Here is a 115343-nt window from a genome sequence, read left to right as displayed (position 1 = left end):
TTATGGCTAAACTTACTCACCCTAATATAGGTAAGGTCTTTGATGCTGGCCTTAGTGAAACTGGTGAGCGCTATATTATTATGGAGTTTGTCGACGGTAACACGATAGAAGAGGTGTTTGCTCAGTCGACCATGCCTTTAAGCAAAAAATTAGCGCTGTTTAGCGATATATGCTTGGCAATTAATCATGCGCATCAAATGCAGGTTATTCATGCCGACTTAAAACCGTCTAACATTCTTATTGATAAAAACAATGAAATAAAAGTGCTCGATTTTGGTATCGCTCGAATGTTTAACAGCAGAGAAAGCGATCAAAATTCTATTTATGCGATGTACTTAAATGCATTAACCGAGAGTTATGCAAGCCCTGAATTACTTACTGGTAGTCGGCCGACTGCGTTGAGCGATATTTATGCATTAGGCAAAATATTGGAAAAACTAATTGTCGCCTCGTTACCTAACAATTTTCGTTATCTTGGAGAGCTAAACAGCATAGTCGTTAAGGCTACCGCTGAAAGGTTAACAGACCGGTATGCGTCAGTGCTTGAGTTACAGCGAGACATTGAGCTATTTGTTAAGAATAAGGTAGTAAAGGCATACAATGCGAGCCCTTGGTATCGTATTAGTAAGTTTGTTTTTGCTAGAAATCGCGCGGCATCGCTTAGTGCGACTGTTGGCACTGTGTTTATCGTTGGGCTGATGCTTGGGCTATTTTTTCAAAATGAAAGTTTGCATAAAGCCAATGAACAATCAGATTTGATGACGCAAAAACTGACGCAAATACTGGCACTAATGGATCGAAAAAAAAATAATGATGCAGACGTTAGCCCTGAAATATTGCTTGAAAATACATTAGAGATTTTAAAAGACGAACGATTAAATCATGACTCAGTCGCCCAGCTAACTTTAACCGTCGCCAATAATTACAACAGTAATGGGTATACGGTTGAAGCTCGTCGACTTTATAAAAAGGTAATCAACGGTGTTGAACGGTTAAATGATCCTAACATTGCCTATGAAGCTGCGTCTAACCTTATTCAAATGGTCACCCACTTATTTGATTTGGATCTCATTGATGAAGATACCAATCAACTGGTTAAACGGCTTAATTTTATTGATGATGAGCAGGTTGTGCCTGACTCCATTACCAAAGCAATTTTTTATCATCGTTACATGGACGGCATTAAATATACCCAAACCACTTCTAAGGCTAGGGTGGAAAGCAGTTACAAACATACGCTTTTGCTGCGTGGTACGATTGACCATTATTGGGATAACTTATCTTTAAAGCAACAAGCTGAAGTAACAGGCTTCTTAGCTCGGGGATTGCTAACCGAACTCGAATTTACTAACAACACCATTTATCCCTATGAACAGCGAGATGACAGTGTTTTCAAGAAAGATATCGAACCTCTATTGCATGAAGGGGTAAAACTACTCAATCAGTCATTGGCTTTACATCGAGAAAATAATGGGTTGGATGATATTGCCCGCGGCGAGTTGATTCTAGTCAGATTCTATAACCATTTGAACCAGCCAAAAATTGCAGATCAACATGCTCGGGTTGTTATAGAGTTCAGTGAAAAAGTACTGGGGGCTAATCATCCTGTTTTAATAATGAGATATGGAGAGTTAGCTAAAGGTTATTTATATACGAACCCTCAACAAAGCGTAGCTTTCGCTGAAAAAGCGGTGAACCAAGCCGAGCAATATACCGATATTACCGGTGCACAATATTTGCAGGCGATGAACGTTTTGCTCAACACATTAGAAGCGGCTGGTGAGTTCGGTGAATATCAAAAAGTGGCACAGCGCTATTTTGATTATTATTTAACATCGGCTGAAAATGAAAGAACTTCATTTGTCGTCGGGTTAGTTGCCAATACTATTAAGGACTACTATCTCACGCTAACGTCACCGCCAAAAGATACAGAGTTACTGCTGGCTAACATAAAACGTGATTTACAGCGACTGAACACAACATCTTCTAGAAAAAATGTCGATTATGGTGCAATCATAAATCAAGGGCTAATGGCCGATTTAGACACTATCGCGAACGTTTCTTCTATTGATTCTCCTAACCCTATTTATTTTAAAGGCTATCAAGAAGTATTGCATGATAAATCGGCGTTATCAGTAGTACGTAAACGTATCGAACTCTTGTGGTATCAATCATTATTTTCTCAATCTGTCGATATAGCGAGCGTTTCTCAGTACTACAAGTTAATACCATGGAGTGGTTTTGAGAGATCGTATTCAGTTTATAAAATTGATTTAGATTTAAAAGTAGCAATGATAATGATCAATGCTAATGAACTTGGTTATGCAGAGACCTTGATAAATGAAGCTAAGTCGATACTGTCTAACAAAGCGTTATTGCCTGACAACGCTTGGCGAACAAAGGTTAATATCGTCGAAGCTGCCTTTGCAGCAAGAGTGCAGGACAACCTGAACACGCGTGAAGCCTTAGCCACGGTAAAGCAAGCGTTGAATAAACATTTTCCTGACAACTCTTTGTATCATCAATTTGTTGGGCAGCTAGGAAAATAATAAATAAAAAATGTAAATTTTTATTGTGGTTATTTTGAAACAATACGTCAGTACTTTTTAGTTTTGGTCATTTGATACCTTTTTGACGCGTAAAGTCGTACTAGGGAAATCAAATGATTAAAACATACAACAAGGTGATTTTAGCTAGCGCTATTTCATTATCTTTAATGGCATGTGGTGGTGGCGGTTCGTCATCAAGCTCTGATGACAATACTCCAGAGCCAACACCTCAACCAACACCAATCACATATTCTCTTTCATTAGCGTCAGCTGAAAATCAAAATGTTGCTGGTGATGAGCAGTCAACAATTACCCTTGATTTAGATGAAAGTACTAACAGTACAGAAAGTATTAATTATACTTTTGCTACTGAACCTGTGCGTTCTTATATATCTGCAGCTGTAGTTGAACAACAGCTTACTATTACCATTGATGAGCTAGAAAATGACGAACAAACAAGGCTAACCGTAACTGGTGAAGTTGAAGGGCAAGAGGCAACTGTTGAACTTGTTTTAACATTAACAAATAGTTCTGCTGAAGCTGTTATCGATGAAGCTACTATCTGGCAGGAACAAAGCAAGGTTTTTAAATTTGACGACTTAGAAAATGTCGCACCTAAATATATTCAAGCAGCTTATTATGCTGGCGCTATAAGCTTGAACAAAAAACAAACACTCGCTGAAGAGTTTCAGGCAACGCTTCAAACAGCGAGAGACAGTGCTAATGCCATTGGTGAAAACCAGTTGCTATCAACTGCGCTCACTCAATATCAATCTTCAACAATGACAGAAAGTGAGTTAATTCAAGCGTTAGCTCAACAAAAGACAGTCGCGCAAGCGCAATCAGATAATATTCTTTCGGCACTAAATTTAATTGCAGCGCTAAACGCTGATGCACCTTCTTTGCCAATCTCAACATATCAGTATATTCCTGAATACGACGCTTTTTCAGCCATCATTGGCAACGATGATCTAGGTCAATTTAGCGATGGAAAGTGGTCTTTTACCGGCAATTATCAATTTTTAAACCAATTAGTAGGTGTGCTAGGTACGCCATCTACTTGCGACGCAGAGTAAAAGGGAAGCATTATGAAAAAAGCATTATTAACTAGTTTAATTCTTGCGTTAGCGCCCGTTGTTTGTGCTGAACAAGCTGACACTTTATCAGGAGTTAATAAAGAGCAATGGCTAAAGATACCAAAACATTCGTTTACACCATTAATTAACCGTTCAAAGTTAGATAAAGAAAGTGAAGCTGATAGCGTTAAAAGTAATGATAGTGGATTAACGCAATCAGTATCAGAGCCAAATGATGAAGATTACTTACAGATGTATTACTGGCATTCGCAAGATCCAAGCCAATGGCCGAGTAATGTTCCTTACCAAACGAATCTTGGCTCGAGTGAAATAAATGCTGCGGTAAATACGTCAAATCAAAACAAAAAACTGCGCATCGCAGTTATTGACGGCGGCTTTAATGAACATGAGGACATTCAATGGAAAGCAGACGAAGGTCATAACTTTTTCCAAGCATTCGGCCAGGTTATTAACCCTGAGTGGCGTTCGTTAGACGATCCAAATGAGTGTGAAACCGGGCATGGTAATGCTGTTGGTGGCGTTATAGGTGCGACTGCAAACAATGGTATTGGTATTGCTGGCGTGCTAGATGCAGAGTTAATTCCAGTCCGTGCTTTTGAGTGCAATATGGCTCGTAACATCGATGTTGCTGATGCTATTCGCTACGCTGCAGGCGGCGTAGTAAAGGATGCTCCTGTTATTGCCAAAGTCGATATTATTAATATATCCAGTGAAGTTATGAATGGCGAGTGTAGCGAGTATGTGCAAGATGCCATCAATTTCGCCGTTGACGCTGGCGTGCAGATATATGCCTCAGCAGGAAATCATAATATTGAAGTCGCTTCTAAATGTGACGGCGTGGTGTTAGTGGGTGGAACGAACCAACAACGCACTAAATGGGTTGATTCAAATTTCGGTGCAGCTGTTGACTTCATGACCGCTGGTTACGATGTCATGTCATATAGTTTCCAAGGAACCACGGGGTGGTGGGAAGGTACGTCTTTTGCGACACCGCTTGCCGTTTCAATTCATGGCTTAGCTTTACAACATGATTTAACGATAAGTCATGATGAAATTATAGGCTTGATGAAATCAACCGCTCAGCCAATGAACACTAATATTGAGCTAGCTGACGAAGACTGCTCTGGTGATCGCTGTGGTGCAGGTTTAGTTAATGCTAAGCGCATGATGAACTATTTAACTGCAACCTCTGGTGAGTCGCCTTACAAATTAAGACACGCTTTATCTTCTTTAAACGAGTGTGATCAAACTCTTTACCTTTCAGACTTGGGTAACTCTGCACGTATCTGCGAACTATATGAACTGGTTCTCGGTGAGTCGGGCGATTCACTGGAAAACGACATTCAACTAGTACGCGTCGCTAAAGGTGAGCTGCTGTTAGAAGAAAACGCTGAACTTGTGCTTAGCTCAAACCAGTCAATTGTCTTACTCGACAATATCAACACCGAAGAATACGACTATGGTGTGAAGCTTTGTAGTACAGAGTCTTGCAGCGATGACCTTATTTATCCTGTTGATGTTTCAAATGCAGAAAAGCCAAGCATATGTCCGTAAAGCTAATCGGCTCACTAACTAATTTACATTCCATCGAAGAAATCAGAAAAAGGAAAACGAAATGAATTTACTAAGAAAAACCTTGCTTGTTGCCCCGGTATTTCTACTAACCGCATGTGGCACACCAACGGTTGAAGAACTTGTAAAAGATCCTGAATTATTGGCTGAAGTTCTGGAAGAGTGCCAAGAAGAAATGATGCAAGACGAGCTTTCAGAAAAGTGTAAAAACGCACAAAAAGCAATGAGCAAAGCGGGCTCTAACCTGCTGAAAAACATGTTGGGCGGTTAATCAAGGAGTATGTCTATGTTAAAGCTTAAATTACCACTTATGATCTCTGCAGTATTGTTGACTCAAGGCTGTCAATCAACAATGGATTCAGTGAGCGCCAGCGTTTCTGATACGGTTGGCTCCATTAAAGAGTCTTGGCAAGAAGCACAAAAACGCAATGCAGAAAGCCGCGCTAAATGGTGGTACAACGACAAGCCTTTGATGGCTCCAAAGCATAAAGATGGCAGTGAGTTTAATGTTGGCGGTAAAAGGGACACGATTGGCGGTTTTCGTCAGTTCAATTGGAGTCAACCGTTAAGCGAAGATATGACGCTAATTAAGCGAGATGGCTTAATTACTATTTACAAATACAAGGGTGATTTGGACAAGCGAATTGGTGGCGCAAAACTGTCGGACATTCAGTTTGGTTACTTTGATAATCGTTTATATTCAGTCACATTAAAAACCAACAATGGTGCTGACGGACAAGCATTATTGACAGCGCTGGATCTTACATTTGGTCGAGGGATGGCGCCTAACTCACCGAGCGAAAAACCTTGGCAGGCACAATACGGATTAAACACCAGCCCGTTATTTGTTCATTCCAATGTATTTCACTACAACAAACACTATGGCTGGGCTGAATATGACTGCTTTAGTGATGACAAGCCTTGTGAAGCCACACTCTACTCAAAACTAGAAGAGTATAAGCGTCAAGAGGCATTTATTCAGCAAGCAAATGAATCCGCAAGTGACTTTTAAAGTGCTACAGCGAAACCTAAACACAGCGAAAATTTAACATTTATAGAGAAGTATGAATATGTATAAAAAAACAACTTTGTCAGCGCTAGGCCTTCTAACATTAGCTGCTTGTGGTGGCGGTAGCGGTGGCTCTTCGAGCTCAGACGATATTGTTAAAGAGCCAACCCCTGTACCAACGCCTGAAGCGATTTCCGTCAAAGTAATTGATGGTTATTTAAGTAATGCTGAAGTTTGCGTGATCCCAACCGGTGAAAGTGGCTGTCAGGCTGTTGGTGTAACTGATGAACAAGGGCAAATTACTTTACCCGATAGTTTCTCAGCAGGTACCGTACAAGCAACGATTACTGCAGGACAAACTAAAGATCAAGACAGTGTTGGTTTTGTTGGTAATAGCTATCAATTAGTCGCTGAAATTAACAGTGACAGTGAGAAGGTAGTAACGCCGTTTACGACCCTAGATTATTTAGACTCGAGTAAAACGATGGCAGACATCGCTGCTGAGTTAGCTTTAGATGAAGCAACATTAAAAGGCGACTATGTGAGCGATGAAAGTAATGACGCTGCTCATGCTCACGCGATAGCTCGCAGTTTAACTAGAGTGTTATCGGCTTCTTTAGACGACAATGAATCCGACTCTTTATCGTCCTATGCAGTACAAGTTTCTGATTATATTAACGCTGAATTAATTAATTCAGGTACCGATCTAGATACCGTGAATATTGTTATCAATGGCGGTCAAGTGTCACATGTCAAAGCGATTACGTCTTTAGAAGATTATTTAGACGGCGATCTACATATGTTTAGTACTAACTTTGATGCTTATGCTAGAGAAGGAATTCAAACGGTTACTTTTGACCAAGGGCAAGTTTCTATGAACGGTGGTACACCAATTTCATATACCATTGACGGCGACACGGTGAACTTTGGTGGTGAAGGCGATGTATTTTTATATGTGTCTGCTGACTTAGCACTGCAGGTACCAATTGCTGATGAAGACCTAATCGTTACATCACCTCACAGTATTCAACATGCTCTGGATTGGTCTACGTCAGACTTTAGTGGCAATACATTTTACTTTTTGAATGATGATAGTTTCTGTGACGCAGATTACTGTTCGCCAAGCGAGCTTGAGCCAGATCCTATATTAAATGAAATCACTTTTAGTGCAACAGAAGCAACTGTGGTAGAAAATGGCGAATCTATGTCGTTCCCTTGGCGTATAGAAAATGGCAACTTAATTTTAGAATTAACTGCGGTAGGTAACAAAAGAGATATTGTTTTTTCACCGAGTGTTACTGATGGCAACATAACCATCGCTAACGATATTGGCTATGGCCGTGCTCCATCGTTAATCTTTAAAGACAAAGCGCTAGCGGAATCTATCCACTATAGTTGGTTAAAAATCTAGTCAGCCAACATTTTTCGAAAATGAATAAAAAGGGATAGCGTATTAGCTGTCCCTTTGTTGGGTTTAGTTTGAAATGATAAGTTTTCAAACTTTTTCATCAATGCTGTGATTTAAAGAATGCTGATAAAACCGTTTTTATCACTCAGGTTAAATTGCTTAGCCTGTGACGCAAGCGTTCACATTATTTAGTTACATAGAGACAGGATAAATATAATAGCCAGCTCTAGGTGCAAACATTTACTTTTCGATAGTCTCTCTTGAAAAACCAATTCCTGTCCCAATATCTAGTTTAACAACGGAATTTATTTAGCATTATGTGGCGTAGTTTAACGGTAGCTCTGTTTTTAATCGTATTAGCAAATTCAGCTAATGCGCTGCCGATCTCTAAATCTGGTTATGAAATTACCTCGCATGTGGTAAAAGTGTCGAAAGTTGGCACAACGAATGTTTCTGTTGATGAAGAGCAACCGGAAGATGTGTTTAATCTGCCGCGTTCGTTAAGGGCGAGTGCTTCTGTTTTTAACTGTGAAGTGCAAACGTCTCCAAATTATGTTCTCGAAATTGAGTTTTTCGAGATCAAGCTGTCGGCAGGGCAGTTCAAACATCTTGCCAACCCACCATTGGTTGTTCATTGGTATGAGCAATTAAGTCATAACTCTCATTCATCTCGTATTTCCGGCTGGAAAGACGGGAACTTACAATACAAATCTCGAATTACCTACGCTAGCTAGTTTCATCTTTCTCTTGCGTTTGGTTTTGTCTGCTAGATGTTTTTAGGTCTAACAGGTTAAAACTCGCGCTAAATATTTACGTTTATTTTTTGCTAATGCTCACACTCGTTATGGGTTTGATAACAGTCCCAAACTGGTGGCATTAGTGGCTTGCCGCAGGGTTTTATATAAAACGGCGGTGGGCATTATTTTCGAGATTTTAAGATGAATCCAACTAAAACAATGCCAATTACGCATAATCGTTATGCGAAATGGAAGTATATCGTTATCGCCATCACGTTAGTGTGTTTGGTGCTAAGTGCGTTACCTAATATTTTTCCTGACAAGGTTAATATTCAACTGTCTGCCAACTCACAAGGTGCTCAAGCGAGTACCGATAGCAGTGATCAATTTACCCCTCATTCGATAAAAAGCTTACTCGAAGCGCAAGGCGTTAACGTTGAGCAGATCCACACCCTTAATGGTGAAGGCTCAATAGTACTGTCAGATAAAACACAGGAATACCTCGCTAAAAGTGTATTAAATGAGTCGCTTGGCTCAAATTATTCGGTGGAGAGTGAAATAGTCAGCGGCGCGCCTGCTTGGCTTAATTCTCTAGGCGTAAAGCCAATTAAACTTGGTTTAGATTTAAGCGGCGGTGTGCTGTTTGTACTTGAAGTTGATACAGAACAAGCACTTGAAGACAGATTAAAAAGCATAGGCTTAGAGGTTAAATCTCTTGCGATGGAACAACGTGTGCGCGGCGTTCGTGTGTCGCATCCTAATGCTAATACTTTAGAAGTTAACTTTGCTAAAGCAAACGATAATGCAAATGCAGCGTTAATTAATAAAGTGCTAAAAACCTATCCTGAGCTTGCCAAGCAGCAAACGGGCGAGCAGCAATATGCGTTAACTTATACTCAGCAAGAGCAGCAGGCATTTCGTCAGGAAACGATGGCGCAAACGTTAAAAACCATGCGTGGCCGTATTGAAGAGTTAGGTATTACGGAGGCGGTTACGATAAAACAAGGTAAAAACCGTATTCGTATTGAATTACCGGGCGTACATAATCCTGAAGAAGCAAAGCGCATTATTGGTGCCACAGCATCGTTAGATTTTTACCAGTTAGCGGATTATTCAAAAGCTGCTGGCGTAAAGCGTATGACAGATGAGAACGGTCGTCAGTATCGTCTGAACAGTAAAGTTATCTTTTCTGGTAGTAATATCAAAAATGCTAAAGCGGGTACAGACGAGATGGGTTTGCCTCTTGTCAGCCTAGTATTAGACAGTGTTGGCGGTAAAAAGATGTCTAACTTTTCTAAAAAGAATGTCGGTAACCCTATCGTTACTGTGTTTTCTGAGTACTATCGCGATAGTAAAAACGAGATGGTAAAGAAAAGTAAAATTATCTCTGTTGCCACCATTCAGCAGCATTTAGGTTCGCAATTTAGTATCACCAATATGTCTAGTCCGCAGGCGGCTCAAGATTTGTCTTTGTTACTAAGAGCTGGTTCGTTAAGTGCACCTGTCACTATCGTTAAACAGCGCAGTATAGAAGCAACATTAGGTGCAGATAATATTAAACATGGCGTTAAAGCTTTAACGATAGGCGTATCTTTTACCCTGTTGTTTATGGCGTTTTGGTATCGCTCATTAGGGCTTATTGCAAACTTAGCTTTGGCCTTTAACTTGGTCAGCTTAATTGGCTTAATGTCGCTATTACCCGGTATAGTGTTAACCTTACCTGGTATTGCAGGGTTAGTACTTACTGTCGGTATGGCGGTTGATACTAATGTACTTATATTTGAACGGATCAAGGAGGAGTTAAGGCGCGGACGCAAAACCTTGATGGCCATAGAGCTTGGGTACAAAGGCGCATTTACCACCATTTTTGATTCAAATATTACGACGCTTATCACCGGCATTATTCTTTACTCTATCGGCTACGGCCCAGTAAAAGGTTTCGCTATTATTTTATGTCTTGGCATTGTCACTAGCATGTTTACGGGCGTATTTGTCTCTAAAGCACTCACCAGTCTCGCCATTCGAGAAAATAAACCTCAACTGTTAGGTGTAAAAGAAGGAGTAAAAGCATGAGCACACAATTACCTTTAGAGAATCATTCAGATGCGCCTTCTAACAACCAAACAAGCGCTCAGCCGTTAACTAAGTTTCGTGTAGCAAGCTTTTACTTTGCCGCAGTATTTGTAGTGATCGCTTTATTCGGCTTGTTCACTCGAGGCTTAAATTTGGGGCTAGATTTTACCGGTGGCTACTTAACAGAATTTACCACCAGTGAATCTGTTGCCAAACCTGAGATGGAAAGTGCCTTAATGGCTTACCTTCCTGATACGTTTAAAGTTGATTCTGCAGAAAATGGTAGCCATTGGACGGTTCGTCAGCCTGATACCGAAACAAGTTTCAAAGGTAAAGCGTGGCTAGCAGATTTTGCCGAGCAAAGTGGTTATAACATTAAACCGCTAGACGCTATATACATTGGTAGCCAAGTAGGAGATGAGCTTATCAATCAAGGCGGTTTAGCTATGCTTACTGCGCTGTTAGCTATTATGGTTTATTTGTCGTTTCGTTTTGAATGGCGCTTGGCGATGGGGGCGGTAGTTGCGCTGTTTCATGATGTGATTGTTGTACTAGGTGTATTTTCTTGGTTAGGTTTGTCTTTTGATTTAACCACGCTGGCGAGTTTATTAGCTATTATTGGCTATTCACTGAATGATTCGATAATTGTTGGTGATAAGGTTCGTGAGCTTATGAAAATGACCAGCAACAAGACCATTGAACAGGTAATAAATCTCGCGATTAAATCTACCTTAGTGCGCACGATGATAACCTCCGGTACGACACTCGCGACAATTTTAGCGGTATGGTTTTTCGCTGGTGAATCGCTAGCGGGTTTTTCTGTCGCGCTGTTTACCGGTATTTTGGTGGGTACGTTTTCTTCCATCGCTATATCTGCAACCGTGCCACAGTTAATGGGGTTAACGGCTGATTATTATCAACGACAAGAAGAGGTGGTTTGCGACTTACCTTAAACGGCTTCATGCTAATTTAGAATAAGTTTTTAATAGGCTAGGGCATTAGTTCTAGGGCATTAGCTCTTGGCTAATATCCTAGCCTTTTCTGATATTCTATTTTTGTATACAATTCTTGGCATTATCGACTCATTTAACAAAACTTACTCCTTTATGAACAAGTCATTTTTAATTACCGGTGCAGGAAGTGGCATAGGTGCGGCAATCGCGCGTGAGCTAGCTTCACAAGATGTGACGCTTTTTTTGCATACTCGAAACAATAAAAAAGGGCTTGAGCTGTTAAAAAGTGAATGTGAGCAAAAGGGGGCAAATGTTCATTTGATATTGGCTGATCTAACCAAAGCCCAAGATGTTGAAGCGGTAATCGATACTGTAAAAGCCAAAACAAATGAGTTAACCGGACTTGTCTGCAACGCTGGATTTCCTGATTGGCGTAATTTTGAAGAGCAAACGGCAGAGAATTTTAATCAGTCTTTAATGAGTATAGTTAACGCGAACTTTTTATTACTCGCTGAGTTAACGCCCTTACTTAAACAAGCCCAAAACGCTAGTGTTATCACAGTGAGTTCATTTCTTGCGCATAAGTATTTGCTAGGAGAAATGGTTATGCCTGCTTCTAGTGCTGCTAAAGCTGCCCTTGAGGCTATGACTAAATCCTATGCAGCGCAATACGCAAACCAAGGGATATCCGCTAATAGTATTTGTCCTGGTTATATTAAGAAAAACTCGCCAGATCATACGCCACCAAGCGAAGATACATTAAAGCGCATCATCGACAGAATTCCTATGGCACGTCTAGGTATGCCGCTTGAAGTAGCTAAGTTAGCTTCGTTTTTAATGAGTAATGATGCACGTTACATTACAGGGCAATGTATTCACGTCGATGGTGGATTACTATTGAAGTAAGGCTTGAAGTAAAGCGTTATGGCTAATCCCTTATGCTTTTCAGGCTTATAAAAAGTGGCCAGTTACGCGTATCTATAAGCAAAAACTATATACATGCTTAACAGAAGTCAAAGAGGAAATTATCAATTTATAGCTAATTGGAATAACTAATTCTTTGCAAGCATTAAAAGCTCTACAGTACTTTTCCTATTTTTAAGGTATCCATTTCACCTTGGCTAGTAAATAGACAAGGTAGATTAGACTACATTTTTCGTAGTTATAAGCACGGTGCTTTTTGGCTAAATGATATAATGAAATAGTATCTCAGATACTATATGAAGTATGTTTAAGTTGTGTTAATTATTTGTGAATCACAAGTGTTATTTAGGGGTTTGTACTTGTGAGCTAGGCCGAGGTAATCGGCAAAACAAAAACAAATAATGAGAAAAACATAATGAAAATTACAACCAAAATAGTAAGTAATGCTGTATTGACGGCAAGTGTTGTCGCCAGCAGCTTAGCTATTGCTCAGTCTCCTGAAGGTGTTGATATTAACGCGGAACAACGCTTTATTGTTAAATTTAAAGCATCTACAAAGGGCTTCAAACCTGGTAAAGATGGTATTACTAGCGTTGAATCTTTAGATAATGCCCTACAAGCAGTTACTAAGGGCATGGATGTTGAGGTTTTACAGAAAGTTCCTGAATTTGGTGTTGTCGCTTTGCGCTTAAACAAAAAACAACACCAGTTGATGAAACTGAATGCTAGTATTGAGTCTATAGAAATAGATCCAAAGCGTTATTTATACGCAGAATCAACGCCATATGGCATAACCATGGTTCAGGCAAATCAATTGTCTGATGCTGGCACCATTAATCAAAAAGTATGTGTTGTAGATACGGGTTATATGTTAAATCACCCGGATTTACCGAGTTCAGGTGTTACTGGCGATGATGGCTATGGTTCAGTTGATTCTGGCAATTGGTATAACGACGGTAATGGTCACGGTACACATGTAGCCGGCACTATCGCTGCAATTGGTGGTAACGGACAAGGGGTAGTGGGCGTTAACCCATCTGGTCGCTTAGGCTTGCACATAGTTAAAGTATTTAATGATGCTGGAAATTGGGCCTATGGATCTGACCTTATTCAGGCGATAAGCCAATGTCGAGCAGCTGGCTCTACTGTTATCAGTATGAGTTTAGGTGGAGGTGGCTCTTCGTCTGCAGAGCAAAGTGCGTTTGATCAAGCATATGCTGCTGGCGTATTAAATATTGCTGCTGCTGGTAACGATGGCAATAGCAGTATTTCTTACCCAGCGTCGTATAGTTCAGTTATGTCTGTTGCTGCGGTTGACTCTTCGGGAAATCGAGCAAGTTTCTCTCAATATAACAGCCAAGTAGAAATCGCGGCTCCTGGTGTCGGTGTTAACTCTACTTATAACAATGGTGGCTATAGTGCGTTAAGTGGTACATCAATGGCAACGCCTCATGTATCCGGTGTTGCGGCATTGATTTGGGGAAACAATCCGCAGTGTTCTGCCTCACAAATTCGTGAAGCGATGAATCAGTCAGCTCTGGATAAAGGCACTCCTGGGCGTGATAGCCAATATGGATATGGTATTGTTCAAGCGAAAGCAGCGAGTGACTATTTACAAAACTCTTGTGGCACACCTCCAGAAGATTTGCCACCTAACGCGAGTTTTTCTCACACCGCAAACAAACTAAGTGTGTCATTTAGTGATACCTCTACTGACGATAAAGGCGTGCAATCAAGAGCATGGTCTTTTGGCGATGGCACTAATTCATCGCAAACTAACCCCAATCATATTTATGCCGCTGCCGGTACATATCAAGTGACTCTTACGGTAACCGATACAATCGGTCAAACAGATTCTACATCAAAGTCTGTAACGGTAAGTGACGATATTATTATCGGTGATTGTGAAGTCGCATGGTCGGCGACTACGAGCTACCGTGCAGGTGATAAAGTCAATTATGATGGATATGATTATGAGTCAACATGGTGGTCAACTGGCGCTCGTCCTGATATTTACAGCAATGTTTGGAGACGTTTAGATCAATGTCAGGGATCTGGCAATGGTCAAAACTTACCGCCACAATCAGGTTTTAATTTTCAAGCGAATAAACTTCAAGTCGCTTTTAACAACAGCGCAACAGATGATAAGGGAGTAACTTCTTATCAGTGGAGTTTTGGTGATGGTAACGGCTCGTCTCAAACCAACCCTAACCACACATATGGTGCTGCTGGCACCTATACGGTTAGTTTAACTGTTTATGATGCGGAGGGCCTAAGTGATACCGCTAGTCAACAAGTGACGGTAGAAGATGATGTTCAAACGGGTTGTAATGGGGTAAATGCTTGGTCTGCGACACAGTCTTATAGTGTCGGTGATAAAGTAGCTTATAACGGAAAACTCTACGAAGCGACATGGTGGTCAACGGGCGCTAGTCCTGAGATATTTTCAAATGTTTGGCAATATCAAGGTCAATGTCAATAGAGCTTTGAAGTTGACATTTTGAAAATGAGTTAATCAATGAAAAGCTAGCAACAATGAGATTCTGTGCTAGCTTTTTTTCGATTAAGGGGGTTGATGGCTTATCTTTCCAAGTAAATTAAACAGAAGTCTGAAATGTAGGTTAATTACCCAAGTATTGAAAAATTAAAGAACATTAATTCTAGATAACGACTATGCTAAGAGTAAGATCAAGTAACATATTCTTATAAATGAAAAAAATATTGCTCCTTTTTCTTTTGCTACCTCTGTCAGTAGCGGCAGAAGAAAAGGTTGTTTTACAGCTAAAATGGTTTCACCAGTTTCAATTTGCAGGCTTTTACGCTGCAAAAGAGCAAGGCTTTTATCAAGACGCTGGCTTTGATGTTACGATAAGAGAAAGGGATATCAAATCGAGTGCTATTCAAGATGTGCTTGACGGCAAAGCTGACTTTGGTGTTGCAGATTCTTCTATTGTTGTTCAGCGTTTAAATAATCAGCCATTGGTTATTGCCTCTACAATTTTTCAAACCAGCCCTCTCATATTTATTTCCAAGAAAGATGCCAATATTACTAGCCCTTACGATTTGCAGGGTAAAAAGGTAATGTTTCAACGCAGTGTTGATGACGCATCGTTGCAGGCCTTGATGGAGTTGTTTGGTTTAAGTGTTAACGATTACAGCTTTATTCCTCATAATTTTGATGATTGGGCAATTTTGAATGAAGAAGTGGATGTAATGTCTGCTTATCGCTCAGATCAACCATTCAAATATGAAAAAAGAAACATTGAAATAAACATAATAGATCCAGCAAGTTATGGTATCGATTTTTATGGTGATTTGCTCTTTACCACGGAAAATAGAGCTAAAAATGATCCTGAAAGTGTCGCTCGATTTGTCGAAGCTACACATAAGGGGTGGCAATATGCGCTTAATAATCAAGAAGAAATCGTCAAGCTTATTTTAACTAAGTATGATCAAAGTGCCTCTAATGACGTTTTACTCCAAGAGGCGAGAGTTACCCAATCTTTAGTCAAAGCTGATTTGGCACCAATAGGCACGATAATTCCTGAAAGATTTAATCGTATTGCTCAAACCTATATTGATTTAAATTTGGCACCAGCTACGGGTAGCTTGGATGGTCTTTTTATCGAGGAATATATAGACCAGCCCTATATGATTGATAACAATGTACTTTATGGTTTGGTACTTCTTATCCTAGTTTCTTTAGGTTATATGGGGGTTCAGGCACGCTTTAATAGTCGATTAAAGAAAATAGTGGAGCAGCAAACTAGAGCACTAGAAGCGAAAAATCAAAAACTGATTGAGCACAACGAATTACTTTCTAAGCAAAAGCAAGAAGTTGAATCGGCCAAATTGGCCGCTGAGGAAGCCAATCACTCAAAAACGATGTTTTTAGCGAACATGAGCCATGAAATTAGAACGCCAATGAATGGTGTTTTAGGTACGTTACAGATACTTCAGCAAATGCCACAGAATGGTGAAGCTGGCGATTTACTTAATAAAGCCTTGTTCTCTTCAAAAACCCTATTAACTATTATCAACGATATTCTCGATTTTTCGAAAATTGAAGCCGGCAAACTTGAGATAGAAAGTAGACCCTTTAGTTTGGCTGATATTACTGATTCAATCATGCTATTACTTGAACCAGAGGCAAAGCACAAAGGTATATCTCTTAATCTTAAACGTGGTCATAGTTATCACAACGGCTGGCGAGGAGATGCAGTTCGCGTTAAACAAATTTTGCTTAACATCAGTTCAAATGCAGTCAAATTTACCGAGAGAGGTGAAGTAACAATCGAAGTAAATCAGCATAGTAGTGGTGCGTTGCAATTTATCGTGCGAGATACGGGAATCGGTATGTCTAAAGTGGCGATAGATAAACTGTTTAATCGTTTTGAACAGGCTGACAACTCGACCACCCGAAAATTTGGCGGTACTGGCCTTGGTATGGCGATCACTCAAAGCTTGATTGACATTATGAATGGCAAAATTTCGGTACGTAGTGAATTAGACAAGGGCACTCAAGTAACTGTTGAACTGCCACTGGAAAAAGTAGATGTTATAGAAACTACAAATAAGCCAGAGCAAATCAAAGCGCCTGATCTTACAGGGAAGGTCATTTTACTTGCGGAAGATAATCGCATTAATCAAACTATATTTTGCTCGATGATGAAACCAACCAATGCTGAAATAGTTGTAGCTGTTAATGGTCAAGAAGCGGTAAATAAAACAGGGAAACAACAGTTTGATCTCGTTTTTATGGATATACAAATGCCGATCATGGATGGAGTGCAAGCGTGCAAAATTATCAATGAGCTATATCCTGATATTCCTATTGTTGCTTTAACAGCAAACGTATTCGAAAAAGAGAAGAATTACTACCTTGAAAATGGTTTTCGGGAGCATCTTGGTAAACCTATTGATATTAATGAAATTTATCGCAGCTGTTGCGAGTTTATTCGATAGATTCATTCCACCTAACTTACTTAAGTGTTCGCGAACACATACCTAGGTGTTCGGTCACTCCTCTAATTTAATAAATGCTAATAAAAACAGTATATTAAATGTTGGTTGGTTTTTTGCTCTGTTCTCACATTAACTAAACCGGAGCCTTTGTCATGTATAAATTAAGCTGTCTCATCCTTACGGTATTATTGTTTTCATGTTCAGATAAGAATACGAGCCAACAAATTCAACTAAATGATCAAGAATATGTAGACTCGGCAGAGAGTCGCTTATCTTCCCTTTTCTCTAATATTGAAAATCAAGAGCTGTTTATGGGGAGCTTGAGCGCTGTAAATCAATCTGGAGTCTCTTTACATTACTTCCTTGGTTATGAAAATGTTGAAGAAGGTGAGCTTATTGATGCTGAGTCACTGTTTAGAATTGGTTCTATTTCCAAAAGCTATACGGCCACGTTAATTTTCAAAGCAATAGAGGAAAAAAAATTAACATTAGAGACACCACTTAGCCAGTTTGTCGATGACTATCCCAATGCTCAGCATATTACTATCCAGCACTTATTACAGCATCGAAGTGGTATACCAAGTTACACTAAGGACAAAGATTTTTTTGCCTACCACACGGAATTTACGTCAAAAGACACAATGTTGTTGAAGATTAAAAAGTACAATAGCGACTTTTCGCCAGACACCCAGGCACAGTACAGTAACTCTAACTATTTTCTACTAGGTTTAGTGTTAGAAATGGTTTTTGATATGCCCTATGGTGCTCTTCTTCAGCAATACATTAGCACGCCACTGTCGTTAGAAAATACATTTGACGCCAGTGATTTAAGTAGTAGGCAAGTTGAGGAAAAAGAAGCGTACTCCTATAGATTTAAAGAGAGGTGGCAGCGTCTTCCCGAAACTGATCTTTCAATTGGATTTGGTGCTGGTTCTATTATTTCAACTCCGCGTGAAGTTGCTAAGTTTTTAAACGCTTTATTTAGTGAAGAACTTGTTAACAAGGATAGCCTCAATAAAATGATGAAAATTCGAGATGGGTATGGACTCGGCCTTGCTCAATATACATTAGCAGGCAAAACCGCTTATGGTCATAGAGGGACTATTGACGGCTTTAAATCTGCCGGTGTCTACTTTCCTGAAGAACAAGTCGCGATTGTACTTAGCTCTAATGGGGCAAATGATAATTTCGCCAGCGTATTTGCTGCTATTAGTAAAGCCTACTTCAATCCTGAGGTTAAGTTACTTTCTGATGAAGAACTAGATAAATATCAAGGTACCTATACGGATGAAAAACGCCCTGAACAGTCTTCTCAATTCACAGCTGAAAACGGGAGTTTATACATTGTTTTTCCTGATGGCTTTAAAGATAAATTAGTATCTAAAGGTGCTGGAGTCTTCGTCTTGGAGCAACTTTATGCAGATCCAATGTTTTACCATTTTACCGATGACGGAAAAATGCTTTACTTAGAGCAAAGTGGCAAGAAGAGTGCGGTGCCTATGATAAAAACCGCTTCTAGACAATAGAACTTTAGTCGTTCAGTGACTTTCGTCATAAAAATACTGACTTTGGTCATTTTTTTCATGACAAATAATGTAGCACTCGTCACTATAATAGAATGACGTCATTTTTAGATAAGATAGCTGGTTATTTGTCGACTCGTGAAGAGTGGGTTTATTTGACGCTGATCGGCTGGAACTTGGTTGGTGGTGCTACTCAATATAGTTTCTCTCCATGGGCTGAATTTCTTACAGCTTTTTTGGTTATCTGTATTGAGCTATGCCCCATTTTGCTTTTTGTTGCTTATCAACAAAAGTTAAAAGCGTCGATTCAATATCGCGCATACCTATGTTTTGGTTTGTCTGTGTTTCTGTTGTGGCCAGTAGTCTTATACGCAATTGAATTGTTGTCTAAAAACTCGATAACAATTCAATCGCTAGATCACTTTTTACCTATTCAGTTTGTTGTCATCTCTTTATTACTGTTCATCAATCAAAAATTAAAAAATCGGGTAACCAAGCGTCAATTGGTTGTGTTTTTTAATCTAGAGTTTTGGTTACTTTTGAGTATGGCGATTTTAGCCGTTATTGTCGCTCTTTGGGTGACATCAGATTTATCACTTTGGCGAGAAAAAAACAGTGTCAATGTTGCTATTAACCTGAATGAAGTACTGCAAAATTTTCCTACCTTTTTAATGATTGCTTTGCAGTTCTTTGGACTATTTTTTACCGGGTATCTATTTTATTTTGTTAATCATTACCTACTTGTTAAGCGTGTATTGAAGAGTAATGGCGCATTTGTGTATTTTCTAGCGGTGTCAGCTTGCTTGATCGTGCTATATCCCATAGTTGCTCAACTTGCGTTGTTAATGCCTATCAATTATATGGGGGAACCAATATTACCGGGTCATGGTAGTAATGCATTTGATCTAAACAATGCTCGTGTTGCCTTTGCTGTTATGATTGTAAGCCTACCTATTGTTTTAAATCTGCAGTGGCATAAAAATGTTGGCAAGCTAACGGCACTGCAGGCAGAACAAACGCAAACTGAGTTAAATTTACTAAAGCAACAAGTTGATCCGCACTTTTTCTTTAATACATTGAATAACCTTTATGCTTTAACCTTGACCAAATCTGATAAAGCTTCTGAGGTTGTGTTGCAGCTGGCTGAATTAATGAGATATGTTGTTTACCAGGGAAAAGAAGATCGTGTTAGCCTTGCAAGCGAAACTAAATATTTACAAGACTATATCAACTTACATTTAATACGAAACAACAAGAATCTAGATGTGTCAGTCGAGTTAGCTGATGCACCAAATGGCGTTATGATTGCGCCGTTATTGTTAGTTGTTTTAGTAGAGAATGCGTTTAAACATGGTGTAGAAAAATCTGAAGGGGATTGTTTTATCAAGATTTTTTTAGAGGTCAAGGAAAAGACTATGTTTTTTAGGTGTGAAAATAGTTTCGAAGAAGATTACACATTAGCTTCTGATACCATTAAAACTGAAGAGGCAAAATCTTCTGGTGTTGGGCTTGCTAATCTTCGTAGAAGGTTAGAGCTTATCTATCAGGAACGTGCTCGATTGGTTGTATCCAATACCAATAATATTTTTAGTACAACGTTGGAAATAGCGTATGACTAAAATACTTTCTGCGGTGATTGTTGATGATGAACCATTAGCACATGACGTGATCATTCAATATGCTAAAGAGTTAGAAAATCTAGATATCATTGATAGCTATTATTCCCCAATAAAAGCATTAAAAGATATCCCTAGTAAAAACGTCGATATTGTATTTTTAGATATTAATATGCCTGCAATCAAAGGATTAGATTTACTGGAGCTATTACCAACTAACCCGATAGTTATCGTTACTTCGGCTCATCAAGAATACGCTTTGAAAGGGTATGATCTCGATGTGTGCGACTATTTATTAAAACCATTTAGATTTGAGCGATTTGTTAAAGCTGTACAAAAGGCGCATAAATGGGCTATTTCTGAGAAAGAATCGTCGTTGGAGCGCTCTGCTAACCTCATTGAAAATAAAACTAATAAAGACGCGATATTTGTTAAAGTTGACCGCAAAAATATACGAGTGCTACTTTCTGATATCGATTACCTTGAAGCCTATGGGAATTATGTAAAACTCTGGGTTAATGGGAACTGTCTTCTTACTCCAAGAACATTAACAAGCTTTGTAGATGAATTGTGTGATTCACATTTTGTTAAAGTGCATAAATCCTATATCATCAATAAAAACAGTGTGCTGAGTATAGAAAACAATTCAATTACTCTAGACTCTAATACTAATATACCTATTGGAAAAAGTTTCAAGAATACCATTCCTTTAATATTAAGGAGTTAGCTGGTACCTGTTATTCTTTTGTCCGTAAAAAGCGTCCATTCATCACGACTTTATTAACCTTTATCATTTCTCATTATTTTCGGTTTCTAATTTAGCGTAATTTACCCTCTGTCAGTTAAATGTGGAGTTAAAAATGAAACTAAATCATCAAATAATCGCAATGTTTATTGGGGCCTTTATTAGCGGGTGTGCAAACTCTTCTGATGGAGAAGTATCTTCATCTTCAAAAGGGTCAGCAAATACTTTTTCTGCGAGCGAAGTATTTAAAGCTGATATGTGTGTTGTGCACAAAAACAGTGTGTGTAAGACAGATTTACATCCAAATAATGAGTTATTAGCAATAGGAAGTTCCCAGCCTGGAGTTACGATCTGGAACAAAAATGAGCGTGAAATCGTCCATATATTACCTCATCCAGAAGGGGTTCCTGCTGTTGAATTTAGTCCAAATGGGAAGCTGTTAGCAACAGGAAGCTATGATTATGGCGTTAGAGTTTGGCGTGTGTCAGACGGTAAATTACTCAAGACCTTTTTGGGCCATGAAGGCTTTATAACGAAATTATCGTTTAGTTCAAATAGTCTGTTGTTAGCGAGTGTGAGCACGGATGATACCGCTAGAATTTGGAATGTAGAGACTGAAGAGCAAACAGTACTAGGTCAGCATGAGGGCGATGCTTGGGGAGTCGCCTTTAGTCCAGACAATGAATATCTACTAAGTTCTGGCGAGGATAGTCTGATTAAGGTCTGGAAAGTCGCAACAGGCCAGTTATCGCACACATTAAAAGAACACTCTGAAGCCGTGCTAGATTTAGCGTTTAGTGATGATGGTAAAGTGTTGGCTTCAGCAGGTGATGATTACACAATCAAGCTTTGGGATGCTCATACTTGGAAATTCATCAAAACACTTAAAGGTGAATCTTACTCAATTTATAAATTAGCTTTTATGCCAGATAGCTCGGTACTCGTTAGTGGTGGTCGAGATAAGGGGTTATTTGGTGAATTCCTGCAGTATCATTGGCAGGTTAATGGTAGTGAGAATGATATTACAATGAGAGCCTGGAATGTTGTGACAGGAGAACAAATAGCAACATTCAATGGACATGCAAATGATGTTACTAATTTGAATTTTACCACAGACGGGCATGAGCTTATTAGTTCTGGTGCAGATGGAAGCATTATAGTTTGGCGTTTATAAGTCGTTTCACATAACAAACTCAAGGTGTACTGCTAAATAACGCTTGGCAGTATACCTTTCCTTTTATAGTATGTAAGCTTATCTTTTGTGGTACACCAGTAAAGTTGAATGTCGTATTTCACTCGAATCGCTGTAATATTTTTAGTGTTTGTTTCTTATATTTCTGCTGCTCAGCAATTAAAAGTAGCAGCTATAGATTGGTGCCCTCAAATCTGCCCTGAAGCGAACGACAAAGGGTATATTATCGATACTATAGACGCGGTTTTTGAAGGTAGCGACTATCAACTCACTATTGACTACTTTCCTTGGTCAAGAGCAATTAAAGGTGTGGAAGACGGCAATTTACATATGCTACTTGCCCCTGCAAAAAAAGAAGCTCCTCATTTAATTTACCCTGAGCAACCTGTCGGCTTTCAGCAAATGTGCTTTTTCACGCTAGAGGGCAGTAACTGGGAATACACGGGGCCAGACTCTTTACTCAATCAAAGAGTTGGCATAGCGCAAGATACCTCGATTGTTGAGTTAAATGACTGGCGCTTAAAGCACCCAGAAGTGTTTCAGTACCAGCCTTATCATGAACGCTTTATAAAACAAAATGTCGGCAAATTAGGCAAGCATAGAATTGATAGCTTTATATTCACACGAAACTCCACCAACTATTTATTGAGAGCAGAGAAAATTAGCAATATCAGGAATGCAGGCTGTGTTAGTAAAGAGCCCGTGTATGCTGCGATAACACCGGCTCTCAACTCAAACATAGATACCAAAGCATTAATATCCTTTATTGATAAACAATTGCAAGCTCTTGAACAACAAGGCCGAATAGCAGAAATAAAACGTAAATATTTGGTTGAGTAGCGATTAGTTATGTATGCGCTTTTTCACAGGAAATTCGTTAATAGGTTCCACTGATTTTCGCCATAAAGCTTCGATTGGCCCTTGTTTCCAATATTGTAGCCAGTTCTTACTGAATAGATACTGAAAAGCCAATATCGATACCCCGAATAGTCCAATGCTCCAAAATGGTACTTGTCCCATTAGGCCTAATCCATAGCCATAAAAAATAAGTACACAAAGCGAAGTTTGCATTAGATATATGGTTAACGACATTCTCCCTAAATAAGTGAGCCACTTAAGAGTGAATGGAATAGCATTTTTGCTTATCTTGAAAAGCAGTGCCAAGTAACAAAGCGCTAGTGTTATGGCACCAAGATGGTAGCATAGCCCTTGAAATAATCCTTGCTGTGTTAATGAAAACGGGCTTCCTGTAAGTGCTTTGATGTAAGCATAAATAAAGTTTAACCCTAGTGCCGCGAGAAACAGAAACACTAGGTTTTTAGTACTAATAAAACACGATAATTTGTCGCCCGTTGATAACAAGCGCATAAAGTAAATACCCAGTAGGAATTGTGCTAGTACTTGAAATGGCCTGCCAGTAATAAGGTATGACATTGGGCGCGGAATTGAGCTATAAATATTAGCGATAAAAACATCAACAGGGTCACTTGATATCCGCATTGCTAAAAGCTCAGTTGTTTCGTAGCCCATACTGTTTTTGAAGCTAAGCGCTACATTTCTAAGAGAAGACCAAAACTCACTGGCTGCCGTAAAGTAAGCTACCGAGTGAATTGCCAGTGGCACTGTAAATAAAATTACCGCTGAAATGAGCAGATTTCTATTAGAAAATTGAATAAAAAATGGCAACAGCATACCCAACAAACTATACAGAATGAGGATATCGCCGTGCCAAACCACCCCCAAGTGGCAAAAACCTATCAATAACAAAACACTCATGCGTTTTCGCCAATATCTGGCAAATGATGTACTTTGTCGTTTTTGATAAAGCAGCAAGAAACTGGCACCAAATAGCATGGCAAATATGGTGTAAAATTTACCTTCAATTAACCAGTCGATACTGAATAATGTTGCTCTATCTAATTTTGAAAGTGCATGTATCTCTTGTAGTTCTAACGAATAAAAACCTGTAAAGCTCATGAGGTTGGCGAATATGATGCCGCATAACGCAAATCCTCTGATCATATCGAGAACTTCTATTCTTCCTTTTGATAATGCTTTATCGCTATGATTAAGCATTACTGCACTCCCTTTAATATTCTTTTTTATTATCAAACGTATGATTTGTGATGTTATAACATATCTTTTATGAGTTGCGCAAAACTTAATTTAACAATCTGATAATTAATTTCGCTTAACAGAGGTTGTGGTTGAGGGTCGATAGTCGAGGATTAGGCTGAAAGGTAGGGTTAAATAATTACTAAAGTTAAAAAAAAGGAGCTTACGCTCCTTTTTGTTTTTATATCCAGAGAAAATTAGGAACTATGGCTGGTAACTAGCATCAAGTGTAATCCCTGAAGAGTTTCTGTAGCCGTAGATTCCTATGTGCCACGTGCCAGCAGCAGGCGAATTGAATGAACAAGATTCTGTATTACCTGAATCCCATGAGCGACAATCAAATGAACTTGAGGTTGGTTGTGAGCCTTGGCGAATGTAAAGATCTGCATCGCCAGTACCACCGCTTAAATTAAAGTCAAGTGTCGACATTCCAGCGGGAATATCAATTGAATAGTATACCCAAGCTCTGCGGTTTACACTAATATCATTAACTGTTGCCGTACCGCCAGTAGCGCCGCCGCCAGTGCTATCTTCAGTATAATCAGCAGTCAATGATGCGCCGCTAAATGTACTATAAGCAACCACGTTAACGTAGTAGGTACCAGCTGTTGGTGCGGTAAATGTACATGATTCAGTGTTACCTGACGCCCAAGAGCGGCAATCATAAGTACTTGTTGTTGGTGCAGAGCCTGAACGAACATATAAGTCAGCATCACCTGTGCCGCCAGACATATTGAACGTTAAATTCGTTGCGCCTGCTGGAACATCAATGGTAAATGATAACGTTGCATCTTTAGCTGCAGCTAATCCTGTTTGAGGTACACCTTTCACTAGGGTATTGCCTGTTGGAGGTGTCGTTGTGCCACCACAGTTAGCCGCTAGGTAATCTGAAGCTGCTTTTGCTTGCACAATACCGTGGCCTGTGCGGTTATCTCTGCCAGCAACGTCGATATCTAGTGCCGTTGCATTTAAACCATTTCTAACTTCAGTTGCAGTACAGTCAGGGTTGTTACTCCACACTAACGCGGCGACACCTGCTACATGTGGAGTCGCCATAGACGTACCGTTATAGTAAGCATAGTCTTGGTTTCCAACAACAGAAAGATTAACGCTATTGCCGATTAAACCCGCTAATGTTTGACCAAGTGCTCGGTCAACAGACACTGTAGGAACAGTTACATCTGCTGGACCATCTACTAGGAATGGGTTTTGTAAGCCTGGGCGTTCTGTATTACCGTAAACAATAACACCAGATGCACCGGCGTCAACACAGGCTTTAACGCCATTAATTTCAGGGTAAGAGCTACCTGCTTGGTTAGCGTTACGTTCAACTAAACAAATGTTTCCTGATACGTTAGAAGCACAGCTGTAGCTTGAACCACTAATAGTACAGCTAGACAAAATACCAGAACCACTACCGTTAATGTCACTAACCACGAAGTTTGAACCACTCTGTACAAAGCGTGTTTGTGGCACTACTTGATCATTGCTATAGGTTGTACCGTTAATGGTAATCGAGCCTAAACGACCATCGCCAGCTACTGTTGATAAAATTGCTTCACCTGGCGCAGACAACTCAACTTGATCTGTGTATTGTGAAAATTCTGCGTGTTGGTTGTTTGAGTCTAAAGCGCCAACTGCAACGACAGAGTCATATGAAGCAGGGTAAGACTTTGTGCTATTACCATCGTTACCAGATGCAGCAACTAGCAAGATCCCGCTGTCTGCTGCAGCTTGTAATGAGTTTCTCTCTGAATTACTAGAACCAGAGCCACCTAAACTCATGTTGATTACTTTTGCACCGTTGTTTGCACACGTATTTACCGCATCAACTAAATCGCCAGCATAACCCCAGCCACTTTCATTAAATACTTTAACGATATGTAGGTTTACATTGGTATTTGGCATAACACCTACAACACCTTCAGTGTTGTTCACGCCGGCAATAGTACCAGCAACGTGAGTTCCATGTGAGCCGCCTGCTTGGTACCAGTTTCCGGTGCCAGAGTTATTTGTTCCGCTAGCGTTATTTGCCGATAAATCAGGGTTAGTTTGCTCATAACCTGAATCGATAATACAAACGGTGGTATTGGCTGCGTCAGCATCACTTACTTGATCAGACTGTGTTTGAGCGATACCCCAAGGTTGGATTTGCGAATAGAAACGACGTTTAGGGTCTGGCTCAATTGACTTAATTGAAGCAATTGAGTGGCCAACCGTTAGTAGCTCTTTCATGTTTTTCATGTGCATAGGCTTAGCCATTTTTAACACATGCTTACCGTTTTTAAGTACTTTTACGTGCGTTAACTCAACCCCCATTTTTTGCGTTAACGAACTTGTTAAAGAGTCACGACTAACTTTACCGTGGTACTCAACAATAAAACGGTCTGTGTAATCAAAGTGTGCCTTTTCAGATTGCATCCAATTTGCAAAGCTTTCTTGAACTTTGTTACCTGCTTTAGGTGATTCCATTTTTTTTAAATCGCTTGCAAAAGCTTGGCTCGATAGTGTCGCGACAGCTATAGCAGTTGCAAGTGTTGATAGTGAATATTTCATCTAACATTCTCCCAGATTTTTATATTTTGCTTGATTTACTCAAGTTCTAATTCTTGACTATGTTGTCGTCATTCATCTTGCAAAATTACCTGAATATTAAATAGCAAAGAGGCGACATAAGTTGTCACAGTTGCGTCTAAGAGTTAAAAAAATGTTACAGTTTAACCTGTTGAAATTTATGGGAAAAGTCATTGTTTGTCGTTTTTGTGTGAAAACTTGTCGCAAAATTACTAGGGACTTTACGAGGAAGAATTAGTATCAGCTAACTTGGATTTAGTTTTGATAATCCTTAGTCGATTCATAACAAAAATAACAATGACTAATACGTGACCGAAACTGTCCACCAATTGGAATTAACATGAGAAAGAGATCAATGAAAAAAATCTTAAGCGCACTCAAATCGCTAGTTCGTATTCGGCCTTCAATTAATTCAGTACTAAAGGCTTATCGTGCAGCAATATTAAACAAGGGAAAAATGAGATACGCCTTAGACATTCTTGAAGTGGCCAAATAAAAGAAAGTGAAAGGCAAATTAAACCTCGTTAGTTAAAGAATCTAGGCTTAGCTAATTTAAAGTCTTTTTATCTTTTAACTTTGTTTTGTTGAAAAAGCAAAGTAAGCCAAATAGTTATGGCTGAAGCTCTTTATCTTTTTCAATTTGTTGTAACTATTTTGTAAAAAAATTATTGACTTTTTTAAGGTGAATACTCATGGTGTCACTAGTTCAAACACTTGTTTGATAGCTGGAATGATTGTGCACTGAAGAAAGGTTTCTCTTAAAAATATAATTGCTCAATCGTTTATTTGAACAGGGGGAGAGCATGTTTCAAACCAAAAAAAATCCGTTAAAACTCGTTAGTGCATCACTAGCGTTTGTATTGTCTATTGTGTTGATTATTTCTTTAAATAATAAAGCAAATCAAGCACAAGAAAAAACGTCTTATTTGATTTCGGCAAAAAATCTAAATGACTTAGAGTCGGCTCTAGGCAGTTTGTCTTTAGAACCAACACACAGGTTAAATATCATTAATTCTGTCGCTGTTTCATTGACTAATGAAGAGTTAAAAACAATCAAAGAAATGGTGGATGTTAAAGTTACGCCAAACTATCAGTTACAGGCTAACAGCGAGGTAACTGATTCAACATCTCATTGGCGCTCAGGGCAAAGGCGCTGGCAGCCACTGGCAGATGTAAATCGAATGATAGGTGCTGATCAAGCTCATGCTGTTTACAATTTTGGTGACGATGTCACTATTGGCTATTTAGACACAGGCTTAGATCAGCTAAATGGCTTGTCACATGATTTATATGGCAATGACAAAGCGTGGGGCACCTATGATGCCATTAATGATACTCTTCATAACTATGATGACGAGGCTAGCGGACATGGGACGCATGTAGCAAGTGTTGCTAACAACAGTGATTATGATATTTATGGTCGAATTTATGGAATTGCACCTAACGCGGCAAGTGTTGGTATCAAAGCCTTTGATCATGAAGGTAAAGCTACGTATGCCGATGTTATTCGCGGTATTGAATGGGCGCTTGAGATAAAAGATGCCATCAACCTGCGTGTACTAAATATGTCGTTTTCAGGGCCTGTGCGTTCATTTTATTGGGATGATCCTTTAAATATTGCCGTGATGAAGGCCTGGCAAGAAGGCATCGTCATTGTGGCATCTGCAGGTAACAATGGTCCTGACCCAATGACAATAGGTGTGCCAGGAAACGTGCCTTATATTATTACTGTCGGTGCTGTGTCAGATGCTTATTCGATTTACAATGAAAGTGATGATTTTCTGGCAACTTTTAGTGCTGCCGGTCCTACTGTCGAAGGGTTTGTAAAGCCAGATGTAATCGCTCCAGGTGGTCACGTTGCCGGTTTGATGTCGTTTGATAGCCAAATCGTACAAGAGCATCCTGAGTTTCATGATGGTGGTCGCTATTTTGAAATGTCTGGTACTTCACAGGCCGCAGCAGCTGTTTCTGGCTTAGTCGCGCTATTGTTAACGCAAGAGCCACACCTCACGCCCGATGAAGTAAAATGTCGAGTGATGAGTGGTGCCAAGATGGCTTTTAAGTCAAATGGTGATCTTGCTTACAGCGTTTTTCAGCAGGGTGCAGGCATCGTTAATGTTAGGGAAACCTTGATTGGCTCTGATAGATACTGTGCTAATCAAGAGTTGGATATTGAGCAAGACTTAACGGGTACAAACCACTTTTATGGGCCGGCTAATATAGATGAATCTGGTAACTACTTTATTGAAGGGTTAGGTGATAAATATAAATGGAAGACAACCGAGTCTGCTCTTGACGGCACAGGTTTTATCTGGAAAAACAACATTGATGTTGATGGATTTATCTGGAAAAATGCGGTTGTAACAGACGGTTTTATATGGAAAAACGCTGTTTTTACCGACGGTTTTATCTGGAAAAATTCTTTGGCATCAGACGGTTTTATTTGGAAAAACAACGTCGATGTTGACGGCTTTATTTGGAAGAACAGTATCGATTTTTCACAAGCAGAAGGAATTTCAGTGAACCATTGGGTAGACCAACAGTAAATTTAACAGCATTCGATTGATACTATCGAATGCTGGCATTTAAGGGGATAACCAAATAGATGTACAGATTAATGCTCGCGCTATTGTGGTTAATCCCCACTTCGTTATTGGCAAAGGATCTAAATCTTTTGCCAAATTTTAGTTCAGAAAACCCACTTTCCTATCAATTTATTCGTAGCATTACCCAAGATAAACAAGGCTTTATGTGGTTTGGTACCCAAGAAGGCCTGCATCGCTATGACGGATATCAGTTTGTAAGCTTTCACCACGACTCGGCTGACTCTAACTCCCTTGGAGCTGATGTTATTAGCCGCGTTTTTGTCGACTCAAAAGGGCGCTTATGGACAGCAACCAGAGGTGGAGGCATTAATTTATTTATCAACGAAAAGCAGGGTTTTTTTAAGTTTCAAGAATCTAGTGAATTTGCAATTGCGCATAATAATGTCAACGCATTACTGGAAGATAGCCAAGGTAAGATTTGGGCGGGAACTGAACAAGGTGTCTCAATTATTTCGGGTGAACAGAGTCTTTGGCAAATTAAACACCTTGAGCACAAAACAGATAAGTTTAATGGGCTTAAACATCATGTCGTTCATACTATTTTGCAGGTTGGCGTCAATGAGATTTGGGTCGGTACGTTAGGCGGGGGAATAAGCGCATTTAATCTTCAGGGCGATTTTATCAAGCATGTAGAGCTAACTTACCAAGGTAAACCTTTGTTGCTGATTAACACCCTATACAAAGATAAAGATAACAATGTTTGGGTAGGTACCGTTGATTTGGGCCTTCATAAGTACAATTTGTCTTCAACGGACATAGAGCATTTTGTCTTTAATTCAGACGATAAAACCAGTATCACCAGTAATACTATCGAAGCCATTATTCAAGACAGCACAGGTCAGATTTGGATAGCTAGTGATAAAGGGTTAATGATATACAACAAAGATAAAGGTAACTTTTGGCAATACCACCACTTAGCGTCTAATCCATATAGCTTAAAAAATGATTTCATTCTCACTCTGTTTGAAGATGATGAACAATTGATGTGGATCGGTACTTTATCTGGCGTTAATCGATGGGATCCTAAATTAACTACTTTTACCCAATTTAATGCGCAAAAGTATCCTGAGTTACAAAACAGTACTGTTACAGACTTCACCGTTTATAACGAAGAAAGTGTTTTGTTCAGTACCTATAGCGGCGGTATTTATCAGTTAAGTAAATCTGAAAATTTGATCAAACCTGTTACTCTCCCACGAGAACTCAGCGACCTTCGTATCATGTCAATTTTGTATGAAAATCAACATTTGTGGATAGGAACTCGTTCTTCAGGTTTGTATTACCTAGATCTAGATTCGTTGAGCTTCAAACACTATCAACATGAAAAGGGTGATGGCGCTTCTTTGTCAGCTAATAGTGTCACCGATATTTTAAAGTCGGGGGCGGGAGATATTTGGGTAGCAACTTTTCATAATGGCATTAACAAATTGGTCAATGAAAAGTTTAAGCGTTTCGTTAAACAAGATGTTACACCGAAATTAGGACCTAGCTCTAATCATGTAATGAGAATTGTAGAAGACAGTTATGGCATGTTTTGGCTCGCAACTTATGGTGGGGGGTTAAATCGTTTTTCTCCTGTGCATGAGACTTTTAGGCATATTCAGCATGATGAGCAAGACGCTAGCACTATCAGTAGTGATTTAGCTTGGCTAGTGTTTATCGATGCCAAAGAAAATATTTGGGTAGGGACACAAGCGGCAGGCTTAAATATGTTGTCTTTAGCTGAACAACAAAGTGATAGCTTTAAGTTTGCTCGAATGAACTTAATCGATGGAATGAAAAGCAGAACCGTTTATGGCATTGCACAAGATCAACAGAGTGGCATTTGGATTAGCACCAATAAAGGTATTTCTCGTTACGATTTCGCAACAGAAAACTTTAAACATTTTGGTTTAAGCCACGGTTTAACCGAACTAGAGTTTAATCATGGTGCGTATTTTACTGATGAAAGCAATACCTTGTATTTTGGTAGTGCTAACGGTGTTACCCGAGTAGATCCCGATAAAATAAATCAAAGTCACGCTGCCCCTAAAATCAGGTTAATTGGCGTTTCTCGATTAAATAAGCCCGTAACTTTCGACCAGCCCCTCAGCTTAGTTAAGAAAGTTTCTTTTGGACATACAGATCAACTCATCTCCTTTGAGTACGTCGGTTTAAATTACAGTGACCCTTATACGACAGAGTATGAATATAAACTACAAGGCTTTGATGAGCAGTGGATAAATGCAGGTAAATCGAGAAAAGCGAATTACACCAACTTACCTTCGGGTGAGTATGAGCTAATAGTTAAAGCGAAAAATAGCGACAATGTTTGGAGTGAACCAACACCGCTAATAAAGGTGTCGATAGCGCCGGCGCCATGGAATACTTGGTGGGCATATACTATTTACGTGGTGCTGATCGCAATTGCGTTGTTGTCATATTCTCGTGCGATAAATAGAAAATTGGTTATAGAGAAGTTAAGACAGCAAGAATTAGAACGACAAGTTATCGAAAAAACAAAAGAATTTGCTGAGAAAAATGAACAGCTTGAAGCAGCTAATAATCAACTCGAAAATTTAGCTATCAAAGATAAGTTAACTAACGCAAAAAGCCGACGCTATATGGATATTTATATCGAACAGGCGTCGCAGCTTTTAACCCAGATTCATGGCAATTTATTACCTGTGCACAGAGGGGTGTTACCGCGCCTCTATGTGGTGCTGATAGATTTATCTTCGACACAGGAAGTAAAAGCGCACCATTTGTTAGATTGTGTTGAATTGCTGAAATATACTGGGAATAAAAATGATATTGTTGTTCGGTTATCAGATCATGTTTTCGCTATCATTGGTAGTGAAAGTGAACAAAAAGCAGCCGAGCTTAGCGAAAGAATAGCCAGTCGAGCTTCGGCAATTGATATAACAATAACAGTCACCGTTGCCTATGGCTTTTTCCCGTTTGATATTGAAAACCCTGCTGCCATTGAGTGGGATAAAATAAACGTTATTTTAGAGCACTTAATATTCTTGATGAAAAAGAGCGGCCGTTATTCGTGGCTAGGTGTTTCTGGCTATAAATCAGAAGCCTTATCTATGATAAAAATTCTTCAATCACAAACGATTGAAGAACTGGAGCAGCAATTACATTTAGTAAAACCAACCAATTTAACGATTAATTAGTTGGCTTTACTTATTGGTTTTTCTGTTGTTGTTGAAATTGTTTTGGTGTGCAGTTAAATGCTTCTTTAAAACATCTGCCGAAATAGGTTTGAGAAGAGAAGCCAACATCCATAGCAATTCTTCCTACTTGGCTGCCACTGAGTAACATCTCTTTAGCTTTAGACAAGCGAAATTCTTTAATGTAATTACTCGGGGTGATCCCAAGTAGCATTTTTAATTTGCGTTGTAATTGCCTTTCACTGGTTGCCATAAGTTTAGCGAGTAGCGATATATCGAGAGAAGGCTCTACGTAATGTTTGGCAATCACAATTTCGAGCTTCTCTAAAAACTTGTCATCTTGAGATTGCATTACCATTGGTGATACCGCCAATTCTTTGGTTTTTTCCTGACTTTCTTCTTTGCGACTTTCTTTAAGTTTCTCTTTGAATTCAGATAAATAGGACTGTTTTAGACTTTCTCTTGTCGATAATAGATTACCCATGCGCGAGAGTAACTCTTGTTGATTAAAAGGCTTACACAAGTAATCGTCTGCGTGCAGAGATAAACCTTTTAGTCTAGTGTCCAAATCGGAGCGAGCCGTAAGCATGACAATGGGCACATGAGAAGTGAGTTCATGTTGTTTTAAATATTGTAACACCTCAAAGCCGTCTATGCCGGTTAACATGAGATCACAGACAATGATGTCAGGAATGTAGTTGATGGCGAGCTCAATACCTGTTTCTCCATCGTCGGCAAAAATGCAGTGAAACTTTTGTTCTATCACTTGTTTTAAATGCAACTGCATGTCTTTGTTATCCTCTATTACTAAGGCTACTAGGTTATGCGCTTTGTTTTTCCTCACTGGCATTTCTGTTTGGGATTGCAGCAGGGCAGTAATATCGTCACTTAACACACTGGAAGGGGCATGATCTTCTTTTTCAATAGGTCTCGCTTTAGGGATGATTAAGGTGAATTTTGTTCCAACGCCTTCTTCACTGGTAAAAGAGATATCCCAATGGTGAGCTTTAACTAGCTCTGCTACTAACGATAACCCGATTCCTACGCCAAAAGCGCCTAATTCTTTATTTTTTTCGTCGCGCTGGAATCGATCAAATATTTTAGATTGCGCTTGTTCGCTAATGCCAATGCCAGTATCTACCACGTCGAGTAATATATTGTCGTTTGAGCTACTCGCTTGCACGCTCACTTGTCCGCCCGAAGGTGTGTATTTAAAAGCATTGGATAACAGGTTGAAGATGATTTTTTCAAATGCTTGTGCATCACTATTTAGCCATAGCTCTTGTTCAAGTGAATAAGAAAAATCTAATTGGTTTTGTTCTGCTAGCTTGCTAAACGAATCTAGGGGCAGTTTCATTAAGGTTGTTAGCTTGAATCGTCCAAGTTGCAGACGAGGGTTAGCAGACACACGAGACAGTTCAAGCAATTGTTCAACCATTCTAACTAGGCGTAAGCCATTCTTCTTAGCTGTGGTTAAGTCTTGAATTTCTTCGCTATTTGTTGACTTCGACAGGTATTGGTCGAGTAAGCCATTAATGATAGTAAGAGGTGTTCTAAACTCATGAGATACATTCGCTAAAAACTGATCCTTCTGATCAAGCGCTTTTTTCTCAGCAAGTTTTCTGTCGGTTAAATTAATGATAGTAATAACCACGACCGCACCTTGTTCACGTTCGGCCCATTGCAATTCTACTTGAGCTGGAAAGGTACTGTTGTCCGAGCGTCTAGCGACAGACTCTGTGGTAATTCCATGATCCTGACGCTCAAGTTTATTTAAGTTACTTTGGTAATTAAAAAAGAAATGCATTTCGTCATTGTTATCAAAGAGTGATGAAACATGCTGGTTTAAAAGCTCTTGTTCTAATGCTTGAAACATTTGAACCGCTGCTGGATTGGCTGACAATAGTTTACCATTTGGCGCACTGGTTAAAATGGCATTGTTTGATGCTCTAACTATGGCTTTTTCTTCACTGTTTAACAGTTGCTCGGAAAGGTTTTGAATCTCTTGCTTTTGACGGTAATAGGTTTTTTCAAATCTTGAGTTCGTCTCTTTTGCGTGCGTTAGCAAAGCATGCTTTCGCTTTTGAAAAAAGAGTAAAAATAACGCAGAGAATGCTAACCAGCAAACCAAAATTAAGTGCTGCGACGGATTTACTTCGATAGATTCCGACCAAGCTATAGCGGCAATATGACCAGAAACAAATAATACTGAACATAGGATGATAAAGCTTTCTTGGCTAATTTTTTCTAGCCCTTTGCCATCAAATTGGTTGACGGCTTTCAAGTCGATAATTGCTTTTGAGACTATCGTAGCTGTGGTAATACACAAAATTAAACTTAAAGGAGGAATATTGGCCGCTAACGGGCGTTCTATGATGGTTAACACATTTACTAGATGCAAAATTGTTGCAGCAATAAATAGTACATAAACCTTTTTCCAATCGTTAACATTGGTTTGTAAAAACGCCAGAGCCAACCTCATAACAAGTAGGCAGGTTGCTAGACATTGGAAGTATAAGGTATTTTGAAAAAATGCGTTTTCATCATTGCTTACTTCGGGGGTAATAATAAGGTAAGCAAAAGCAAGAACCACGGCTATTAAGCTCGGCAAGTAATCGCCTATTTTCTCATGACTTGTGTCGTCAGTGCGGTGAGGACGTGCTTCTAGTGAGAAAAATAAAAATAAGAAAACTAATAAGTTTAATAAGGTGACTATGTTTACTTGATGGCGACCAACGTTCAGCAAATGCGACACAGATAACAAGAGCAACATGAAGAGTGCTATCGAAAAATAACGAGAAAAAAGTCTTTTGCCCGAGTACTGTGTTGATTTTGAAATTTGCCAGGTTAACCCTGTAGACAGCAACAAGGTCACTGGCAACATGAACGCAATCTTGTCTGAATAAATATTGAGTGTTAAAGACATGCTAGAAACTATCAAAATGGCTAAACAGCTGAAGAAGGCATACTGGTAGAGTTTTAAAGGCAAAAGGGAAGTCTCCAACTTGATATTTGTTGTTATATTTATCGTTGTTTTTATCCTCTATTTATAGCAAAAAATGGTAAATTTTTATAGTTGTGAAGATCAAAGAGATAAGGATATTCGACAACAATTCTATACACTCAAATGTCCCGATAGCATTGCTGGAATGGCTAGCTAGGTCAGGGGGGAATTTTACACTAACCTAGCTGGATTTATCTGTTTCGATATTGGTGAACTTATTTGAAGTTGAGTTATTTTAAGTTATTTATTGTTGCCAGTGTTAGCTGCTAGTTTCATCTTTAAAAGACTTTGCCGCCTGGTTATTAGGATCTTGCCTTAATACTTTATCGATAATTTTACGCGCTAGTTTGGGGTTATTTTGCTTCAAAGAGTGTGAATAGCTAACCCACATGTTGTGATCTTGTTGAGTAAAGTTTTCTAACGCTTGGTTAAAGCCATTATTTGCCTTTTCAAAAAGTGCGGTGTTGTTTTGTTCTCTACTGAGCTTAACTAGCTTTTGCCAGGCAAAAGGGGAGTTTGGGTAAAGTTCTGTCAGTCCATACCAGGTGCGTTTCGCCGCCTTGATATTGTCTAGGGCGTAAAAACGGTCCCCCCAACGATTAATAAAATAATGCTTAAACCTACTTTCACTATGTTGCCATAAATCAAATGCCTCGCTGAAGTAGCCAAGCTTTAAACTATGCTGGGCGGTATTTGTTGTAAGTGAGAGCAAATCTTCAGAGCTTTGCTCAAGTTGATAAAAATGACGGCTTGTCTGATAAGCTTCTTTTAGTTGCGCATAATCTACCTTTTGCTGAGCGATATTGAGTAATGAGTAATCTAAAAAAAACTGTGTAATCGCTTTATCGAAAGCAAGTGGCAAAATGGATTGATGGGTAACAGAGGCTTCTTCGGCAATTGTTAAATAACTATTGTCGTTAATGTTACTAAGAGCCGACTCTTGATTAAGCTTTTTCAACAGGATTTGTGTATCAGTAGGGTTTCGTTGCTCAGTAAAAAACAATATTTTGTTGTCACCACGGTAGTATTTTAACGTCTCTGCTGACTCCTCAATGTAACTAACGTCAGGAAAAACGGGTGAAATTGCAGATATCGTCTGAAACTTTGGTAACAAAACATCGCTGTTGTTTAAGGTAAAAGCGGCTGTATACGAATAGGCGAACAACATCTTTTTATTGAGTGTGCGATACTGTTTATCGAGAAAGGCTGTTAGCTCATCAGCGATAAATTGACTGAACGTATCACCTGCACTTATCGCTGAACCGTACCAGTTTTCTTGCTCTACTACTGCAATTATCACGTCTGGCATGAGCTGTTGTTTTTGCAGTAATTTAACCGAGCTTATTAGCTGATTTTCTAAATTATCGAGATAAAAGGAGTTGCTGTTTAACAAAACCAAAAGTGGGTAGTGCCGACCACTATTTTTAGCATAGCTTTCAGGTAAGTGCAGCGTAATTTGTTGAGCTTTTCCTAACAGTTTAGAAGGGATTGTTAAACGTAATCCTTGATTATTGAGTGGATGGTCAAGTTGCGGCCCTGCAACAGCATCCTTTGATTTAGCTAACGCGATATTCGAATGCAAAACACTAAAAAGCAATGCAATTAGAATCAGCAATTTATTGGTATACATTTTATTGATAAACACAAGGTAATCCGTTATTTGAAACAAGTTGGTATTCGTTGTTCTAGCCTGTCGTTGTCGTGAATAAACTGCAATAAGATAAAGCTGATGTTTAGCTGATGTTAATGTGTTGCCAGCTAATTTTATTGATAACAACAAGTTAAGAGGTGAGCGTTAACTAGACACTGCTAACGACCTCTGGGTAAAATGACAGACATAACCACCTGAATGTTGCTTTATGAATACACATCGCTTTTATATTAACGACAGCTTTGTCGATTTATCTCGTTCGATCATTGTTTATCAAGAGCAAGACATTTCGGTAGAACCTAAAATGTTAAAGGTTTTATTGTTACTTGCTGAAAATGCAGGTGAAGTGGTTACGCATCAAACGATAAAAGAGCAAATATGGCCTAATGTCGAAGTAGTACCAAATGCATTGCAACGTTGTATTGCTCAATTGAGAAAAGCATTAGGTGATGATGCCAAAGCGCAACAGGTTATAAAAACACACCCTAAAGTTGGTTATTCGTTAGTAGGAAAAGTTCGCTGGCAAGATATACCTAAAACTGATACCGAGTTAGCCGCTGATAAAGTTAGTGAGAAAAGCAAATCTACTGTGACTCAAGGTACCGCACTTCACTATGTTTATTTATGTGTTGCTATGGTACTTTGTATTGCTCTCTGGGCGTTTTTATATACAGATAATACCACCAAACCTAATGTATATAGCCAAATTAAACAACTTACACAAAGTGATGAAAACGATCTATTCCCAATATTCTCACCCGATGGCGAATATTTGGTTTTTTCGAGAAATATGGACTTTTGTCAAAGCCATATTTGGGCGAAACATTTAGCCAGTGGTCAAGAATTTCAATTAACGAAACAAGCGGCTAATTTTGGGCGTGCTAGCTTTTCCAAAGATGGCGGCGAATTAGCGGTTGCGCTTCAAAAAGCCTGTCTTAAACAAGTTGAAAATGACTTAACGGTAGAGCAGCAAAAGAAACCTCAGCAATGCTGGTCAATTCAAACGATGGATTTTGCTCAGGCAATTAATGGACAGGCGGATATGGTAGAGCGTTATCAGTGCTCTGAAAACCCTATCGAACTTGTTTATGCTCTAGATAACAACCGTTATAGCTTTTTAAGTCTACAAGATAACCGTTATCAGCTTGATGTTTGGGATGGCAGACAAAGTAAACTTGCCAGCTTTCATCAACAAATTGACAAGCGCATCTACTTTTATGCTTTTCATGGCGCTAGCCAGCGTTTTGCCGTGATAAGTCGAGATAAAGATAACACTGACTGGTTAACTATGCTTGATCTTCAAGGAAACCAGGTTAGCCAAGTTGCTATCGAACGACCGGCGATTCAAGGTACCTATCAGTTTGTTGAACCTAGCTTTGCACAAAGTGGAAAGTCGTTAATTTATTCAAACGGTGCTGGCGCTTTTACTTTATCTTTCAATGGCAAAGTTTCACCAATTGAATTGCCTGAAAACGGTTTGTTCTTCTTATCAATGCACCCTAATAAGCACTTGTTGGCAGCTATACGCGGGCAGGTTGATAGTGATATAGCGTTGATAAAACTGAATGACTTAGCTGCGCCTAATCTAGACTCTAACGCTAGCTTTAGCGGTGAAGAGTCTACAAAAGGAAAAGAAACTTCAGTTGCATTTAATCAAGTGTATTTGCCTTACCCAAGCCTTTCTCGCACAACGGCACAAGAATATTCTCCTAAATTTCAGCCAAACGGTGACTTGATAGCATTTGTTTCTAACCGAACGGGTGAAGATCAAATTTGGTTATTAGAGCAAGGGCAAGCGCGAAAGCTAACCTCTTTCGAAGGCAACAGCGTTATCGACGTTATTTTCTGGTCGCCTGATGGTAAATCTATCGCCTTTGTTCAACACGATAGTATTAAAATTGTCGATCTAGCAGGCAAGCTTTCCAGTGTAGAACCCAATGTAGCCGTTCGATATATCAGCCACTGGTATCTCGACAATACCATGCTTGTTATTGCTAATGGCGAAAAAGTCAGAGAATTGTTTTTGTTAGACCTTACAACGGGAGAAGCTAAGTCTTTAGGTTATGATCAGCTGGAAAAAGCATGGTTTTATCAAGAAGGCCTATTGCTGTTAGACAGAGAAAGAAATCTTTGGCAAGTGGCAAATGATCAAGCATCATCACAAGGGATTGATAAGCAACTGCTAGCACAAGGTGCGCGCCTAGCGATTTTACCAGCCGACAATGTATTATCTAATAATAACAACTCCGCCAAGAACAAGCATAGCCTTTATTGGATTAATCACGAGCAACGTGTGTTGCATCAACTTGATTTAAGTGATTTGTCGTCAAAGCCAATAATGACTTTAAAACCCAAGACCTCATTTATTTCCGATATACGGGGTAATTTATTGCTAACGGAACAATATATAGCCGCTAAAAAAGAAGTAGTGTTGGTAGAATAGTGATCAAGTAACTTAATCTACCTTACTGATTTTGTTATTAATAATTAGGCAACATGAAAACCTCAGCTATTCATCAGCTAAAGCTAAGCTAGTTCACTGGTTGTTAGCTACATAAGACGATAAAAAGCCTGTTCGACGAAAAATTATTTTTTGATAAGTACAGGTTTACTATGTTTTTTAACAAAGCGCATAAATTTTTAAAAATAGCCCTCCCTAAAGTTATCTACTTCAAAAAAAGACTTCTTAAGGACTGTTTTGGTTTGACTCGTTTACTTTCTTTGCTAGCTATAATGTTCTTGATAAGCAAGTCAGCTATAGCCAGTGACCTTACCATTAAGCCTGTGAGCAACGGCTTCTCTAGCGTTAAAATTAACGAAGATATTTCTTTAGATATTTATCAGCCCGAGTTGAGCTCCCCAGATGAAAAATTGATCACACTCTTTGTGATGGACGGTCAGCATTATTTCTATAACGCGATTGGTTATCAAAAAGCACTAAGACCTGGTGCTATGGTGTTTACTGTTAGCCCTAAATATTTAGTGGTGAGTATCAATACCACAAAGATTTCTGAAAATTCCACTAGGGGCAGAGAGCTTACCAGCCAAGCGCAAGGCTTTGCTGATCTATTAGCAAACACAATCGTGCCTTTTATCGATAAAAATTATCCGACGGCAAGTGAGAAATTTTATTTTGGCTGGCAGTTTGCGGCGATGTTTGGCTTAACAGTATTTAATGAATATCCAAATTTGTTTGATGGTTACTTGCTTGCTAGCGGTCCGTACTACGGTGAGCAGCAGCTAAAAAATACAGAGCAGGTATTAAAAGCTAATAAAGACTTAAACACTAAGTTTTATTTATCTTTAGGTAAACAAGAAAAGCACGCAATACCGGGGCATGAGTCACTCACTGCGTTATTTGAAAAGTATCCTGAATCAGGTGTTCATTGGAAATATAACTACTTTGATCGTTTTTCGATGCGCTACGATCATTTCACTTCTCCACTAGATGCACTAACCCATGGATTAGAGTGGTATTTCGACGGCTATTCCGAGATCTTGTTTTACTCTATGGCCGACTTTGACGAGTTTGGAGGAATAGCAGCTGTTAAAGGCTATTACAAGGAGCGTGCCAAACGCTTTAATATCAGCGACCAAGTAGCTGGGCCAACACAATTCAGTTTATTCCGCTATGCCGTAGAAGAAGACAATATTGACAAGTTTAATCAATTTGAACAGGCGTTTGGCACATATCAAGTGACTGGCTGGCATAACTTTTTCGCTAAGTTTTTTATTAAACACGGTATGACAGAACGCGCTGAAAAAGCTTACCTAGCTGCGCTAGAAACACGAGCAGATGATCATAGATATTGGGCAGCACTCGCCAAGTTATACAAGAATACGGGAAAGCCACAAGAAGCGATAAATGCTTATCAAAGTGCGATAAAAATTAATACTATCTCTGAAGCGGTGCTCGAAGAATATCGACAAGAAATTGAATTGTTGTCAGAAAGGAATTAGCGATTCTTACATACGATGAGTATTAACTTTTTTACTAAATCTATGCTTTTAAGACCGGTACACGAAGGACTTTTAATACAAAAGTTGCTTAATGAAGACAGCTACACTATAAATGCAATTATCTTTTTTATCGTCGACTTAGCAGGTTTCTTTTTCAGTGCTAAAGTTAAGATATTTCGTTGAATAAGGAGCGTTTAAGGGTGAATAAAGCTACTAAAAAAACACTTAAAATCGTAGGTTTTACTATCGGGCTAGCCGCAGATATTGTGGTTAGCTCAACAATAGTGCAGCAACTTTTTCATTTATATTACTCAGCGTAATCGTTATGCACGTTTCACCCAGTTGGAAAGGTGGCGCTTTAGATCAGGTAATTGCTCTGGACCAAAAATTTTTACACCAAGCTCGTTAGCACGAAGCCAGTCATTGTGTGATACAGGCTTAAGCGTTACTAAAGCTCCTCTTGCACTAAACCCGCCGAGTATTTCTGCTAAAGCATCCAATTGATAAATAATAGATTTAACTTCACCACTAGGAAATGTTTTCGTTTTACACTCTAGAATATGGAGTTTGTTATTGGCAAGCAGAGCCACATCTAATTCATTTTCCAACATTTCTTGGTTGCGCACGACTTCTACACCCCAGCTCACGTCTTGAATTGTTGTCACGGTTTCTTTTAGTTGACCTATGAATGCGAAGGTAACGTATTCTAACCAACCACCAGCAATGATTTTTTTTAGCTCATGATGACGGAAATGAAGACGGTTTTTGTTGTCTAATTGAGCCCAGCCGAGCTTATTAAGGTCATTAATAAGCCGGCGGAAAACCGGTTCTTTATTCAAGTAACGCGTTAACGGCTTAGAAATATTGGCGCTGTCGGTTGCCATGGTAATTTTGTTAAGTAGCCCAAATCCATGCTGGAAATTCTTTGCTCCTTTTAACCATTTTTTAAGTGTTGGCATACACTTGTTGCTTAGGTAATCGACAGATTCTTGTTGATTATTTATTTCACTGCCATAGGCACGAAAAAAGTTTCGCAAACAGATCGTATCTGAAACATTTAACGTTCGCTCTTGCTCTAATGTCAGCCAACTAAGCTCATCGGTTTGTACGTCTATTAGATAGCAGTTTATTTTGTGCCTTAACGCAAAGGTATGAGCGGCCAGCACTTGCCAGCGATTTCCGCAACTTAAATTGAAATAGTAATGACTTTGCTTGTCTATAGTTAACTTGGCTAAAACTGAATGTAGCTGTTGTTGTCGCTCTGTAACGCTAGCAGGTTTAATTTCGATAAAAGAAACTTCAATGTTATGTTCGCTGGCGACTTTAGTAAAAGCACTTAGCTTAGGCGCCATGAGTGGTTCATATAAGTAAACGGCTTTAACAACAGAGATTCTTTTATCAAGCAAAGGCGATATAGCATGGATAGCATTGTTATCTAAAAAGCCGATATGAATAGCTGGCGCTATTTCTGAATGTGGTAACTCTGAGTCGCTGTTTGCATTTGTAAGCCTTTCCATGTGGGGGCTTTCGAGCCTGTCGAGCATAGTATGGTCTTTTATCCCTTTTGAATTTAATCACTATACAAAAGGAAAAGCATTTATCCCATAAAAAGTTACTTACTTTTTAAAGGTCTATCGACTTTTTATATTAAAACTTCTCATTGAATAAATTTATATTCTCCGTCCTTTTGTAGGAAAGAGCCGTTGTACCAATTTAGTCATCATAAAGAAGACGCAGGCAAAAACTATTAATTTAATCCCTGAAAAGATTAACCCTTCAGATAAGTGAAAAGGGTTGAAATCGCTTTCTAAGCCAAGTGAGATAACTTTGAAAAAAGCGACAGTTAAAAAAGTTGCGATGATAAGTCTCATTTTAATTTCTCCTTAAGGTTTTGGTCAAAACTGGAAAGGCCATGAAACATAAATAACTTCTTGTTCCCATAATACGTTCCTTGCGACTAAAGAGTTTAGAATTGCAAATAGCTATCTGGTGCCAAATACTTAGACGATATCAAAACACCTAGTACTAAACTTAAAACTAACACGAGCGGTTTATTAAGTTCTTTTCTCGTGAAACGGGACCAAACAAATAGAGTCACCAAAAAAATTGTTAATAGGTCTTTGATTATTGCGAGCATTTATCGAATCCTTTTAGTTATTCCTTTTCTGTTTTTCCTCTATTTTTATGTCATAAGTTAGGCTGCTTAGCTCATGGCATAAAGGTGAAGAAGGTTGACAAGCATGTGCACAATTATCGCTAGGTAAAGGCCGTTGCTTTTATCTGCGAGATAACAAAACACGAATCCACTCAAAAATATTGCTAGGTAGTAAGAAAAGCCCGCTTCATAGCTGAAATGTATCAGCGCCCAAAGTAAGGTACTGATAAACATACCTAGTACTTTTAAAGACTCTTTTTTAAAGCGTTCGTATAAAATCCCCCTGAAAGCAATTTCTTCTAATATTGGAGATAAAATAACTAAGGAAATAAAGTTTACAATGTATGACGTTTTATCTGCGGGAAATGCTGATACACCTGTTCCACCGAATACAGTAAAAACGATTTTGTCTATCCCGTATATTGCCATGAAGCCATAAAAAATGATTATTAGCTGGTCTCTATTAAATGGCTTAATCCTCTTGAACTGAGTATTGCGACCCAGTAAAAAAATAGCTAAAGCAAAAGCTAAGTAATAAACAAACAACTTATATTCAGAATCTAAGGATTCGATAAATTGGAGTGCAATCACGTAAAGTAATATGGGTAAAGTAACTAGTCCCATTGATAAGAGTGTAAGATTTAAATATTTCATTACTCGAGAAAATCTAAGGTATAAATCCTGAACATGGAGATGCAGCTTATTCTTGTAGCGCGCTATTCTTTATATTTGATTGAGACAAAAGTTAGCGTGCTAATAAGGAAAAGCCAAACAATAGGTGCAGCACTAAAAATCCAGTCATCAACCCAAGTTACTTTAAATTCACCAAATTGGTTCAACGAGGAGATGCCCGAATATATCCACTGCATTACTAACAATATTGAGAAAACGTCTAAAAATAAGCGGATAGAGTGTCGTAATTTGTGCTTTTTTAATTTATTTATTTCTTTACGGATAAAAGTGTTCATTGGTTTCCTTTCCTTAGTTAAAGTAAATAGGTGCGAATGTGGAGTTGGCTTGTGCGCTTTGATTAAACAAGTAAGACTTGTAAACCCAAAGCGTTTAAAATCTTACTTGCGCCTAGCGGCCTAAAACTTGGCTATCAGGCTATTACTCAAGTGTTTTAAAGTAGAGGATCATTTGGATTCTCGGCTCTAATGGCTGCTGGATCTGAAGTTAGAATTCTAATGTTTTCTTCCGAGTATGCATGATCAGCCATCCAACGCCCAACTCCTCGCCAAAAATTGTCCCATATGCCAGCACCTGTAACTTGTGATATTTCTGCACTGTTTAATTCTTTCATTTGGCTGTTCCTTTTGCTGCAAGTATTTCCGTCTTTCTTTCTATGAAGCCTTGTTCAAGGTTTTCTGCAGCATCATCTATGATAAAGGCTGCCCCAATTGCTTCGAAAGCGGCTCTTACCCAAATCCAGCCCCCGTTAACTTCTTGTAATTCATTTACGCTTAATTCACGCATTTCTACTCTCCTTGTATTCGACGTTTTTCGTCGAGTTAACCTGTGTTGGCATGTTTACCAACGATTTTGTTTTTGACCTTAAGTTAGTCGAATTTTAATTTAGCAGGCGAGAGGATTAGCGCAATGGGATAAAGTTGCACCTTAATGTTGAACCTTTTTAAATCAATGATTTTTATGGTAAATATGAATGTTGTATTTATGTTGTGAAAATGTTGTGGCGATTTTTAGGGGGTAATTTTGATAACTGTAGCCCCTAATAAAGCATTAGGAGCCCATGAAAATGTTTAACTAAAGTTTGGACAAACTGTAACGTTGAATAAGGTGTTTAGTTCGAAGACAAAACACCCGCAATCACTTTCTCACGTTGTGCTTCAATCGCTTCTTTTATCTCTTTTCCTTTTAAGCCCTGTTCAACAAATGGTTTCGCAATAACTTTTGTCGCTTGCTGATAACAGTTTCTTAGTAAATCAATTGTAGGCTTAAGGTGTTGTTCGAAATTTTGCTCTGTCGTTAAACTTGAGATCAGAACGGCGGTAATCACCTCAAAGGCATGTTCGGGCTTACGCCAGCTATCTAGTCGATTAAATAGAGCATTTATTGAAGTAGCATCACAAACATTAATAATCTCTGCTTTATTTTTCTCTGCATCTAGAGCAATTGATTTAGCGTGATTAGGCAGCTTTAAATTTTCTGACACTTGCTTTAATTGCTTTGCCGATTGCTCGGTTAATAAGGTGAGTAGTGCAAAGCGAATATTGGCATCGCCTGAATATTGGCATTGATCCTCGAATAGCTCGCTAATGTCGAGCCAACTATTGGCGATGCTTGGGAGTATCTTAGTTAAGGCACCACAGTGATAAAGGACATGAAAAAATACGCTAGGGTCAGTCTCTGATATAGCTCGGCTGACTTCTTTCCAGACTCTTTCTGCTGAAAGGTACTGTAATTCGCCTGAGTCGCTAATTTCCGTCATTAACGCCATAGTTTCATCTGCGACAGCAAAGCCCAAGTGATGGTAACGTGCGGCAAAACGCGCGACGCGAAGCACGCGAAGCGGATCTTCACTAAATGCAGGTGACACATGTCTTAGTGTTTTGTTTCCCAAATCAACTAAGCCTTGGTAAGGGTCATGAATTTTTCCTTCTTTGTCCATGGCCATAGCATTAACCGTTAAGTCGCGGCGTTTAAGGTCTTCTTCTAAGGTTACTTCTGGAGCGGCATAACAAACAAAACCTTGGTATCCTTTACCTTGTTTTTTTTCTGTGCGCGCAAGCGCGTATTCTTCTTTTGTTTCAGGGTGAAGAAATACCGGAAAGTCTTTACCTACAGGGACGAAACCAAGCTCAAGCATTTGCTCAGACGTAGCACCAACCACCAAATAGTCTTTTTCGACAACAGGGCGTTTGAGCAAAGAGTCTCTAACTGCGCCGCCTACGAGAAAAGTATTTAATGTTTGTTCAATTGTTGGTGATTTATTCATTCGTTTGCTTGGTGTATTTTCAGTCGGCATAGCTTATCATAGGATGGATAATAGCTTTAACGATTCATTAACCTTAAGGGTTAGTTTTTCAAGTTACCGAATAGTTACGGACAATATTTATGTATACGGCTTATTTTTCGCTAAGTGAAGCGCCTTTTACTATCGCGCCAGATCCGGCGTATTTGTTTTTGAGTAATCGCCATAAAGAAGCGCTAAATCATTTAAGCCATGGTTTGGGTGACCATGGTGGCTTTGTACTGCTCACAGGAGAGGTTGGAACTGGGAAGACCACGGTAAGTCGCACTGTAATGGAGCGTTTACCTGAAAACACTCAAGCTGCATTTATTTTAAACCCTACACTTTCTTGTGAAGAGTTACTGGCAACCATTTGTGATAATTTAAAAATCCGTTATAAGAAAACAGGGGCAACCCTTAAATACCTTACCGATAAAATTCAGGCTAAGCTGCTGAAAAACCATGAAGATGGTATTAACACTTTGCTGATTGTTGATGAAGCACAGCATTTACAACCAGAAGTTCTTGAACAGCTTAGGTTACTAACTAACTTAGAAACGAACACTAAAAAGCTTTTACAAGTTATCTTAATTGGTCAGCCAGAGCTGCAAGTGCTGTTGCAGAGACGTGATTTACGACAACTTGCACAACGAATTACCGCACGATACCACTTGTTGCCCTTAAACAAACAGGAATTAAAGCAGTATATTGAGCACCGTCTTAATGTGGCAAAGTGTACAAGAGATCTATTTAACAGCTCAGCGATTAGTCAATTACATAAAATATCTGGCGGTGTGCCGCGTCTTGTCAACTTATTGTGTGACCGTTCCTTGATTATTGCCTATAACACTAATCAGTCTACTGTGAATGGCAGAATCGTGAAGCAAGCGGCTGTTGAAGCACTTGGCAGCGAGCCCGTTCAGCAAAGTAATCGTTCGCTTTCGTTTAACTTCTCTTCACCTATGGCAGTTGCCATGACGACAGTTTGCGCAGTTGCTTTAGGCGTTATTCTCGCAAAGTCATTTTTATACCCACGACAAAACGTAGCTTCACAAACAATTGAGGCGAAAACTGATGATAAAGAAGAACAGTTAGCCACTAACGCAAGTCAATTGCAGCAAACAAACCAAACAGCTCCTAACCAAGAAACTCAGCCAAGCACTGAGCAAATTCAAGCTGAACAGGTAAATGCGTTAGTTAGCAAGGTTGAGCAATTGTTGGCACAGAATCAAGCAAATGCGAACTACAGCGCTCCACAAAATAAGATAACAAATACAGAAGTTACCCAGGAAAAATCGCAGCCAGAAGAGGAGCAGCAGCTTATTCTCGGTTATCGCCCCGATCAAGTAGACGAAAATTCATTTGATTCTACCGATCTTGTACAAGCAGATAATGTATCTAATGAGCTTTTTGAACGATTTCAACAAGCTATTGAAGAAACGGATAGCAGCAGTGACTTTAAAGACAATGAGTTGCCAACTAATCAATATGATGTAAACGATGGTGAAAATGCTGCAACAACCGAGAGTGCCGAACAAGAAACTCATTTAGTGCCTGTTCATCAGTTGCCGGCTGCAATGCAAGATAGTTTGCCTAGCTTGAACTTTGATCAACATGTTTTTGCCACCAACGGGGAAGGGTGGGTTAAGGTAAATGGTATTGAATTAAGAGAAGGGGATGAGGTTGCTAGAGGTGTCGTCTTAAAGTCTATTTTGCCACAATTGGTTGTTCTAAAATATCAGGGTCGAATGTTTACTATGCCAGCGTTATCTAGCTGGTAATGTGTTCATTTTCAATAGAAATAAAAAAAGCACCTTAGGTGCTTTTTTTATTTCATCAACTATGACTATGGAGTGGTCTTAAATTGACCTTGTCTTCTAAGCCAAACCATTAGCGTTAATAATGACATCAGCCAAGTAGTGCCACCGCCACCACCTGAGCTACCAGAATCAGTCGGTGGGTTGACTGGTGTTACTGGTGTATCAGTGATAGTAATTGCTACGGTATCTGTTACCGTATCCGTTCCGTCAGAAACACTTATTTGAAACTCTAGCGTTGTTGAAGAGCTTACTTGCGGTGCCGTGAAGCTAGCAGTTAATGTTGACGCTCCAGCTAATTCTACTTCTGTACCCGACAACTGAGTCCAAGCAACTGTCAGAGCATCGTTATCTAAATCAGTAGCAGAGCCTGTTAGGGTTACCGTATTTCCTTCTTGAATGGATGCATTGTTTCCTGCACTGACTGTTGGCTCGCGATTAACTTGTTTTACCATTACAGCTACTGTCGCAATGCTTTCGTCCAAGCCATCAGAGACGGTTAGTTGAAAGGTCAGTTCGGTGTCTTGTTGAACCTCTGGCGCATCAAAGCTTGTTGTCAGACTAGTTTCATCGCTTAAGGTAACAGTTGTGCCAGAAAGCTGCTGCCATTGGTAAGTTAGGTTATCTCCATCAGCGTCGTTTGCTTCAGCTTGCAACGTAACTTGCGTTCTTTCTTCTGCTGTGATGTTGCTTGCTAGCGTCACTGTAGGGCTTTGATTAACAGCAATGGTAGTTGAAGAGCCCAAATACTCCATGTAGGTGTTATATGCAATTGCAGCCGACTTAGCGTCAAGCTGGTTCATTATACATGTCGCAAAAACGACTTTGGCACCGTTCGCAAATTCTTTACCTTGTGAACAGGCGAATGTTTGCTCATTGTCATCTGTATCGATATAAGTAGCATTGAGAAACGGGGTTGTTGGATCTGATGACGTGTTTTCAAATATGTAAGCTTGCATTGGTCGGCCAGCGTTTTCATAAACGCTAGTATCAAAATCGATAGCCATGCCGTTATATAAATTCTCTCCATAAATAGAAGTGAAAACGGGTCCGATAAGATAAGAATTAATGCCTAGTCTGTTTTCTAGGCTCGGACTCCAATAGAAGACTTGTTGCCCTTCAATGATTAGCTTTCCACCAAGATCTAAGTAATTTAATAAGCGGTTTTCAACATCGTTTGACAAGTCAGGTCTCGCGTAATTAGCGCGACCATCAGATTGCCATTTGTCGTAAGTGAAGCCAAAATTTACTTTTACCACCGGAAAGTCTTCCGGCGTTAATGGCACAATAAAATCGCTCATTATAGCTGAATCTTGGCTTTCATGAAGCTTGTTCAGCAGAGCGGTTTCGTCGTCATTTCCTAAGTTTACTAAAAGCGTCGATACAGGCTCACTTAAAAATAGAATGTCGCGAGACTCAGTAGAAGTGAAGCCGTCCAAGTTTGTCGTAACGGCGTCGATCACATAGTTATTAGATGTCAATGAATCACTCGTAATTGTCACCTCGAATGGAGGTTCAGTTAATGTTGCAAATAATTGACTGTTAACGAAAATCTCTAACTTTTCCAATTCAGAAGCGTTATCTACGGTAAAGCTTTCCGTTATGCTGTTTTTGATTAGGCTCTTATCTTCAATGCTATTAAAGTTACTTCCGTTGATTGAGCTGTATACTTCTGCATTAAGGGATAATTTATCGCTGCCCAGGCTAATATCGGAAATAACCACACCAGTATGCTCACCGGCATTGTTTCTAGACTTTACCTTAGCGTTGGGAGAAAATTCATCGCCTGCTATAAATATGTCACTTGATCCCGCAGAGGCCCTACTTTTTTCAATATCATCTCGACCATCGGCCTGAACTAAGCGAATAAATTTGTCATCACTGTAGCTGTTGTTATTTTCAAAATAGCCCCATTGGTTTAACGTTGCATCGATATGCCATATGGTCAGCCCTTCGCCAGGGAAATGAATGTCGTTGCCTTCTTTGTTTCTATACTCAGCGATAAAAAACTCGTCGTACTTAGTTGTTTCATCCGCATCCTTGTAGACAATAACAGAGTCTCCCGCTACCGCAGACGGAGATAATTCAAGATCCAATGGTGATCCCGATACAACTTTCGGGGTCGTCCAGCCTAAGATAAATTTGCTAAATGCATTGTGGTCATGGTCACCACCCATTTGATCTAATCCACCAACTCCGCCACGAGGACCAATAGAATCGTCATAATCATAGAAGTCCGGTAAGCCTAAGGCATGGCCTGTTTCATGGATTAAGGTTGAAGGGTTAAATTCTTGTGCTGGCGTACTATAAGAAACTTGTTGCCAAGAAATGGTACCAACGGTTTTTCCATCGACGACAAAAGAATTATCATAATAACCAGAAAATGTACCCCACCACAGTGATGCCCAAGCACCAGTTGGGCCTGTCCAAATAACGGCAACGTAATCTATTTCTCCATCACCATTATTATCGTATTGGCTAAAGTCATGGCCTAAGGCGTCGTGATATTCGATAGCATCGCGAATTACCTTTTGTTTCACTTCCCAAGAGTTGCCGTTATCTTCAGGCCTATTATAAGGCGCTTTGTACCAATCTAGGACATTACCTTGAATATCTAATTGGTTATAAGAAGAGCGTTTGTAAAAGGCATTTTGGCTGTCGTATGGAAATAGGTTTGAATCGCCTTCTCCAAAGATCTTACTTTCAATAGATTCTTGGCTGTTTAAGTCGGTATGGGGGTAATCTTCAAATTCCACCAACAGAACTAACATTTTTGGCGTGCCTGTTGATGGGAAGTAGCCATCAAGTGGGTCTATGTTTGCGGAAAAGGTAAACGTGCCGTCAGTGTTGTTAGTTTTAAACTGGTGAGAGTGGCGTTTAAGTCTCTCAACTAAATTCGGATGAAAATGATGAGTTCCCGCAGCCTTTGCTGCTTTAATACGATCGGCTAACGTACCATCTTTACGGTATTTTTCGATCTGTTCTTTCGTTGGGGGCTGAGTAGCTAATGCTGAAAACTGAACAGCAATAAGGCATAGCGCTAGAAGTTTTTTAAACATTTTTTCAGTTTCCTTTTAAATGACTTCTTCTTGTGTATTTTACCGCTATTTTCCAATTTAGCGGTTATTTTTTGATAATAACAGATAATGTAATTGTTAATACAGTGTTGCTTTAAGTGATTTTTAATTGGCTTATTCGATTAATCGATAAACGCGTTTTTGAAAAAACCGAGCAAATTTAGGTTAAATTCTTCAGGTTTGATACAGCAGTCGATTTGATCTTTGTATTTACTTTTTGCCAGATTTATTTCTTCAATTGGTATGGCTTGACTAAGACGAGTGTTATAAAACACTTTAACGTGAGGGTGCAGTGGCTTTTGTTTGTTTAATTGGCTAATCAAACCTAGCTTTCCACTATTGAGCTTGACCAATGTGCCGACAGGGTAAACGCCTAAGCACTGGATAAACTTTTCTACTAATTCTTCGTCATATTGCCCAGGTGATTCTGCTACTAAAGTTTTGAAAGCCGAAATAGGATGCACTGATTTTTTGTAAGGTCGTTCACAAGTCATCGCATCATAACTATCAACGATGGCGATCATTTTTCCATATTTTGACACATCCTTTTCATTTAACCCTTGTGGGTAACCACTGCCATCGTTGCGCTCGTGATGTTCTCGAATCATGCGCATAGCGATGTGTGAAATGTCAGGGCTGTCCTCTAACATCTTTAACCCTAATGCCACATGACTGCGCATGATTTTGTTTTCTTGCGGTGTTAATGCGCCTCGCTTGTGTAAAATATCGCTTGGTATCAACACTTTGCCTATGTCATGCAGAAAAGCACCCAACGTAATTTCGTGAATAAGTCGTTTATCAAAGCCTAAGTGTTTCGCAAATGTACTCATAAGAATCGAGACGTTTAACGAGTGCTCTAATAAGAATGAATCTTTTGATTTAATACGCGTTAAGCAGGTGAGGGCATCAGGGTTACGAAAAATGCTTTCAACTAATGCGTCGGTAGTGTTTTGAACTTCGTCAATGTGCAAAGCCTTTCCTAGCTTTACATTGTCTAGTATCGTTGCTTGTAGTGCTTTTGCCCCTTTATACAGGGAGTTCGCTTTTTTTAGCTCTTGTTCTATCGAAACTTTTCTTTCGCTTGAATCTTTTGTCGTTTGCTTGGTAGACGAAGTTTTCTTTTTATTCTTTTCACCTTGTTGAACTGTTTTTATATCGGAAAAAACACGATCAACTTGTTCCGCTTTTTTAGTTCTTTTAGGGTCGATGATTACTTGTTTAATGCGGGCTTTTATCAGTTGTTTGATAGTCTCGCTTTGGGTGATGTAACCCTCTGATTTTATTTCTAAGTTATCGGTGTCAACAATCGCAACGACATACATACCTAACGATAATTGATCGATGGCAATAGTGGTTAAAGGTTGGGAGTGCTGCTCATTCATTTAAGAAAACTCTACTAGTGATAACTTACCAATTGTCGGTAAGTTATCACAAAAATGTTACTACATTCGAGTTTTTTATTACTGCCAGGCGGGTAATTTGGCTTCGAAATCTTCTATCGTTTCTAGCTTGTTTAATGTCCAACCAACACTGTCTATACCTTGCTCTAAACAGTATTGATGAAATTTATCTAAGCTGAATGAAAAGCTAAGATCACCACTAAATACTTTATTATTGATAAGGTCAACAGTTAGGTTAAGCTTTCCGCCGTCGGCAGCAGCAAAGAGTTGGTTTATTTGCTCTTCTGGTAATTTTACTGGCACGATACCGATATTAATACAGTTGCCGTAAAAAATGTCAGCAAAGCTCGGTGCGATAACCACTTTAAACCCATACTCTTGAATCGCCCACGGTGCGTGTTCACGACTTGAGCCGCAGCCAAAATTTTCACGCGCGAGTAAAATAGACGCGTCTTTGTATATTGGAGCGTTTAAAATAAAGTCTGGGTTGTCTTTAGTGCCATCCCCATCCAAGTAACGCCAATCATGAAACAAATGTTGGCCAAAACCAATACGTTCAGTTTTTTGTAAAAACTGTTTTGGAATGATTTGGTCTGTATCTACATTGGCTGCGTCTAAAGGAACAACCAAACCTGTGTGTTGGGTAAATTTATCCATTGTGTTGCTCCTTATGCGTTTAAATCTACGAAGTGACCCGTGATAGCTGCAGCTGCCGCCATTTCTGGGCTTACTAAGTGTGTACGACTACCGCGACCTTGACGGCCTTCGAAGTTACGGTTACTGGTGGATGCACAGCGATCGCCTTCTTTAAGTTTGTCGTCGTTCATACCTAAACACATAGAACAACCAGGTAGTCGCCATTCAAAGCCCGCGTCTTTAAACACTTTGTCTAAACCTTCACTTTCCGCTTGTTCTTTTACGCGGTATGAGCCTGGTACAACAATAGCTGTGACTTTGTCAGAACATTTTTGGCCTTGCTCGGTATATTGAGTAACAACGGATGCGGCAGCACGTAGATCTTCAATACGAGAGTTTGTACAAGATCCAATAAAGACATTGTTTACTTCAATGTCAGTAATTTTGGTACCAGCTTCTAAGCCCATATAAGCAAGTGCTTTTTTACATGAGTCACTTTCTACAGGGTCGCTGAAGTCTTCAGGCGAAGGCACAACTGCGTCAATTTCGATAACTTGTCCAGGCGTAGTACCCCAAGTGACTTGAGCTTTAATGTCTTTTGCTTCAAGGGTTAAAACTGCATCAAATTCTGCATCATCGTCTGAGCGCAGTGTTGACCAGTCTTCTACTGCCTGTTGCCAAGTATCGCCTTTTGGTGCGTACTCTTTACCTTTTAAGTAATCAAAAGTGGTTTGATCAGGCGCGATTAAGCCTGCTTTAGCACCAAACTCGATACTCATGTTACAAACGGTCATGCGCTCTTCCATGGTTAACGAGGTGATAGCTTCACCACAGTACTCTACAACGTAGCCTGTTGCACCTGCGCTACCTGTTTTACCTATGATGGCAAGGATAATGTCTTTTGCACTAATGCCTTTACCAACTTGGCCTTTTACTTCGATTTTCATCGTCTTTGCTTTAGTCTGGCGAAGCGTTTGTGTGGCAAATACATGCTCAACTTCTGAAGTGCCAATACCAAAGGCTAAAGCACCAAATGCACCGTGGGTAGCTGTATGTGAGTCACCACAAACGATTATAGTGCCCGGTAAAGTTAAACCAAGCTCGGGGCCCATAACATGCACTATGCCTTGGTTTTTATGGCCCATACCAAATAATTTGATACCAAACTCTTTACAGTTTTTCTCTAAAGTACGTAATTGATTAGCCGCACCTTCACCCGCAGCATTGATCTCAATAGATCGAGTTGAAATATTGTGATCCATGGTTGCGATAGTGCGCTCAGGGCGGCGAAGAGGGCGATTATGAAAACGCAAATTCGCAAAAGCTTGAGGAGATGTCACCTCGTGGATTAGGTGACGGTCAACATAAAGTAAAGGAGTTTCACCTGCTTTTTCTTCAACTAAATGGCGTTGCCATAATTTTTCATACAAAGTTGTTGCCATGATTAGCTCTCCTTAATAATGTTGCAGATGATGTCACCCATCTCTTGTGTGGTTTTTGCTAATTCCGTTTGATCTGCGCTAGCTAGATCGCGAGTGAAGTTGCCAGCGTCTAATGCTTTACCTACTGCGTTTTCGATTGCCGTCGCCGCTGCATCTTGATTTAAGCTATAACGTAATAAAAGTGCACCAGACAAAATTTGAGCGATTGGATTGGCTATTCCTAAGCCTGCTATATCAGGGGCGCTTCCACCTGCTGGCTCATACATACCAAAGCCTTGCTCATTTAAGCTTGCTGACGGAAGTAAACCCATAGAGCCTGTGATCATGGCGCAGATATCAGACAAGATATCACCAAATAAATTAGAACAAAGCATGACATCGAATTGAGCAGGATCGCGAACTAATTGCATTGCGGCGTTATCAACATACATGTGCTCAAGAGTAACTTCAGGATATTCTTTTGCGACTTCGTTGACGACTTCACGCCATAACTGTGACGTTGCAAGTACATTCGCTTTATCAATTGAAGTCACTTTATTATCGCGTTTTTGAGCGGCTTCGAAAGCAAGTTTTGTGATGCGTTTGATTTCACCTTTGGTGTAAATCATGGTGTCGAAACCTGCTTCTTGTTCCGTGCCTACATCTTTACGGCCTTTTGGCTCACCAAAATAAATGCCGCCGGTTAATTCTCGCATGACAAGAATATCAAAACCTTGTGAAGAAATATCAGCGCGCAGTGGTGATAAAGTAGACATTGCTGATTGTAATTGAGCTGGGCGCATATTACAGAATAAACCGAAATGGCCACGTAAACCTAACAATGATGCTCTTTCTGGCTGCTCTGTTGGTGGAAGATTTTCCCATTTAGGACCACCGACAGAGCCGAATAAAATAGCGTCAGCCTGCTCACATCCTGCAATGGTAGATTGCGGCAATGCGGTACCGTGATTATCGATAGCACAACCACCGACATCGTAGTGTTCGAATGTTAATGGAAAACTAAACTTGTCGGCAGCTACAGACATTACTTTTACTGCTTCATTCATTACTTCTGGGCCGATTCCGTCACCGGCTAATACTGCAATTTTTGACATTATATTTTGCCCTTAATTTCTCTATTCGTTTGCTTCGCGAGTTATGCAAACGTGATTATTTGCCATTGGCTTCTTTTTGTTGTTCTTTCATTTGAGCAATTGTTTTTGCTCTGTGAATACTATTTAAACAGTGGATCAGTGCTTGGCCAGATGCTTCAATAACATCTGTAGCTAAACCATAACCATGGAAGTTTCTCCCTTGCCATTTAACGACTAAGTGAGCTTGACCTAAGCCATCTTCGCCTGAGCCTTTATTAGAAATTTTGTAATCGGTGACTTCAATTTCAACATCCACTGCTTGTTTAATTGCTTGATACAGTGCATCTACTGGGCCGTTACCCGTTGCAGAAGCTTGTTGCTCTTCTTCACCAACAAATAACTTAATGCCAGCAGTGGCGAAGTCGCTGCCACCCGATTGAACGTTCATCGTATCAACACGATAAAAATCTTTGTTGTCTTGTTGTTGAATGTTAAACAACAGGGCTTCTAAATCATCGTCAAAGACTTGCCCCTTTTTGTCTGCCAAGGCTAGGAAGTCAGCGTAAAGTTCATCTAAGTTAAAATCTGATTCTTGATAACCTAAACTTTCCATACGGTGTTTAATGACATGGCGTCCACTGCGTGAGGTTAAGTTTAATTTTGTTTTCGCAATACCAACACTTTCAGGCGTCATAATCTCGTAAGTATTTGATGCTTTTAGCATGCCGTCTTGGTGGATGCCTGAGGAGTGACTAAAGGCATTGCTACCTACAATGGCTTTATTCGGTTGTACGGGCATATTGCACAACTGACTGACTAATTTAGACGTTTTAGCAATTTCTTGGTGTTGAATACGTGTTTGAACTTCTAACAAGTCTGCGCGTGTTTTCATGATCATGGCAACTTCTTCCAAAGAACAGTTACCCGCGCGCTCACCAATGCCATTTATGGTACATTCAATTTGACGTGCACCAGCTTGAACTGCCGCCATTGAGTTTGCAACGGCCAAGCCTAAGTCATTGTGGCAATGTACTGAGATAATGGCTTTGTCGATATTAGGAACACGATTGAATAACGTGCTAATAATGCCACCAAACTCGTTTGGTAGGGTGTAGCCGACGGTATCAGGAATGTTAATGGTAGTAGCGCCTGCGTTAATGGCATTTTCTACCATGCGACATAAATTATCGATAGGTGTTCTTCCTGCGTCTTCACAAGAAAACTCTACATCGTCAGTAAATCTGCGTGCAAATTTAATCGCGTTAATGGCCATGGCTTCTACGTCGTCAAATCCTTTACGTAGTTTTTGCTGAACATGTACATCAGATGTTGAGATAAAGGTATGAATTCGAAATTGGTCTGCTACTTTTAACGAGTCAGCACAGGCTTGAATATCAGCTTCGACAGCGCGAGCTAAGCCACATACGCGAGCATCTTTGACAGTTTTCGCAATTTCTTGAACTGAATGAAAGTCGCCTGGTGATGAAACAGGGAAGCCTGCTTCGATTACGTCAACGCCAAGCCTTTCAATAGCTTGCGCTATTTGTAGTTTTTCGTGAACCGATAAACTAGCAGTTAATGCTTGCTCACCGTCTCTTAATGTTGTGTCAAAAATGATGACTTGATTGTCCATTAGGTTGTCCTTTACGTTAACGCCAATAAATACGAGCATAAAAAAACCCGCGCTTATTAGCGCGGGTTTTTCTAAATTACTGTAATTAGTTTCTTATTTTACAAACAGCAATATCCTATCCGCGCACAGTTAAGGCGAGGAGGAGGAGGTTAGTTAATGTGCTGTTTATTTTGTTCATTTAATACGTATCAACGTTAAACTTTTCTAAGATGTGCATATTAATAGCGTATTTACTCAAATTTTGTCAAACAAAAAATGAGAACTCATTATAGATAATTGCTATGAGTCATAAATTTGAGTAATTAAAAGCGCTTTGTTTTTACTACTTCTATGATTTCGGTTGTTGAAATAGACGGGGTTCTTGGTAGATAAATGACTTCACATATATCCTTTAAATGATCAAATTTTCCTTGCCAATCGTCGCCCATCACTAAAATATCGGCATTGTAATATTTGATATATTCCGCTTTAAGTTCGAGAGATTCTTCAACAAATACCTCATTAACGCACTTTAAAGAGCGAATGATGTGTTGTCTGTCGTCCTCGTTGTAGATCGGGTAGCGCCCCTTTTTTTCCATATTTAGCTTATCGGAAGAGACACCAACGATCAGGTGAGAGCCATGCAAGCTAGCACGCTCTAGAATATTGACATGTCCAACGTGAAATACGTCAAATGTTCCAAAGGTTATTACGCGCATTTTGCAGATTCCTTGTTTATAAAGTCAGCAATTCTTTGACTGCATTGTCCATCAACAACGCCAGTTAATAATTCTTTCATCTCAAGACGCTGCTGTTCTTTTAGTTGAGGGTTGTTTAAATGCTCAATCACAGTGGATGATAAGTCTCCAGCATTTTTAACTTGCTGAGCCACTATACCAAAATATTTTAGATCATCGTCTAATCGCTTAGTAAATCGTTTTTTGAAGATACCTCGGTAGCTCCAGCGTAGTTTATAAAAATCACACCAAACAGCAGGTTTATTGAGCGCGGTAAATTCAAATAAGGCTGAAGATGCGTCACTAATCATCAAGTCGGCAAGGTGCATGAAAGGTAGAATATTTGTGTCGACTACATTGGTTAGATAAGCGTTACTAAATTCATTCCATGCTAATAAACGGTCACGTTGCTTTTTGTATTTTGCTTTCTGTAATGAAAAAAAGTGCGGCTTGATGATCAAGTTAAACTGGCTCAGTTGTTCAGGCCAATTCTTAGGTAGCATTTCAATACTGCTAGGATAAAAAGTTGGTGCGTAGAGAATGGTTGGTTTATTAGGGTCTAAGCCTAACTCCTCTAATTTCGGGGCGTCAATAGTTCCATTGATGATGGGATCTAGCTTTGCGTAACCAGAATCGACAAATATTTTATCAGGAAACCTATCTTGTAACCTTTTAAGGCGATGCTCTCCTTCGACAAAGCGGTATTGAACTTCGCCTTCAGATACATCGTAGTAGCACGATTTAGGACCTATTCCATGCTGCATTAAAGCCGTTTTACTATGCTCGTGTACACCAGACAAATCATCCATGCGATTGCCAAAGATAACCCAATCGGGTTTGTCTTTTTCGTAAACATATAATGCTTGTTTGTCGTCTTCGACACTTATATAAAAAAGCCCTAATTCTTGAACTGTTTTTTCCAGTAACTCATTGAATTCTTCTTGCTTGTGTAAAACAAAAACTGAGTTGATGTTCTGAGCTGCTAACGCTTCTTTTACTGGAATGTATTGCGGTAGGTAATAAAACTGTTTTATATCGAAATAGACGACCATATAGCTATTTAACTTTTGAAAAAGACACTTTACTCGGGTAGAAGAAAAAGCGGTCCTTGCCTAATAATCACCTAAGCGATAAAGTCCGATATTATATAGATTGTTGACTACCGTGGCAAAATTACCATCGATAGCCTAATCGAATACCGTAATAACTGTCATTTTCTTTCGATTCGCCAGCGGTCAGGTCCAGCGTAACAAAGTGTTTATTAATGAGTCGCGTAAAACCTATATCTACTTGATGCCCTTTTTCCGTTAAATTCGTTGTTTCGTTTTTAACTTCAGCTTGTTTGAACTTTACTGAAACAACCGTTTTATCAGAAATTTCATAATTCGCATTTAAGCTTAAGCTATTGCCTGGGCTAGTATCGCCTAAGTCTTTGAAGTCACCCCACCAGTGGCCCATTACATTGCCACCAGTCGTATAGCCGTCACCATAAATATGATGTCGATACCAATGACTGTGAAATTTAGTATATTCAATGTTTACAGAGGCTTTTTCGGTAACATAAGGCATAAAAATGCCAAAGTTCTGCGCAATATTGCCAAGCTCGTAATTACTGTATTCTTTTGTATCTTCTCCAGCATACTCCCAGTTTATCGTCATAGGGAAGTTAAAAATGGATAAGTTGAATCGATTTGAAATAGACGCTATTTGGTTACCGACTTCTTCGCTACAGTCTTGCAAATCAGTGCCGTCGCCACCACAGTTATCGCTGTTTACTGGATCAATAATGGCGTCCCAAATATCGCCAAGTGAAACGCTTCTACCACCGCCACCAAACATGTAACTGCGATTAAAGCCGACTGTCCACCAATCAAACGGCTGAAAGCTCAAATGCATAGTCATAAAGCCAGGCTGCCCAGTCGTTAATTCCTCTTGGTAAAGAATTTTATCTGTTTCAGAAAGCAAGCCAACAGAAAACTCATATTTCAGATTCCAGCTGGTTAACAATGCTGAATTGCTGATGGTCAGATTGATATTAGATTCAGCTTGGGTAGAGCGAAGCAACGCACTGTCAATGTGGGGGGACATCCACGTCTCTCGATAGCCTACATCAACTTGAAACACATCCCAGCCCATTGATAGGTAGGTATTACCTAAAGATTCATCCGCCTGAGATATTTGACCGCCAAAGTTACCAATAAAATGTTCGTTGAATTGATAAAACGCGTGTACCGATGCGGTGAAATCATCATCTAGCTCGACTCCACGACTATTGTCTATCGTTATGCCACTTTCGTTGCCATACCCGACAGATGCACTATAGTGTGTTACTCCACCTTTTCTTTTAAAGCGTTTTAAATAATTGTTGATGCGCTGGTAAAGCTGCGGGTGACTGTCTTCTATCTGTTCAAGATATTTAACAACAGTTTTAGCATGATATGGTTTCGTTAGTACTGGCATTTTAGCAACACTTGCTAATCTGTCTAATTCCCGTTCAAGTAAGGGGTCGCTTTTTAAAGGTAAATAGGGTGAAACGCCTTCGGCGTGTGATTGAAAACATGTGCCAATCGTCAGGCTAAAAAGCAGAGCTGTTGAAAAAACTTTTATCGTTGAGTTCATGAAAGTGCTATTCGTTAAAGGTTCTAATTTTACTTAGATTTTGAGGAGCTATGTTAAGAAAGGGAGTATAAAAAGCAAGAGTTAAAATGTACAAAATTTGTTTGTCTTGCTTTTTATTGTCTATAGTCGAGTAATTTACTTCCAGCTTTCCATGGAAGTGCGGCGACGAATAGCAAGTCTAGGTAAAAGTAAACCTAAAATTAGGCCTATACCAAGCACGATGGCGCCATTAAAAAAATACTGCTTCTTTAATTCTAAATCTTGGCTACTTACTTGAGCTTTAGTGCTTTCTAACTCTTGTGTTAGTTGAGCTACTTCTTCTTGAAGCGATTTTTCTTTAGATTGTTGGGCAGAAAATTGGGACTGACTGTCTTCCAAAGATAGTTTAGTTTGTTCGTGTTGTTGTTCTTGTTCCGCTAATTTGGCGTTTAATTCTGTGATAGCCGCTCTAAGCCCTGCAACATCAGATACAAACTTTGACTCTACCCAGGCACTGCGTCCTTTGGAGTCAACAAAATTGGTGTAACCGTTTTCCTGTTCGCCCGTTAGTTTAATTTCATCGCCCGCATTTATGCTACCAACGATGCGATAGTTCGTACCAGGCCCTGCGTGCATATAGATAAATAAATTATCGGAAATGTAGGCGGTTGTCATTGCCTCAGTATTTTCGACAGCTTCAACAGCTTCTGTGTTTTCAGCGTCTTGACCAAATGCTGTTAGTGGAAGAGATAAACACAATGCACAGAGTGTTAGTTTTAGGATTTTCATTTATTTTTATTACCGACCCAACAAATTGAACTGACAGAGATATTAGGACTTTGCCTGTACGATAGCAAGCGAAAAATATTGCGTCTTTTTCGTCACTTTTGTATCGTTATCAAGACATTTACAACCAGATGGTTATTTTTACCAATTACTTCCCATGACAAGCAACACAACGACGGAAATAGAGCTTAAATTTTTAGTTTCTTCACAATCAGTAAAAACAGAGCTTGAGCACTTTTTCACTACATTAGGGCTTGAGCCGGAATGTAAACACAGTCACTTACAAAATTGTTATTTTGATACGCCAGAGCTTTCGCTAAGAAAGTTAGATATGGGGTTAAGAGTAAGACGTAAAAATAATGATATTGAACAGACAATAAAAACCTCGGGACAGGTTGTCGCTGGCTTACATAGTCGACCTGAGTATAACGTAAAAATTTCTGAACCATTCCCAGAGCTTGCGTTGTTTCCTGAACTCTTATGGTCTAGTCAGCGCCAACGCGATGATTTGCAAGAGCAAATAGTGTCTTTATTTTCAACTGACTTTCAGCGCACCACATGGACATTTGATTATCAAGATAGTCAATTCGAGCTAGCTTTAGATTTCGGAAAAATTTCTGCTGACGGAGGAGCTTCTGATATCGCAGAGCTTGAAGTCGAACTCATTGAGGGTAATGCAGCTGATTTAGTTGATTTTGCTAACCAATTGGTTTGCTCATTAAAGTTAAGACCTGGTAAACACAGTAAAGCGGCACGAGGCTATCGCTTGTTTGCCTCGCAAACAGATGTCATTGTGGAGCCTGTATCACTGGTAATGGCTCCTAAAGATCAGCCGAATAGCGAAGGTGAACTATTTGAGCAGGGCATCAACTTTTTTTTAGGGCAGCTACAACGTGCTATCGACAATTACTTTCAACAGAAAAAATTGTCTCATTTATCCGATATGGTTGATGTCTTGTCCATGCTAAGACACGGTTTTTGGATTTTTGATGAATTTATGGATACGTCGATAGAGGAAATTAGAAACGAACTGAGCCACTTTATTCAAGAGTTTTCTTGGGTGGACAACGCTGTTTATGTGAAAGAGCTGGTGAGTAAATCTGGCATATACCGTAAGAAATTAGATTACTGTCAACAACTTGTTGACGAACTGAAGATGGAAAAACAACATTTTCCACAAGAACAAGAAGTCATCAATATTTTAACTAGTGAGCGCTTTAATAAGCTGCAATTGAGTTTACTATCCCTACTATTAAGTCATCAAAATAGCCTGATTGTAAAAAATGACCAATCTAATTTGGTTGGTTTTGCTAAGGTTAAACTTTCTGCCAGCCTTGCGACCTTGTTAGACGCTATGCAAGATGTAAAAGACGAAGGAGATGGAGAGAGCTTTTTAGCGACTCGCACCATTTTGCATCGTAGTTTGTTATCTGGAAATTGGTTTGGTTTTCTATTTGACAGTGAAAGCCGCCAAGCGTATCGAACGCCATGGATAGACTTACAGCAAGGGTTAAGAGAATTACAGAGTTTGTGGATTGTTAAAAAGCAACTCGATAAGCTAACGGAAGAAACCTCTGACATTAGAAAGGTAACCAACTGGCATCACGGTAAAGTTGAAAACTTACTTATTGCTATTAGCCACACAAGACAAGCAGCGTTAAATACTACGCCTTACTGGCAGTTATAATGAAAACCCTAGCGTCTGTTATTTTGGCCTTTGTAGGTTTAGGCTCAATTCAAGCAAGCGTTTATAAGGTGCCAGAGAAGGGGTCACGTTTACTGGGTGAGCCTAGTTATTATCAGGTTGAAGAGGGCGACTACTTTCAAGCTATTTCTGAATATCATGATATTGGGCTACTTTCTTTAATAGCAGCTAATCAAGGTGTAGATCCGTTTGCTCCTAAAACAGGCAGTAAATTAGTGATCCCTTCTAATATGATACTTCCATATGGTGCTACAGAAGGAATTGTCATCAATTTAGCCGAACTCAGGCTTTACTATTTTCCACCCAATGAAAATCTTGTTTATGTATTTCCTGTCGGTATTGGCAGGCAAGGGTTGTCTACACCTATTACCACCACTCGTATTGGTGAAAAGCGAAAAGATCCCGTATGGCGACCAACTGAGGCAATGCGCGAAAGATACCTCAAAGAAAATGGACGACCATTAGCGAAAGAAATCCCTCCAGGGCCAAATAATCCATTTGGCAAATATGCGCTTAGGTTGGGTACTAGTGAGTATCTTATTCATGGCACCAATCAACGCGTCGGCATTGGTTTACGTGCCAGTTCTGGTTGTATTAGGATGTATGCCGACGACATTGAGTGGCTTTATTATAATGTTGCTAAAGGCACGCAGGTAAAAGTAATGAACCAGCCAATTAAAATGTCTTATGAGCCAGATGGCAGTAAATGGATGGAAGTACATACACCCCTTCAAGAAGATGCTAACGCTGGAAAAAATGGTTTTACTGAACAAGTGGTTAATTTTGTCGGTGAAAATATCAAATTAAAAGAAAAGGCCAAGCGAATGCTTGACCTTGCTACAGGTATTCCTCAAAAAATAAATTAACCAGAGCGAATTGAGCTTTGCTGCAAAAGTATCGCTAAATCAATAAGCCCTATAGAGCGTCCTTATTTTTTATATGTTTTAGCGACATTATCCATACGCTTGTTTAATTCGCTTTGTTTCTTTTCTAATTGAGCAACGGCATCGTTGTTGTTTTCTTGTTGTCTTTTAAGCTTGCTAACTTCTGTCGTTAACTTATCAACCTTGTTGGAAAGGGTGTTGACTTGTTGTTCTAAAGCCGATGTGTTCGAACAGCCAGAGAGAACAGCCGAAAAGCTTAATGCGAGTACTAGCGTTTTTTTCATGATCTTTCCTTAGTAAAGAGTCACCATTGATTCTGTATACAGCATAAAAACTTTTGTCGTAATTTCAAGTTGTTATTTATCTGAAATGAGTTTTTCAACTTTTTCTACTAATTGATCAACTTTTGCTTCAAGCTTTTTATTGTGTTCAAGAATCTCATCGTTTTGCTTACGAAGCTCTCTATTTTTGACATTGGTATCGGAAAAGCCGACAAATTTATTTACAAACTGAGCGCCAACAAATCCAACCATGCCCACACCTATGTAGAACATTGCCGCGACGATTGTTCGACCGGTTAGCGATACCGGGTAAAAATCACCAAAACCTATGGTGCTAGCACTCATTTGTAATGTCCAAAAGGCATCGCCGTAGCTCTTGATATTACTTGATTCAATAGCGACTTCCGCTTGATATAGAGGAATAGAGAGTAGGGCGATAATTCCGTATAAGACAACAAGCGTAATGATGAGAAGGTAAAAAGAGTTGTAGTTTCTAACGCCAAATTCGTCGACGGTATAGGTTTTTAATTGTTCTTTCATTTTTCTATGCTTGTTCTTGGTTGACGTGTTCAATTAAATCGTCCATCAATTTTCGTTTTATTTCCAGCTGCTGATCTGGTGCTAATTGATATTTCTCTGCGAGCACGACATAGTCATCAGGCGACAAACTAACGGTTAGGCGAGGTCTTTTGGGACGTCTATTGGTTTCTAAACCAAGTATTTCGCGAATTTTGTCAGAAGGGCTTAAGCCTGATTCTAATGCTTCACGGCGAATATGCATTTGGAACTTCTCATCTAGATCAAAAGCCACTTGAGTGGCTTTTGCGGCTTTGACGGAAGATTGCCATTTATCTGGTACTTTTCTACTCATCTAACTTCCTGGGAACATGTCGACAATATCGGTAGTAGGGCGATATAAAGTAAGAAAAACGTCGGTATCGCCATCTTCCCATACTTCAACTTCCAACCCTCTGTCTTGATCATAGCTAAGAAGTTGATATAGCTCAAATTGTTCACCAGCATCTTTGCCTTCGTATTGAGACAAACGCTCTCTGCGATGATCTTTACGGTGAAAGTAGCCAACTTTAGCAAACAGGCTTTGACGGTAAGCTTCACTGCTCCAGCCTGATGTGGTTGCGTTGTCTTCTTGACGAGTTAACTCTGTGTCGCCAGGCTCATCAAAAAGTGTGGAAAACTCATCCAAATCAAATAATGTTTCCACATCGTCACGTGATATCTTCAATGCTAATTTAAGGTAGGTTTTGTCGTCTACATCTAAGGTTAAGAAAAGCTCTTGATCTTGTGTGCCTGACAGCACCCATTCTGTGTCTGTAGAGTGCTCATATTCGTAACTGTTAACTGCCGTTACTTCGAACTGCTGACCACGCAGAAGTTCAGGTAAAGCAAAGCTGTCGTTAAGCGCAATAATATCGCCTTTCTCTAGGTCATTGGCACGACTAATTTTGCGGGGTGGCTTATCGCTGTCACTTTTACTACCAAAAATAGATTTGATAAAGCTCATATAGTGATCCTAAAAAAAGACCACACATTGTTACATGTGTGGTCGTTACTTTTATTTTTACTGTTTCTTCGCTTTTAAACGCGCTAACACAGCATTCGCATCATTGTCTGACTCACTAATGCCTGCTTCTTTTAAACGCGCTTCAAGCGAGTTATCAGAATTTTCTGACTCAAGCGTTTCTGCTGCTTTCATTTGGTCATCAAACTTTTGCTGCTTGGCTTTAATACGCTCTAAAGAGTCTTTCGCATTCAATAGCTTTGAGTTACTAGATGAAAAGTTGTCAGTGATGGCTGACGTTGCTTTTTGCACGCTTTCAGTTGTTTTTACCATTGAAAGCTGACGCTTGTACTCTTGTACTTGACGCTCACTTTTCTTCACTAACTCTTTTAAGCGGTTGGCGTTGGTATCAAAACTATCTAATGCTTGTTGTTGAGTAGATAATTCAGATTCAAGCGCTGATATTTTTTCAGCAACGGCTAACGCTAATGATTCGTCGTCTTTTTCTAACGCTTGAACCGCATAGCCTTCGTGTTCTGTAATTTCGCGCTTGATACGGTCAACTTCACGGCTTGCAGCCATTTGTTGTGCCATAACACCCGTTAAATCACGCTTTGCTTTTGTTAGGTGGTTTTCAGCATCACGAATTTCCTGTTCAAAAATACGTGTTGCGTTTGCATCTACCACTGCTTCACCGATTTCAGTGGCTCCACCACGGATAGCGGTCATAATTTTCTTAAAAATACTCATAGTCTTACTCCAAGTTGGTGGTGCTTAAATTAAAAAGTCGCTCATATCATCGATAATTTCGATGGCATTGTTGTTCAGTACTGCTAGCTCATGTTCGATATCTTCAAACGTTGAATTAATAGATAGCGCACCGAAGATTACGTACTTGTCGCCGATTTTTGAAAAGGAAGAAAGCGGCATTGGAATGCTCATTTCTAACATAGCTGTATGCATATCAGCTATGCACTCTGGCTTAACTTCCTCTTGGCCCCATAAGTAGGTAATACATAGAATCTGGTCATCAGTTACCGAAACAAAAATCGGTAATTCTTCACGTCCGATAACGGTCGTTTGCAATACATCTACTTCACCTGAAATAGGCTGGCAGTCAAACACCATACCTGTTTCTGAGTTGTCCGCTAATGCATTCAAGTGATTCGCAATTTTGTGAATATTCATGTGCTTCCTCTTTGTTTTTAGCAACGAAAGTGTAAATCGTTGACGACATATTATGTCGGTACGCTAACTTTAGCATTGAGACATAATATGTCAAGCGTCAATTTAATAAAATTTGTATTAATGATTATAGGCGTTGTTTAACCCTTGTTGTTTTTGCCATGCTTCTTGGTGCAGTTGATAGATAACATGACTACCCAAGTGGTTCACCGGGATATCCGGTAGAGGTGTATAAAAGTTCTCTGAAAACGCAAACGAGCCTAATAGCATAGGTAAAGTTAACCAGTGTTGTTCAACAGGAAATTCTTGCAAAGCCATTAGTCGCACAGAAGGTGATTGCCCTGATTTTGCGGCTATGGTCCACCCCCACTCGCCAAAACTAGGAACATTGTCATGGTATTGCTCGACACTTGAGTACCCTGATGCTTGCATCGTTTTGCCAATGGATAAAAAGGCCTTTTTAGCGTGATAAGGACTCGTAGATTGCACCGAAATAAGGCCATCTGATGCAAGTAGCTGGTTTAACTTTGCATAAAAATGCACAGAATAAAGTTTATTTAAGTCAGGATGACTTGGGTCGGGTAAATCGACAATAATCGCGTCAAATACTTGTGTGCTTTTTAATAGGTCATCGACGGCAATAAACGCATCTTGGTGAATTAAAGTGACGCGTTCATCAGACAGGCTATTGTCATTCAATGTTAACAAACGCTCTGATATTCGAGCAGATAGTTTATCGTTAGGTTGCTTAAACAGATCCACTAGTTGTTTATCTAGATCGATAAGTGTGACTTGCTTGGGTTGCCAGGTTAATACATCTCTTAAAGCTAACCCATCACCGCCACCAACGATAAGTATATTCTCTTGTCTGGCAGAGCCGGCCAGCGTCGGAGTCACTAAATAACTGTGATATATCTGTTCGTCTGCCGAAGAAAACTGCAGACGCCCATTTAGATACAAGCTAATAATCGAGTCTTGCTCTAACCCTAGTTTTCGTTCAGTAATGGTAATTTGTTGATAGCGGGTTTTTTCACTGTAAACCACTTTGTCTAAATACAAGGTGTTACTTAAGTTGTGTAACCAGTTAGCCCCGTGCTTGTAAAAAAATACTAAACAGATAGCAACTAAGATATGACCTAAAACTAACAGCTTTGGATGCTTTAGCTTACCCTTGTACGACCATATAAAAAATGCACCAATAACAAGGTTGAGCATAGCGGTTAACGCCGCAGCTTGATTTATGTCAATTGAGAGTAGGTAGATAACCCAAATAGCTGCACCTATACCAGCACCAATATAGTCTGCTCCATAGATGGTACCTAAATTATTGGCTAAGTGTCGCTGGTATATATGTTCGCGAATTTTGGCGATTAACGGTATTTCCATACCAATAAAAAAGCCTAACAACAAGCCGAACAGATACGGGCTATTGAGAGCGGCTGCGGCTAAACTTTTAAACGCGCCGCCTCTTGGCAGAACTTCAGGTGGCAACGAGAATGTATCTGCTAGAAGCTGTGGTAACTGCTGTGTAGCTGCCACTAAAGCACCAATAATAAAGATAGAGCTTGCACCAAGAAAAGCGATGATTAGCTCTAAATAGACAAATCCATTAAAAGGGCAGGAGACTTTTCGTGCGGCAAAAGCGCCGAGCCCCATCGCAACTATCATGATACCTATCATGGCATAGATAGTACTTTCCATAACGCCAAGTACTCGACCAGCGTATAAGGAGAGTAGGTATTCGTAGATTAAACCACAGGCGGCTAAAACCGCCATGGCAAGTATTAAAAAACCGTCTTGAAAGACAAGACGGTTTGATGCAGAACTAGTCAAAAACTGAACCTCTGTTGTTTCGCTTTTATCGTTTACGCCATAAGTGCTGTTAATATGAGTGCAATTGAAATACTTATTGCCATTTCCACACTCGCTACACCGATGTTATGTTGTTGATCAACTTCTTCAGTTAAGTTAATGCCCCATAAAATAAGTTTTTTAGCAATTAGGGTTAATAAACTCACTAATAATGTCATGACAACACTAAATGCGAACCAACCCACTAAACTAATGGCTAATGTGTCAGGGCTATATACCAAGAAGTAACTTGCTGCCGTTACTGCTAAGGCTGTGCTAATGACTTGTCCAGAATAACGAATAGCTAGGGCTACTTGACCATTGGCAAAAGCTTCTTGCATACAATCATCTTGGTTTGCATTTGCGTATTGTTTTTCTTTAATACGAGTAACCAGTACTAGCATTAGCTGAGAAACTGCAAAGCCGGACAGAATAGCGATAACCGTATGAAGGGTCATACCGTGAACCCAAATTAACACGGCACGAATGACGATTGCAGTTGCAATAGCACCAGCGGCGTCAACAAGGCCTACTGTGATGTTTCGTTCTTTAATTTGCGCAGTTTTATCTATGTGTTGAAGTGCTAATCGGTCATGAATAAAACGACCAACTTTAATCAGAACTAAGCCCAATAAGCCATAAGAAAACATACCGATAATTTCCATGCGGAAGCTTTCAGCGTTTTCGCCTGTAATCGCCCCGGTAAGCACTATACCTAAAGCCGCAATGCTGCCTGCAACGCTAATACCAAAAGCAAAGTTATCTTGTTTTGCTAGTTCTTCCGTCGCGTTAACTTTTGCCGATAAGCCAGCAACAAACTTCATCGTACTAAGTAAAATAATGGCAATAGAAATATCGATGGCAAGATAAATCAATAATTCTGAATTTAAACCAAGGTTTTCAATCAAAGTGTTCATAAGGTTTCCTTGCATTGTTGCTTTTATTTTCCGCGGCGAAAACTACGAGATGTGTTACGCGAACTATTTCTAAAACTAGCACTTTTACTACGGCTAGCTGATTTTTTCGCATAAGAACTGGTATTTCGTGATTTTGAGGCAAATCGACTTGCGCTAGTTTGTGCTGATTTACTTTGACCAGATAAACTAGATGCGCCCGTTTTACTCTTGCTGTAAGGGCTGTTAAAACGCTGGCCTTTACTAGCAAAAGATTTCTTTGTACGTGTTTCTACTTGCTGCTGTTTTCTTAACTGATTCGGCGAGCTATAACGAGTACGGCCATAATCGTGGTAGTAGCTGTAGTTTCTGCCTTTGCCCCATTGATGATAATAAGTGCGCTTACGTTTGATATCGAATAGATCGTCCATTAACGAGAACATACCATACCAAGCCCAAAATGACATACCGCTGCTGTCGGTTTGCCAAGAGCCATAGTTAGGGTTACCAATTAATTGTTCGCCAATCCCGAAATCTTGAGCGTTGTTAGCGGCCAAGCTTGCGGCTTTACCTAATGCATTTACTCGAGGTAATTCGCCTCCAGACATATCTGCCAGTACGTTCAAGGGATCACTTAATGCGTCAGAGAACAATACAGGGTCAGCGGCTTGGTAAATGTTGACGAGCTCTTCAAACCTCGCTTGCTCTGATGCAAACATTTGCGGCTGATTTTTCGCAGTATCTAAGCGGTCTAAAAGAGATTTATACATCGGCCCTTGAACCGTAGTATCTTTTAAAAATTCGTTAGTTAATTGCGATAACTCAGGTTTCTTGCCACTTATGTGTTCTGCATATTGCTTGATAAGCGTTGCGTTGCGTATGTCGCCGCCTTCTAATGCAGAAGCCAATTGAGCAATTCGTTGCTCTGTGACAGGAATTTGTTGTGCGATTTGCTCTTTTACTGGATCTGAACATCCTGACAAGATCAATAAAAGTACAAAAATGCTGATAATAGTTTTTTGCATTTCTGCCATAGTTCCCTCAAAAATGCTATGGTTATGCTTCATTAATAACATCGTTGACATAATATGTCTATTATTTCCTACGAATTAAATGCAAGAATTCGTAACAACTATTGACCAGTGTACACTTCAAATAGGAAATTTGTGTGAATAAGCCTACAACGATTCATTCCCCTTTGTTAGAAGAACAAAAACATAAAGCTTGGCAACAGTTTAGTGAATTACATCCAGCAAATTCATTAAAAATAGAAAGCGCTGATATTAACATTAAGGCAGACTTTAAGTCAGCTATAGCGCTCAGTGATTTTATTTTGTCCAGTGCGATGACAAGCCCAGATTTAATAACGGAGTTGTTTCTATCAAACGAGATTTATCAATTGGGTGTACCTCAATACGACAAGTTGTTAGAACAGCATTTGGCAAGTTGCAGTTCAGAGCTTGAATTACATACTTTACTGCGTTTGTTTCGTCGCAAGCATATGGTCGCAATTGCGTTTGCTGACATGGTTCTTGATATTAGCCTTGATATTAGTTTGGCTAGATTGTCCCAATTGGCAGATGCCTTAATTCTCGCCGCAAGAGATTGGTTAGCCAATAGCTGTTATCAGAGGTGGGGAAGGCCGTGTAATAGCGACGGTGAAACCTTACCTTTGCTAATTTATGGTATGGGTAAATTGGGAGGTAAAGAACTTAACTTTTCCTCTGATATTGATTTGATTTTTGTTTATCCAGAATCAGGTGAAACACATGGAGGAAATCGCGTATTAGATAATCATTCTTTCTTTACACGGCTAGCGCAAAAGCTAATCGCTGCTTTGCATCAAGTTACCGCTGACGGGTTTGTTTATCGAGTTGATATGCGCTTACGTCCATTTGGGGACAGTGGTCCTTTGGTTTTAAGCTTTAATGCTATGGAAGATTACTACCAAGAACAAGGGCGAGACTGGGAGCGATACGCGATGTTAAAAGCGCGTTTGATTGGCCAAGGAAAATATCACGGGCAGCTTTCTTCTTTACTACGCCCCTTTGTATTTAGACGATATATCGACTTTAGCGTGATAGATTCATTGCGCCGAATGAAGTTAATGATTAGCCAAGAAGTAAGGCGCAAGCAACTTAGAAATAATATTAAACTGGGTGCTGGTGGTATTCGAGAAATTGAATTTATCGTGCAGGTTTTTCAGCTTATTCGTGGTGGAAGAACGCCTGAACTGCAAGAACGTAATTTGCTCACGGTTCTACCTCTTTTAGTGGAACATGCAGCCATTAATGAAACGACCAAAGAAACGTTAGCACGGGCTTACTATTTTCTACGTCGACTAGAAAATTTAATACAAGCACTTAATGACCAACAAACTCAAACGTTACCCGACAACGAATTAGACCAAGCACGTTTATTGGCGATATTTGAGCAAGGCAGGTTTAACGATTGGTCGGAATTACTTGATGCAACTTTGCAGGTTATGGTTAGTGTTCATCAAGAATTTGCGTTAATTATTGGCGAAGAAGTGCCTAATCAGGAGTCTGATGACCCTCATTGGGTTGCACTTTGGGACAGTCAGTGGAGCGACGAAGAGTCGATTGATTGGATACTCGCAAAGCAACCTGATTGGCCAGCACAGCGTGTGTGGTCGACTCTAGTTGCTTTTAAAAATGACATCGATAAACGAGCTATCGGCCTAAGGGGTAGACAAGTTTTAGATAAATTGATGCCGAGGGTACTTGTCCATCTAAAAGAAGTTCGCGGAAATGACGAGGCCTTGGAGCGTTTAATTTGGATTTTGAATAAAGTAAGTACCAGAACCGCTTATCTTGAGTTGCTTTATGAAAATCAAGGTGCGCTTATTCACCTTGTAAAACTCTGTGGCGCCAGTTATTGGATTGCCGAACATGTAGCTAAATATCCAATTATTCTCGATGAGTTGATAGATCCTAAGCTATTAAACAACCCTCCTGAGTTAACAAGTTATGTGCATGAACTTAGGCAATATATGTTGCGGGTTCCTGATGATATTGAAATGCAAATGGATAGCTTACGTCAGTTTAAACAGGCTCAACAATTAAGAATAGCGGCGGCAGACGTGGTCGGCGTATTACCTATCACTAAAGTAAGTGATCACTTAACCGCGCTGGCAGAGGCGTTAGTAGAGGAAGTTGTTAATCTAGCGTGGCAGCAAATTGTTGAGCGATTTGGTAAACCACAATCGCTACAAGGCACAGATAAAGGGTTTATAGTTGTCGGTTACGGTAAACTTGGTGGCATGGAACTTGGTTATAGCTCTGATTTAGACTTAGTTTTCATTCACGATCGTGATCTTAATGAATATACAGATGGTGACAAGTCGATATCGGCAAGCCAGTTTTATGGCAAGCTAGCGCAAAAAATCATGCATATCTTCAATACGCGTATGTCGAGTGGTCAGCTTTATGAACTCGATATGAGATTAAGGCCTTCAGGAAATTCTGGCGTTTTAGTGGTCAGTATCGAAACATTTGCGCAGTACCAGCTTAATGAAGCTTGGACCTGGGAGCATCAAGCATTGGTTAGAGCAAGATGTGTTTATGGTAGCGAAGGATTGATCAGCCAGTTTACCGGTGTACGTCAGCAGGTATTAGCTAGTACTAGAGATACAGCGAAGCTTAAAGGAGATGTACTCAGTATGCGGCAAAAGATGCGTGATCATTTAGATAAGTCAGATGAGCTAGAGATAGATATAAAGCAGGGGCAGGGAGGCTTAGTTGATATAGAATTTATGGTGCAGTATCTGGTGTTAAAGCTAGCCAATGAACACCCTGAGGTATGTCGATATTCAGATAACTTGAGAATATTACAGTCATTAGCTGGCGTAAATGCAATTGAACAACAGGAACAAATTACGCTGAGTCAGCGGTATTGTGAGTTACGAGACTTCGCTCACCGACAAAGTTTGCAAAATAGTCACTCACTAATGGAAAAGCTGCTATTTGAAGAAAAGGCTACGCCTATCAGTGAGATTATTGGGCGATACTTAAATTAACTAATAAGAGCTTACTTTTTTACGAGGGAGTTTTATACAGCGCTCATCTAAATAGGAAAGCTCTTTTTCAATAAATACGAGCGTTCGTTGTTGGTTACAAAAATAGGTCGACAGGCCATTTTGAAAGTGACCTTCTACTGCTAACCCCACTTGGTGAGCAGTATCAATAATATCTTTATTTATGCGAAACGGGTCTTTGATAATGAAGTCTCTATCTAACCACCATATAACATCAAGTCCTTCTTCTTCTGCATATTCTCTTACTTTTTGATGTAAAGTGAACGGAGGTCTGAACGGGCGATTGACTTTATTGCTACGCCAATTAGAGCGCAAAGGGCGTGTGACCATGCGCTTAGCTTCTAATAATTCAACGAGATCACCGTCGGGTTCGTCGAGGTAGACAATATTATTTCTAACACGAGGGCCTTCGCCGTCATCTTTTCCACGCAAATTAGCGTAAAATCGAGATAAGCCTTCAGCAGCTGCATTGGTTTGTTTTTTGTCGACACTAGGTTTTTTTTCAGGTTTCGTTTGCTGTTGCTCTTCTACAACCTCTGAAGAAGAGCTACCAAATAACTCCTCCTCATTAGCTATGAGATAATAAGCAAGAGCAATTAATATTGCGGCAAAAACAAAATTTTTAATCCAAAACAACATAAATAACCCAACAAAAACAATTAACTTTCACTTTACCTAAGATATAGCAATATGACTAACTATACAATGAGGGAGCATTTTCGTCTGGACGCGTTTTAAACCTGCGGTGCAACCACATGTATTGTTCAGGGTTTTCCAAAATATTTTTTTCAAGCTCTTGATTTACTCTGGTTACATCTGCCGTATCATCACCACTAGGGAAGTTCTCTAATACGGGTTTAATTTCTAGCGTATACCCTGAGTTATCTGAATTTCTCGAAGGAATTAACATGTGAGTTTGCGCGTTTTTACTGCGTGCAAAAATTAAAGTACCGGTTGTAGTGGCTGTATCTGGTACTGCAAAGAAAGGAACAAAAAGGCTTTTATTTCTACCGTAATCTTGATCAGGTAAGTAAGCACATGATTCACCGTCTTTAAGTGCTTTTAATAAGCCTTTAACATCCTTTTTTCCTAACATGTATTTATTAGAGCGCCCTCTGCCTCTGAACTGAAAATATTCCATCAGCGGATTATTGTGTGGTCGATAAAACACAACTAAGGGGTGGATTGTTCCCATGCTTCTGCAACAAACTTCAATACTTAAATTGTGCATGGCGAGAAGTAAAATGCCTTTTCCTTGCGCTTTTGCTTCAGCGATATGCTCTAATCCTTTCACAGTGACTTTTTGTTTGATACGCCATTCTGGCCACCACCAACCCATGCCAGTTTCAAGTAGAGCAATGCCCGTATTTTCAAAGTTCTTCTTCGTTAATCGTTCAATCTCGTTGTTGCTTTTTTCTGGAAAGCACAATTTTAGATTTGTTTCAGCAACGCGTCGACGTTTACCGCCAATTTTATACATTAAGCGTCCAATAGCTCGTCCGAGTATTAGCTGTACTTTATAAGGAAGCCAAGAAATGCTGTACATGATCAGGGTGGCGAACCATACCAACCAATATTTAGGCAGAAGAAAAGATAATTTAAAATTAGGCTGTAAAACTTTGTTTTTACTCACGGCAACAATTCAACTCAATGATAGACGTATGATACACTTACGCCATTATATCTGTTATGGAATACAGGATGAAAGTAGATATTCCGGCTTTTAGCCAAGCAAGTGTACTCGTCGTAGGCGATATTATGTTAGATCGCTATTGGCATGGGCCAACTCAGCGCATTTCACCTGAGGCTCCAGTGCCTGTTGTAAAAATTCATCAAGACGATGATCGCCCTGGCGGCGCAGCTAATGTTGCGTTAAATATCGCTTCTTTAGGTGGTAAGGTTGCGTTAGCGGGCGTAACTGGAGAAGATGAAGCTGCGCAAGCGTTACAAACTCAATTGTCAGCAATGGATATTGATTGCCATTTTGTCAAAACGTCAGCAGTCCCAACGATTACAAAATTGCGGGTGATGAGTCGCAACCAACAACTGATTCGTCTTGATTTTGAACAACCGATTCATCACGTGGATAAGACGCCATTAAATGAAAAAGTCGAAGAGCTGATAGCTGAGTATGACGTTTTACTTGTGTCCGATTACGATAAAGGAACACTGTCTCATGTAGAGCAATTAATCCAGATTGCGAAAAAACACGGTAAAGCAATATTAGTTGATCCTAAAGGAACTGATTTTAGTAAATATCGTTACGCTGATTTGATCACGCCAAACATGAGTGAGTTTGAAGCCATTGTAGGTGATTGTAGTGGCGAAGCAGATATTGTCGCTAAAGGACAAAACTTACTTTCAGAGTTAGATCTTGCCGCGCTTTTAGTAACTCGTAGTGAACAGGGGATGACTTTGCTAAGGCAGAATAAAGAAGAATTCCACTTACCTACGCAGGCAAAAGAGGTCTATGACGTCACAGGTGCAGGCGATACAGTTATCGCTACTTTAGCTCTGGCTATTGCTGCAAATGCTGACTTCTTACAAGCAAGCGCATTAGCTAATATGGCCGCTGGTATTGTCGTAGGAAAACTAGGAACATCTACCGTTAGCGAAGCTGAGCTTCTAAATGAACTATCTTCAGGTAGTGAAAGTGGTTTTGGTGTAGTTACCGAAGAGCAATTAAAAATTGCCGTAGATCTAGCAAAAGCTCGCGGTGAGAAAATCGTGATGACAAACGGTTGCTTTGACATATTGCATGCTGGGCATGTTTCTTATTTAGGTCATGCTGGCGAATTAGGTACACGTTTGATTGTTGCGGTAAATGACGATGATTCAGTGAAGCGATTAAAAGGTGAAGGTAGACCGGTAAATGCTGTCGATAGAAGAATGGCAGTTCTTTCTGGTTTAGGAGCCGTTGATTGGGTTGTACCATTTTCTGAAGACACACCACAGCGCCTTATTGCCAATATACTGCCAGATATCTTAGTTAAAGGCGGTGATTACAAAGTGGAAGAAATTGCTGGCGGAAAAGAAGTCATGCAAGCGGGCGGCGAAGTGAAAGTTTTAAACTTTGAGCAAGGTATTTCTACAACGCAAATTATCAATACTATTCGCCTAGAGGATTAATCTTTCAACCTTCGAATCTTCGAATATATTCAAGTAAAGAAAAAGGGAGCAACAGCTCCCTTTTTTAACTGATGATTAACCTACATTATTCTGCTTCTTTTAAGCCTTGGTTAATTTGCGCGATGTCTGCTTCTGAAATCGTGCCACCAGCTAGTTTTAAGTTCAAAATTGCTTGAACGTAGCCATAGCGAGTAGAAGACAAGTTACGTTTTGCGTTATACAAATTACGTGTACTATTTAATACGTCTACGATTGTACGAGTACCAACATCAAAACCTGCTTCTGTTGCTTTTAATGCACTTTCTGCTGAAATTACTGATTGTTGTAATGCTTTAATACCCGAAACTGACGCAATAACTGTGTTATATGAGTTACGTGCATTGCGAACAACATCACGGTGAGTTCTTGCTAAATCTTGGCTAGCGGCAACAAAATTACTTTGAGCTTCACGAACACCACTTGACGTTGCACCGCCTTCATAGATAGGTACATTAAGAGTAAGTGAGATAGATTGCTCATCTAGGTCTTCGCCATTGTAATTATAAGGCTCTGTTACATCTCTACCCGTTCTTGATAAACCACCGGACAAACTTAATGTTGGCAAGTGACCAGCTTTTGCTATGCCAATATTTTCTTTCGCTATGTCCACAGCAATTTTTTGTACAATTAAGTCTAAATTCTTTGACTCCGCAGTTTCTTGCCATTCGTTTGCACTATCAGGGAATGGACGTGAAGCACTGAAGCGTTCTGTATTTAATACATTCAAGTTCTGAGGATAAACATTGGTAATTACACGTAGCGCTTCTTCAGCGTTAAATACCGCATTTTCAGAGCGAATTACTTCAGTTTCAGCGTTATCGTATTCAGCTTGTGCTTCATGAACGGCTGTAACAGCTGTTAAGCCAACAGAGTAACGTTGTTTTGTTTGTTCAAGTTGACGCTCGATCGCAGCACGCTCTGCTTTAGCAAATTCCAAGTCATCTAATGCACTTAACACATTAAAGTAGGCTTGAGTTACGCGAACTATAAGGTTTTGTTTTGCTGACTGATATGCAACGTCTGCTTGATGAGCTGATTTCTTAGCATTGTCTAAGCGTAACCAGCTGCTATGGCGATAGATGTCCATATCAAGTGAAGCACTATATCTTGTAGTCTCTGTGCCTGTGTCGTAGATAGAACCAGCTGGTAAGCCAATTTCATTATCTGCAGTTGCTACACTTTCTGAGGTAACATCTGAAAAACTAGCGCTAGCTTTAATAGTTGGTAATAGTAAAGCGCGAGTTTGAATAATACCTTCTTGAGCTGCATTAAATTGCGCTTGTGCTTTTAATACAACAGGGTCGTTATTTTTGGCTAATTCATACGTAGTCAGAAGATCTTGTGCCGATGCCAAGCCAGCTGCGGTGGCACAATACAATCCAACGACTAGTGATGTGAGAGTTTTTTTCATGCTGTAGCATTTCCTTTGTAATAGGTATACTTTGTCTTTGTTATTAGTACCCAGTATCCTATCTTCTATTATTGATAAGCTAAATAGTATAAATGTTTATCAAGCTATTCTAGTGTAACATTTTGTGTATTGCTATGTTCTTATTGTAAAAAATTGTGGAATAACAAAACTGTGGAAGAAAAGAATAATCAGCATGTAGCTGAAATTTTAACGATGTCGGGCGATGACTATACTGTTCACAAGAAAGAAAAGTGCTTTGATGGCTTTTTTAGTGTAGACAAGTACCAAATAAGCCATAAAAAGTATGATGGCGGCACGACAGAGCTCTTTACTAGGGAAGTATTTGAGCGAGGTGACGCGGTAGTGCTAATTATTTATGACAGCAAACAAGATAAATTGGTATTACTCGAACAGTTTAGGGCAGGGGCGGTTCGCACACAAACAGCTCCTTGGTGTTTAGAGTTTGTAGCGGGAATGTTTAATGAAGGTGAAAAGCCTGGGGACGTTGCCATTCGTGAAGCTTATGAAGAATCTGGTATTGATGTAAAACCTCATCAGTTATCAAAAATTATGACTTACTTGTCTAGCCCTGGTGGAATTAGTGAACAAATACACCTGTATATAGCAAATGTAGATATTCCTGAAAGCAGTGGGATATTTGGGCTAGATGAGGAACATGAAGATATTCTGCGGCACATTGTATCAAGAGAAGATGCGTTACAGTTTCTAAAAGAGGGAAAAATCATTAATGCGGCAACCATTATTGGGTTACAATGGCTGGCATTAAACTATCAATCTTTTGGTAATGAAGAAAGGTAATCATCCGTTGATTAAGAATTCTGCTAACACGACATACCGACCAAATTTAAGTAGCTTGATGAACCTTTGTGAAGTCAACTACATGATGCTTTTGCGCTTGCTCGCAGATAAAGAAGAAGCAGGGGAAAGCTGTCAATTTTTTATATCGGATTTTCTTTCTTACCGAATTGTCGTCAATGAAGTTACTCGCTATACCTCGCTTATTACAATGTCGCAAGACGCAGTTGTTCATGGCTGTAAACTTTCTCAGTTTATGTCACCGAAAATGGTGATTCGTTTGTATCACGACGCTAGAATGGCTGAAGTTATTAGCAATCAAGATGTCAGGCAAGTAAAGCCTAGATATCAATACCCTAATGCTAAGATGCATTTACCGGATGAAAAACAACAGATAAATCTGTTTCTTAAAGAGTGGCTGCAGTTAAGCCTGCAACTAGGTCAGGTGACCCTTAACTGGCAGCAAAATTAGTACAATGGGTGTTATAAAATTTGCTCAGTTTAGCGACTGTCATTTATTTGCCGATAGATCCGCACTGCATCATGGTACAAATGTATTTGATAACTTAGAAAAAGTGCTAATCAAGTTAAGTGATGATAAAGATCTAAATTTTGTTATTTTTACTGGTGACTTAACACAAGATCATAGCGATCAATCGTATAGGAATTTTACGCGTTTAGTGAATGACATTATTCCTAATCTTGATGTCTACCGAGTACTAGGTAATCACGACAGCGATGAGCAATATAAAAATTTTCTTTCAAAGCCACCATTTAAACAAGATGATGTTATCGATATTGGTCAGTGGCAAATTCAATTATTTAGTAGTAAAAGCGATACGCCGGCTGGTATTTGGCAAAAATCAGAGCAAGAAAGGTATATGGCAAATGTTGATAAGCAAAAACACCAGTTATTTGTGATGCATCATCACCCGGTAGATTTAGGTTACTTTATTGATCGTCATGGCTTAATGAATAAAGATTGTTTCTATCAGTTTTTGTCTCAATGCAACGAGGTTAAAGCAATTGCCTGTGGTCATGTGCATAACGCTATTGAACAAAAGCTACCTGCTGCAGCTGGTGATGTGCCTCTTTTTACTTGCCCTGCAACATCGATTCAGTTTGATAAAGAAGCGCCGACGGTCGCTAATGCCGGGTTAAACTCTGGGTTTAGGGTATTTGAGTTATATAACGACGGACAAATAAATACCACACCTATATTTTTAGATGACTAACATGACAAACCGACTCCTTTATATCCACGGCTTTAATTCATCGTCACAATCTGCAAAAGCTTTGATAACACAAAACTATATTGCCGATAAACAAATCGACCTTGTGTTTCATTGTCCACAAGTTAAAAGCTCGCCCAATAGTGCTATTGCACAATTAGAAGATATTATCCATAAATACCCTGACGATAATTGGTGTTTTGTTGGTTCATCCCTTGGCGGATATTTTTCTACTTATTTAGCCGAGAAATATAAAAAGAATGCGGTATTAATTAACCCAGCAGTAAGGCCTTTTGAGTTACTCAAAGACTATATAGGTCCACAAGTTAATCCGTATACGAACGAGCACTATGAGGTAACTTCTAGTCATATGGAAGAACTTAAAGCCTTATATCAAAACAAAATTTCTTCAGATTTGTATTATGTTATGGTGCAAACTGATGATGAAGTGTTAGATTATCGACAAGCAAAGATGCAATTTAAAAATAGTAAGTTAGAGGTTCAACAAGGTGGCGATCATAGTTTTATAAATTATGAAGCCATGTTACCCTCAATTATGTCGTTTTTATTGCAGAAAGCGCCAATTACATAATATCAGCCGTTAATGATAATAATGATCAGAATTTTACTATGAGTGAACAATATAACTCCGACTCCATTGAGGTTCTCAGTGGATTAGACCCTGTTAGACACCGCCCTGGAATGTACACAGAAACCAATCGTCCTAATCACTTAGGGCAAGAGGTTATCGATAACTCTGTGGATGAAGCTCTTGCGGGCTATGCCCAAAACATTACTGTAATTTTAGATAAAGATCAGTCGCTAGAAGTTATCGATGATGGTCGAGGCATGCCTACAGATATTCATCCTGAAGAAGGGGTAAGCGGCGTAGAGCTAATTTTTTGTAAGCTTCATGCCGGTGGTAAATTTTCAAACAAGAACTATCAGTTTTCTGGTGGTCTACACGGTGTAGGTATTTCCGTTGTTAATGCTCTGTCTACTCGTGTCGATGTAGCTGTGCGTCGCGACGGCAAAGTGTATGAAATGGCATTTGAAAATGGCGATAAAGTCGAAGAACTTCGAGAGACAGGTACGGTGGGCCGCAGAAATACGGGAACACGTGTAAAGTTCTGGCCAGATGCAAAATATTTTGATTCAGCTAAGTTTTCAGCGAAACGTTTAATTCATCTATTGAAAGCCAAAGCAGTACTTTGCCCAGGCTTGACCATTAAGTTTCATGATAAAAATGAAGACCAAAAATTTAAATGGTGTTATCAAGATGGTTTATGTGACTACTTAAAAGAGTCAGTTAAAAACTATGTGAGCCTGCCAGAAGAGCCATTTGTAGGTAAATTTACTTCTCACAATGAAGCAGCCGACTGGGCGGTAACTTGGTTACCTGAAGGTGGCGAAGCGATTTCCGAAAGTTATGTAAACCTTATTCCGACAGTGCAAGGTGGTACTCACGTAAACGGTTTACGCCAAGGTTTACTTGAATCGATGCGCGAGTTTTGTGAATTCAGAAACCTTATTCCACGAGGCGTAAAACTAACGCCTGATGATATTTGGGATCGCTGTTCATTTATTCTTTCGGTTAAATTAGAAGATCCGCAATTTGCAGGTCAAACTAAAGAGCGACTATCTTCTCGACAATGTGCCGCTTTTGTCACTGGCGTTGTCAAAGACGCCTTTAGTTTGTGGCTAAACGAGCACACTGAAATTGCTGAAGCTTTGGCTGAGTTTTGTATTAGTAATGCGCAACGCCGTTTAAAAGCTGCCAAAAAGATCGTGCGTAAAAAAGTCACTCAGGGGCCTGCATTACCCGGAAAGTTAACGGATTGTGGTAGCCAAGACAATGACAGAACTGAACTGTTTTTAGTGGAAGGTGACTCTGCTGGTGGTAGTGCAAAACAAGCGCGCGATAGAGAGTTTCAAGCGATAATGCCACTGCGCGGTAAAATTTTGAATACTTGGGAAGTAGAGTCTGGTCAGATTTTGGCTTCACAAGAAGTTCATGATATTTCAGTAGCTTTAGGTATCGACCCTGATACTGAAGATTTATCAGGTTTGCGATACGGAAAAATCTGTATTCTTGCTGATGCGGACTCTGACGGACTTCACATTGCAACTTTACTTTGTGCATTATTTACGCAGCACTTTTTACCTTTAGTGCAAGCAGGGCATGTATATGTTGCTATGCCTCCGCTGTATCGAATTGATGTCGGCAAAGAAGTTTTTTATGCATTAGATGAAGATGAAAAAAATGGAATCTTGGACCGTATTGAAGCAGAGAAAAAGCGTGGTAAGGTCAATGTACAGCGCTTCAAAGGCCTAGGTGAAATGAATCCTCTTCAGCTTAGAGAAACAACCATGGATCCAAATACACGTCGCTTAGTGCAACTTACCGTTGACGAGTTCGATGAAACCATGGAAGTTATGGATATGCTGCTATCAAAAAAACGCAGCGGCGATAGAAAAGAGTGGCTGCAAGAAAAAGGTGATAGCGTCGAAGTTGTCTAACAGCAAGTTGCAAATTAATTAAGATAAAGCCCCTACATTGGGGCTTTATTATTTTTGGATTTACGTTAGTTGAATTTACAACAATACTACTCGTTGAATTGATAGCGTAATAAACGGTTAGGGACTATTTCTCTCTCTATAGAAATACACTTTCCATTTGAAACTAATGCTAAATTTGCACACTTTTTATTTCTTATTTTAGTCGTTTTTTGCGATTGTAAATCTACTTTAGTAATATCTTCACTGTTAGGGTATGTAATAAATAGTACTCCATTTTTTACACTCCATTTTTGCTCTTTGATTGACTCTAGCTTCTGGTAAACTAAGGTGTCTTCACCATTTTTATTATATTTCCAAATTCCTGGTTGATAGTACTTTGAGTAAAAAAGGTCTTCATCATCACTTGAAACATGATATGCGCCGCGCTTAATTAGAGGTTCTGTACTATTAGTTTCATCATTAAGTATATAAACAGCGTTTCCTGAATTTTGTCTATTGAACAATAGTTTACCTTGCCAAAATTGTGGAATTTGACCATCAATTAACATTGACTCGCCCAACTCACCAGTTTTATCGAAGTGACTGATATAAATACCAAAATTTGTATTAATAGCTAGTCGGTTACTAATGTCGTCATAAATAATTCCTTCAATTAAATGACGCGAATCAAATCGAGATAGCTGAGTGTGAGTACTTTGCTCGATATCGTAATACCATACTTGACTGATTCCATTCTTGTTGGAGTAATAAATAACTCCACTATTTTCAATTAATACCGGCTTTTGAATCTTAGTGCCTGTCAGCGTGAACAACGGCTCTTTTTCATTGGCGTAGATATCATTAACAACTACTTTGTGGGCGTAATAAAACCCTTCAGAAAAAATAAAGCCTCCAGGAAAATAAGTCGGTGAATAGATAGGGCGTGTTAATAACAATGGTATCGGGTAGGCATCACTTTTGTTGTTTTGAAAAAATACGACGCTTAAACTGCCTTTATCGGTTTTGTGTACGATTTTATTGTTGTCTAAGGCGACTGAAAATAGCGGAAGGTTTACATTGTTATGCCAAATGGGCGTGTCTAAATTATCAGTGGAGAAGGCGTGAATGTCCGTAGACACCCAATCAGCCGTTGATAAGGTAACTAAATATTGTTTATCCGGGCTAATATAAATTCTATATACGCCATGTCCTTCACTAAATGAAGGCCCTACAAGTTTTTTGGCTCCCGATTCAATATTAATAGAAAACATTTGCATTGGCTCTGAAATGGTGCCGGTATCTGACATAATCAAGGTGCTGTTATTAAGTGCGGCGAGCCCTTTGCTTGCAGTTAAAGGGTTGCAACTAATAATAAACTGATCTTTTATTACTTCATATGACTCTGACAGCGTGAGCTTCTTCACAGAGCAATAGCCTTGCTTGAATTCTATAACTGCTAGTTGATATTTGTTTATCCACGTTGGAGCCCAATATGATAAGCCTTGCTTTTGGTATTTGTTGATTGATTTATTGTCTAACTTCTTGAACTTTAGGTGGCTTTGATTCGTCGACGTAAAAGCGGCATAAGCAATAACATTGCCCGTTGGATCAACAGAATATTGTTTTTTATGAACATCGTCATTTATTAATTCAACAACTGGCGTTTGTCCAAATTGAACTTCAACGGTATTTTCTTTTAGTGTGAGGTAAACTGTTAACGTCGTTAAAAACACCCCTACGATGAAGAAGTACCATAAATACTTGTAATTAAATGGTGCTCGTTTAGTTGAATCTGATTCTACTGTTAGCTGTTGTGATGTTTCCGAATACGGTTCAGTTTCAGAGGGGGCACTAGTATTATTATCGACCGACGGGAGTTCGTTTGATATTGTCTCTTTTTTAATCTCGGGTTCATTTTTAACTACATCACCAACAAACCTATAACCAATTCTTGGAACTGTTTTAATAAACTTTACTGGCTTTGTCGTATCACTGAGTTTCTTCCTTAAAGTAGATATGACACGCGTTAAAGAATGTTCCATTACATATTGCGCTTGCCATAAATCCATTAACTCGGTTTTTGTAATATCTTGGTGCGGATTTTCAATAAAAAAAGCAAGCACGCTAGACTCGAGATTATCTAGCAATACTTCGTTTATTTTATCACCTTGCTTTACGACAACTTTATTTAAATGCAGGTAAAAAAAAGTGTGGTGACCTAAGTAAACTTCGCTCATTTTTTATTATTTTCTCCTTGCAGACTAATTTATCACCGAAATACACGATAACAAAACACAATTTTCGAATAGAAAAAAAGAAGAGCTTATTTGTTTAAAATTCAAAAGTTTAACGTGAATTATAAACTTTTATAAACTCTTTGAAAGTAAATATTTTAAATTATTTACAACTTTATAAAGAAATTTTAACTCGATTGGTAGAGTCTTAAAATCGAATTTCGCAATGAGAGCATAAGCGTTTGATTTTGGTTTGTAGAGTCTGCTGCCGTAGACCTAACAGGTCATAGACCAAAAACAAAGTGTTTATGTTTCTTCGTTGGTTTTTTGAATTTATTAGCTTTTTAATTCAATAAAACTTTTAACAAAAAATACCAGTATGAGGTAATAGTTATGAATAATAAAAAATTAACTACGTTAGCAGTGTCAACTATCTGTTCAGCAACGTTAGCAATTGCTGCTCCTTCAAAAGCACCTGAATCAAAAAACTTAAGTGATATAGACTCAGTACCTGCACAGACAGACCAACAAGAATTTTTTAATGAGACGGTTTTGCACAACGCATTAGCTTTAAAAGTAACTGGAAATATTAGTCAAAATGAGAAAGCTCAGGGTGCTAATGTAGAGTTGAAGCGTAACTTGAAAGATAAGAAAAGAGGTATTAAAGGCAGCACTGGTGGCAGATGTTTACCTTACCCAGAGTGTAAAGCTCCAGATTTTTAATGAATCAGCGGGGCTATTGAATTGACAATTTTTAACCCCCCTGTTTTTAAGTTAAACATTCTAGATAAGGTAAGCATTCTGTGATTACAACCTATTATTCGGAAAGGGAGCTCAGGAAGAGCAATTTGTTGGAGCTAAAGGGACCTGCGAGCGCAGCAAGTTTAGTTATAAACTTGGCTGTGCTGTTGATCACGATTGCTTTGATTATTGGCATTATTCGAGCAAATCAACAACAAACCGCCGTTGTTGTTCAAGAAAACCTTAGTGCATTTGCAGATAAAGAAGAAGCGTTAGTTATTTTATACGGTGAAGAAAACTGCACTGCCTGCAAATTAGCAGTAGATGAATTGCAGGCACAAAATATCAAGTTTGTTTATCGTGATATTAATAATTCTCCAGGTGCAATGGAAGAGTTCAACAACTTCGAAGGTGGAAAGGTTCCAATGGTGATAACCCGCTACTTGAAAATTACTGGGTATAACAAGGATTGGCTTGAGCGCTCAGTTATAGCTGAGAACAGGTTGCCCTATGCTCCATTGGTTAACATCAAAGATTATTAACAAACAACGTATGTTGCGCGTCAACAAACGAAAGTAACGTAAAGAAGCAACTAGCGAAACTGAAAGAAGCAGAATTGCTGGCTTTTATTAGTTCAAAGATTGAATAGCCTTATTAATAAAAAAAAGGTATCGATTAATTAGAGGTTAAGATGAAAAATTATATCGAACTTGAAAACATATCGAAGTTATTCTGCTCGTCTAAAAATGAGTTTTATGTGCTGACTAATATCAACTTAGAAATATCTAGAGGAGAGTTTGTCACTGTTGTTGGGCCTGAAAAGTCTGGAAAATCAACTTTGCTTAACGTGTTAGGGTTACTTGAGAGTTCGTCAGATGGCAGATACTTCTTTAACCATAGAGATGTGGGCTCAATGGGACAAGTAGAGTTAGCTAAATTTAGAAATAGTGAAATTGGCTTTGTATTTCAATCGCTTAATTTGATACCAGATTTAACTATTTTCGAAAACGTAGAGCTTCCGCTAATTTATCGTGGTGAGTTATCTTCAGTCGCTCGTAAAGAGAAAGTCGAGAAGTCTTTAGAAAAAGTGAATATGCTGCATCGTGCCGGCCATTTTCCTAACCAATTATCTGAAGAACAGCAACAGCGAGTTGCAATCGCGAGAGCAGTTGTTGGTGAGCCATCGACATTACTTGCTGATGAACCTACAGGTAACCTTGATGAAAAGGCCAAAGCTAGACTCATCTCGATATTTAGTGCACTAAATGATGAAGGCATAACAATAATTTGGTTTACTAACGATCGAAGTATTACTGCTCATACTCATCGGGTAATAGAATTGTCGCAAGGAAAAATAGTTAGAGACTATTTAACACATGCGCAATTAGCCTCTAAAGTACCTCCAATGCTCGCTGCTGAAAGTGCATGAACATAGCAATTGATTGTTGGCAGCTGTTAAAGCAAATGTCTCGGAACTATAGGTATACAACCTTTACGGTTCTGGTGATGACATTTGGTGTTAGCAGTGCGTTATTTGTATTAATGCTTGCACATGCTACTTTAAATGCGAAACTGCCATTTTTTAGTGAGCATCAAATTCGCATAATTGAAAGTGTTAAAAATAACGCTCAATATTCAATTAACAACCTCGATTATCGACTGTACCAAGAAATAAAAAATAAAAATAATATGCTCGAGCATATTAGTGCATTTCATACCGCGCCGGTATCGGTAAAAGGTTATCAATCTAAGCATAAATATTTGGGGGTTTACAGTGAGCCGAAAATGTTCACTGTAGCGCCTGTTACGCCACTTGAAGGTAAACTCTTTTCTTATCAACATCTCTCTGAATATGAACAAGACGTTGTGATGATTTCTGAAATGGTTGCTCAAAACTATTTTGGTAGATCCGATAGGGTTGTCGGTCAATTCATAGAAATAAACTCAAGAAGGTTTCAAGTATTAGCTGTGTTACCACAGCAGTATAAGTTTCCTCATGCTACTGAAATTTGGTTACCGTTAAAACCTAGTTATTTTTTCAATGACAGGATAAAGAAAAATAACCTTGAGGTGAGTGTTTTTGGAAGGCTCTCTAGGGGAGTTGATGAACAAAATATCTCTAGAGATTTTAGTGAGTTAATAGGTCAGCAAGCAATTCGTTTTACAGATAAATACCGCAATTATGAGTTTAAATTAGCTACCTTGCAAAGAGCCTATTTGGGGAAAACAGGTGTTGAAGCTGTTTATGTACTCCAAGTATTAGCGTTGGTGCTATTAGGGTTAACCTGCACTAATGCCAGTGTTTTGCTGTTTTCTAATATTGTAAAGCGGCAACACGAAGCTGCGATAAGGCTAATTACTGGTGCTAACCAATTTCGGTTATTTAGACAAATCATGCTTGAGAGTGTACTTATTTGTGTAGCTTCAGTGTTCTTAACAGTGTTAATTACAAAGCTTGCTACTGCAGCTTTTTCTAAGTTGGCCCCGAACTCTCTTGAAGCGGTAATGCCATTCTGGTGGCAATTTAATTTCAACACAGAATTGATGTTAATTATTTCAGCTGGTTTTGTCGCTGTTACGCTAATTATTGGAAGTTTTCCCGCCTGGAAAACTGTGCGGTCTTCGAGTTTTTCTTCGGTAAGTTTTCGTTTTTTTCAGTCGTCAAATAAAGCTAGCAACATTCTATTAGTGCTAGAAGTAGGAATGTCTTCAGGACTATTTTTGCTTGGCTTTGTTTTATTGTCATCGGTAGGAACAAGGAATAGCCTACTGTTTTTAGGATAGATAGACATTATATAAGGAACGTCGCGAACATTATAAATTGCTATAGGTGAGAGGTTGTTAATTATGTTAGAGATTTTAATGGTGGTTTTAACTTTTCTGTCGTTGTTGTTGTTACTGGCGTTTATTCGTCACTATTTCAAATATCGAGCGCAACTTATTAATCAAATAAGAGCGTTAAGAAGAGAGATTGCTGAGTCTTCACAAAGAGAAGTATTACTTGAAGTAAAAGAACTGAAGCAGCGAGTTCATTCTCTAGAGACGGAGTTGTCGTCAGTTAGTTATTCAACTAACCATCAAGTATCGCAGCTTCAATAGACAATATTTCTTTTCATTTTTAGCGGACGAAGTTGTTACTGAATTGAATCTCCATATTTTTATGGGTGTTCGACAAAGATTCGATCTTTTCCAAAAAACTGCGGTGTTTGTATCGATAATACTTTAAGTGGTTTGGCAGAAGTAACTTTTACGCTGTGCACTTGCCCAGGCTCTATTCTCACGTAAGAGCCTTTGGACACTTTTTCCGTCGTTTTATCGAGTGTAAACTCGGCCTCGCCGGACAACACATAAACAATTTCAGTATGGTTTTTGTGATAGTGCGCCTTTACTTCATTTTTAATAAAAACAAGAAAGTCCGATGCATGTTCATTAGTGGCCAGAGGAACAACATGAATATTTTCATATGGTACGTTTGGTTTCATGGCATCAATATATTTAGTCGCTTCAAACGCAAACACTGAAGAAGTAAAAAAGCCTAATAAAATCAAAATTCTCATCGTTTCTATCTTTGTTTAACAAAAGTTATTCTATAGTAACTATTCGAACTGCAGAGACAATACTATTTGTTAGTTAAGCATTAATTTATTTACTTTGAACTTTATACTGATTACTATATATGAAAAATTGTATATATTAAAAATCGAATATTTTGGTTTAAGTAAACTTGGCACTACAGCCAGAACAAATAGCGAAAAACAACCGATTGATAGTAATAATTTATTCGATGTATTTTGCTTGTATCAGTGGCTAAGAGCCGTGAAAAGAGGAATAAAGTATGACTATTAAAGTAGGTATTAATGGTTTTGGTCGTATGGGAAGGTTGGTAATGCGCGCTGCGTGGCACTGGCCTGATGTTGAGTTTGTTCAAATTAATGATCCAGCCGGCGATGCAGAAACGTTAGCCCATTTAGTAAATTTTGACTCTGTACATGGCACATGGACAGAAGTTGCGACTGGCACCAACTCGGCTATTGTTGTTGGCGATCAAACAATAAAGGTTTCAAATAACAAAAATATTTCTGATACTGATTGGTCAGCATGTGACGTTGTAGTGGAAGCGTCAGGTAAAATGAAAAAAACCGAACTGCTAAACCAGTACCTTTCTCAAGGAGTAAAGCGAGTAGTTGTTACTGCTCCTGTGAAAGAAGAGGGTATTCTAAATATTGTTATGGGCGTTAATGATGATTTGTTTAACCCTGATTTACATAAGATTGTTACTGCTGCGTCGTGTACAACAAATTGTTTAGCGCCTGTTGTTAAGGTTCTTCAAGATAATATTGGTATTTCTCATGGTTCAATGACCACTATTCACGATATTACCAATACCCAAACGATTTTAGATGCACCCCACAAAGATTTACGACGCGCGAGAGCGTGTGGTATGAGCTTAATTCCTACAACAACAGGTTCGGCAACAGCGATAACGCATATATTTCCAGAGTTAAAAGGAAAGTTAAATGGGCACGCAGTTCGAGTGCCATTAGCTAATGCTTCCATTACAGACTGCGTATTTGAAATGCAACAACCTGTAACAGTAGAACAAATTAATGCTTTGATGCAAGAGGCTGCCGAAGGTGATCTCTCAGGTGTTCTTGGCTATGAAGAAAAGCCTTTGGTTTCAATTGATTATAAAACAGATCCTCGTTCTGCAATCGTTGATGCATTATCGACAATGGTGGTAAACGATACTCAATTAAAATTGTATGTGTGGTATGACAATGAGTGGGGATACGCTAACAGAACCGCTGAATTAATGTTAAAAGTAGGGTTATCGGATAAAGGCTAATGGCGAGTAATGTTCCTTTGACACATGCGATGAAGCAATACCTTATCGTTACCGGAAACTACTGGTTGTTTACTTTAACCGATGGCGCATTAAGAATGTTGGTGGTGCTATACTTTCACCAACTTGGCTATTCGTCTTTAGAAATTGCCATGCTGTTTCTTTTTTACGAGTTCTTTGGTGTTGTTACTAACTTAGTCGGGGGCTGGCTAGGAGCGCGAATTGGTTTAAATAAAACCATGAATATCGGTCTTTGTTTACAAGTCGTTGCTTTGTTAATACTGACAGTATCTGAACAGTATTTAACTATCCCGCTGGTTATGTTTGCTCAAGCTTTATCTGGGGTAGCGAAAGATCTCAATAAAATGAGCGCTAAGTCGAGTGTAAAAAGCTTAGTGCGAGATAGCAGCGAGCAATCTTCTTCCCCTTTGTTTAAATGGGTAGCTATATTAACGGGCTCGAAAAATGCGCTAAAAGGAGTTGGCTTCTTTTTAGGAGGAATGCTGTTAACGACGGTAGGCTTTAAAGGCGCTATGTTTTTGATGGCATGCGTGTTAGCTCTTACCGCAGTAGGTAGTATAGTCTTACTCGACAAAACACTAGGAAAAGCTAAAAATAAGGCGAAGTTCTCTCAAGTATTTTCTAAAAATAGAGCGTTGAATTATTTGTCGGCTGCACGAATGGCATTGTTTGCCGCACGAGACGTATGGTTTGTCGTTGCTTTGCCTGTATTCTTTGTTCAACAGTTTAACTGGCAGCACGAATTTGTTGGTGGCTTTATGGCTCTGTGGGTTATAGGTTACGGTTTTGTCCAAGGGGCTACTCCCAAAATAATGAAAGCCTTTAATATTGAACAAGTTAATGGCAGGCTTCTTGCGGTAGTGGCGTTTTATTTGTCGGTTATCGCTCTGTTTATTGGCTACTGTGTTGACCAGAACAGCGGAGTATTTCCCGCAGTAGTTGGTGGTTTATTATTATACGGAGTAGTATTTGCAATAAACTCTTCGTTACACAGTTATAAGGTAGTCTCTCTCGCGCGTGACGATGGAGTTTCTATGGATATAGGCTTTTACTATATGGCTAATGCCATAGGAAGACTATTGGGCACAGTGCTATCGGGTGCAATTTTTCAGTGGTATGGATTTGCAAGCTGCCTTTTAGCCTCGGCATTATTAACGCTTATGTCAGCGATGTGGATTAGAAAACTCGACAATGAAAATTAAAGAAAGAGAATTACGAAGTATTTGTCATGCTTCTATTGGCACTAACGATCTCAGTAGAGCAAAAGCGTTCTATGTACCAGTTTTAGCAACGTTAGGTATCGATTTAGTCAGTGAATACTCGCATGCTCTCGCATTTGGTAAAGACTATCCCGAATTTTGGGTTCAGCTTCCTTTCGATAAAAAAGTGGCTACTGCAGGTAATGGTGTTCACTTTGGGTTTGTAGCTATATCTCAACATCAAGTGAACGAGTTTTATCGAGTAGCTCTGTTACAAGGAGGGAAGTGTAACGGTGAGCCGGGTAAACGACCTGAATATGGTGATCCATATTATGGTGCCTTCGTAATGGATCCAGATGGCAATAAAATAGAAGCAAGTTATTGGCAAATCAATGAATAAGTTATTTGAGAACAAAATGTAACTTTTATCTTGGTGTCTAATCTTTTATTTTAAACACTTGTCGTTTTATAATGTTTTTAACTAATAGGCCAATACAGAATATTGGCCGTAACTTTAGTTAGATTGTTATTAAATAGTAAGGGAACACATTTGACACGAACCAGAAAAAATCATTTTAACCTTTTGAAAGTTAACCTGTTTTTTGTGTTTTTGTTAATATTGTGTAATGCAAATGCTAATGCCCTTGTTATTGAACGCGATCAACCTCTAAGCCAAACAAAAGTGGAATCGACTAAGGAACCTCCTTTCCTTCCATTTGACCAGTATGTGGTCTATATCGAAAAGCTAAAAGACACTCAGCCTCCCAAAGCATATCTCAGCATTCAACAGCATGTAGATAAGGTATCGTTGTTAAATATCGACCAACAACTGAAGTTTTACTTTCTGGAAACAGAAATACTTATCGCCCTTGCAAGATATAACGATGCAATTAAATCAGGTGATAAAGGAATTCTGATCGCCGCGCAGCAAACTCGCCCTAGCCAAATGACAAGTGAAATAAGGTATGCCGCAGGATTTGGGTACGAGAGCTTAGGCGATCATGCAACGGCAAAGGAATACTACAATTTGGGGCTAGAAGTTGCTTATTCATTAAATGACAAAAAAAATATCGCAAATGGTTTAATAAATTTAGGTGCGCTGGCCTACCAGGTGCGTAAATATGATCAAGCCTTAACCTTATTTAATGACGCCTTGATAATAGCAAAAGAGATTAAGGATGATGCTTTGTCGGGGTATATAAATTCCGAGCTTGGCATTCTTTATTCAATGTTAAATCAAGTAGAAAAATCACAGGAGTTTTATTTAGCGGCAAAATCTCATTATATCAAGGCAGGCAAGTTGTATTTAGCCTATACAACCTTGAGAGAAATAGCGATGGGGTATTACTATCTGGGTCAAGAAGAGAGAGCTATTGAGGCGTATCAGGAGATCATCTCCAATGCAGACCAATTGAGTAACAATGAATTTTTATCTTTGATTTATGCTGGAATGGCTTGGGCACAATATCGTCAACCTAACTCCAATCCTGAAGCAGCATATCGTTACATTATAATCTCATCCGAATATGCTGTAGGCGCTGAACAGATAGATGTTCCTATATCTAATGCTTTAGAAAGGGGCTTTTTACTTTTTGAATTACAAAAGCTTGAAGAAGCTATGGCTGCAGTTGAAGAGGCTGAGCAACTTATTCTTAAATATCCTGATTTTCTGGAAAGAGCCAACTCGTCTAAAGCCTTGTTGGACAACTTATATTTAAAGTCGAAAATCTTTTATCAACAAGGTAAATATGAACAAGCTTATCAAGTTCAAACGAGGCTTATTGAATTAGATATGCAACGCTTGGAAAGTACTAATGTAGATAAAATCGAAGATGCCCGCTTAAAGTATGAAAGTCAGCAACAAGATCTTGAAAACCAATTATTGGGACAACAAAAAGCCGTTCAGGGTTTTAAACTGGTAGAAGCAAACAACGAAATAGAAAGTAGAAGGTGGTTAGTGATCATCTTAGGGGCTTTGTCGTTAGTGATGGCTTGGCTAGTATGGCAGAGTGTTAAAGGCCAACATAAGTTATTAGTTGCAAGTCGAACCGACCCTTTGACTGGCTTAACAAACCGTAGGCGTTTAATGGAAATTATTTCATTGAGTTTTCAGCATGCCTATAATCGTAATTGGCCCTTGACTCTTATCATGATGGATGTCGATGATTTTAAAAGTATTAACGATGAATTTGGCCATCAAGCGGGGGACAGAGTATTGTGCCATATCGCTGACTTTGCCAATAATATGATTCGTGTTAACGATACAATTGGCCGATTTGGAGGCGAAGAGTTTGTCGCGGTATTGCCGGAAACTGACGTAGAGCAAGCTCGAGCGTTTTGCGCTCGTCTTCAACAGTCATTAAAAGAAGCCGAATGGAATATCCCTGGCTTAAATCAAGTTACGTTGAGCTTTGGTGTTGCTAGTGTTGTGCCAACGAAAGATGACTCTTATCAAGCGTTGCTTAAACGAGCAGATATCCAGCTTTATAAAGCTAAAGCGCAAGGGAAAGATCAGGTGTGTTATGGTCAGTAACCGAGTATTGCTACTACTATTGATTATTGTCAACTTGTTGCCTGACTATGTTGTGGCGCAATCTGCGCAAGTTCAGCTTGAAGATATTAAAAAAAGTGATATTGAACTAGCTGTTAGAGAACCATTAGCGGCTCTGGTCACTTTGGTTAGAGAAGATGAAAGCAGTCAGAAAGGCAAAAAAGGCTGGCACAAGAAGGTTTTGCGGTTACAAAACGAGATACAAGACTTTAATCAGGCTGAAAAAATATTGCTAAAGATTTTGCAAGCTCATTACGCACTAGATCTTGAGCGTTTTGATGATGCGCTATTACATGCTCAAACAGCTAGCGCCGAACTTGAACGAATCTCTGCGAAACAGGCGTCATCACCGGACTTTTACTTTCTTCATCAGGTAACAGCAAATATTTATGCTTCGCAAAAGTTATTTAAAAAAGCGTTTGATGAAAAGACTCTAATGGTAGAAAAGATTAACGCTAATTGGGATATAACCCAGAAAGAGCGTTTAGATATGTTGGAGCAGAAATATCAGCTATCACTTAAAGAAAAAACGCATCAATTGTTAGCGGGTGAACAAGCCATTCAAGATCTGCAGTTTAAAAATACTAAGTATCAAGAGCGAGCTCAAATTCGCAATATTTTGTTGTTTATTGTGTTATCAACTGCATTTGCCATCCTATTGTATCGACAACTTAAAGTTCGTAAGAAGCTGAGCTTATTAACTGAAACAGATGGCCTAACTAAACTTTATAATCGCAGAAGCTTCTTCCAGATGGGGGAAGATCGCTTTTCGTTAGCCCTAGCTCAAGGCACCTCATTAAGCGTTATCATGGCGGACATCGATCATTTTAAACAGATAAATGATACCTTTGGTCATGACATTGGCGACAAAGTTATCGTTGAAGTTGCATTACTTGGCAAAGAAAGCTTTAGGACTCGAGATATCTATGCGCGGATAGGCGGTGAGGAATTTGCGGTTATTTTACCTGAAACGCCATTAAAAGAAGCGCACGCTGTTGCCGAGCGCTTTAGAGAAAAAGTACAAGAAAGCACGCAACAAGTTAATGGTAAGCAACATTCGATAACAATAAGTATGGGCGTTGCGACCTTGTCTAACGAAACGAAAGACTTTGAAAGCCTTCTTCATCAAGCGGATCAAGCCATGTATAAAGCAAAGCAACAAGGAAGAAATCAAGTTGTTTGCTAGAAAATAAGCAGTTGGCACTGAAATAGCTAAAAAATTCTCTGTATAGGTATTTTTTCCGGCGTCAATATTCGATAAGCTAGCAGTATTAAGAGCAGCAATATCCGCCATACTCTTAAATGTCACAGCAAACCATGACCACTTGGTATCAATTATAATAAAAGTGTTGGGAAAACTTAATGTCTAATGTACTCGATTACAGCCTGGATGGCATTGAACAACGTCCATTACGCCAGTTTACGGAAGAAGCATATCTAAACTACTCAATGTACGTCATTATGGATCGTGCACTTCCTCATATTGGCGATGGTTTAAAGCCGGTACAGAGAAGAATAGTGTACGCCATGTCTGAACTGGGATTATCTGCAGTCGCCAAATACAAAAAATCAGCGCGTACTGTTGGTGACGTTCTTGGTAAATTTCATCCTCATGGTGATTCAGCTTGTTACGAAGCTATGGTGTTAATGGCACAACCTTTTTCTTATCGATATCCCCTTGTAGATGGCCAAGGAAACTGGGGTGCACCGGACGATCCTAAATCTTTTGCTGCTATGCGTTATACCGAAGCGCGCTTATCTCGTTTTAGTGAGGTATTACTTTCTGAGCTTGGTCAAGGGACTGTAGAGTGGGTGCCTAACTTTGATGGCACGATGAAAGAGCCCAAAACGTTACCTGCTCGTTTACCACATATTATGCTCAATGGTATTACAGGTATTGCTGTTGGTATGGCTACAGATATTCCGCCACATAACGCACGCGAAATCGCCAATGCATGTGTTCAGTTGATCGATTCACCCAAAAGTGAAATGGCCGATTTGCTTGAACATGTACAAGGGCCAGACTTCCCAACTGATGCCGAGATTATTACCCCTAAAGCGGATATTGAGAAACTATATTCCACGGGGCGCGGTAGTATTAAAATGCGTGCTGTATACGAAGTTGATCAAGGTGAAATTGTGATAACGGCTTTACCGCATCAAGCTTCAGGTGCCAAAGTGTTGGAGCAAATCGCTGCTCAAATGACCGCTAAAAAGCTGCCTATGGTAGTCGATTTGAGAGATGAGTCAGATCATGAAAACCCTATTCGCTTAGTGGTTGTGCCACGATCTAATCGAGTTGATACCGAGCAATTGATGCAGCACTTGTTTGCGACTACAGATTTAGAGAAAAACTATCGCGTTAACTTAAACATGCTCGGCCTAGATAACAAGCCAGCGGTGAAAAACTTAAAAGAAGTGTTAAGCGAGTGGTTAGTTTTCCGTCGTGAAACAGTTCGTCGTCGATTGCAATTTAGGTTAGATAAAGTACTCGCGCGTTTGCATATTTTAGATGGCTTACTCATCGCTTATTTAAATATTGATGAAGTTATTGAGATTATTCGAAACTACGATGATCCTAAAGCCGAGTTAATGTCTCGTTTTGAATTATCAGAAAAGCAAGCAGAAGCAATATTAGAAATAAAGCTCCGTCAATTAGCTAAGCTTGAAGAGATAAAAATTCGAGCTGAGCAAGATGAATTGAACAAAGAGCGTGAATATCTAGAAAAAACACTTAATTCTAAAGCGCGAATGAACACCTTACTTAAAAAAGAGATTCTTGAAGCCGCTGAAAAGTATGGTGATGACAGACGTTCACGTATTGTTGAACGTGTTGAGGCTAAAGCGTTATCTGAGAAGGATCTGGTGCCAAGTGAGCCTGTTACAGTCGTTGTTTCTGATAAAGGCTGGGCACGGTGTGCGAAAGGCCATGATATTGACCCAGAAGCGATGAGTTATAAGGCGGGTGATTCCTACTTGTGTTCAGCTCGAGGAAGAAGTAACAGGCCGGTTGTATTCATTGATTCAACTGGACGCGCGTACTCTACTGATGCTCATTCTCTGCCTACGGCAAGAAGCCAGGGTGAGCCGTTAACAGGGCGCTTTAATTTACCAGCGGGCGAAAATTTTGAACAAACCGTTATGGCGGAAGATCAAGCGAAGTATTTACTCAGCAGTGATGCAGGCTATGGGTTTGTTGGTAAGTTTGAGGATATGGTAAGTAAAAACAAGAACGGAAAAGCGTTATTGTCTTTACCTGCCAATGCAAAAGTTATGTCACCTAAACATATTGATAATATGGAGAACGCATTAGTATTATCAATAACGTCAGAAGGTCGTATGTTAGTGTTCCCCGTAGCTGATTTACCTGAACTTGGTAAAGGGAAAGGTAATAAAATCATTAACATTTCTGCTGCGCGGGCTAAAGCTAGAGAGGAATTTGTGACGCTTATCGAAGTTATTGGCACTGAAGACTCCGTGACTCTGCATGCAGGTAAGCGTAAGTTAACCTTGAAAGCTTCAGATATTGACCATTACAGAGGCGAGCGTGGTAGACGTGGAAATAAGCTTCCTAGAGGGTTACAACGCGTAGATCGTATTGCTGTTGAAAAAGCCACCGTTGAAGTTATTGAAACAGAAGCCGACAGCAAACCTGAAGATACTACTCTTACTGAGTAGCATCTTTAGTATTTAATTTTGGTTATAAGTTGAGCGAACAATTAGGAATTAATGGTAATTATTCTTAATTCCTAATCTTCGTCATAAATATGTCATAAATCAATTCTACTATGCGCTTGGTTAAGGAGAGTCAAGTGTATAGAGAAATTGAAGACATTATCAATCGCAAAGCAATTAGCACTGCTTTTCAACCTATATTTGATATTCAAGAAAAGGTTGTTGTTGGCTACGAAGCTCTAACGCGCGGCCCCCAAAATAGTCAATTTTCCAGTCCTGACGCACTGTTTCAAGCGGCAACTGATTGTGGCTTACTCTCTGAATTAGAAATTCTTTGTCGCGATGTCGCTATTTCTCGATTTGCTTACCTACAGCTACCTGGCAAGCTCTTTTTAAACATTAGCCCTTTGGTTTTACTTGACCCTGCTCACCCACAAGGGGAAACACAGCGGTTGGTAGAGCAGGCGGGCTTAGATTGTCAGCGCATAGTTATCGAACTTAGTGAAAAACATCCATATCCAAATGCAACCACCTTACAAATAGCTTTAGAAAAGTACAGACAATTTGGCTTTAACGTGGCAATTGATGACCTTGGGGCCGGCTATTCAGGATTGAAGATGTGGAGTCAGCTTAGGCCGAATATCGTTAAAATAGATCGTTATTTTGTTGAGAAATGTCATTTAGACAGTTTTAAAAGAAAATTTGTCACTGCGATTCTTGAACTTGCAAAGTCTGCTCAAGCCAAAGTTATTGTCGAAGGAATTGAGACATTCGAAGAATTTGAATTATTAAGACAGCTAGGAATGCGTTATGCACAAGGCTATTACCTTGCTAAACCTTCGATGAACCCTGATGAGTTGTACCCTCCAAGACTGGCTCAAGAGCCGCTGTACCAGTGTGTTGCGCAGTAAAGTAATTTATCGCCTTAGACTGACGTTTAAGCAATTTTTAGCGTTGTAATGATTTTAGATGCGAAGTTGGGTCACTAGGTTACATAACTGCTCGATTTTAATGTTGCTGAGTTGCCTGTAGTCAAAATATGGGCAGATGATCACACGTAATTCTTCATTTATCGCAAAAGATGGCGATAGCCAAAAACATTTTTCAGCTAGCCCTAACGCTTCTCCATATTGTTTGCCCATGACAATAGATATGTGGTGTTGGCTTGTCTCTAGGTTTTGTAAACCTAGCCATAAAGCAAAGTCCCCCGAAGAAGAAAGTAGTGCGGTATCGCGAAATGTTTGCCATGTTTTAAACTGTTTCGACAAATCAGCTTCGAGTTGAAAGGCAAATTTAGCCATCACATTGAAAATTTTTCGCCAATGATTACCTGTAAGTTGTCCAATACGACCAATTTCACCGGGCTCTACCGCTCTAATAGAGGCTTGTGATAGATAAGGTTCAATTGGCGGGGTATTTTGACAATATATGTGTATTTTAGCGTTAGGGTTGCCTAATCCGGGTGTTTGCACGTAGATTCTCTTTTTAAGCGTTGTTGGTATCACTACGTTAAAAGCGGTGAAGTGTAGACATTAAAAAAACCCAGTATAAACTGGGTTTTTGCGCGATGATTGGGAGAATATTAAAACTCGTCCAACATATACTCTAGTGAATCATCGTAAGCTCTAAGCTCTTTTTCTAACTCAAATTTTTCCTTAAGTTGTTCTATTTCGCGCCATTTTCGTTTTTTGCTGCTCGTCGCAGCTTTTTGTTGTTTACCAAGTGAGTCCAATATTTTTTCTACGTTATTCATGGAGTGCTCCTTTTTTCTACAACAGCACCTTTTTAATATCACACTCTGTTAAACAATTAAAACACTTTTTTGCGAGTCCTTTCTAACAACTTGAAAAATAATGGCTTTTAAATCTTGAGTTTTAATCGTTGTTTACTAAAGCAACGCTAAAAGCTGTTTTTCTAGCTTATTTTGATCGACAGCAAAGTTACGAATACCCTCGGCAAGCTTTTCAGTTGCCATTGCATCTTGGTTGAGCGCCCATCTAAACGAAGCTTCGTTTAGTGGCTCTTCTTCACCGATAGATGGTTGATTGTCATTCAACTTACGAATGACAACTTCTTCGTTGCCAGATAGCTCTTCAAGTAACTGCGGGCTGATGGTCAATCGGTCACAACCTGCTAGCTCTAATATTTCGCCAGAATTTCTAAAGCTAGCGCCCATTACGATTGTTTGGTAGTTTTTCGCTTTATAGTAGTTGTATATATTAGTTACAGATACCACACCCGGATCTTCAGATGCTTCATAACTGTTACGGCCTGTATCTTTTTTATACCAGTCTAAGATGCGCCCAACGAATGGCGAAATTAAGAATACACCGGCTTCGGCACATGCTTGCGCTTGTGCGAAACTAAATAACAAGGTCAAGTTACAATTAATCCCTTGTTTTTCTAACTCTTCTGCAGCTTTGATGCCTTCCCAAGTAGAAGCCAGTTTAATTAAGATACGATCATTGCTGATTCCAGCTTCGTTATACATTGCTATTAACTTTTTAGCTTTTGCAATCGAACCTTGCGTATCAAATGATAGTCGTGCATCTACTTCTGTAGAAATACGACCAGGAATAATTTTCAAAATTTCGATACCAATTAAAACGGCAAGTTTATCGCTTGCATCGATAACTTGTTGTGCTTTGTTGTCTGATTGAGTTTTCGCCCAAGCTACTGCCTGAGTTAATAGTTCTGAATAAGCAGGAAGAGACGCGGCTTTTAACAATAGTGAAGGGTTAGTCGTTGCATCTTGCGGTTGATATTTTGCTATCGCTTCGATATCGCCTGTGTCAGCCACAACAGTCGTCATTTGTTTTAACTGCGTTAATTGGTTTGCCATGAATATGCCTTTTTAGGTTTTCTTTTAGAATGTTATCGACTTTTTATTTAACTAAGATGACAAAGTGCCAGTAGGAAGGTCGCTCATTCCGTCGAATTGTTATTTAAGTGTAGGGTAAATATGCCCAAGTGGTGCGCCTTAATCAAGTAACTTCTTAGTCCAATATATTTTATTAATCTAACCCTGTGTTATAGTATCGGCAAATTTATCCATTAGACGTCTATTCTATGCTTTTTGTTGTTTCGCCTGCTAAAAATCTCGATTATGAATCTGCTTTACCTACTAAAGAGTATTCTCAACCCGAATTACTCGAACATAGCCAGGTTTTGGTTGAACGCTGTCAGCAATTAACACCGGCTGATTTGTCTTCATTAATGGGAATTAGCGACAAACTAGCAGGGTTAAATGCAGCTAGGTTTGGTGAGTGGTCTCAGCCATTTTCACCCGATAATGCGCGCCCAGCGGTATTTGCCTTCAACGGAGATGTTTATACCGGACTAGATGCGTCAAGTTTAAGTGAAAACGATATTCTGTATGCTCAGGAAAACATGCGAATTCTTTCCGGCTTGTATGGTTTGTTAAAGCCATTGGATTTGATGCAGGCATATCGCTTAGAAATGGGGACTAAACTTGATAATGAGCGTGGGCCTAATCTTTATAAGTTTTGGGGCGACTTGATTACTGAAAAATTAAATCAGGTGCTAGCTGAGCAAGAATCTACGGTTCTTATTAATTTGGCATCAAATGAGTATTTTAAATCGGTAAACAAAAAGCTGTTAAATGCCGAGATAGTTACGCCAGCGTTTAAAGATTGGAAAAATGGTCAATATAAAATGATCAGCTTTTTCGCTAAAAAAGCTCGTGGCTTGATGGCTCGCTATATTATTGAAAATAAAATTGATAATGTTGAAAGTTTAAAACAATTTAATCTAGACGGTTACCGTTTTAATGCGGAGCTTTCCACTGATAAGGTGCCTGTTTTTACTCGTAACCAAGAGCAATAAGGCACGGTTAAAAGTTATACTCTAATCCCGCGTAATAATAGCGCCCATTAAAGCCAAAGGGCGCTGAACGTCTAGAATAAGTAAATACACCAGGGCTGGTGACGACATTATTCCCGCTGCTGTCGACGATAGTACCACCATGAGAATTCCCTATAGTGTTCTTGTCGGGGGTAGCATTAAACATATTGTTAATACCCAATATAAGCGATAAGCTAGGGTTTACGTCGTGTTCCACCCTAAAGTCCGTTAATATTTCTGGCTGATAGGTTTGTCTATCGCCGTCTAAAATCGTGTATTCACCGTAGCGGTTAATCGCGATATTGGCATGCCAATCTAACCATTTTATTTTTGACGTAAAGCTAACTCTGTCTTGTGGTTGCCATTCTTCAATAATTGAAATGTCCTGTTCATCAAAAACTTGGTCGAGTGTTAGGTGTTGCAACAAACCGTCAGTAGGGGGATGTTTCTCAATAACTTTGGTATCGGTAAAGTTTGCGGCGAAGTTAACGTGCCAGTACCCTTTTTGAAGTGGCTTCTTCCAAGAAGCAATAACGTCAAAACCGGTTGTTTTGGTGTCAACACCGTTAAAAAATACCTGTGCTTTATCAACGTTATTAATAGATAACTGTTCTGCGAGTATCGGATTAAACTCGGGGCAAAGTTTATTGCTAATAACAATGCGGTCGTCAATATGGATTTGATAATAGTCCATTGTTAATTGCCAACTTTCGTTAAAGTTAACAACGGCACCAAGACTTAAATTTCTAGACTGTTCTTCATGAATTTTGGGAAGTGCTACCGCTTGGGCTAATTCGCTATCATTCCTGAATGTGCCTACTTGCTCTGGTACTAGCTTATTCTTGTTGTCGACAATAAATTGTGTACTGGTGTTATTGAAATACAGCTGCTGCATTGACGGAGCTTTAAAACCTGAGCTTAATGAACCCCGTAACGATAAAACTTCAGTTACTTGCCAGTGGGATGCCAATTTATAATTTAATGTAGAGCCAAATGACTCATACTCGTCCCAACGTAATGCTGTTGTAACCGATAGCTCGTCTGTGAGGTCAGCGGTAATTTCTCCATAGGCAGATAACATATTTCGCGATTCATCGACTTGCTGCTCAAGTGATATACCTGGGAACCCCTGAATTCCGCCAAGTGCGTTACCATGCTCGTGTTGAAACTCAGCCGTCGAGTCATAGTCAAAATAGCTATACTGTTCGCCTGGCTTAACTTGGTAATTTTCTTGTCTAAATTCCATACCTAATGCTAACTCGAAGGTATCAAATGTCCGAAAAAAATCCATGTTAACCGTTTGTAATCCTAGAGAAAGTCCATATGCCTTAGCGCTATCAATAACCTTGTCTCTTGTTGTTTTTGCTGTTTGCTGCTGATGATAGTTAAGGTAGTTTGCGTAGGAAGCATTAAGGGAGTTTTCGGTTGTATACTCGATCGAATTTTTTCCAATACTGTAAGAAATATCAAAAGCGACTTCACTGAATATTTCCGTTTCGTAGCCGATAGTTAGCGAGATGTCATCAATAGAAGAGTGAATATAAGGTAAATAACCCGTTTGGCTAACAGGAGAACCATCACTTAAAATAGGGTTAGCTTGCTTATTGGAGTAATCTCGAAAAAAAGCAGCAGAGCGATTATCTCTGGTTGAAAGTAATGAAAATCCATAAATATTGCCATTAGCTAGCGCATATTCGCCATTTAATGCTAATGACATTTGTTCACTCTTAGGATCGCCGATTTCAAATAAATTTCTGTCTGCGTGTATTTCTTGAAAATTTGACGTTTGATATACGCCTTCATCCACTCGCTGACATTCTCGATAGAGACAAGAGCCTATTAAACCGGCCCTATCTGTCGGCTCATTGTAATCAAAAGCTATAGTGGTATTGATAAATCCGTTGTTGTTTAGGTGAAAAGTTGTGTTTACGCTTGCTGTAAAAGATTCTCCATCTCCTAGCTCATGCTGACCAAAGGCGGTTTTTACTTGGCTATTTTCCATGTTGCCTTTTAATACGATATTAATTACCCCGGCAATAGCATCTGAGCCATACTGAGCTGCTGCACCATCACGTAATATCTCGATACGTTCTATAGCTTCTACCGGGATAGTATTTAGATCAGCACCAGCTGTACCTCTTCCAACAGAGGTATTGATGTGAATTAGGCTTGCGTAATGTCGTCTTTTTCCATTGACAAGAATAAGTGTTTGGTCTGGTCCCAGTCCTCTTAATGTTGCTGGCTTTATTGCATCTGTGCCGTCACTAATAGACGAACTCGAATAGTTGAAAGATGGTGCTACCGCCTGCAACATCCGCCCTAGACTCGTTTGTCCTGACTCGATTAACATTTCACTAGAAATAATATCTACCGGCACGGGTAAGTCCATTAAGCTTCTTTGCAAGCCTCTTTTCCCAATAACAGATATTTTTTCTACTTCTTCTATCTGGTGAGATTGCTCAACTTGTGGTCGAACAGTAGGTTGCTCTGATTTTTTGCTAACAGACTCGGTAAATGTTGGATTTAACGTAACTTTTGCTTTGTTATCGTTGAGTAATTCAAACGTTAAACCTGTTCCTCTGAGCAAAACAGTTAAAGCTTGCTCTCTAGTGTAATAGCCAGAGACTTTATTAGTTAACGTGTTTTGCGTTAGTTGATATGAGTACAGTAAAGTTTGTTGACTTTGTTTACCGTAGAGTCCTAAAGAAACATTAGCAGGGAGCTGATCAATATCAAATAAATAAAGTTTTTCTGTCTTTGCCATTGCTACTTGTGAAAACAAAATAGAGGCAATCGTGAGAATTATGAATAAGTATTGCTTAATAAGTCTTAACTTTATTGATTTTATAATACGACTTTTTAGCATAAAGAAATGATTAAGTTAGCTAATATTAATTTTTGTACTCTCTAGTCAGTATATTACGAAAGGAAAATCGGGCAAGCCTTTTGAGCGATAAATTGAAAATTATCTGGTAAGTTGGATGTTGTTTGTTGCTTGATGGTTGTATTTAATATTGAAGTTTTGTTCAAGCGTATCAAGTAAACCGTCGATATCACCTGTTTTATATGTACCAGCCACGCGAATATTAGCCAAATGATGATCTAATATTTCAAATTGCACATTTGTGTAACGACTTACTTCTTTTAATACCTGTGATAGAGACTGTCCGTCAAACACTACCATGCCAGCCTGCCAAGCAAGTTCTTGTGAGATTTCTGCTTTACTTAACTGTTTAGTCATAATTTCACGGGTATTAACGACCTTAAGCTTTTCATTGGTATGAATAATTGCAGAAGAGTCTTTTTTATTTGTTTCGTTTTTAATCAGAGTTCTTAACGCTAGAGGATCATCGATGTTTTCGGTTACTAGGACTTCGCCTTCAGTAACTAAAAGTTCCATATCGAATTCATTCTGTTTTTCGATATTAAATATCGTGCCTAGAGCGGTAAAGCTTTTACTTCCTGATAATACGGTGAAAGGTCGGTTAATATCTCGAGATACATCAAACTCTGCTTCACCATAATCTAACCTGACCTGACGTAAGTTTGCGCTAAATTCTACGACCGCTTTACTATTGGTGTTGAGCGATAAGATTGAGCCATCCGGTAAGGTAATATCTTTGGTTTCGCCAACGCTGGTCATGTAAATGGTTGGTGCAGGAGCAAACTGGTTCTTCTGGATCCAGTGAGCGATAAGGTAAGTTGCCCAAGAAAGGCCTAAAGTACAGATTATTAACAACAGAACATATTTTCGTGTCCAGAAATTTGACTGGGACTCTACCGAAAAAACGCCGTTTAGCTCTTCTAATTCACTGATATTATCGAAGAATGTTGCAACACGGTAAATTGCTTGATGATGGGAAGGACTTTGGTTTATCCACGCTATAAGCTGAGGCTTTTCTTCCTCAGTTAAACCACGGTTCAACTTGCTAACCCAAGCACTAGCTTGTAATTTAACAGCGTCCTGAATAGTGTGGTGTGGCATCGATTAATAAGTCCCTATTAATATATTGTTGAGCGATTTTTAGCAAAAAAACATCTCATAACAATTGCGTATAAACATCAATGTAAAATAGTAGTGTTCCGATAATAACTATAGTACAAGAATTTAATTGGCGGTATTTTCACCGATCTTAAACTTTTGTGCAAGCCGATTCTGTCATTCAAGTACTATAGTTGTCAATTACCCTTTTTTAGCAAGTTTTTTGGTTTTCTTTTTCAATATTTTTTTTGCTTTAGCTTTTTTCATTGCAGCCGATTTTTTCACTTTCGGTTTTTTCATTGCAACTCTTGCTTCTTTGTGTTTTGGACGCAAGCTTTCAATGACTCTGCGAGGCAATTTTTCATCGGTATAACGTTCTATTTTTCCGACAACTGGCATATCGTGGGCTTCAACTAAAGAAATAGCCGTACCTTTATTTCCAGCTCGGCCTGTTCGGCCAATACGATGTAAGTAAATATCAGCTTTACGTGGAAGGTCAAAGTTGATGACGTGAGTAATGTCGTCAATGTCGATTCCTCTAGCAGCAACATCTGTAGCGACGAGAATATTAACTTTGCCGTGTCGTAAACGATTGATTGCTGAGTTTCGTTTATCTTGCGGCATTTCACCCTCTAGCCATGCACAAGGTAAATCTTCACCTGTTAGTTTGCCCGATAAATATTGAACGGTTTCTCGCTTATTACAAAAAACGACCGCGCGCTCTACTTCAGGTTGATTCAACAAATGAAGCAACAATGCTAATTTGTGTTGTTTATCATCTGCTAAGTGCAGCCATTGATGAATCTTAGCTTTTTCTTTACGCGATGGATTCGCCTCTAAAAAAACCGGTTCGTTTAAAATATCGCGCGAAAACTTTAATACCGCCGAGCCTTCTAAGGTTGCAGAAAACAACATGGTTTGTTTACGCCACCTAGCTTCACCAATAATGCGATTAATTGTTTCAGCAAAGCCCATATCTAGCATGCGATCTGCTTCGTCTAAAATTAGAATCTCAATTTCTCTCGCATCAAATTGTTCGTTGTCAATGTACTCCAACAAGCGGCCTGGGGTTGCGATTAGCATATCTGTGGTAGAGGTTAAAATTTCCTTATGGCTGCCGTAGTTAACACCACCGGTAATAACGCCTGTTTTAATTGGCGTTTCTTCTGTTAGGCTTTCATTGATGTCAAAAATTTGATTGGCAAGTTCTCTCGTTGGCGTTAGCACTAACACACGAGGAAACCCAGGTTTAGTTCTTGGGAAATCAAGTAAATGTTGAGCTGCTGGTAACAGAAAACTCGCTGTCTTTCCTGTTCCTGTTGGTGCAGACGCCAAAATATCTTTTCCACTCATCGCTTCAGGTAATACTAAAGATTGAATAGAAGTAGGTTTTTTATAGCCTGCGGCATTAATTCCTGCGAGTAGGGCAGAATCAAGGTCAAATTGCTCAAACATATTATAAAGCTCGTTTAAATTTGTGCGAATTATAGAGGTAATCTTAGGTTAAACCTAGCAAATGAAATAACTTTTAAGATTAACTTTCTAGGATTTCGGTTATCTCTTGGTCTAACTGCTTACACCAAGTTTCTATTCGTTGGTCGCTTAAGTCATATTGATTATCTTCATCAAGCGCTAGACCAACAAAGTGTTGTGTATCTTCTGTTAGTGCTTTCGATGCGGCAAATTCGTAGCCTTCATTTGGCCAAAAACCAATGACAAAACCACCTTGCGCGACGACTTTATCATGAAGCATACCTAAAGCATCTTGAAACCAGTCGGTATAGCCTATTTGATCACCCATACCGTACAACGCGACGACCTTTCCATTTAGGTCTATATTGTCTATATCGTCCCATTGGCTCTCCCAATCTTCTTGGATTTCACCATAATCCCAAGTTGAAATACCAAAAATGAGAAAATCAAAAGAGGCGACTTCAGATAGCGGTGTGTCTTTTAAATTAAAGAGTTGAACTTTGTCTTTTGAAATAACCTGCTGAATTTTTTCAGCCGCTATCTCGGTATAGCACGTAGTTGAACCGTAAAAAAGACCTATTTTCATTACTATCTCTTACACCTTTATATAGAAATTCTTAATGGACGTTATAATTGCGGCGCAAGTGTAACAGAGCATGGATTCAGTAGCTAGCGTAGTCGTTATTTTGCTTTTTATCGCTGAATTAAATGTAATAAAACGAGCGGATTTTCGGTCTTATTGTAATTAGGGAGCAGTGAGTAGTTTATTTCTGTCACAAGCAAGTGATACACTGCTAGAAATAGTTCAAATTAAGAATACATTAAAAGAGAATCATATGGCCAAGGAGCTTCTAATCACAGCTAAACGTATGTTATTTGCAAGTGCTTGTTTAATAGCAAGTGCAAACTTAGCTGCAAATGAGTCAACAATTCAAGCTAAAGAACATAAGGCGATTGTTAGTAAAATAAAATCAATGACCGGGTTAGAAGTACAAGCTATCAACCCAACTCCGCTAAATGATCTTTTAGAAGTGTTAACTAATCAAGGTATCTTTTACACGTCAAAGGATGGCAAGTATCTTTTTCAAGGAAAGCTTTACGATATTGAAGGCCAAGGCAAAAACTTAACTGAAGAAAGTTTAGCTAAAGTTCGCTTGGCGGGTATCGAAAAATTCCAAAAAGAAATGATCGTTTACCCTGCGAAAGATGAAAAGCATGTTGTGACCATTTTTACCGACATTACTTGTGGCTATTGCCGCCAATTACATCAACAAATGGATAAGTACAACGACCTAGGCATTACAGTTAGGTACATGGCTTATCCTCGAGCTGGTGTGATAGATCGAACAGGTAACTTTTCACAAGGCTTTAAAGATCTACGTTCTATATGGTGTAGTACTGACCCTGCAACAGCGTTAACTAAAGCGAAGCAAGGCGAAAAGGTTGTGCAACGAGAGTGTGATAAGCCTTTAGCTGACGGTTTTGACTTCGCCCAGCAAGTTGGTGTGAATTCTACGCCAGCAATATTGTTCGATAATGGCCTGCTATTGCCTGGCTATAGACAACCTCAAGATTTGATTAAAGTACTCGAAAGTCTTAAATCAGATAGCTAGTTCGTCCACCCAATACCAAATAGTATGAATAAAACCATTGTTCGTCGGCCAAAGGTCGACGACTCTTTCTTGCCCAGTAGTTTACATCCGGTATTAAAACAACTCTACGCCAGTAGAGGAGTCCTAACGGATAAAGAGCTGGCATTAAATTTAGAAAACCTTTGTCCCGTTTCGAGTTTGTCAGGTTTAGAACAAGCCTGTCAGCAGCTTTATCGGTCAATTTGTGCCGAAGAAAATATTTGTATTATTGGCGATTTTGATTGTGATGGCGCAACAAGTACTGCTGTCATGATTCAGTGTTTACGGCAGTTTGGTCAGCAAAACCTACAATATCTAGTGCCAAATCGTTTTGCGTATGGCTATGGCTTATCGCCTGAAATTGTCGAGCACGCTCATCGTCAAGGAGCACAATTACTGATTACAGTAGATAATGGCATCAGTTGTATAGCTGGCGTAGACAAAGCGAACGAATTAGGTATGAAAGTAATTGTTACTGATCATCACCTTCCTGGAAGTGAATTACCTAAAGCTACGGCGATTGTTAATCCTAACCAAGTCGATTGCCCGTTTGAAAGTAAATCCTTGGCAGGGGTCGGCGTTGCCTTTTATTTTATGTTGGCTATGCGCAAGTATTTGATTGAGCAGCAATGGTTTGAAAATCTAGGTATTGCGGCGCCTAATGTGGCTAATTGCCTAGATCTGGTCGCGCTTGGAACGGTGGCAGATGTTGTTAGCCTAGATAACAATAACCGTATTCTAGTTGAGCAAGGGTTAAGAAGGATCCGCGCAGGGCACACACGCCCAGGCATTCAAGCTCTCATCGAAGTAGCCAATAGAAAACAAGAAGAACTTGTTGCAAGTGACTTTGGCTTTGCTCTAGGGCCTAGATTAAATGCTGCTGGTCGTTTGGATGATATGACACATGGTATAGATTGTTTGCTAGCCCCTGATTTAATGACAGCGCGAGCGTTAGCAAGTGAGCTAGATGCATTAAATAAGTCACGCCGTGAAATAGAGCAGGGTATGCAAGCAGAAGCAGAACAAATATTTGCCAAATTAAATTTCGCACAAAACAGCTTGCCACATGCTATCGCCCTTTATAATGAAAATTGGCATCAAGGTGTAATAGGTATTGTCGCTGGTCGTATAAAAGAGAAGTATTATCGCCCAAGCATTGTTTTTGCTAAAGATGAAAATAGCAATATTATAAAGGGCTCCGCGCGCTCTATAGACGGTCTACATATACGTGACTTGTTAGAACATATCGATACCAAATTTCCTGACTTAATTATTAAGTATGGCGGCCATGCCATGGCGGCAGGATTGTCAATAGTTGAGCAAGATTTTGAAGCGTTTCAGCACGCATTTGAGCAAACTGCACAGCAGTGGCTCACCCCTGAAAAACTATCAGGAAAAATTGAAAGTGACGGTGCGTTACAAAGTCAGCACTTATCAATTGAATTCGCAAACTTATTAAAATCATCTGGGCCTTGGGGACAGCATTTTCCAGAGCCACTTTTTGATGATGAATTTGAACTTGTCCAGCAGCGTATCGTTGGTGAACGCCATTTAAAAGTTGTCGTCAGCAAAGACAGTAAACTATACGACGCCATTGCTTTTAATGTTGATGTTAAACAATGGCCCAATGCTGCTGCTACTAAGGTTCACTTAGCTTTTAGGCTTGATGTAAACGAATTTCGCGGCAACAAGTCTTTGCAATTTATTGTCGAAAATATTGAAGTGTCGAATTCCACCTATTAATGCGTTTATTTGGTAGAGTTTTTACGCTACAATGCGCGACTATTTTTTCACATAACCACATCACAATTCGCAAACGATGGAGCCCTAGTACCTGGTATGTTTGAAATCAATCCAGTATTGAATAAAGTCAAAGAAATTCGTGAACGTACGAGCTTATTGCGAGGCTACCTTGATTATGAGGTAAAAGCAGAGCGACTTGTCGAAGTTGTACGAGAGTTAGAATTACCAGATGTATGGAATGAACCTGAAAGGGCGCAAGCCTTAGGTAAAGAGCGTGCTGGTTTGGAAGCAGTCGTAGAGACTATTGTAAACCTAGAAAGTGGTTGTGATGATATTGAAGGATTAGTTGAGCTCGCCGTTGAAGAAGAAGATGAAGATACTTTTTTAGATGCGGAACAAGAAGTTGAGAGCCTAATACAAGATTTAGACAAATTAGAGTTTCGCCGGATGTTCTCGGGCGATAACGATGAAGCAGATTGCTATCTCGATATTCAGTCAGGATCTGGCGGCACTGAAGCACAGGACTGGGCAGAAATGCTCATGCGTATGTACTTGCGCTGGGGGGAAGCACACGGCTTTAAGACTGAAGTTATCGAAGTGTCAGATGGCGATGTTGCTGGGATCAAAGGTTGTACCATTAAATATTCTGGTGACTATGCATACGGTTGGTTGCGAACGGAGACTGGTGTTCATCGTTTAGTTCGCAAATCTCCATTTGACTCATCTGGCCGTCGACATACGTCGTTCGCATCGGCGTTTATTTACCCTGAAATTGATGACAATATCGAAATCGATATCAACCCTGCTGATTTGCGTATTGATACCTTTAGAGCTTCGGGTGCCGGTGGTCAGCACGTTAACAAAACTGACTCAGCGATTCGAATTACACACATCCCTACAGGTGCTGTGGTAGCTTGTCAGAATGATCGTTCTCAACACAAGAACAGAGCGACAGCGATGAAGCTATTAAAAGCTAAGCTATATGAGCTAGAGCTTAAAAAGCAAAATGAAAGTAAACAAGAATTGGAAGATGGTAAATCTGATATAGGTTGGGGTAGCCAAATTCGATCTTATGTTCTTGACGATAGTCGAATTAAAGACTTGCGAACAGGTGTTGAAAACCGAAACACGCAAGCTGTTTTGGATGGCGATTTAGACAAATTTATTGAAGCCAGTTTGAAATCTGGACTTTAATTCGAATAACAAACAACTATTTAATCTAATTTTGATGTTGCGGCTATCGTTATAGCAGACTATGCTCGCGACATTGAATAATGTAAACCAGACTGACATTTTGTCAGGTAAAAGTAAGCCAACAATTGAGAAATCAAATGACAGAGCAAATTCAAGACGAAAACAAATTGATTGCCGAACGTCGCGGCAAATTAGCGCAGATTCGAGAAAACTGTTCGGCCAATGGCCACCCTAACAAGTTTGAACGAAAACACTATGCAGCTGATTTACAAGCTGCACATGGCGATAAAGACAAAGAAACGCTTGAAGCTGAAACTTCAAAATACAGCATTGCTGGTCGTGTTATGGCTAAACGTGGACCATTTTTAGTATTACAAGATATGACTGGACGTATTCAGTCTTATGCTGACAAAAATGTGCAAAAAGAGATTAAAGCTAAGTGGGGTGTTTTGGATATCGGTGACATCGTTGGTGTTACAGGTACGCTTCACAAGTCTGGTAAAGGCGATTTATACGTTAATATGGAAGAGTACCAATTATTAACGAAATCATTGCGTCCACTTCCTGAAAAATTCCATGGCCTACAAGATACTGAAACTAAGTATCGTCAGCGCTATGTAGATCTAATTATTAATGAAGAAACACGCAACACCTTTAAAGTTCGTTCGAAAATCGTTGAGTCTATCCGTCGCTTCTTAGCTGAACGTGACTACATGGAAGTTGAAACGCCAATGCTACAAACTATTCCAGGTGGCGCAACGGCTAAGCCGTTTGTTACTCATCACAATGCGTTAGATGTTGAAATGTTCATGCGAATAGCACCAGAACTTTATTTGAAGCGTTTAGTTGTAGGTGGCTTTGAACGTGTATTTGAAATCAACCGTAATTTCCGTAACGAAGGATTGTCTACAAGACATAATCCTGAATTCACTATGATTGAATTCTACCAAGCGTATGCTACGTATCACGATCTTATGGATTTAACGGAAGAAATGTTACGTACTGTTGCTGAAGAAGTGTTAGGCACAAGCGTTGTTCGAAATACAGTGAAAAATGCTGAAGGCGAAGTGGTAGAAGAAAAGTTTTACGACTTTGGTAAGCCGTTTGTGCGTTTATCTATGGTTGATGCCATCGTTAAGTACGCAGAAGATGGCGTAGTAACAGCAGAAGACGAAGCAGCTCTTCGCGATCCAGAAAACAACTTTGATGCTATCAAAGCCTTAGCTAAGAAAGTGCACGTTAAAGAAGGTGATGCGGCAAAAGTTTGGGGTCCAGGTAAATACATTTGTGAAATCTTTGAAGAAGTTGCAGAGCACTTACTTGATCAACCAACTTTTATCACAGAATACCCTTGGGAAGTTTCACCATTAGCACGTCGTAATGATGAAAACCCGTTCATCACTGATCGCTTTGAGTTCTTCGTAGGTGGTCGTGAATTAGCAAATGGCTTCTCAGAGCTTAATGATGCTGAAGACCAAGCTGAGCGCTTCCGTAAGCAAGTAGAAGAGAAAGATGCTGGTGATGACGAAGCTATGCATTTTGATGATGATTATATTCGAGCACTGGAGCATGGCTTACCGCCAACAGCTGGTGAAGGTATAGGTATTGATAGATTGGTCATGCTATTTACTGATTCACCAACGATAAAAGACGTTATTTTATTCCCGCATATGCGTCCGTTGGCAGAATAGTAAGTATTAATCACTAACTAAAAAATCCGCATTGATACTCGTCAATGCGGATTTTTTGTTTTAGCGGCACGGAAAATTAGATTCTTATTACTCTTTTAATAAAGTTAATTTATTCCTAAGTAATCTGGAATATGAATATTCTCGTAGTATAACTAGAGAGCATAGGTACAGGTGTTAACTACCAGTTAATGTAATTTTGATTAGCTATTAAGATTACAATTAATTTCAAAAAATCAAGAAATTTAACTGTAACATACGTCTTTCCTTGCTAAAATGTAACTAATTGGTATGGAATTGCCACGATAGAAAATGTGAGATGTTATACATTTGTCTAATTTAGCAAGATGCTGTTTAGAATCAACAAGGTATTAATATTAATCATTTTGTGGAAATGGGGCTAAGTGCCAATTGATGTACTAAATTTATAACTAGCAGAATTTAGTGATCCCGTTAAAAGAAATTAAGGAATGTAGGAATGTTAATATTAACCCGAAGAGTTGGAGAAACTTTGATGATCGGTGATGACGTTACGGTCACTGTTCTTGGCGTTAAAGGTAATCAGGTAAGAATAGGCGTTAATGCGCCGAAAGAAGTTTCTGTTCATCGTGAAGAAATTTATATGCGAATACAGTCTGAAAAAGGTGACTCAGCACCAACAGGCGGCAATTTTTAATTTCCCTCATGAAGAAAACCGGCATTAGCCGGTTTTTTTATCTTCAAAATTTTATAAACTATTTCGCGACTAAGCGCTGAATATAGTCCATAAATGTTCGATATTTACGCTAGTTGCATGTTTTCTCGGCAAACAAAAATAAAACGTAAAAAATCGTTTGACTTATTTTTTTTATCCATTAATATTCGCACCCACTGGTGAGATGGCCGAGAGGCTGAAGGCGCTCCCCTGCTAAGGGAGTATACAGTTTGTAGCTGTATCGAGGGTTCGAATCCCTCTCTCACCGCCATTCTTTCTTTAAGAACGGCAAGACTGAAATGGACGCGTAGCTCAGCTGGATAGAGTACCTGGCTACGAACCAGGCGGTCGCAGGTTCGACTCCTGCCGCGTCCGCCACCTTCTTTAGGTGGATAAATATAAAAGGGCAACTACACTTAGCAAGTAGTTACAAAAATCTCTAACTCGGGATTTAAAACAACGATTGACCGCGGACGCGTAGCTCAGCTGGATAGAGTACCTGGCTACGAACCAGGCGGTCGCAGGTTCGACTCCTGCCGCGTCCGCCACTATTTGAGAAACCAGCCGTAAGGCT

90 protein-coding genes and 3 tRNA genes (1 of these 93 running past the window's edge) are annotated in these 115343 nt (G+C 39.4%); 52 read left to right on the top strand and 41 right to left on the bottom strand.

The genetic code is table 11. The features are described from left to right. The 17 genes from ACOB80_RS19555 to ACOB80_RS19475 all read left to right on the top strand — a co-directional run. Window positions 1-2549, top strand: partial view of a serine/threonine-protein kinase gene (locus ACOB80_RS19555; protein WP_473167559.1) — the 3' portion only. Its footprint begins 391 nt before the window's first position; the window shows 2549 of its 2940 coding nt (coding positions 392-2940); its start codon lies beyond the left edge, outside the window; the stop codon is at window positions 2547-2549. Window positions 2550-2662: 113 nt separating this feature from the next. Further along, window positions 2663-3625, top strand: coding sequence for a hypothetical protein (locus ACOB80_RS19550; protein ID WP_473167558.1), 963 nt, complete (start codon window positions 2663-2665; stop codon window positions 3623-3625). 12 nt (window positions 3626-3637) lie between these two features. After that, the gene (locus ACOB80_RS19545; RefSeq protein ID WP_473167557.1) at window positions 3638-5200 is read left to right on the top strand and encodes a S8 family peptidase; all 1563 of its coding nucleotides are present in this window, start codon (window positions 3638-3640) and stop codon (window positions 5198-5200) included. Between the two features lie 61 nt (window positions 5201-5261). Next, the gene (locus tag ACOB80_RS19540) at window positions 5262-5489 is read left to right on the top strand and encodes an EexN family lipoprotein (protein ID WP_473167556.1); all 228 of its coding nucleotides are present in this window, start codon (window positions 5262-5264) and stop codon (window positions 5487-5489) included. A gap of 15 nt (window positions 5490-5504) precedes the next feature. Beyond that, window positions 5505-6230: a hypothetical protein gene (locus ACOB80_RS19535; RefSeq protein WP_473167555.1), complete on the top strand. Its 726-nt coding sequence runs from the start codon at window positions 5505-5507 to the stop codon at window positions 6228-6230. Window positions 6231-6288: 58 nt separating this feature from the next. Further along, window positions 6289-7638: a hypothetical protein gene (locus ACOB80_RS19530; RefSeq protein ID WP_473167554.1), complete on the top strand. Its 1350-nt coding sequence runs from the start codon at window positions 6289-6291 to the stop codon at window positions 7636-7638. A 314-nt stretch (window positions 7639-7952) separates the two neighbouring features. After that, the gene (locus tag ACOB80_RS19525) at window positions 7953-8369 is read left to right on the top strand and encodes a hypothetical protein (RefSeq protein ID WP_473167553.1); all 417 of its coding nucleotides are present in this window, start codon (window positions 7953-7955) and stop codon (window positions 8367-8369) included. 204 nt (window positions 8370-8573) lie between these two features. Further along, window positions 8574-10445, top strand: a complete 1872-nt coding sequence (gene secD / locus ACOB80_RS19520) for a protein translocase subunit SecD (protein ID WP_473167552.1) — start codon at window positions 8574-8576, stop codon at window positions 10443-10445. Further along, entirely contained in the window at window positions 10442-11398 is a 957-nt protein-coding gene (gene secF, locus ACOB80_RS19515; RefSeq protein WP_473167551.1) for a protein translocase subunit SecF, read from the top strand. Before secD ends, secF begins: the two co-directional genes overlap by 4 nt. Before the next feature lie 66 nt (window positions 11399-11464). Then, window positions 11465-12304 (top strand): SDR family NAD(P)-dependent oxidoreductase, encoded by an 840-nt coding sequence (locus ACOB80_RS19510; protein WP_473167550.1) that lies wholly within the window; start codon window positions 11465-11467, stop codon window positions 12302-12304. Between the two features lie 433 nt (window positions 12305-12737). Continuing rightward, a complete protein-coding gene (locus ACOB80_RS19505; protein WP_473167549.1) occupies window positions 12738-14804 on the top strand; it encodes a S8 family serine peptidase in 2067 nt (688 codons plus the stop codon). Window positions 14805-15043: 239 nt separating this feature from the next. Beyond that, the gene (locus ACOB80_RS19500) at window positions 15044-17287 is read left to right on the top strand and encodes an ABC transporter substrate-binding protein (RefSeq protein WP_473167548.1); all 2244 of its coding nucleotides are present in this window, start codon (window positions 15044-15046) and stop codon (window positions 17285-17287) included. A 152-nt stretch (window positions 17288-17439) separates the two neighbouring features. Continuing rightward, complete coding sequence (locus ACOB80_RS19495) at window positions 17440-18813, top strand: serine hydrolase domain-containing protein (RefSeq protein WP_473167547.1); 1374 nt, start codon at window positions 17440-17442, stop codon at window positions 18811-18813. A gap of 92 nt (window positions 18814-18905) precedes the next feature. After that, complete coding sequence (locus tag ACOB80_RS19490) at window positions 18906-20429, top strand: sensor histidine kinase (protein WP_473167546.1); 1524 nt, start codon at window positions 18906-18908, stop codon at window positions 20427-20429. Continuing rightward, the gene (locus tag ACOB80_RS19485) at window positions 20422-21153 is read left to right on the top strand and encodes a LytR/AlgR family response regulator transcription factor (protein WP_473167545.1); all 732 of its coding nucleotides are present in this window, start codon (window positions 20422-20424) and stop codon (window positions 21151-21153) included. The genes ACOB80_RS19490 and ACOB80_RS19485 overlap by 8 nt, the downstream gene beginning before the upstream one ends. 133 nt (window positions 21154-21286) lie before the next feature. Beyond that, window positions 21287-22345, top strand: a complete 1059-nt coding sequence (locus ACOB80_RS19480; RefSeq protein ID WP_473167544.1) for a WD40 repeat domain-containing protein — start codon at window positions 21287-21289, stop codon at window positions 22343-22345. Between the two features lie 108 nt (window positions 22346-22453). After that, the gene (locus ACOB80_RS19475; RefSeq protein WP_473167543.1) at window positions 22454-23203 is read left to right on the top strand and encodes a substrate-binding periplasmic protein; all 750 of its coding nucleotides are present in this window, start codon (window positions 22454-22456) and stop codon (window positions 23201-23203) included. A gap of 3 nt (window positions 23204-23206) precedes the next feature. Here ACOB80_RS19475 and ACOB80_RS19470 read toward each other — a convergent pair whose 3' ends face one another. Together ACOB80_RS19470 and ACOB80_RS19465 are read right to left on the bottom strand one after the other, a co-directional pair. Beyond that, window positions 23207-24439 (bottom strand): DUF418 domain-containing protein, encoded by a 1233-nt coding sequence (locus ACOB80_RS19470; protein WP_473167542.1) that lies wholly within the window; start codon window positions 24437-24439, stop codon window positions 23207-23209. Window positions 24440-24682: 243 nt separating this feature from the next. Continuing rightward, window positions 24683-27034 carry a S8 family serine peptidase gene (locus ACOB80_RS19465; RefSeq protein ID WP_473167541.1) on the bottom strand — a complete coding sequence of 784 codons (2352 nt, stop codon included), beginning with the start codon at window positions 27032-27034 and terminating at the stop codon, window positions 24683-24685. Between the two features lie 821 nt (window positions 27035-27855). On the opposite strand from ACOB80_RS19465, the gene ACOB80_RS19460 reads away from it, so the two are divergent. Both ACOB80_RS19460 and ACOB80_RS19455 read left to right on the top strand, forming a co-directional pair. Next, window positions 27856-29598, top strand: a complete 1743-nt coding sequence (locus ACOB80_RS19460) for a S8 family peptidase (RefSeq protein ID WP_473167540.1) — start codon at window positions 27856-27858, stop codon at window positions 29596-29598. Window positions 29599-29726: 128 nt separating this feature from the next. Continuing rightward, the gene (locus tag ACOB80_RS19455) at window positions 29727-32819 is read left to right on the top strand and encodes a ligand-binding sensor domain-containing protein (protein WP_473167539.1); all 3093 of its coding nucleotides are present in this window, start codon (window positions 29727-29729) and stop codon (window positions 32817-32819) included. Window positions 32820-32829: 10 nt separating this feature from the next. On the opposite strand, the gene ACOB80_RS19450 is transcribed toward ACOB80_RS19455, so the two are convergent. Both ACOB80_RS19450 and ACOB80_RS19445 read right to left on the bottom strand, forming a co-directional pair. Continuing rightward, on the bottom strand, window positions 32830-35742 hold the full coding sequence (locus ACOB80_RS19450; protein ID WP_473167538.1) for a hybrid sensor histidine kinase/response regulator transcription factor: 2913 nt from the start codon (window positions 35740-35742) through the stop codon (window positions 32830-32832). A 337-nt stretch (window positions 35743-36079) separates the two neighbouring features. Then, window positions 36080-37465, bottom strand: coding sequence for an alpha/beta hydrolase-fold protein (locus tag ACOB80_RS19445; RefSeq protein ID WP_473167537.1), 1386 nt, complete (start codon window positions 37463-37465; stop codon window positions 36080-36082). Between the two features lie 214 nt (window positions 37466-37679). Between ACOB80_RS19445 and ACOB80_RS19440 the strand changes: the two genes are divergently transcribed. Next, on the top strand, window positions 37680-39914 hold the full coding sequence (locus ACOB80_RS19440) for a winged helix-turn-helix domain-containing protein (RefSeq protein WP_473167536.1): 2235 nt from the start codon (window positions 37680-37682) through the stop codon (window positions 39912-39914). A gap of 260 nt (window positions 39915-40174) precedes the next feature. Beyond that, window positions 40175-41431: an alpha/beta hydrolase-fold protein gene (locus ACOB80_RS19435; RefSeq protein WP_473167535.1), complete on the top strand. Its 1257-nt coding sequence runs from the start codon at window positions 40175-40177 to the stop codon at window positions 41429-41431. A gap of 323 nt (window positions 41432-41754) precedes the next feature. Here ACOB80_RS19435 and ACOB80_RS19430 read toward each other — a convergent pair whose 3' ends face one another. The 6 genes from ACOB80_RS19430 to ACOB80_RS19405 form a co-directional block, all read right to left on the bottom strand. Further along, on the bottom strand, window positions 41755-42948 hold the full coding sequence (locus ACOB80_RS19430) for a Card1-like endonuclease domain-containing protein (protein WP_473167534.1): 1194 nt from the start codon (window positions 42946-42948) through the stop codon (window positions 41755-41757). Between the two features lie 686 nt (window positions 42949-43634). Next, a complete protein-coding gene (locus ACOB80_RS19425; protein ID WP_473167533.1) occupies window positions 43635-44015 on the bottom strand; it encodes a CPBP family intramembrane glutamic endopeptidase in 381 nt (126 codons plus the stop codon). Window positions 44016-44302: 287 nt separating this feature from the next. Continuing rightward, window positions 44303-44554 (bottom strand): hypothetical protein, encoded by a 252-nt coding sequence (locus ACOB80_RS19420; RefSeq protein ID WP_473167532.1) that lies wholly within the window; start codon window positions 44552-44554, stop codon window positions 44303-44305. Window positions 44555-44709: 155 nt separating this feature from the next. After that, a complete protein-coding gene (locus ACOB80_RS19415; protein WP_473167531.1) occupies window positions 44710-44889 on the bottom strand; it encodes a hypothetical protein in 180 nt (59 codons plus the stop codon). Further along, window positions 44886-45062 (bottom strand): hypothetical protein, encoded by a 177-nt coding sequence (locus ACOB80_RS19410; RefSeq protein ID WP_473167530.1) that lies wholly within the window; start codon window positions 45060-45062, stop codon window positions 44886-44888. Before ACOB80_RS19410 ends, ACOB80_RS19415 begins: the two co-directional genes overlap by 4 nt. A gap of 325 nt (window positions 45063-45387) precedes the next feature. Beyond that, window positions 45388-46542 (bottom strand): tRNA nucleotidyltransferase/poly(A) polymerase-related protein, encoded by a 1155-nt coding sequence (locus ACOB80_RS19405; RefSeq protein WP_473167572.1) that lies wholly within the window; start codon window positions 46540-46542, stop codon window positions 45388-45390. 119 nt (window positions 46543-46661) lie between these two features. Here ACOB80_RS19405 and ACOB80_RS19400 point away from each other — a divergent pair, with 119 nt between their 5' ends. Next, a complete protein-coding gene (locus ACOB80_RS19400) occupies window positions 46662-48338 on the top strand; it encodes an AAA family ATPase (protein WP_473167529.1) in 1677 nt (558 codons plus the stop codon). Window positions 48339-48403: 65 nt separating this feature from the next. On the opposite strand, the gene ACOB80_RS19395 is transcribed toward ACOB80_RS19400, so the two are convergent. The 10 genes from ACOB80_RS19395 to ACOB80_RS19350 all read right to left on the bottom strand — a co-directional run bounded on the left by ACOB80_RS19395 (window position 48404) and on the right by ACOB80_RS19350 (window position 61738). Further along, window positions 48404-51433 (bottom strand): M6 family metalloprotease domain-containing protein, encoded by a 3030-nt coding sequence (locus ACOB80_RS19395; protein WP_473167528.1) that lies wholly within the window; start codon window positions 51431-51433, stop codon window positions 48404-48406. A 140-nt stretch (window positions 51434-51573) separates the two neighbouring features. Continuing rightward, complete coding sequence (locus tag ACOB80_RS19390) at window positions 51574-52833, bottom strand: cyclic di-GMP phosphodiesterase (protein ID WP_473167527.1); 1260 nt, start codon at window positions 52831-52833, stop codon at window positions 51574-51576. Between the two features lie 78 nt (window positions 52834-52911). Next, window positions 52912-53508, bottom strand: a complete 597-nt coding sequence (leuD, locus tag ACOB80_RS19385; protein ID WP_473167526.1) for a 3-isopropylmalate dehydratase small subunit — start codon at window positions 53506-53508, stop codon at window positions 52912-52914. Between the two features lie 11 nt (window positions 53509-53519). Beyond that, the gene (gene leuC / locus ACOB80_RS19380; RefSeq protein WP_473167525.1) at window positions 53520-54929 is read right to left on the bottom strand and encodes a 3-isopropylmalate dehydratase large subunit; all 1410 of its coding nucleotides are present in this window, start codon (window positions 54927-54929) and stop codon (window positions 53520-53522) included. Window positions 54930-54931: 2 nt separating this feature from the next. Next, window positions 54932-56026 (bottom strand): 3-isopropylmalate dehydrogenase, encoded by a 1095-nt coding sequence (gene leuB / locus ACOB80_RS19375; RefSeq protein WP_473167571.1) that lies wholly within the window; start codon window positions 56024-56026, stop codon window positions 54932-54934. 52 nt (window positions 56027-56078) lie between these two features. Then, window positions 56079-57635 carry a 2-isopropylmalate synthase gene (leuA, locus tag ACOB80_RS19370; protein WP_473167570.1) on the bottom strand — a complete coding sequence of 519 codons (1557 nt, stop codon included), beginning with the start codon at window positions 57633-57635 and terminating at the stop codon, window positions 56079-56081. Between the two features lie 302 nt (window positions 57636-57937). Further along, window positions 57938-58333, bottom strand: a complete 396-nt coding sequence (locus ACOB80_RS19365; RefSeq protein ID WP_473167524.1) for an FAD synthase family protein — start codon at window positions 58331-58333, stop codon at window positions 57938-57940. Continuing rightward, the gene (locus tag ACOB80_RS19360; protein WP_473167523.1) at window positions 58324-59403 is read right to left on the bottom strand and encodes a CDP-glycerol glycerophosphotransferase family protein; all 1080 of its coding nucleotides are present in this window, start codon (window positions 59401-59403) and stop codon (window positions 58324-58326) included. Before ACOB80_RS19360 ends, ACOB80_RS19365 begins: the two co-directional genes overlap by 10 nt. A gap of 121 nt (window positions 59404-59524) precedes the next feature. Further along, the gene (locus tag ACOB80_RS19355; RefSeq protein WP_473167522.1) at window positions 59525-60970 is read right to left on the bottom strand and encodes a capsule assembly Wzi family protein; all 1446 of its coding nucleotides are present in this window, start codon (window positions 60968-60970) and stop codon (window positions 59525-59527) included. Window positions 60971-61105: 135 nt separating this feature from the next. Beyond that, window positions 61106-61738: a TIGR04211 family SH3 domain-containing protein gene (locus ACOB80_RS19350; protein WP_473167521.1), complete on the bottom strand. Its 633-nt coding sequence runs from the start codon at window positions 61736-61738 to the stop codon at window positions 61106-61108. A gap of 154 nt (window positions 61739-61892) precedes the next feature. Between ACOB80_RS19350 and ACOB80_RS19345 the strand changes: the two genes are divergently transcribed. Beyond that, entirely contained in the window at window positions 61893-63422 is a 1530-nt protein-coding gene (locus ACOB80_RS19345; RefSeq protein ID WP_473167520.1) for a CYTH domain-containing protein, read from the top strand. Next, a complete protein-coding gene (locus tag ACOB80_RS19340) occupies window positions 63422-64306 on the top strand; it encodes a L,D-transpeptidase family protein (protein WP_473167519.1) in 885 nt (294 codons plus the stop codon). Before ACOB80_RS19345 ends, ACOB80_RS19340 begins: the two co-directional genes overlap by 1 nt. Window positions 64307-64368: 62 nt before the next feature. On the opposite strand, the gene ACOB80_RS19335 is transcribed toward ACOB80_RS19340, so the two are convergent. The 9 genes from ACOB80_RS19335 to ACOB80_RS19295 form a co-directional block, all read right to left on the bottom strand. Beyond that, window positions 64369-64608: a hypothetical protein gene (locus ACOB80_RS19335; protein ID WP_473167518.1), complete on the bottom strand. Its 240-nt coding sequence runs from the start codon at window positions 64606-64608 to the stop codon at window positions 64369-64371. Between the two features lie 72 nt (window positions 64609-64680). Beyond that, window positions 64681-65145 (bottom strand): ion channel, encoded by a 465-nt coding sequence (locus tag ACOB80_RS19330; RefSeq protein ID WP_473167517.1) that lies wholly within the window; start codon window positions 65143-65145, stop codon window positions 64681-64683. Window positions 65146-65149: 4 nt separating this feature from the next. Continuing rightward, the gene (locus ACOB80_RS19325) at window positions 65150-65476 is read right to left on the bottom strand and encodes a hypothetical protein (protein ID WP_473167516.1); all 327 of its coding nucleotides are present in this window, start codon (window positions 65474-65476) and stop codon (window positions 65150-65152) included. Next, window positions 65477-66127: a hypothetical protein gene (locus tag ACOB80_RS19320; RefSeq protein ID WP_473167515.1), complete on the bottom strand. Its 651-nt coding sequence runs from the start codon at window positions 66125-66127 to the stop codon at window positions 65477-65479. It lies immediately after the preceding gene. Window positions 66128-66184: 57 nt separating this feature from the next. Next, complete coding sequence (locus tag ACOB80_RS19315) at window positions 66185-66874, bottom strand: PspA/IM30 family protein (RefSeq protein ID WP_473167514.1); 690 nt, start codon at window positions 66872-66874, stop codon at window positions 66185-66187. A gap of 24 nt (window positions 66875-66898) precedes the next feature. Beyond that, on the bottom strand, window positions 66899-67312 hold the full coding sequence (locus tag ACOB80_RS19310; RefSeq protein WP_473167513.1) for a YjfI family protein: 414 nt from the start codon (window positions 67310-67312) through the stop codon (window positions 66899-66901). A gap of 117 nt (window positions 67313-67429) precedes the next feature. Continuing rightward, window positions 67430-69142, bottom strand: coding sequence for a polyamine aminopropyltransferase (locus tag ACOB80_RS19305; protein WP_473167512.1), 1713 nt, complete (start codon window positions 69140-69142; stop codon window positions 67430-67432). Between the two features lie 32 nt (window positions 69143-69174). After that, window positions 69175-70077 carry a DUF350 domain-containing protein gene (locus ACOB80_RS19300; RefSeq protein ID WP_473167511.1) on the bottom strand — a complete coding sequence of 301 codons (903 nt, stop codon included), beginning with the start codon at window positions 70075-70077 and terminating at the stop codon, window positions 69175-69177. 23 nt (window positions 70078-70100) lie between these two features. Further along, a complete protein-coding gene (locus ACOB80_RS19295; protein WP_473167510.1) occupies window positions 70101-71138 on the bottom strand; it encodes a hypothetical protein in 1038 nt (345 codons plus the stop codon). Window positions 71139-71221: 83 nt separating this feature from the next. Between ACOB80_RS19295 and glnE the strand changes: the two genes are divergently transcribed. Continuing rightward, on the top strand, window positions 71222-74092 hold the full coding sequence (gene glnE, locus ACOB80_RS19290) for a bifunctional [glutamate--ammonia ligase]-adenylyl-L-tyrosine phosphorylase/[glutamate--ammonia-ligase] adenylyltransferase (protein WP_473167509.1): 2871 nt from the start codon (window positions 71222-71224) through the stop codon (window positions 74090-74092). Here the strand turns inward: glnE and ACOB80_RS19285 are convergent, their stop codons facing one another. Both ACOB80_RS19285 and lpxL read right to left on the bottom strand, forming a co-directional pair. Next, window positions 74093-74749 (bottom strand): TcpQ domain-containing protein, encoded by a 657-nt coding sequence (locus ACOB80_RS19285; RefSeq protein WP_473167508.1) that lies wholly within the window; start codon window positions 74747-74749, stop codon window positions 74093-74095. Between the two features lie 55 nt (window positions 74750-74804). After that, window positions 74805-75743: an LpxL/LpxP family Kdo(2)-lipid IV(A) lauroyl/palmitoleoyl acyltransferase gene (lpxL, locus tag ACOB80_RS19280; protein WP_473167507.1), complete on the bottom strand. Its 939-nt coding sequence runs from the start codon at window positions 75741-75743 to the stop codon at window positions 74805-74807. Between the two features lie 68 nt (window positions 75744-75811). Here lpxL and hldE point away from each other — a divergent pair, with 68 nt between their 5' ends. Beyond that, the gene (gene hldE, locus ACOB80_RS19275) at window positions 75812-77239 is read left to right on the top strand and encodes a bifunctional D-glycero-beta-D-manno-heptose-7-phosphate kinase/D-glycero-beta-D-manno-heptose 1-phosphate adenylyltransferase HldE (protein ID WP_473167506.1); all 1428 of its coding nucleotides are present in this window, start codon (window positions 75812-75814) and stop codon (window positions 77237-77239) included. A gap of 85 nt (window positions 77240-77324) precedes the next feature. Here hldE and tolC read toward each other — a convergent pair whose 3' ends face one another. Beyond that, window positions 77325-78689 (bottom strand): outer membrane channel protein TolC, encoded by a 1365-nt coding sequence (gene tolC, locus ACOB80_RS19270; protein ID WP_473167505.1) that lies wholly within the window; start codon window positions 78687-78689, stop codon window positions 77325-77327. Window positions 78690-78860: 171 nt separating this feature from the next. Here tolC and ACOB80_RS19265 point away from each other — a divergent pair, with 171 nt between their 5' ends. Genes ACOB80_RS19265 through parE form a run of 5 tightly spaced genes read left to right on the top strand, consistent with a single transcriptional unit; the run spans window position 78861 to window position 83257 of the window. Then, a complete protein-coding gene (locus ACOB80_RS19265; protein ID WP_473167504.1) occupies window positions 78861-79508 on the top strand; it encodes an NUDIX domain-containing protein in 648 nt (215 codons plus the stop codon). A 7-nt stretch (window positions 79509-79515) separates the two neighbouring features. Further along, window positions 79516-79977, top strand: coding sequence for a DUF1249 domain-containing protein (locus ACOB80_RS19260; protein ID WP_473167503.1), 462 nt, complete (start codon window positions 79516-79518; stop codon window positions 79975-79977). A gap of 4 nt (window positions 79978-79981) precedes the next feature. Then, complete coding sequence (locus tag ACOB80_RS19255) at window positions 79982-80740, top strand: metallophosphoesterase family protein (RefSeq protein WP_473167502.1); 759 nt, start codon at window positions 79982-79984, stop codon at window positions 80738-80740. Between the two features lies 1 nt (window position 80741). Continuing rightward, the gene (locus ACOB80_RS19250; protein WP_473167501.1) at window positions 80742-81329 is read left to right on the top strand and encodes a YqiA/YcfP family alpha/beta fold hydrolase; all 588 of its coding nucleotides are present in this window, start codon (window positions 80742-80744) and stop codon (window positions 81327-81329) included. Between the two features lie 38 nt (window positions 81330-81367). Next, window positions 81368-83257, top strand: coding sequence for a DNA topoisomerase IV subunit B (gene parE, locus ACOB80_RS19245; protein WP_473167500.1), 1890 nt, complete (start codon window positions 81368-81370; stop codon window positions 83255-83257). A gap of 86 nt (window positions 83258-83343) precedes the next feature. Here parE and ACOB80_RS19240 read toward each other — a convergent pair whose 3' ends face one another. Further along, entirely contained in the window at window positions 83344-85473 is a 2130-nt protein-coding gene (locus tag ACOB80_RS19240; protein ID WP_473167499.1) for a winged helix-turn-helix domain-containing protein, read from the bottom strand. A gap of 390 nt (window positions 85474-85863) precedes the next feature. Here ACOB80_RS19240 and ACOB80_RS19235 point away from each other — a divergent pair, with 390 nt between their 5' ends. From ACOB80_RS19235 to ACOB80_RS19215, 5 genes are all read left to right on the top strand, one after another. Continuing rightward, on the top strand, window positions 85864-86193 hold the full coding sequence (locus ACOB80_RS19235) for a hypothetical protein (RefSeq protein ID WP_473167498.1): 330 nt from the start codon (window positions 85864-85866) through the stop codon (window positions 86191-86193). Between the two features lie 125 nt (window positions 86194-86318). Then, window positions 86319-86753: a glutaredoxin family protein gene (locus ACOB80_RS19230; protein ID WP_473167497.1), complete on the top strand. Its 435-nt coding sequence runs from the start codon at window positions 86319-86321 to the stop codon at window positions 86751-86753. 149 nt (window positions 86754-86902) lie between these two features. Further along, entirely contained in the window at window positions 86903-87640 is a 738-nt protein-coding gene (locus ACOB80_RS19225; protein WP_473167496.1) for an ABC transporter ATP-binding protein, read from the top strand. Then, entirely contained in the window at window positions 87637-88995 is a 1359-nt protein-coding gene (locus ACOB80_RS19220; RefSeq protein ID WP_473167495.1) for an ABC transporter permease, read from the top strand. The genes ACOB80_RS19225 and ACOB80_RS19220 overlap by 4 nt, the downstream gene beginning before the upstream one ends. Before the next feature lie 63 nt (window positions 88996-89058). Continuing rightward, entirely contained in the window at window positions 89059-89310 is a 252-nt protein-coding gene (locus ACOB80_RS19215; RefSeq protein ID WP_473167494.1) for a hypothetical protein, read from the top strand. 59 nt (window positions 89311-89369) lie between these two features. Here the strand turns inward: ACOB80_RS19215 and ACOB80_RS19210 are convergent, their stop codons facing one another. After that, entirely contained in the window at window positions 89370-89768 is a 399-nt protein-coding gene (locus ACOB80_RS19210) for a cupin domain-containing protein (protein WP_473167493.1), read from the bottom strand. Window positions 89769-90046: 278 nt separating this feature from the next. Here ACOB80_RS19210 and ACOB80_RS19205 point away from each other — a divergent pair, with 278 nt between their 5' ends. The 7 genes from ACOB80_RS19205 to ACOB80_RS19175 all read left to right on the top strand — a co-directional run bounded on the left by ACOB80_RS19205 (window position 90047) and on the right by ACOB80_RS19175 (window position 99411). Beyond that, window positions 90047-91057: an ArsJ-associated glyceraldehyde-3-phosphate dehydrogenase gene (locus ACOB80_RS19205; protein ID WP_473167492.1), complete on the top strand. Its 1011-nt coding sequence runs from the start codon at window positions 90047-90049 to the stop codon at window positions 91055-91057. Continuing rightward, window positions 91057-92277, top strand: coding sequence for an organoarsenical effux MFS transporter ArsJ (gene arsJ / locus ACOB80_RS19200; protein WP_473167491.1), 1221 nt, complete (start codon window positions 91057-91059; stop codon window positions 92275-92277). The genes ACOB80_RS19205 and arsJ overlap by 1 nt, the downstream gene beginning before the upstream one ends. Continuing rightward, window positions 92267-92674, top strand: a complete 408-nt coding sequence (locus ACOB80_RS19195) for a VOC family protein (protein ID WP_473167490.1) — start codon at window positions 92267-92269, stop codon at window positions 92672-92674. Before arsJ ends, ACOB80_RS19195 begins: the two co-directional genes overlap by 11 nt. 204 nt (window positions 92675-92878) lie before the next feature. Then, window positions 92879-94807, top strand: coding sequence for a GGDEF domain-containing protein (locus ACOB80_RS19190; protein WP_473167489.1), 1929 nt, complete (start codon window positions 92879-92881; stop codon window positions 94805-94807). Continuing rightward, entirely contained in the window at window positions 94797-96011 is a 1215-nt protein-coding gene (locus ACOB80_RS19185; protein ID WP_473167488.1) for a GGDEF domain-containing protein, read from the top strand. Before ACOB80_RS19190 ends, ACOB80_RS19185 begins: the two co-directional genes overlap by 11 nt. A 176-nt stretch (window positions 96012-96187) precedes the next feature. Then, window positions 96188-98503, top strand: a complete 2316-nt coding sequence (gene parC, locus ACOB80_RS19180) for a DNA topoisomerase IV subunit A (RefSeq protein ID WP_473167487.1) — start codon at window positions 96188-96190, stop codon at window positions 98501-98503. Window positions 98504-98637: 134 nt separating this feature from the next. Next, entirely contained in the window at window positions 98638-99411 is a 774-nt protein-coding gene (locus ACOB80_RS19175; protein ID WP_473167486.1) for an EAL domain-containing protein, read from the top strand. A gap of 54 nt (window positions 99412-99465) precedes the next feature. Here ACOB80_RS19175 and ACOB80_RS19170 read toward each other — a convergent pair whose 3' ends face one another. The 3 genes from ACOB80_RS19170 to tal form a co-directional block, all read right to left on the bottom strand. Further along, on the bottom strand, window positions 99466-99972 hold the full coding sequence (locus tag ACOB80_RS19170; RefSeq protein WP_473167485.1) for a DUF6942 family protein: 507 nt from the start codon (window positions 99970-99972) through the stop codon (window positions 99466-99468). 110 nt (window positions 99973-100082) lie between these two features. Continuing rightward, the gene (locus ACOB80_RS19165) at window positions 100083-100253 is read right to left on the bottom strand and encodes a DUF3545 family protein (RefSeq protein ID WP_473167484.1); all 171 of its coding nucleotides are present in this window, start codon (window positions 100251-100253) and stop codon (window positions 100083-100085) included. Between the two features lie 135 nt (window positions 100254-100388). Continuing rightward, window positions 100389-101342: a transaldolase gene (gene tal / locus ACOB80_RS19160; protein WP_473167483.1), complete on the bottom strand. Its 954-nt coding sequence runs from the start codon at window positions 101340-101342 to the stop codon at window positions 100389-100391. Window positions 101343-101569: 227 nt separating this feature from the next. Between tal and yaaA the strand changes: the two genes are divergently transcribed. Next, the gene (gene yaaA, locus ACOB80_RS19155) at window positions 101570-102346 is read left to right on the top strand and encodes a peroxide stress protein YaaA (RefSeq protein ID WP_473167482.1); all 777 of its coding nucleotides are present in this window, start codon (window positions 101570-101572) and stop codon (window positions 102344-102346) included. Between the two features lie 7 nt (window positions 102347-102353). Here the strand turns inward: yaaA and ACOB80_RS19150 are convergent, their stop codons facing one another. From ACOB80_RS19150 to fldB, 4 genes are all read right to left on the bottom strand, one after another. Next, window positions 102354-105128, bottom strand: coding sequence for a TonB-dependent receptor domain-containing protein (locus tag ACOB80_RS19150; protein WP_473167481.1), 2775 nt, complete (start codon window positions 105126-105128; stop codon window positions 102354-102356). A gap of 201 nt (window positions 105129-105329) precedes the next feature. Then, on the bottom strand, window positions 105330-106349 hold the full coding sequence (locus ACOB80_RS19145; protein WP_473167480.1) for a FecR family protein: 1020 nt from the start codon (window positions 106347-106349) through the stop codon (window positions 105330-105332). Between the two features lie 198 nt (window positions 106350-106547). After that, window positions 106548-107801 (bottom strand): ATP-dependent RNA helicase SrmB, encoded by a 1254-nt coding sequence (srmB, locus tag ACOB80_RS19140; protein WP_473167479.1) that lies wholly within the window; start codon window positions 107799-107801, stop codon window positions 106548-106550. Window positions 107802-107880: 79 nt separating this feature from the next. After that, window positions 107881-108405, bottom strand: a complete 525-nt coding sequence (gene fldB / locus ACOB80_RS19135) for a flavodoxin FldB (protein ID WP_473167478.1) — start codon at window positions 108403-108405, stop codon at window positions 107881-107883. A 169-nt stretch (window positions 108406-108574) separates the two neighbouring features. Between fldB and dsbC the strand changes: the two genes are divergently transcribed. The 8 genes from dsbC (at window position 108575) to ACOB80_RS19095 (ending at window position 115317) form a co-directional block, all read left to right on the top strand. Then, window positions 108575-109432, top strand: coding sequence for a bifunctional protein-disulfide isomerase/oxidoreductase DsbC (dsbC, locus tag ACOB80_RS19130; RefSeq protein WP_473167477.1), 858 nt, complete (start codon window positions 108575-108577; stop codon window positions 109430-109432). Between the two features lie 24 nt (window positions 109433-109456). Further along, complete coding sequence (gene recJ, locus ACOB80_RS19125) at window positions 109457-111193, top strand: single-stranded-DNA-specific exonuclease RecJ (RefSeq protein WP_473167476.1); 1737 nt, start codon at window positions 109457-109459, stop codon at window positions 111191-111193. Window positions 111194-111289: 96 nt separating this feature from the next. Further along, window positions 111290-112387, top strand: coding sequence for a peptide chain release factor 2 (prfB, locus tag ACOB80_RS19120; RefSeq protein ID WP_473167475.1), 1098 nt, complete (start codon window positions 111290-111292; stop codon window positions 112385-112387). Window positions 112388-112524: 137 nt separating this feature from the next. Further along, window positions 112525-114078 (top strand): lysine--tRNA ligase, encoded by a 1554-nt coding sequence (gene lysS / locus ACOB80_RS19115; RefSeq protein WP_473167474.1) that lies wholly within the window; start codon window positions 112525-112527, stop codon window positions 114076-114078. 475 nt (window positions 114079-114553) lie between these two features. Then, window positions 114554-114751 carry a carbon storage regulator CsrA gene (gene csrA, locus ACOB80_RS19110; protein ID WP_473167473.1) on the top strand — a complete coding sequence of 66 codons (198 nt, stop codon included), beginning with the start codon at window positions 114554-114556 and terminating at the stop codon, window positions 114749-114751. A gap of 196 nt (window positions 114752-114947) precedes the next feature. Next, window positions 114948-115040 (top strand) — tRNA-Ser (locus tag ACOB80_RS19105). Between the two features lie 30 nt (window positions 115041-115070). After that, window positions 115071-115147 (top strand) — tRNA-Arg (locus ACOB80_RS19100). Window positions 115148-115240: 93 nt separating this feature from the next. Then, a tRNA-Arg gene (locus tag ACOB80_RS19095) sits at window positions 115241-115317 on the top strand. The last annotated feature ends 26 nt before the right edge of the window (window positions 115318-115343 follow it).

The sequence above is a fragment of the Thalassotalea coralli genome (assembly GCF_055786205.1).
Note: the sequence above shows the minus strand (reverse complement) of the source record. Positions and strands in the feature narration are given on the sequence as shown.

Bases quoted from the DNA above. Each gene is read 5' to 3' on its own strand.
- ACOB80_RS19255 (WP_473167502.1), top strand. From the start codon at position 79,982: ATGGGTGTTATAAAATTTGCTCAGTTTAGCGACTGTCATTTATTTGCC.
- ACOB80_RS19240 (WP_473167499.1), bottom strand. From the start codon at position 85,473: ATGAGCGAAGTTTACTTAGGTCACCACACTTTTTTTTACCTGCATTTA.
- ACOB80_RS19340 (WP_473167519.1), top strand. From the start codon at position 63,422: ATGAAAACCCTAGCGTCTGTTATTTTGGCCTTTGTAGGTTTAGGCTCA.
- ACOB80_RS19405 (WP_473167572.1), bottom strand. From the start codon at position 46,542: ATGAATAAATCACCAACAATTGAACAAACATTAAATACTTTTCTCGTA.
- tolC (WP_473167505.1), bottom strand. From the start codon at position 78,689: ATGAAAAAAACTCTCACATCACTAGTCGTTGGATTGTATTGTGCCACC.
- ACOB80_RS19420 (WP_473167532.1), bottom strand. From the start codon at position 44,554: ATGAACACTTTTATCCGTAAAGAAATAAATAAATTAAAAAAGCACAAA.
- ACOB80_RS19310 (WP_473167513.1), bottom strand. From the start codon at position 67,312: ATGAATATTCACAAAATTGCGAATCACTTGAATGCATTAGCGGACAAC.
- ACOB80_RS19475 (WP_473167543.1), top strand. From the start codon at position 22,454: ATGTCGTATTTCACTCGAATCGCTGTAATATTTTTAGTGTTTGTTTCT.
- ACOB80_RS19460 (WP_473167540.1), top strand. From the start codon at position 27,856: ATGTTTCAAACCAAAAAAAATCCGTTAAAACTCGTTAGTGCATCACTA.
- ACOB80_RS19410 (WP_473167530.1), bottom strand. From the start codon at position 45,062: ATGCGTGAATTAAGCGTAAATGAATTACAAGAAGTTAACGGGGGCTGG.
- srmB (WP_473167479.1), bottom strand. From the start codon at position 107,801: ATGTTTGAGCAATTTGACCTTGATTCTGCCCTACTCGCAGGAATTAAT.
- ACOB80_RS19325 (WP_473167516.1), bottom strand. From the start codon at position 65,476: ATGAGTAGAAAAGTACCAGATAAATGGCAATCTTCCGTCAAAGCCGCA.
- ACOB80_RS19220 (WP_473167495.1), top strand. From the start codon at position 87,637: ATGAACATAGCAATTGATTGTTGGCAGCTGTTAAAGCAAATGTCTCGG.
- ACOB80_RS19300 (WP_473167511.1), bottom strand. From the start codon at position 70,077: ATGAACACTTTGATTGAAAACCTTGGTTTAAATTCAGAATTATTGATT.
- ACOB80_RS19490 (WP_473167546.1), top strand. From the start codon at position 18,906: ATGACGTCATTTTTAGATAAGATAGCTGGTTATTTGTCGACTCGTGAA.
- ACOB80_RS19345 (WP_473167520.1), top strand. From the start codon at position 61,893: ATGACAAGCAACACAACGACGGAAATAGAGCTTAAATTTTTAGTTTCT.
- secD (WP_473167552.1), top strand. From the start codon at position 8,574: ATGAATCCAACTAAAACAATGCCAATTACGCATAATCGTTATGCGAAA.
- ACOB80_RS19400 (WP_473167529.1), top strand. From the start codon at position 46,662: ATGTATACGGCTTATTTTTCGCTAAGTGAAGCGCCTTTTACTATCGCG.
- ACOB80_RS19250 (WP_473167501.1), top strand. From the start codon at position 80,742: ATGACAAACCGACTCCTTTATATCCACGGCTTTAATTCATCGTCACAA.
- ACOB80_RS19505 (WP_473167549.1), top strand. From the start codon at position 12,738: ATGAAAATTACAACCAAAATAGTAAGTAATGCTGTATTGACGGCAAGT.
- ACOB80_RS19330 (WP_473167517.1), bottom strand. From the start codon at position 65,145: ATGAAAGAACAATTAAAAACCTATACCGTCGACGAATTTGGCGTTAGA.
- ACOB80_RS19195 (WP_473167490.1), top strand. From the start codon at position 92,267: ATGAAAATTAAAGAAAGAGAATTACGAAGTATTTGTCATGCTTCTATT.
- ACOB80_RS19465 (WP_473167541.1), bottom strand. From the start codon at position 27,034: ATGAAATATTCACTATCAACACTTGCAACTGCTATAGCTGTCGCGACA.
- ACOB80_RS19545 (WP_473167557.1), top strand. From the start codon at position 3,638: ATGAAAAAAGCATTATTAACTAGTTTAATTCTTGCGTTAGCGCCCGTT.
- ACOB80_RS19150 (WP_473167481.1), bottom strand. From the start codon at position 105,128: ATGGCAAAGACAGAAAAACTTTATTTATTTGATATTGATCAGCTCCCT.
- ACOB80_RS19470 (WP_473167542.1), bottom strand. From the start codon at position 24,439: ATGCTTAATCATAGCGATAAAGCATTATCAAAAGGAAGAATAGAAGTT.
- ACOB80_RS19485 (WP_473167545.1), top strand. From the start codon at position 20,422: ATGACTAAAATACTTTCTGCGGTGATTGTTGATGATGAACCATTAGCA.
- ACOB80_RS19285 (WP_473167508.1), bottom strand. From the start codon at position 74,749: ATGTTGTTTTGGATTAAAAATTTTGTTTTTGCCGCAATATTAATTGCT.
- ACOB80_RS19205 (WP_473167492.1), top strand. From the start codon at position 90,047: ATGACTATTAAAGTAGGTATTAATGGTTTTGGTCGTATGGGAAGGTTG.
- ACOB80_RS19395 (WP_473167528.1), bottom strand. From the start codon at position 51,433: ATGTTTAAAAAACTTCTAGCGCTATGCCTTATTGCTGTTCAGTTTTCA.
- fldB (WP_473167478.1), bottom strand. From the start codon at position 108,405: ATGAAAATAGGTCTTTTTTACGGTTCAACTACGTGCTATACCGAGATA.
- ACOB80_RS19530 (WP_473167554.1), top strand. From the start codon at position 6,289: ATGTATAAAAAAACAACTTTGTCAGCGCTAGGCCTTCTAACATTAGCT.
- ACOB80_RS19390 (WP_473167527.1), bottom strand. From the start codon at position 52,833: ATGAATGAGCAGCACTCCCAACCTTTAACCACTATTGCCATCGATCAA.
- tal (WP_473167483.1), bottom strand. From the start codon at position 101,342: ATGGCAAACCAATTAACGCAGTTAAAACAAATGACGACTGTTGTGGCT.
- ACOB80_RS19335 (WP_473167518.1), bottom strand. From the start codon at position 64,608: ATGAAAAAAACGCTAGTACTCGCATTAAGCTTTTCGGCTGTTCTCTCT.
- ACOB80_RS19295 (WP_473167510.1), bottom strand. From the start codon at position 71,138: ATGTCAACGATGTTATTAATGAAGCATAACCATAGCATTTTTGAGGGA.
- ACOB80_RS19480 (WP_473167544.1), top strand. From the start codon at position 21,287: ATGAAACTAAATCATCAAATAATCGCAATGTTTATTGGGGCCTTTATT.
- csrA (WP_473167473.1), top strand. From the start codon at position 114,554: ATGTTAATATTAACCCGAAGAGTTGGAGAAACTTTGATGATCGGTGAT.
- prfB (WP_473167475.1), top strand. From the start codon at position 111,290: ATGTTTGAAATCAATCCAGTATTGAATAAAGTCAAAGAAATTCGTGAA.
- ACOB80_RS19525 (WP_473167553.1), top strand. From the start codon at position 7,953: ATGTGGCGTAGTTTAACGGTAGCTCTGTTTTTAATCGTATTAGCAAAT.
- ACOB80_RS19415 (WP_473167531.1), bottom strand. From the start codon at position 44,889: ATGAAAGAATTAAACAGTGCAGAAATATCACAAGTTACAGGTGCTGGC.
- arsJ (WP_473167491.1), top strand. From the start codon at position 91,057: ATGGCGAGTAATGTTCCTTTGACACATGCGATGAAGCAATACCTTATC.
- hldE (WP_473167506.1), top strand. From the start codon at position 75,812: ATGAAAGTAGATATTCCGGCTTTTAGCCAAGCAAGTGTACTCGTCGTA.
- ACOB80_RS19315 (WP_473167514.1), bottom strand. From the start codon at position 66,874: ATGAGTATTTTTAAGAAAATTATGACCGCTATCCGTGGTGGAGCCACT.
- lysS (WP_473167474.1), top strand. From the start codon at position 112,525: ATGACAGAGCAAATTCAAGACGAAAACAAATTGATTGCCGAACGTCGC.
- ACOB80_RS19360 (WP_473167523.1), bottom strand. From the start codon at position 59,403: ATGGTCGTCTATTTCGATATAAAACAGTTTTATTACCTACCGCAATAC.
- leuA (WP_473167570.1), bottom strand. From the start codon at position 57,635: ATGGACAATCAAGTCATCATTTTTGACACAACATTAAGAGACGGTGAG.
- ACOB80_RS19215 (WP_473167494.1), top strand. From the start codon at position 89,059: ATGTTAGAGATTTTAATGGTGGTTTTAACTTTTCTGTCGTTGTTGTTG.
- parC (WP_473167487.1), top strand. From the start codon at position 96,188: ATGTCTAATGTACTCGATTACAGCCTGGATGGCATTGAACAACGTCCA.
- ACOB80_RS19350 (WP_473167521.1), bottom strand. From the start codon at position 61,738: ATGAAAATCCTAAAACTAACACTCTGTGCATTGTGTTTATCTCTTCCA.
- secF (WP_473167551.1), top strand. From the start codon at position 10,442: ATGAGCACACAATTACCTTTAGAGAATCATTCAGATGCGCCTTCTAAC.
- ACOB80_RS19210 (WP_473167493.1), bottom strand. From the start codon at position 89,768: ATGAGAATTTTGATTTTATTAGGCTTTTTTACTTCTTCAGTGTTTGCG.
- ACOB80_RS19365 (WP_473167524.1), bottom strand. From the start codon at position 58,333: ATGCGCGTAATAACCTTTGGAACATTTGACGTATTTCACGTTGGACAT.
- ACOB80_RS19225 (WP_473167496.1), top strand. From the start codon at position 86,903: ATGAAAAATTATATCGAACTTGAAAACATATCGAAGTTATTCTGCTCG.
- ACOB80_RS19165 (WP_473167484.1), bottom strand. From the start codon at position 100,253: ATGAATAACGTAGAAAAAATATTGGACTCACTTGGTAAACAACAAAAA.
- ACOB80_RS19235 (WP_473167498.1), top strand. From the start codon at position 85,864: ATGAATAATAAAAAATTAACTACGTTAGCAGTGTCAACTATCTGTTCA.
- ACOB80_RS19535 (WP_473167555.1), top strand. From the start codon at position 5,505: ATGTTAAAGCTTAAATTACCACTTATGATCTCTGCAGTATTGTTGACT.
- leuC (WP_473167525.1), bottom strand. From the start codon at position 54,929: ATGGCAACAACTTTGTATGAAAAATTATGGCAACGCCATTTAGTTGAA.
- recJ (WP_473167476.1), top strand. From the start codon at position 109,457: ATGAATAAAACCATTGTTCGTCGGCCAAAGGTCGACGACTCTTTCTTG.
- ACOB80_RS19430 (WP_473167534.1), bottom strand. From the start codon at position 42,948: ATGGAAAGGCTTACAAATGCAAACAGCGACTCAGAGTTACCACATTCA.
- yaaA (WP_473167482.1), top strand. From the start codon at position 101,570: ATGCTTTTTGTTGTTTCGCCTGCTAAAAATCTCGATTATGAATCTGCT.
- ACOB80_RS19425 (WP_473167533.1), bottom strand. From the start codon at position 44,015: ATGGCAATATACGGGATAGACAAAATCGTTTTTACTGTATTCGGTGGA.
- ACOB80_RS19495 (WP_473167547.1), top strand. From the start codon at position 17,440: ATGTATAAATTAAGCTGTCTCATCCTTACGGTATTATTGTTTTCATGT.
- ACOB80_RS19450 (WP_473167538.1), bottom strand. From the start codon at position 35,742: ATGTCTTTAACACTCAATATTTATTCAGACAAGATTGCGTTCATGTTG.
- ACOB80_RS19355 (WP_473167522.1), bottom strand. From the start codon at position 60,970: ATGAACTCAACGATAAAAGTTTTTTCAACAGCTCTGCTTTTTAGCCTG.
- ACOB80_RS19550 (WP_473167558.1), top strand. From the start codon at position 2,663: ATGATTAAAACATACAACAAGGTGATTTTAGCTAGCGCTATTTCATTA.
- ACOB80_RS19185 (WP_473167488.1), top strand. From the start codon at position 94,797: ATGGTCAGTAACCGAGTATTGCTACTACTATTGATTATTGTCAACTTG.
- ACOB80_RS19440 (WP_473167536.1), top strand. From the start codon at position 37,680: ATGAATACACATCGCTTTTATATTAACGACAGCTTTGTCGATTTATCT.
- leuD (WP_473167526.1), bottom strand. From the start codon at position 53,508: ATGGATAAATTTACCCAACACACAGGTTTGGTTGTTCCTTTAGACGCA.
- ACOB80_RS19145 (WP_473167480.1), bottom strand. From the start codon at position 106,349: ATGCCACACCACACTATTCAGGACGCTGTTAAATTACAAGCTAGTGCT.
- ACOB80_RS19540 (WP_473167556.1), top strand. From the start codon at position 5,262: ATGAATTTACTAAGAAAAACCTTGCTTGTTGCCCCGGTATTTCTACTA.
- ACOB80_RS19320 (WP_473167515.1), bottom strand. From the start codon at position 66,127: ATGAGCTTTATCAAATCTATTTTTGGTAGTAAAAGTGACAGCGATAAG.
- parE (WP_473167500.1), top strand. From the start codon at position 81,368: ATGAGTGAACAATATAACTCCGACTCCATTGAGGTTCTCAGTGGATTA.